General features: G+C 60.8%; 103 protein-coding genes and 1 riboswitch (2 of these 104 running past the window's edge). Of the genes, 53 read left to right on the top strand and 50 right to left on the bottom strand.

Translation table 11 applies throughout. The features are described from left to right. The 6 genes in view from J2X71_RS12150 to J2X71_RS12125 are tightly spaced (at most 40 nt apart) and all read right to left on the bottom strand, a layout consistent with a single transcriptional unit that may run on beyond the window. On the bottom strand, positions 1–923 hold the 5' portion of the coding sequence (locus J2X71_RS12150) for a sn-glycerol-3-phosphate ABC transporter ATP-binding protein UgpC (protein ID WP_310382348.1). The gene continues 130 nt to the left of window position 1, outside the view; 923 of the gene's 1053 nt are visible here — the first part of the coding sequence; the start codon lies at positions 921–923; the stop codon falls past the left edge of the window. Positions 924–940: 17 nt separating this feature from the next. Then, on the bottom strand, positions 941–1783 hold the full coding sequence (locus J2X71_RS12145) for a carbohydrate ABC transporter permease (protein WP_113324584.1): 843 nt from the start codon (positions 1781–1783) through the stop codon (positions 941–943). Beyond that, complete coding sequence (locus J2X71_RS12140) at positions 1773–2705, bottom strand: sugar ABC transporter permease (RefSeq protein ID WP_310382347.1); 933 nt, start codon at positions 2703–2705, stop codon at positions 1773–1775. Before J2X71_RS12140 ends, J2X71_RS12145 begins: the two co-directional genes overlap by 11 nt. An 11-nt stretch (positions 2706–2716) precedes the next feature. Next, a complete protein-coding gene (locus J2X71_RS12135) occupies positions 2717–3988 on the bottom strand; it encodes a sugar ABC transporter substrate-binding protein (protein WP_310382346.1) in 1272 nt (423 codons plus the stop codon). 40 nt (positions 3989–4028) lie between these two features. Then, positions 4029–5630: an FAD-dependent oxidoreductase gene (locus tag J2X71_RS12130; protein ID WP_310382719.1), complete on the bottom strand. Its 1602-nt coding sequence runs from the start codon at positions 5628–5630 to the stop codon at positions 4029–4031. A gap of 28 nt (positions 5631–5658) precedes the next feature. Then, the gene (locus J2X71_RS12125; RefSeq protein WP_310382345.1) at positions 5659–6690 is read right to left on the bottom strand and encodes a LacI family DNA-binding transcriptional regulator; all 1032 of its coding nucleotides are present in this window, start codon (positions 6688–6690) and stop codon (positions 5659–5661) included. 106 nt (positions 6691–6796) lie between these two features. Here J2X71_RS12125 and J2X71_RS12120 point away from each other — a divergent pair, with 106 nt between their 5' ends. Further along, entirely contained in the window at positions 6797–7471 is a 675-nt protein-coding gene (locus J2X71_RS12120) for an SGNH/GDSL hydrolase family protein (protein ID WP_310382344.1), read from the top strand. A gap of 217 nt (positions 7472–7688) precedes the next feature. Here the strand turns inward: J2X71_RS12120 and J2X71_RS12115 are convergent, their stop codons facing one another. The 7 genes from J2X71_RS12115 to J2X71_RS12085 form a co-directional block, all read right to left on the bottom strand. Beyond that, positions 7689–8144: an RpiB/LacA/LacB family sugar-phosphate isomerase gene (locus tag J2X71_RS12115; protein ID WP_310382343.1), complete on the bottom strand. Its 456-nt coding sequence runs from the start codon at positions 8142–8144 to the stop codon at positions 7689–7691. Beyond that, the gene (locus tag J2X71_RS12110; protein WP_310382342.1) at positions 8141–8926 is read right to left on the bottom strand and encodes a triose-phosphate isomerase; all 786 of its coding nucleotides are present in this window, start codon (positions 8924–8926) and stop codon (positions 8141–8143) included. The genes J2X71_RS12115 and J2X71_RS12110 overlap by 4 nt, the downstream gene beginning before the upstream one ends. Next, positions 8923–9699, bottom strand: a complete 777-nt coding sequence (locus J2X71_RS12105) for a DeoR/GlpR family DNA-binding transcription regulator (protein WP_310382341.1) — start codon at positions 9697–9699, stop codon at positions 8923–8925. Before J2X71_RS12105 ends, J2X71_RS12110 begins: the two co-directional genes overlap by 4 nt. A 96-nt stretch (positions 9700–9795) precedes the next feature. Beyond that, entirely contained in the window at positions 9796–10731 is a 936-nt protein-coding gene (locus J2X71_RS12100) for a sugar-binding transcriptional regulator (RefSeq protein WP_310382340.1), read from the bottom strand. A gap of 68 nt (positions 10732–10799) precedes the next feature. Further along, positions 10800–11732: a TIM barrel protein gene (locus tag J2X71_RS12095; protein WP_310382339.1), complete on the bottom strand. Its 933-nt coding sequence runs from the start codon at positions 11730–11732 to the stop codon at positions 10800–10802. Between the two features lie 10 nt (positions 11733–11742). After that, positions 11743–13254 carry a glycerol-3-phosphate dehydrogenase gene (locus tag J2X71_RS12090; RefSeq protein ID WP_310382338.1) on the bottom strand — a complete coding sequence of 504 codons (1512 nt, stop codon included), beginning with the start codon at positions 13252–13254 and terminating at the stop codon, positions 11743–11745. A gap of 35 nt (positions 13255–13289) precedes the next feature. Continuing rightward, a complete protein-coding gene (locus tag J2X71_RS12085) occupies positions 13290–14861 on the bottom strand; it encodes an FGGY-family carbohydrate kinase (RefSeq protein WP_310382337.1) in 1572 nt (523 codons plus the stop codon). An 807-nt stretch (positions 14862–15668) separates the two neighbouring features. On the opposite strand from J2X71_RS12085, the gene J2X71_RS12080 reads away from it, so the two are divergent. The 7 genes from J2X71_RS12080 (at position 15669) to J2X71_RS12050 (ending at position 24296) form a co-directional block, all read left to right on the top strand. Further along, positions 15669–16325 (top strand): DUF2291 domain-containing protein, encoded by a 657-nt coding sequence (locus J2X71_RS12080; protein ID WP_310382336.1) that lies wholly within the window; start codon positions 15669–15671, stop codon positions 16323–16325. Then, positions 16322–17866, top strand: coding sequence for a sugar ABC transporter ATP-binding protein (locus J2X71_RS12075; protein WP_310382335.1), 1545 nt, complete (start codon positions 16322–16324; stop codon positions 17864–17866). Before J2X71_RS12080 ends, J2X71_RS12075 begins: the two co-directional genes overlap by 4 nt. Positions 17867–17889: 23 nt before the next feature. Next, a complete protein-coding gene (locus J2X71_RS12070; RefSeq protein ID WP_113324599.1) occupies positions 17890–18942 on the top strand; it encodes an ABC transporter permease in 1053 nt (350 codons plus the stop codon). A gap of 100 nt (positions 18943–19042) precedes the next feature. Beyond that, positions 19043–19990: a D-ribose ABC transporter substrate-binding protein gene (locus J2X71_RS12065; protein ID WP_113324600.1), complete on the top strand. Its 948-nt coding sequence runs from the start codon at positions 19043–19045 to the stop codon at positions 19988–19990. 133 nt (positions 19991–20123) lie between these two features. After that, positions 20124–20966: a DeoR/GlpR family DNA-binding transcription regulator gene (locus J2X71_RS12060; RefSeq protein WP_310382334.1), complete on the top strand. Its 843-nt coding sequence runs from the start codon at positions 20124–20126 to the stop codon at positions 20964–20966. 36 nt (positions 20967–21002) lie between these two features. Further along, positions 21003–22538: an FGGY-family carbohydrate kinase gene (locus tag J2X71_RS12055; RefSeq protein ID WP_310382333.1), complete on the top strand. Its 1536-nt coding sequence runs from the start codon at positions 21003–21005 to the stop codon at positions 22536–22538. 12 nt (positions 22539–22550) lie between these two features. Then, complete coding sequence (locus J2X71_RS12050; RefSeq protein ID WP_310382332.1) at positions 22551–24296, top strand: glycerol-3-phosphate dehydrogenase/oxidase; 1746 nt, start codon at positions 22551–22553, stop codon at positions 24294–24296. A gap of 62 nt (positions 24297–24358) precedes the next feature. Here J2X71_RS12050 and fba read toward each other — a convergent pair whose 3' ends face one another. From fba to J2X71_RS12000, 10 genes are all read right to left on the bottom strand, one after another. Further along, complete coding sequence (gene fba, locus J2X71_RS12045) at positions 24359–25423, bottom strand: class II fructose-bisphosphate aldolase (protein ID WP_310382331.1); 1065 nt, start codon at positions 25421–25423, stop codon at positions 24359–24361. Positions 25424–25614: 191 nt separating this feature from the next. After that, positions 25615–26427: a PhnD/SsuA/transferrin family substrate-binding protein gene (locus J2X71_RS12040; protein WP_310382330.1), complete on the bottom strand. Its 813-nt coding sequence runs from the start codon at positions 26425–26427 to the stop codon at positions 25615–25617. A gap of 5 nt (positions 26428–26432) precedes the next feature. After that, positions 26433–27917, bottom strand: coding sequence for a histidine ammonia-lyase (hutH, locus tag J2X71_RS12035; protein WP_310382329.1), 1485 nt, complete (start codon positions 27915–27917; stop codon positions 26433–26435). After that, complete coding sequence (locus J2X71_RS12030; protein ID WP_310382328.1) at positions 27914–28915, bottom strand: ornithine cyclodeaminase family protein; 1002 nt, start codon at positions 28913–28915, stop codon at positions 27914–27916. The genes hutH and J2X71_RS12030 overlap by 4 nt, the downstream gene beginning before the upstream one ends. A gap of 12 nt (positions 28916–28927) precedes the next feature. Next, entirely contained in the window at positions 28928–30247 is a 1320-nt protein-coding gene (locus J2X71_RS12025; protein WP_310382327.1) for an LLM class flavin-dependent oxidoreductase, read from the bottom strand. Continuing rightward, complete coding sequence (locus J2X71_RS12020; RefSeq protein ID WP_310382326.1) at positions 30244–31323, bottom strand: LLM class flavin-dependent oxidoreductase; 1080 nt, start codon at positions 31321–31323, stop codon at positions 30244–30246. Before J2X71_RS12020 ends, J2X71_RS12025 begins: the two co-directional genes overlap by 4 nt. Before the next feature lie 15 nt (positions 31324–31338). Then, the gene (locus J2X71_RS12015; RefSeq protein WP_310382325.1) at positions 31339–32271 is read right to left on the bottom strand and encodes an ABC transporter ATP-binding protein; all 933 of its coding nucleotides are present in this window, start codon (positions 32269–32271) and stop codon (positions 31339–31341) included. Continuing rightward, entirely contained in the window at positions 32268–32909 is a 642-nt protein-coding gene (locus tag J2X71_RS12010; RefSeq protein WP_113183802.1) for an ABC transporter permease, read from the bottom strand. Before J2X71_RS12010 ends, J2X71_RS12015 begins: the two co-directional genes overlap by 4 nt. Positions 32910–32919: 10 nt before the next feature. Then, complete coding sequence (locus tag J2X71_RS12005; RefSeq protein WP_113183801.1) at positions 32920–33537, bottom strand: ABC transporter permease; 618 nt, start codon at positions 33535–33537, stop codon at positions 32920–32922. A 101-nt stretch (positions 33538–33638) separates the two neighbouring features. Then, positions 33639–34520: a glycine betaine ABC transporter substrate-binding protein gene (locus J2X71_RS12000; RefSeq protein WP_310382324.1), complete on the bottom strand. Its 882-nt coding sequence runs from the start codon at positions 34518–34520 to the stop codon at positions 33639–33641. A 317-nt stretch (positions 34521–34837) separates the two neighbouring features. On the opposite strand from J2X71_RS12000, the gene J2X71_RS11995 reads away from it, so the two are divergent. The 3 genes from J2X71_RS11995 to J2X71_RS11985 all read left to right on the top strand — a co-directional run bounded on the left by J2X71_RS11995 (position 34838) and on the right by J2X71_RS11985 (position 37628). After that, complete coding sequence (locus J2X71_RS11995; protein WP_310382323.1) at positions 34838–35296, top strand: helix-turn-helix domain-containing protein; 459 nt, start codon at positions 34838–34840, stop codon at positions 35294–35296. Positions 35297–35314: 18 nt separating this feature from the next. Further along, positions 35315–37252 carry an SARP family transcriptional regulator gene (locus tag J2X71_RS11990; RefSeq protein ID WP_310382322.1) on the top strand — a complete coding sequence of 646 codons (1938 nt, stop codon included), beginning with the start codon at positions 35315–35317 and terminating at the stop codon, positions 37250–37252. A 133-nt stretch (positions 37253–37385) separates the two neighbouring features. Then, positions 37386–37628 (top strand): hypothetical protein, encoded by a 243-nt coding sequence (locus J2X71_RS11985; RefSeq protein WP_310382321.1) that lies wholly within the window; start codon positions 37386–37388, stop codon positions 37626–37628. Between the two features lie 12 nt (positions 37629–37640). Here the strand turns inward: J2X71_RS11985 and J2X71_RS11980 are convergent, their stop codons facing one another. The 6 genes from J2X71_RS11980 to J2X71_RS11955 are packed head-to-tail and all read right to left on the bottom strand — an operon-like array spanning position 37641 to position 44263. After that, on the bottom strand, positions 37641–38654 hold the full coding sequence (locus J2X71_RS11980; protein ID WP_310382320.1) for a dipeptide ABC transporter ATP-binding protein: 1014 nt from the start codon (positions 38652–38654) through the stop codon (positions 37641–37643). Further along, the gene (locus J2X71_RS11975) at positions 38651–39643 is read right to left on the bottom strand and encodes an ABC transporter ATP-binding protein (protein ID WP_310382319.1); all 993 of its coding nucleotides are present in this window, start codon (positions 39641–39643) and stop codon (positions 38651–38653) included. Before J2X71_RS11975 ends, J2X71_RS11980 begins: the two co-directional genes overlap by 4 nt. Further along, entirely contained in the window at positions 39640–40548 is a 909-nt protein-coding gene (locus tag J2X71_RS11970; protein WP_310382318.1) for an ABC transporter permease, read from the bottom strand. The genes J2X71_RS11975 and J2X71_RS11970 overlap by 4 nt, the downstream gene beginning before the upstream one ends. Continuing rightward, complete coding sequence (locus tag J2X71_RS11965; RefSeq protein WP_310382317.1) at positions 40548–41489, bottom strand: ABC transporter permease; 942 nt, start codon at positions 41487–41489, stop codon at positions 40548–40550. Before J2X71_RS11965 ends, J2X71_RS11970 begins: the two co-directional genes overlap by 1 nt. A 41-nt stretch (positions 41490–41530) precedes the next feature. After that, positions 41531–43129 carry an ABC transporter substrate-binding protein gene (locus tag J2X71_RS11960; RefSeq protein ID WP_310382316.1) on the bottom strand — a complete coding sequence of 533 codons (1599 nt, stop codon included), beginning with the start codon at positions 43127–43129 and terminating at the stop codon, positions 41531–41533. 27 nt (positions 43130–43156) lie between these two features. Further along, positions 43157–44263: a mandelate racemase/muconate lactonizing enzyme family protein gene (locus J2X71_RS11955; RefSeq protein ID WP_310382315.1), complete on the bottom strand. Its 1107-nt coding sequence runs from the start codon at positions 44261–44263 to the stop codon at positions 43157–43159. A 345-nt stretch (positions 44264–44608) separates the two neighbouring features. On the opposite strand from J2X71_RS11955, the gene J2X71_RS11950 reads away from it, so the two are divergent. Then, positions 44609–45676: a LacI family DNA-binding transcriptional regulator gene (locus tag J2X71_RS11950; RefSeq protein WP_310382314.1), complete on the top strand. Its 1068-nt coding sequence runs from the start codon at positions 44609–44611 to the stop codon at positions 45674–45676. A gap of 28 nt (positions 45677–45704) precedes the next feature. Here J2X71_RS11950 and lpdA read toward each other — a convergent pair whose 3' ends face one another. The 7 genes from lpdA to J2X71_RS11915 are packed head-to-tail and all read right to left on the bottom strand — an operon-like array spanning position 45705 to position 53765. Continuing rightward, a complete protein-coding gene (gene lpdA, locus J2X71_RS11945) occupies positions 45705–47102 on the bottom strand; it encodes a dihydrolipoyl dehydrogenase (RefSeq protein WP_310382313.1) in 1398 nt (465 codons plus the stop codon). 3 nt (positions 47103–47105) lie between these two features. Further along, positions 47106–48335, bottom strand: a complete 1230-nt coding sequence (locus tag J2X71_RS11940; protein ID WP_310382312.1) for a dihydrolipoamide acetyltransferase family protein — start codon at positions 48333–48335, stop codon at positions 47106–47108. A gap of 3 nt (positions 48336–48338) precedes the next feature. Next, positions 48339–49352, bottom strand: a complete 1014-nt coding sequence (locus J2X71_RS11935) for an alpha-ketoacid dehydrogenase subunit beta (RefSeq protein WP_310382310.1) — start codon at positions 49350–49352, stop codon at positions 48339–48341. Between the two features lies 1 nt (position 49353). Beyond that, positions 49354–50586, bottom strand: coding sequence for a thiamine pyrophosphate-dependent enzyme (locus tag J2X71_RS11930; RefSeq protein WP_310382308.1), 1233 nt, complete (start codon positions 50584–50586; stop codon positions 49354–49356). Positions 50587–50646: 60 nt separating this feature from the next. Continuing rightward, complete coding sequence (locus J2X71_RS11925; RefSeq protein ID WP_310382307.1) at positions 50647–51774, bottom strand: acyl-CoA dehydrogenase family protein; 1128 nt, start codon at positions 51772–51774, stop codon at positions 50647–50649. Between the two features lie 12 nt (positions 51775–51786). Then, the gene (locus J2X71_RS11920) at positions 51787–52974 is read right to left on the bottom strand and encodes an acetyl-CoA C-acyltransferase (protein ID WP_310382306.1); all 1188 of its coding nucleotides are present in this window, start codon (positions 52972–52974) and stop codon (positions 51787–51789) included. Positions 52975–52997: 23 nt separating this feature from the next. Beyond that, a complete protein-coding gene (locus J2X71_RS11915; protein ID WP_310382305.1) occupies positions 52998–53765 on the bottom strand; it encodes a 3-hydroxyacyl-CoA dehydrogenase in 768 nt (255 codons plus the stop codon). A gap of 82 nt (positions 53766–53847) precedes the next feature. Between J2X71_RS11915 and J2X71_RS11910 the strand changes: the two genes are divergently transcribed. The 12 genes from J2X71_RS11910 to J2X71_RS11855 all read left to right on the top strand — a co-directional run bounded on the left by J2X71_RS11910 (position 53848) and on the right by J2X71_RS11855 (position 67926). Further along, positions 53848–54924: an AraC family transcriptional regulator gene (locus J2X71_RS11910; RefSeq protein WP_310382304.1), complete on the top strand. Its 1077-nt coding sequence runs from the start codon at positions 53848–53850 to the stop codon at positions 54922–54924. Positions 54925–54989: 65 nt separating this feature from the next. Continuing rightward, complete coding sequence (locus tag J2X71_RS11905) at positions 54990–56135, top strand: isovaleryl-CoA dehydrogenase (protein ID WP_310382303.1); 1146 nt, start codon at positions 54990–54992, stop codon at positions 56133–56135. Then, entirely contained in the window at positions 56132–57742 is a 1611-nt protein-coding gene (locus J2X71_RS11900; protein WP_310382302.1) for a carboxyl transferase domain-containing protein, read from the top strand. Before J2X71_RS11905 ends, J2X71_RS11900 begins: the two co-directional genes overlap by 4 nt. Positions 57743–57751: 9 nt before the next feature. Continuing rightward, positions 57752–59617 (top strand): acetyl/propionyl/methylcrotonyl-CoA carboxylase subunit alpha, encoded by a 1866-nt coding sequence (locus J2X71_RS11895; RefSeq protein ID WP_310382301.1) that lies wholly within the window; start codon positions 57752–57754, stop codon positions 59615–59617. Beyond that, on the top strand, positions 59617–60069 hold the full coding sequence (locus J2X71_RS11890) for a MaoC family dehydratase (RefSeq protein ID WP_113320683.1): 453 nt from the start codon (positions 59617–59619) through the stop codon (positions 60067–60069). The genes J2X71_RS11895 and J2X71_RS11890 overlap by 1 nt, the downstream gene beginning before the upstream one ends. Continuing rightward, positions 60066–60914, top strand: coding sequence for a CoA ester lyase (locus tag J2X71_RS11885; RefSeq protein WP_310382300.1), 849 nt, complete (start codon positions 60066–60068; stop codon positions 60912–60914). The genes J2X71_RS11890 and J2X71_RS11885 overlap by 4 nt, the downstream gene beginning before the upstream one ends. 523 nt (positions 60915–61437) lie before the next feature. Then, the gene (locus tag J2X71_RS11880) at positions 61438–62796 is read left to right on the top strand and encodes an extracellular solute-binding protein (protein ID WP_310382299.1); all 1359 of its coding nucleotides are present in this window, start codon (positions 61438–61440) and stop codon (positions 62794–62796) included. A 127-nt stretch (positions 62797–62923) separates the two neighbouring features. Beyond that, entirely contained in the window at positions 62924–63808 is an 885-nt protein-coding gene (locus J2X71_RS11875) for a sugar ABC transporter permease (RefSeq protein ID WP_310382298.1), read from the top strand. Between the two features lie 10 nt (positions 63809–63818). Beyond that, positions 63819–64733 (top strand): ABC transporter permease subunit, encoded by a 915-nt coding sequence (locus J2X71_RS11870; protein WP_310382297.1) that lies wholly within the window; start codon positions 63819–63821, stop codon positions 64731–64733. 13 nt (positions 64734–64746) lie between these two features. Further along, a complete protein-coding gene (ugpC, locus tag J2X71_RS11865) occupies positions 64747–65856 on the top strand; it encodes a sn-glycerol-3-phosphate ABC transporter ATP-binding protein UgpC (protein ID WP_310382296.1) in 1110 nt (369 codons plus the stop codon). Positions 65857–65867: 11 nt separating this feature from the next. Then, positions 65868–66905, top strand: a complete 1038-nt coding sequence (locus J2X71_RS11860; RefSeq protein WP_310382295.1) for an endonuclease/exonuclease/phosphatase family protein — start codon at positions 65868–65870, stop codon at positions 66903–66905. Between the two features lie 568 nt (positions 66906–67473). Next, the gene (locus tag J2X71_RS11855; protein WP_310382294.1) at positions 67474–67926 is read left to right on the top strand and encodes a hypothetical protein; all 453 of its coding nucleotides are present in this window, start codon (positions 67474–67476) and stop codon (positions 67924–67926) included. An 86-nt stretch (positions 67927–68012) separates the two neighbouring features. Here the strand turns inward: J2X71_RS11855 and J2X71_RS11850 are convergent, their stop codons facing one another. Beyond that, complete coding sequence (locus tag J2X71_RS11850; RefSeq protein WP_310382293.1) at positions 68013–69089, bottom strand: YihY/virulence factor BrkB family protein; 1077 nt, start codon at positions 69087–69089, stop codon at positions 68013–68015. 172 nt (positions 69090–69261) lie between these two features. Here J2X71_RS11850 and J2X71_RS11845 point away from each other — a divergent pair, with 172 nt between their 5' ends. Continuing rightward, positions 69262–69696 (top strand): pyridoxamine 5'-phosphate oxidase family protein, encoded by a 435-nt coding sequence (locus tag J2X71_RS11845; RefSeq protein WP_310382292.1) that lies wholly within the window; start codon positions 69262–69264, stop codon positions 69694–69696. Positions 69697–69864: 168 nt separating this feature from the next. Here J2X71_RS11845 and J2X71_RS11840 read toward each other — a convergent pair whose 3' ends face one another. After that, positions 69865–71742 (bottom strand): DUF4139 domain-containing protein, encoded by a 1878-nt coding sequence (locus J2X71_RS11840; protein ID WP_310382291.1) that lies wholly within the window; start codon positions 71740–71742, stop codon positions 69865–69867. 225 nt (positions 71743–71967) lie between these two features. Here J2X71_RS11840 and J2X71_RS11835 point away from each other — a divergent pair, with 225 nt between their 5' ends. From J2X71_RS11835 to J2X71_RS11765, 15 genes are all read left to right on the top strand, one after another. After that, a complete protein-coding gene (locus J2X71_RS11835) occupies positions 71968–73491 on the top strand; it encodes an aldehyde dehydrogenase (NADP(+)) (protein WP_310382290.1) in 1524 nt (507 codons plus the stop codon). Positions 73492–73701: 210 nt separating this feature from the next. Next, a riboswitch (TPP riboswitch) is annotated at positions 73702–73799 on the top strand. A 51-nt stretch (positions 73800–73850) separates the two neighbouring features. Next, positions 73851–74651 (top strand): hydroxyethylthiazole kinase, encoded by an 801-nt coding sequence (gene thiM, locus J2X71_RS11830; RefSeq protein WP_310382289.1) that lies wholly within the window; start codon positions 73851–73853, stop codon positions 74649–74651. Further along, a complete protein-coding gene (thiE, locus tag J2X71_RS11825) occupies positions 74648–75283 on the top strand; it encodes a thiamine phosphate synthase (protein ID WP_310382288.1) in 636 nt (211 codons plus the stop codon). Before thiM ends, thiE begins: the two co-directional genes overlap by 4 nt. Beyond that, on the top strand, positions 75280–76092 hold the full coding sequence (thiD, locus tag J2X71_RS11820; protein ID WP_310382287.1) for a bifunctional hydroxymethylpyrimidine kinase/phosphomethylpyrimidine kinase: 813 nt from the start codon (positions 75280–75282) through the stop codon (positions 76090–76092). Before thiE ends, thiD begins: the two co-directional genes overlap by 4 nt. Before the next feature lie 183 nt (positions 76093–76275). Continuing rightward, complete coding sequence (locus J2X71_RS11815; RefSeq protein WP_310382286.1) at positions 76276–76755, top strand: GNAT family N-acetyltransferase; 480 nt, start codon at positions 76276–76278, stop codon at positions 76753–76755. A 26-nt stretch (positions 76756–76781) separates the two neighbouring features. Beyond that, positions 76782–77804, top strand: coding sequence for a glycoside hydrolase family 3 N-terminal domain-containing protein (locus J2X71_RS11810; RefSeq protein WP_310382284.1), 1023 nt, complete (start codon positions 76782–76784; stop codon positions 77802–77804). A 44-nt stretch (positions 77805–77848) separates the two neighbouring features. Continuing rightward, positions 77849–79495, top strand: a complete 1647-nt coding sequence (locus J2X71_RS11805) for an ABC transporter substrate-binding protein (protein ID WP_310382282.1) — start codon at positions 77849–77851, stop codon at positions 79493–79495. Between the two features lie 59 nt (positions 79496–79554). Then, positions 79555–80532 (top strand): ABC transporter permease, encoded by a 978-nt coding sequence (locus J2X71_RS11800; protein ID WP_310382281.1) that lies wholly within the window; start codon positions 79555–79557, stop codon positions 80530–80532. A gap of 1 nt (position 80533) precedes the next feature. Further along, positions 80534–81412, top strand: coding sequence for an ABC transporter permease (locus J2X71_RS11795; RefSeq protein WP_310382280.1), 879 nt, complete (start codon positions 80534–80536; stop codon positions 81410–81412). Then, entirely contained in the window at positions 81409–82212 is an 804-nt protein-coding gene (locus J2X71_RS11790) for an ABC transporter ATP-binding protein (RefSeq protein WP_310382279.1), read from the top strand. Before J2X71_RS11795 ends, J2X71_RS11790 begins: the two co-directional genes overlap by 4 nt. Further along, positions 82209–83108 carry an ABC transporter ATP-binding protein gene (locus J2X71_RS11785; RefSeq protein ID WP_310382278.1) on the top strand — a complete coding sequence of 300 codons (900 nt, stop codon included), beginning with the start codon at positions 82209–82211 and terminating at the stop codon, positions 83106–83108. The genes J2X71_RS11790 and J2X71_RS11785 overlap by 4 nt, the downstream gene beginning before the upstream one ends. Before the next feature lie 69 nt (positions 83109–83177). Continuing rightward, the gene (locus J2X71_RS11780) at positions 83178–83858 is read left to right on the top strand and encodes a hypothetical protein (protein WP_310382277.1); all 681 of its coding nucleotides are present in this window, start codon (positions 83178–83180) and stop codon (positions 83856–83858) included. A gap of 261 nt (positions 83859–84119) precedes the next feature. Next, the gene (locus J2X71_RS11775; protein ID WP_310382276.1) at positions 84120–84401 is read left to right on the top strand and encodes a DUF1778 domain-containing protein; all 282 of its coding nucleotides are present in this window, start codon (positions 84120–84122) and stop codon (positions 84399–84401) included. A gap of 4 nt (positions 84402–84405) precedes the next feature. Beyond that, complete coding sequence (locus J2X71_RS11770) at positions 84406–84912, top strand: GNAT family N-acetyltransferase (protein WP_310382275.1); 507 nt, start codon at positions 84406–84408, stop codon at positions 84910–84912. A 261-nt stretch (positions 84913–85173) separates the two neighbouring features. Continuing rightward, positions 85174–86325, top strand: coding sequence for an alpha-hydroxy acid oxidase (locus tag J2X71_RS11765; RefSeq protein WP_310382274.1), 1152 nt, complete (start codon positions 85174–85176; stop codon positions 86323–86325). Between the two features lie 39 nt (positions 86326–86364). Here the strand turns inward: J2X71_RS11765 and J2X71_RS11760 are convergent, their stop codons facing one another. From J2X71_RS11760 to J2X71_RS11740, 5 genes are all read right to left on the bottom strand, one after another. Next, the gene (locus J2X71_RS11760) at positions 86365–87243 is read right to left on the bottom strand and encodes an ABC transporter ATP-binding protein (RefSeq protein WP_310382273.1); all 879 of its coding nucleotides are present in this window, start codon (positions 87241–87243) and stop codon (positions 86365–86367) included. Further along, positions 87240–88274, bottom strand: a complete 1035-nt coding sequence (locus J2X71_RS11755; RefSeq protein ID WP_310382272.1) for an ABC transporter ATP-binding protein — start codon at positions 88272–88274, stop codon at positions 87240–87242. The genes J2X71_RS11760 and J2X71_RS11755 overlap by 4 nt, the downstream gene beginning before the upstream one ends. 4 nt (positions 88275–88278) lie before the next feature. Further along, complete coding sequence (locus J2X71_RS11750) at positions 88279–89136, bottom strand: ABC transporter permease (protein WP_310382271.1); 858 nt, start codon at positions 89134–89136, stop codon at positions 88279–88281. Positions 89137–89141: 5 nt separating this feature from the next. Next, complete coding sequence (locus J2X71_RS11745; protein ID WP_310382270.1) at positions 89142–90146, bottom strand: ABC transporter permease; 1005 nt, start codon at positions 90144–90146, stop codon at positions 89142–89144. Positions 90147–90212: 66 nt separating this feature from the next. Further along, entirely contained in the window at positions 90213–92114 is a 1902-nt protein-coding gene (locus tag J2X71_RS11740; protein WP_310382268.1) for an ABC transporter substrate-binding protein, read from the bottom strand. A 354-nt stretch (positions 92115–92468) separates the two neighbouring features. On the opposite strand from J2X71_RS11740, the gene J2X71_RS11735 reads away from it, so the two are divergent. The 8 genes from J2X71_RS11735 to J2X71_RS11700 all read left to right on the top strand — a co-directional run bounded on the left by J2X71_RS11735 (position 92469) and on the right by J2X71_RS11700 (position 101150). Continuing rightward, entirely contained in the window at positions 92469–94097 is a 1629-nt protein-coding gene (locus J2X71_RS11735; RefSeq protein WP_310382267.1) for a GH39 family glycosyl hydrolase, read from the top strand. Between the two features lie 277 nt (positions 94098–94374). Beyond that, positions 94375–95259 carry a dihydrodipicolinate synthase family protein gene (locus J2X71_RS11730; RefSeq protein ID WP_310382265.1) on the top strand — a complete coding sequence of 295 codons (885 nt, stop codon included), beginning with the start codon at positions 94375–94377 and terminating at the stop codon, positions 95257–95259. 23 nt (positions 95260–95282) lie between these two features. Continuing rightward, positions 95283–95942 (top strand): GntR family transcriptional regulator, encoded by a 660-nt coding sequence (locus J2X71_RS11725; protein WP_310382264.1) that lies wholly within the window; start codon positions 95283–95285, stop codon positions 95940–95942. A gap of 52 nt (positions 95943–95994) precedes the next feature. Further along, positions 95995–97326: a sugar ABC transporter substrate-binding protein gene (locus J2X71_RS11720; protein ID WP_310382263.1), complete on the top strand. Its 1332-nt coding sequence runs from the start codon at positions 95995–95997 to the stop codon at positions 97324–97326. Next, entirely contained in the window at positions 97326–98264 is a 939-nt protein-coding gene (locus J2X71_RS11715; RefSeq protein WP_310382262.1) for a sugar ABC transporter permease, read from the top strand. Before J2X71_RS11720 ends, J2X71_RS11715 begins: the two co-directional genes overlap by 1 nt. Continuing rightward, a complete protein-coding gene (locus J2X71_RS11710) occupies positions 98264–99085 on the top strand; it encodes a carbohydrate ABC transporter permease (RefSeq protein WP_007816916.1) in 822 nt (273 codons plus the stop codon). Before J2X71_RS11715 ends, J2X71_RS11710 begins: the two co-directional genes overlap by 1 nt. Before the next feature lie 26 nt (positions 99086–99111). Beyond that, positions 99112–100167, top strand: a complete 1056-nt coding sequence (locus J2X71_RS11705; RefSeq protein ID WP_310382261.1) for a sn-glycerol-3-phosphate ABC transporter ATP-binding protein UgpC — start codon at positions 99112–99114, stop codon at positions 100165–100167. After that, entirely contained in the window at positions 100164–101150 is a 987-nt protein-coding gene (locus tag J2X71_RS11700; RefSeq protein ID WP_310382259.1) for a PfkB family carbohydrate kinase, read from the top strand. The genes J2X71_RS11705 and J2X71_RS11700 overlap by 4 nt, the downstream gene beginning before the upstream one ends. A 4-nt stretch (positions 101151–101154) precedes the next feature. On the opposite strand, the gene J2X71_RS11695 is transcribed toward J2X71_RS11700, so the two are convergent. Next, the gene (locus tag J2X71_RS11695) at positions 101155–101826 is read right to left on the bottom strand and encodes a GntR family transcriptional regulator (RefSeq protein ID WP_310382257.1); all 672 of its coding nucleotides are present in this window, start codon (positions 101824–101826) and stop codon (positions 101155–101157) included. Positions 101827–101853: 27 nt separating this feature from the next. Beyond that, a complete protein-coding gene (locus J2X71_RS11690; protein ID WP_310382256.1) occupies positions 101854–102879 on the bottom strand; it encodes a Gfo/Idh/MocA family oxidoreductase in 1026 nt (341 codons plus the stop codon). 220 nt (positions 102880–103099) lie between these two features. Here J2X71_RS11690 and J2X71_RS11685 point away from each other — a divergent pair, with 220 nt between their 5' ends. From J2X71_RS11685 to J2X71_RS11665, 5 genes are all read left to right on the top strand, one after another. Continuing rightward, a complete protein-coding gene (locus J2X71_RS11685) occupies positions 103100–104812 on the top strand; it encodes an IlvD/Edd family dehydratase (RefSeq protein WP_310382255.1) in 1713 nt (570 codons plus the stop codon). Then, positions 104809–105681 carry an amidohydrolase family protein gene (locus tag J2X71_RS11680; protein WP_310382254.1) on the top strand — a complete coding sequence of 291 codons (873 nt, stop codon included), beginning with the start codon at positions 104809–104811 and terminating at the stop codon, positions 105679–105681. The genes J2X71_RS11685 and J2X71_RS11680 overlap by 4 nt, the downstream gene beginning before the upstream one ends. A 107-nt stretch (positions 105682–105788) precedes the next feature. Continuing rightward, a complete protein-coding gene (locus J2X71_RS11675) occupies positions 105789–107402 on the top strand; it encodes a GMC family oxidoreductase N-terminal domain-containing protein (protein ID WP_310382253.1) in 1614 nt (537 codons plus the stop codon). Between the two features lie 76 nt (positions 107403–107478). After that, positions 107479–107829 (top strand): MbcA/ParS/Xre antitoxin family protein, encoded by a 351-nt coding sequence (locus J2X71_RS11670; RefSeq protein ID WP_310382252.1) that lies wholly within the window; start codon positions 107479–107481, stop codon positions 107827–107829. 9 nt (positions 107830–107838) lie between these two features. Further along, positions 107839–108333 (top strand): RES domain-containing protein, encoded by a 495-nt coding sequence (locus tag J2X71_RS11665; RefSeq protein WP_310382251.1) that lies wholly within the window; start codon positions 107839–107841, stop codon positions 108331–108333. Positions 108334–108386: 53 nt separating this feature from the next. Here J2X71_RS11665 and J2X71_RS11660 read toward each other — a convergent pair whose 3' ends face one another. From J2X71_RS11660 to J2X71_RS11640, 5 genes are all read right to left on the bottom strand, one after another. Continuing rightward, on the bottom strand, positions 108387–109751 hold the full coding sequence (locus tag J2X71_RS11660; RefSeq protein WP_310382250.1) for an alpha-glucosidase/alpha-galactosidase: 1365 nt from the start codon (positions 109749–109751) through the stop codon (positions 108387–108389). 22 nt (positions 109752–109773) lie between these two features. Next, a complete protein-coding gene (locus tag J2X71_RS11655) occupies positions 109774–111441 on the bottom strand; it encodes an ABC transporter ATP-binding protein (RefSeq protein ID WP_310382249.1) in 1668 nt (555 codons plus the stop codon). Between the two features lie 10 nt (positions 111442–111451). Further along, positions 111452–112582 (bottom strand): ABC transporter permease, encoded by a 1131-nt coding sequence (locus J2X71_RS11650; RefSeq protein WP_113323996.1) that lies wholly within the window; start codon positions 112580–112582, stop codon positions 111452–111454. 1 nt (position 112583) lies between these two features. Continuing rightward, positions 112584–113591, bottom strand: a complete 1008-nt coding sequence (locus J2X71_RS11645) for an ABC transporter permease (RefSeq protein WP_310382248.1) — start codon at positions 113589–113591, stop codon at positions 112584–112586. 222 nt (positions 113592–113813) lie between these two features. After that, positions 113814–115343: the 3' portion of an ABC transporter substrate-binding protein gene (locus J2X71_RS11640; RefSeq protein WP_310382247.1), read on the bottom strand. It continues 558 nt past the right edge of the window; 1530 of the gene's 2088 nt are visible here — the last part of the coding sequence; its start codon lies beyond the right edge, outside the window; the stop codon is at positions 113814–113816.

The raw sequence follows: 115343 nt of genomic DNA, 5'->3' as shown, positions 1-115343 counted from the left end.
AGCTGCATCGTCACCTGGGTTTCCGAACCCATCGGCTCGACCAGGACAATCTCGGCCGGCACGCCAGCGTCGTCGAGCGAGAAATGTTCGGGCCGGATGCCGTAAACAGCCTCGCGGTCACTCAATTCAGGTGCAGTCTGTGGCAGTGGTAAGACAATGCCGGGTGCTGCGAAGCCCTTGTCGGTGATTGTGCCGTTCAGGAAATTCATGGATGGCGATCCGATGAAACCGGCCACGAACTGGTTGGCCGGGCGGTCGTAGAGGTCAAGCGGCGCGCCAATCTGTTCCACTCTGCCAGCGTTCAGCACGACGATCTTGTCGGCCATGGTCATGGCTTCCACCTGGTCATGGGTGACATAGATGGTCGTGGTCTTGAGCCTCTGGTGCAGGCTCTTAATTTCGCCACGCATGACAACGCGCAGTTTGGCGTCGAGGTTCGATAAAGGTTCGTCGAACAGAAAAACTTGCGGATTGCGAACGATCGCTCGGCCCATGGCGACGCGTTGGCGCTGACCGCCGGAGAGCTGGCGCGGATACCGATCGAGAAGCTGAGACAGGCCGAGAATATCGGCCGCCCATTTCACCCGCTTCGCGATCTCCGACTTGCTGGTGCCGCGATGCTCCAGTGAGAAGCCCATATTGGTCGCGACCGTCATATGCGGATAGAGCGCGTAGTTCTGGAAGACCATGGCGATGTCGCGGTCCTTTGGGTCGAGATCGTTGACGACCCGTCCGCCGATCCTGATATCGCCGCCGGTAATCGTCTCGAGCCCGGCGATCATCCTGAGCAAAGTGGACTTGCCGCAGCCGGATGGCCCGACGAGCACGACGAATTCGCCGTCGCGGATGCCGAGATCGGCGCCATGAATGATGTCGAGCGCACCATAACTCTTGCGGACACGGGAAAGGGTAACGTCAGCCATGAGGAAAATCCGGTTCTTCAGCCCTTGAGGCCGGTATGCGCGAGCCCTTCGACGAATTGCTTCTGCGCGATGATGAAGACGACGAGAACGGGCAACGCTGTGAGTGTTGCCGCGGCAAGCTGGATATTCCACATCGGCCCGCCATAGGCGTCGGTATATTGGGTGAGAGCCTGGGGCAAAGTGAACTTCTCCGCGCTCGACAGGAACACGATCGGTTCGAGATAGAGATTCCAGGAATGCAGGAAGGTGAAGATCGCAACGGACGCCAGTGCCGGCCTGGCAAGTGGCAGCGCGATCTTGCGGAAGATCTTGAAACGTCCGAGGCCATCGACGCGCGCTGCCTCTTCCAACTCGACCGGCAACGTCACGAAAAACTGCCGCATGACGAAGGTGGCGAAAACACTCGGCGCACCGAAGATCGGCACGAGGATCAGCGGCCAATGGGTGTTGACCATGCCCGCCTTCAAAAACATCTGGAAGAGCGGCACGATCGTGACTTCCGACGGGATCAAAAGGCCGAGCAGCACGACCATGAAGATCGTGTTGGCGAAGGGAAACCTGATGCGTGCGAAAGCGTAGCCGGCCATCGACGAAACGATCATCGTGCCGATCGTCACCAGGGCGGCGATATAGGCCGAGTTCCAGTATTGCTTGACGAAAGGCTGCAGCTCGAAGACCTTGCCATAGGTCGTCCAGTCATAGCTCTGCGGGAAAAGTTGCGGTGGAAAGGCGAAGATATCGCTGATCGGCTTCACCGAAGACGTGACCATCCACCAGGTCGGGAAGACGAAGGGGATGAGCAGCACGCACATCAGCCCGTAGAGAATAACCCTCATCCGCGGTGAGATCTCAGCTTTCATAGAATACGATCCTCTTGCGCAATTGCCACTGGGCGAATGTCAGAATGGCCACGATCAGGAAGAGCAGGATCGAAAGCGTCGAACCGTAGCCGAAGAAATGGAACTGGAAGGCTTGCTGGTAGAGGTAATAGACGAGCACCGTCGTCGAGAGACCCGGACCACCCTGCGTCAGCACAGCGATCTGCGCGAAGACCTGCAGAGATCCGACGATGGTGATAATCGAAGTCAGAAGGATAGTCGGGCTGATCAGCGGCAGGGTAATGCGGCGAAACTGCTTGAAGCGCGGGGCGCCATCGATGCGGGCCGCCTCATAGAGCTCGTTCGGCACGCCCTGAAGGGCTGCAAGAAACAGGATCATATTGAGGCCGACATTCTTGAACACCTGCACGACGATGACCGAGATCATCGCGGTGGTTTCGCCCCGCAGCCAATTCGGACCCTCGATGCCAAACAGCAGCAGCATGCCGTTGATGCCGCCGTTCTTCTGCAACAGAAACCCCCAGACGATCGTCCAGGCCACCAGCGACACGACAACAGGCGAAAAGAACAACGTCCGGAAGATTGTGATGCCCGCGAGTTTCTGGTTCAACAGCACCGCCAGCAGCAAGGCCAGCGACAGGTTGAGAACCACAAGCCCGGCGGAGAAGATGGCGGTCGAACCGAGCACCTGCAGCAGGTTCGGATCCTCAATCAGCATCTGATAGTTCTGCGCACCCGTATAGGTGAAGGTATTGGCAAGCACGTTCCATTCGTGCAGCGAATACCAGAAGACCAGACCGAGCGGGATCAGCACGAAGACGATGATGCCGATCAATTGCGGGGCAATGAACAGAAAGCCGGCAAGGCTGTCGCGCCGCGCAACCGTCCAGAACGGCGACGAGGAGCGGCCTTCCGGTATTGCGTTATCCTGCGTGACAGCCATCTCTTATCTCCTCAGCGCTTGAGCAGCGGGCCGATCTGGCCGCAGATCGTCTGGAGCGTGCCGGCGATATCCGCATCCGGACGCCAGACGGCATCGAGGCCGGAGCGAACTGTCTGCTGGATCTGGGCAAAGCCGGTATGGCCGGGAATGACCTTGCCGGTCGCGATGCCCGCGATGACGACCTTGTCGATCTGTTCCTGGCTGAGCAGCGGATTGGTCTTCTTCAGCACCTCGGCGTTGAGTAGCGACTTGCGGGCCGAGGGGAAGAACTGGCTGAGCTTGGCCGAGTTTTCCGCGTTCGTCATATAGGCGATGAATTCAGCGGCTGTCTTGGCGTTCTTGCCCGACTGCATGACGCCGATGCCGGCCTGGCCGATCAGCGCGTAATCTCCGGCCGGTCCCTTCGGCAGCGGCACGAGATCCCAGGAGAAGGGCTTATCCTTCGGCAGCAGCGAGGCGCGGCTGATCTGAGTGATGGTCATCGCCGCATTGCCGGCGAAGAAATCGACATTTTCACCGGGACCGGGGATCGCCTTCTGCTTGAAGATCGCGTCATGGACGAAGGTGAGCGCATCGACCATCGGCTTCTCGGTCATTGTGCAGGTCTTGCCGTCGGCGCTCCAGGGGGCCGCACCAAAGCCGTTCCAGATCGAAGCAAGGTTCTGCCAGATCTGGTAGTTGAAATCGCGCACGATCAGGCCACCCTTGCCCTTCTCGCCAACGGCCGAAGCGGTAGCAATGGCATTGTCCCAGGTCCATTCGCCAGCCGCGATCAACTCGGCAGGTGTCTTTGCCCCTGCCGCCTTGATCAGGTCGTTGTTGACGAACACCGCAAAGGGTGAAGTGGAGAAAGGATAGGCATAGAGTGTGTCGTCCTTTTGCCAGCGCTCCGTGGCAGTCGCGCTCACCTCGTCGAGATTGTAGCCAGGCGTCGCCTTCAGCGTATCGGTGAGCGGATAGAGCGCGCCGGAATTGACGAAATCATAGGCAGCTGTCTCGAAGATCCAGGCCATATCAGGCGCATTGCCGCCGGCAATCTGGGTGGTCAGCGCCGTCGTATAGGTGTCGAACGGCAGCGACTCGAAGGTCACGGTGACGTTGGGGTGGTCCTTCTTGAAGCCGGCAGCGATCTCATTGAACAGCTTCAGATGCGCTTCTGCCGCACTCCAGATGGTCATGCGCAGCTTGATCGCGTCCTCAGCCTTGGTGATGCCGCTCCAAGCGAGCGGCACGGCAACGGCAAGCGCCGCAATTGCCGTTTTCAGTGTCCTGTTCTTGTTCATTCCCGTTCCTCCTCCAAAGATGGGTTGCTGAGATGGCTGCTTAGTAGGCCCCGATGACCGGCCAGCGGATTTCGATGCCCTCCCGGACGAGTTCCTGCTGGAAGTCGTGGAGATGCGCGTCGTTTTCCTGGACCTGGTGAGGCTTCAGCCCCTTGTCGAGGCAGTGGGCCGCAAGCATGCCGGCCGCTTCGCCGATATTCCATTCGACCGGGTGCAGGCGGTAGCAGCCATTGGTGATATGGGTGGTGCCGATATTCTTGCCGGCGGCAATGAGGTTCGTCATGCGCTGCGGCAGCAGCGCGCCGAGCGGAATCTCGAAGGGGCAGGACGGCACGTCGATATAGTTGTCGCCACCGGTCGAGGGATGAAGGTCGATGCGGTACATGCCGATGCCGATGCTGTCGCGATAGCTCATCGCGCCCTTGTCGCCGCGCACCGCATAGGAGAGATCCTGCTCGGTAATGCGGGTGACTGGCTTGATGCGGCGGCCTTCACGGATATAGGGCGCCATGGCGAGGCCGTGCTCGGTGCCGGTGATGTCGCCGCGAAGCCTCAAGCCCCGGTAACCCTGGCCGCCATCGATGCGTGGCGCCTCGGTCTGCAGCCAGTAAAAGACCGAATAGGAAAGATCGGCGGCCGCCTTCAGATGTCGGGCCTTGTCCTCCTCGGACACGTCGATAATCGTTCCGTCCATGTAGTCGATCATCGGCCAGTTTACGAAGCAAATGTCCGACTGGTAGAAGCCGGGCTCAAAATTGCGCCGTGCCGCAATGCGGCGGAAGAGCCAGAGATTCTCGTCACCGCCACCCTTGCGCTGATCGGCATCGACGAGCAGCGGGTTGTCGTCGACATTGGGCGTGAAGCTGCGCGTGGTGGATTCCAGCGTGCGCGGGTGGGGCGCGGTGAAGCCGAGCAGTGGGCCGCCCCAGAAATGCGGCTGGTATTTGCGCCAGTAGTCGTAATTGTCAGGCTTGTCGATCGTCTGGTCGCCATCGACGCAATCGACCGCAAAGCAGATCGAGACTGCCTGAACATTGTCGGGCTGCGCTTCGGACGGCGCGCTCGGTTCGCCGGTATCGGATTGCGCCTCGAAGCCTTTGACATACTCCGTGCCGGTCATCGGCAGCAGGTCGCCGAGCTCGGTAGCGTCAAGGATATAGTCGGCCGAGATGAAGACCTCACGGTTCGTGTCGCGATGGCGGACGGTGACGGAGCGTACGGTGTCGCCGTCGACATCAGCAGCGACGGGACGATAGGGCTGCAGCACCCTAAGGCGGCCGGCGCCCCGATAGGGCATCAGCATCGCTTCCATGACCGCCAGGCTGACGCGCGGCTCGGCGCAGATGCGGCTCACCCAGCCGCCGCCGGGATTGAGATCACCCCAGGCGCGGGCGCCCTCGGTCAGCGGATAGTTGTCGCGATAATATTGCCGCACGCCGTTGCGCAGCCTGCGATAGGAGCGTGTGATGCCGAACTGTTCGACCCAGCTATGTTCGTCGGATGGCACACCCTGGCTGGTCGACTGGCCGCCGATCCATTCGAATTCCTCGGTCATGATGACGCTCTTGCCTGCCCGGCAGGCACCGAGCGCCGCCGCCACGCCGCCGAGGCCACCGCCCACCACCAGAATATCCGCTCGCATCTCTTTTGCCGCCATGTCTGTCACGTTCTCAGGTCCGTTTCTTTGCTGGTCCAAGGGTTTGGCCCTCGACGGGTTCGCAGGTCAGAAGAATTTGTTCGACGGGCGCGGCATCCTCGATGCGGCGCACGAGCATTGCGGTCGCCTGCCGCCCCATCTCCTCGCGAGGAATGTTGAAGGAGGTGAACTGCACATGGCTGCGCTCGGCCCGTACGTGGCTTCCGAGCACCACGGCCGAAAAGTCGTTCGGAATGGACAGGCCGCGCTCGCGCGCCGCCGCTTCGACACGCACCGCGTCGGCCAGTTCGACGAAGAAGACCGCGGTCGCGCCGCTTCTGACAATCGCATCGAGCGTATCGGCAGCGCCTCGGCCGACCTCGTCCACATGCAAGACCAGTTCGGCGCCCCCCGTGATTGCGTCTGAAAATCCGCGCCAGCGATCAACGATGGATTCAGCCGATCCGCTTGGACCGATGAAGGCCAGCCGATCATGACCGAGTGCGCGCGCCTTTTCGACCAGCGCCCGCGTGCCATTCGCGTAATCACCGCCGACGTAAGGAACGGGTCCCCCAGCGTCCTCCCGTCGGCCGATCGCCACGAAGGGATAGTCGCCGGTAACCAGCCGCTTGAGCTCGGCCCGATCGAATTCGCGGCCAAGGACGAGGCAGCCATCGGCGATCCGCAGCCGGTTGCCGTCGGCAAAAATCTTCCGCTCCCGGCCGACGCCGGCGCCGGTCAGAAGCAAGAGGTCATAATTCTTCGCCTGCGCTTCTTCTTCGATGCCGAGCAGGAAGGGCGCAAAGAAGTCTGCCTGCTCGCTTGGAAAAGCCGGCTCGTAGGTGAAGACGCCGAGAATGCGGTTGAGGCCCTTGGCCATCCGCCGGGCGATCGGATCGGCCACATATCCCGTCGTGCGGATGACCTGCTGGACGCGCTCGCGGGTTTCCTGGGGAATACGCGCCAAAGCCGTCGGCGCACCGTTCAGCACGAGCGAGACGGTCGCCTGGCTGACGCCGGCCAGTTTGGCAATATCGTGCTGAGTCAAGCGCTTAGTGCCTGCCACGTCGCATCCTCCGGATCTCCTCTTGACTGCTAATGCGTATTAGCAGCTAATACGTATAAACGGGATTTTCCGAGTTGCTGTCAAGCGCGAAAATGTGTGACGATCGATGACATTTGCAGAGCATTTGAAATCGCTGGGGATTTCCGGAATCCGCGTCTTCGGCGACAGCATCACCGCCGGGTTCAACGCCAGCCAGCCGCATCTGGCCTGGCCGGCGCTCTTCGCAGCTGAGCTCGACGCCTTACCGCTTTACAATCACGCAATCCCGGGGACGGTGCTGCAGGCCTCACTGCTTGCCGATGGCAAAGCGCGAGCAGACAACGGCGTCAGCCGATTTGCCGGGGCGCTGCTCGATGCCCCGCATCGCGACGCGATCCTCATCCTCTACGGCTATAACGACGCCCGCTATACGGCCGCGCCGGACAGCATGAACGCGAAGAGCTTCCGTCGTGATTATGCGAATATGCTGGAGAAACTGATCGAGGCAGGCCATGCGGAAAGGCTTGCGATCGGCAGCCCGCCCCATATCCCTGATCGAGGTTTTTCGGTAGGAAGCACTGGCTTCACCGGACAGACACGCCAGGGCTTTGAAGTCTATGTCCAAACCGTGCGAGAACTGGCGCAAAATTTTCGCATCTTCTACGCGCCTGTCTATGAACGAATGAAAGCATATGGCGATGGCGCACTGGCCTCGCCTGATTTCACACACCCCAACGATGCCGGTCATGGTGTAATCTGCGAGGCATTTAGAGATGCCGTTGTTCCTGAGAAACCGGTCTAGGCCTCTCAACACATCGGGGCGACTTTGGGTCGGGCGCGACACCGCGGAGACCGGCGAGAAGATTTCGTCCGCAGGGGAGATTCTAACGGCGAAAAGGACTTGATAGACCCGGCCCTACCACGACCGCAGCCATCACCTGGAAGCTCAGGTTGATGGTGATGACGACGCTGGTGCGCTCGCAGCGGCCGGCGGATAGCCGGCCGCTTGCGCCCAGATCTCAACGTGCGCTGTATTTTGCGTCGAGCTCATCGATCGCGGAGACATTGCCGGCCGAACGACCGTTCTCGTCGAATGTCTGAGCGAGGAATGCGTCGGCGATCGACTTTGCGAGCTCAGGTCCAATGACGCGCGCGCCCATCGTGATGATCTGCGCGTTGTTGGAAAGAGCAGCACGCTCGGCCGAATAGGTGTCGTGCGTCAGGGCAGCACGGATGCCAGGCACTTTATTGGCCGAGATGCAGACGCCGATGCCGGTGCCGCAAACCAGGATTGCCTTGTCATAGGTGCCATCGATCACGCCCGAGGCAACGCGATCCGAAAGGTTGGCGTAGAACGGGTCGAGCCCGTCGTTGATGCGTGACACTTCATGAACGTCGAACCGATCCTTGAGGTGTTCGGCGAGCACCTTGGCGAGACCTTCGCCGGCGCTGTCTCCAGCAATTGCAAGCTTCATTGTCTTTCTCCTTGGAGTTTGGCGGCGCATTTCGAAAGGATGTCGAGATAGCCCTCAACGTTCCAGGCGGAACGGCCGATGAAGAGCCCGTCGATATGCGGGCTCGAAATTAGTTCTTCGCAGTTCTGCGGATTGACCGACCCGCCGTAGAGGCAGGGGATTTTCCGCCCGAGCGCTGCTTCGGCGACCGCGATGATCTCGGCCTGGCGCGCATCGGCATAATCGGCCGTTGCCGGAATGCCTTTTTCGCCGATCGCCCATACAGGCTCATAGGCAAGGAGGATTTCCGCCGATTTCTGCTCGTCGGAAAGCTTCGAAAGCGCCCCATGCACCTGGACTGCAAGAATTTCCGCGGCTTTTCCGCTCTCCCGGTCGGCAAGGGTTTCGCCGATGCAAATGAGCGGGATCAGGCCATGGCGAACAGCCGCCTCCGTCTTCAGCCCGACAGTCTCGTCCGTTTCGCCGAAAAACTCACGGCGCTCGGAATGCCCAAGCTCGACGATATCGAGATCGCAATCCTTCAGCATCAAGGGGGAGACCTCGCCCGTCCAGGCGCCCTGATCCGCCCAATGCATGTTCTGCGCACCGACCTTGACTGAGGTCTTTGCAAGCATGCACTTGACCTCCCGCACGGCTGTAAATGGCGGGATCACGAAGCGCTGGATGACAGGGTCGCGCGCAGCGTCAGCCGCCGCGAGGCCGCGGGCGAAATGCTCGGCCTCCGCGAGCGTCTTGTTCATCTTCCAGCTGGTGCCAATCCAGAAGCGCGGTTTCTCCGTCATGCCTGATCCTGTGCTGGAGCGATGGTGAGCTTGATGCCCGCCCGATCGAATTCGTTGAGAACAGCGCCCGTCGGCGCGCTGTCGGTGATAATAGTGTCGAAATCGGCCAGGTCCGCCATGACATGCAACGCCGTGTGGCCGATGCGCTGGTGGTTGACCAGGAGGCAGCTTCTGGCCGAAGACGAGATCATCGCTCGCTTGGCGCGAACGACATTATCGTCCATGTGATAGGCGAGCCTGCCGCTGACCGCCGGCGTCGAAATGAAAGCGATATCTGCCCTCAGGCGTGACAGCGCTTCTTCTGTGACGACGCCGAGATAGGCGTTGAATTTCGCGGAATAGATGCCTCCGAGCGCAATCAGGGTTATGCCGTTTTCACCCTTCAACCGCTCCATGATCGCTGCGTTGTTGGTAATCACCGTCAGCGGCCGCTTACGCAGCAGCATCTCGCCGAGTACCGCGGCCATCGAGCCGTCATTGACCATGACCGTCATGCCAGGTTCGACCAGGGCCAGCGCTTCCTGCGCCATCGCAACCTTGGCTTCGCCGCCCTGACGTTCACGAATGCGAAAATCGCTCTCGAATTGCGTTCCGGCATCGATCGTCGCGCCACCGCGCACCTTACGCAGCACACCTGCCTGTTCGAGGTCGTCGAGATCGCGGTGAATGGTCATCTTGGAGACGGAAAACCGTTCGGCAAGATCGTCCACTTCGACGGTCTTGCCCTCAACGAGCAGATTGACGATCAACTGCTGGCGCTCTTCCCGTTTCATACGTCTCAATCCCAGTTCAATAACAATATAACATCTAAAATGTTAATTTCAACACTATACAGTGTGATTATGCGCTGAGACATGTGGCAGAAATCATCAATCCAGGAGCGCACGCGCGGTCCGTTCATCAGTAATGAGCCCGTGAAGACGGCGGCTGCGCAGGATGGCCCGTATCGCGGCCACCTTGGCCTGTCCGCCCGCCAGGGCCACGAGGCGCTCCTTCGTCGTCGTCGGAAAGGACGCCGAAAGCGTGCGACCGGTCAGAGCCGTATCGAGGATCTGGCCATCCGCATTGAAAAAGTGGCCGAGGATTTCGCCGACGCCACCAGCGGCGGCGATGTCCTCGATCTCACCCGGCTCGACCAGGCCGGAGAGCACCAGCTGGGCCTCGGCGTCCACCGTCCCCAAGCCGACGAGCTTCAGGTCGGCGTCATTGGCGAGATCGAACACTTCCTTGACGCCGCGTTGCGCCCTGAGCACCTCCCGGTCCTCGGCAGTGTTGGCGAAGAACGGAACCGGCATGACATAGGCATGTGTGCCGGTCTTTTCCGCGATACGGTGCATGACGTCATAGGGATTGGCGCCGTAGTTTCGCGTGAGGCCGCCAAGCAGGGAAACGAAGCGCATGTGCTTGGCATTCGTCCGCGGCATATATTGAACGGCAGCCGAAAGCGTGCGGCCGTGGCCAAGACCAATGACTGCGTGCTCACCGTGTTCGATCTCGCGCTTCAGATAGCCAGCTCCTGCATGACCAAGCGCGCGCAGCGGCAGGCCCTCTTCGCCAAGATCGGGCGCGACCTCGCAATATTGCAATCCGAAGCGCTCGGCGAGCCGCGTCTCCAGTTCGACGCATTCGACGATATCGCCGTCGATCGTGACCTTGACGACGCCATCGGCGACGGCCCGCGCGATCAGTCGATGCGCCTTGACCGAGGGAATGCCGAGGCGCCGGGCAACGTCGGACTGCGTCAGTCCGCCGGCGTAATGAAGCCAGGCGGCCCGCACGGCAAGCGTATCATCGGCATCCGTCATCGCCGCACCTTCCCATTTCTTCGACGGCTATGCCGCCTGACAACAACCAGCCTTTGTAAATCGCCGGATCATATCTTCAAGTCTGCTGCACCCGTGTCGATATGCGGCGCCCAGAAGGCGACGCTTTCGGCAATCTGCGCGATAACCTCGCGATCGTTCGGCTCACGTTCCTTGAAGGAAAGTTCGAGGCAGATCTCATTGTCATCGGCGCCGCCCGCCGCGAAAGCTTCCAACAGCGGCGCGGGTTGAATCCGCCCCTTGGCATTGAATTCCGCCGTGAACGGCCGGTGGCCGCCCTTGTCCATCAGGCTCTGCTTGATATGGATGATCGGCGACAGCTTCGGCACGGCGCGCGCCCAGGCATAGGGATCGTAGTCGTCGGGATTGGCGGAGGTGACGTCGCCGTGGTCGATATCCGCCATCATCCACATCGGCACCGCCATATCGGCGGCAGCCAGTCGTGCCTGCAACGCAAGGCAGGACTCGATCGTGTCGCCGAATTCGCGGCCGATGCTCATTGGCTCCCAGAAGACATAGGAAAGACCGGCGGCCCTGGCATGCTCTGCGACTTCGCACCAGCAGTCGATAGCGATATTGATCAATTCCTCGCGCCGGCTTGCATCATCGAAGTCCTTGTAGGTGAAGATCGCAAATTGGGTGCCGACGGAATGCCCGCCGAGATCAGCGGTAATGTCGGCGAAGGTCTTGAACCAATCCACGTAATAGCGGCGGACTTCGGCATCCGGGTGCCCGAAATGGTTCAGCCGTCCATAAGGTCCAGTCATGCCCGAGGTAACGCGAACGCCGGTGCGCTCCAACGCTGCTTTCATCTGGCGGGTCAGACGGCGGATAACCGGGGCCTGCCAGCTCGGATTGATGAATTCATGTGTCAGCTGGAGGTCGCGGATCCGCAGATCCCGAGCGACCGTCTCGATCAGGTCGTCCGGATCGGCAAAACGGTTCACCAGCGGATTGGTATTCAGCGAAAGCGAAAGCGGCATCAAGACCTCCTCAGGCGGCGGCAAGATGGGATGAAGCAAACCAGTCGGCAAAAGCTGCCCGCTCTGCCTCGCTCAGATGCAGGTAGTGCTTGGTGCGGCGATAGAGGATGTCCTCGGCCGTCTCCGCCCATTCGGTGGCAGCGAGATAACGGGCTTCCGCTTCGTAGAGCTGCCCGCCGAAATGGCGGCCGAGACCTTGCAGGTCCGTTGCCCCGGCAACCAGGTTCTTCGTGCGCGTGCCATAAAGACGGCCATAGTGATGGACGAGTTTTCGCGGCATCCAGGGATAGGTGTCACGCAGGCTGTTGGCGAAGGTCTCGTAATCGGCATTGGGCATCTCTCCACCCGGCAGCGGTGCCTTTTCCGTCCAGTCGCTGCCCATGTTCGGGAAAACGTGTTTGAGGCGCTGCATGCCACGTTCGGCAAGCTCTCTGAATGTGGTGATCTTGCCACCGAAGACATTGAGAAGCGGCGCCCCCCCGGTCTCGTCAAGATCGAACACGTAGTCGCGGGTCACCGCCGATGGATTGCCCTTGCCGTCGTCAAACAGCGGGCGCACGCCGGAAAAGCTGTGCAGCACATCCTGACGGCGCAGCTTCTCCTTGAAATAGCGGTTCACCGCCTTCAGCAGATAGTCGATTTCCGCCTCGTCGGCCGCCACATCCTCAGCCCGGCCTTCATAGGCGATGTCCGTCGTGCCGATCAGCGCCTTGTCGCCCTCATAAGGGTTGATGAAGATGACGCGTTTGTCGTGGTTTTGAACCAGGTAAGCATTGGAGCCAGCCCAGAATTTCGGCACGATGATGTGGCTGCCCTTGACGAGACGCACATTGCGGCTGGAATTGGAACCGGCGACGCGGTTGATGATGTCGGTGACCCACGGGCCGGCGCAATTGACGAGACATTTGGCACGGAAGGTCCGCGTCTCGCCGCTCGTGCTGCTTTTTGTCGTGATCGTCCATTGGCCGTTTTCCCGGCGCGCCGACACCGCCGGCGAGCGGGTAAGCACCAGGGCACCCTTCTCAGCCGCGCTCACCGCATTCAAGGTGACGAGGCGGGCATCATCCACCCAGCAATCCGAATATTCGAAACCGCGGGTATATTGATCGAGTATGGGCGTACCTTCGGGATCACGCAGCAGATTGAGCGTGCGGGTGCCAGGCAACTTCTTGCGACCTCCGAGATGATCGTAAAGGAAGAGGCCGAGCCGGACGAGCCAGGCGGGGCGATCCTCGGGACTGTGCGGCAGCACGAAACGCATCGGCCAGATGATATGCGGGGCCGCGTTGAGCAGCACCTCGCGTTCGATCAGCGCCTCCCGCACTAGGCGGAATTCGTAATACTCCAGATAGCGAAGGCCGCCATGCACGAGCTTGCCCGAGCGGGAGGAGGTGCCCTGAGCCAGGTCGTCCTTTTCGCATAAGGCGACTTTCAAGCCGCGCCCGGCGGCGTCGCGCGCAATTCCCGCGCCGTTGATACCGCCGCCGATGACGAAAAGATCCAGGATTTGGGGTTCGGTCATGTCATGCTCCCTCGGATGCCTTTTGCATCAGCGATTCATTTTGCGGGCGACATCGCCGCGGTTCGGGCCAGTGTTTCCCAGGCGGCGGGCATGGCCCTTCGGATATCGGCATAAGCGGAATAAAGCAGATCGAAGCGGGCGGCTTCCTCGCCGATCGGCTCCTCGGCTTCGCCGAGCAGCGGCGTGACCCAGTCGGCGATGCAGTCGTCCATTGTCTTGTAGGCGCCGATCGCCACAGCAGCCATCATGGCGGCGCCAGCCGCTCCGGTCTCTTCACGGCGGGACAGGCGGATCGGCGCCTTGAGTGACGCGGTCAGGGAGCGTCGCAGCGCGCTAGAACGCACGGCGCCGCCGGTGACGCGCAACTCTTCCGGCATATCGCCCATGGCGGCGTAACAATCGCGCGTCGCCAGCGCCAGACCTTCGACAACCGCGCGAACGAGGTCTGGAAACCCGTGGCGAACCGAAAGGCCAGAAAAGCCTGCCCGGGCCCGCGCATTGACGAAGGGGCCACGTTCTCCGGCCTCGGAAATATAGGGATGATAGACGACCGATCCGGGCTGGCTTTCGAAAAACCAGCGGTCGATCCTGGCGACGAGCTCGGCGTGGGTGACAGGCTTTCCGGCCTCCGCCATCAGATAAGCGGCCATCTCCAGCAGCCAGTCGATATTGATCGTCGCACCCATATTGGTCTGCACCTGGGTAACGGTGCCCGGGATCGGCAGGGCGATGACGTATCCAGTGCCCTCGCGGTTGAGATGAACGTCACCCACCGGCTTTGCGCGCAGATGCACGCCAGTCGAACCGATCGTCGAACAGGCTGCGTTGCGCCCACCGCTGCGAACACCGGCGCCGAGCGCCGTCATCACCATGTCCACATAACCGAGGCTGACCGGCGTGCCGGCCAGCAAGCCGCAGGCCCGCGCCGCTTCCGCCGTCAGCGGATGGCTGATTTCTGTTCCATCGACAATATCGGGCAGAAGCGCGCGGCGATGCGTCAACCCGAGCGCGTCGATGGCAACAGGCGAATATCGCCGCGTCCTGAAATCACCGAAGGTGAAACTTGCCTCCGAAGGGTCGGTCGCCCGCACACCGGTAAAATTGAGGTAGAGCCAGTCCTTGCAGTGCAGCGCCGTTTCCGCCCGGTCCAGAAGCTCCGGCGCCACCCGATCCATATGAGCGAGCTGCGCGCCCTGCTGGCAGGTATTCAGTCCCGTGCCCGTCTGCTCGAAACGCGCCCTGTCTGTTTGCTGGCCGGCAAGTGACACCACGGTCGGCGCGGCACGCGCGTCGAGCCAGAGCCAGGCATCGGCGACAGGCAGATTGCCGGAACCCACCAACCATGTTCCGTCCCCCTGCCCCGTCACCGCGATCGCCGCGGTGCGCGATGCAAGATCCTCGACCTTCTCGCCAAGGCCGCGAAGCGCACCGACACAATCCTCCCAGGTCTGAGCGAGCGATTGCGTGGCCGAACCATCGCTGCCGCTTGAATATTTGTTGCGAACGGATGCGGCCGCGATCTGACGGCCGGAAAGGTCGAAGGCAACCGCCTTGATGACCGATGTTCCCGCATCGATACCGATGATGACCTGTTGGCTGACATCCATCGCGGATTATCCAGCAATCACGTCGAGCGTCACGAAGGGCAAAACGCGCATCGATTTCATGTCTCATATCCTCCCGGTCGGCACCGCCAGCAAAGGGCGCAAGCGACCACACTTCGAATTCACGGGCAAGTCAGCGGGCGCGCAGATCGCGCTCCGAGATCTTGAGACCCGATCCATTTCAAAACCTCCCATAAGCCTGATCAAAAGATAACACAAAGATATCATTCTTCCAGTAAGATTTTTCTCGCAATGAAATTTTTTTCAGATAAAATATAAACCAATCAACACGACCAGCGCTGGTGACAGCCTCAGCGATTTGCGGCGACGGCTGCGTGCAATGAGAACTCGCTCCACGTTATTTATCCTTTCAAATCAATTATATATCTCAATTTAGTTTGGCGAATGGTCACCTTTTTGGCCGGAGCGCACGCTTAAGTTCAGGTGCCTTCTCGTCGCGTCAAGCACACTTTCAATGTTATGTTGTCAGCGCCAATCCACAAAACGCCTGTTGACAGACGGACAATTTGATAACATGATTTTTGGCATAAACACCATTTACCTATCACGCAGGCATCGCTGCTGAGAGGAATTGCGGCCCAGGCGGTTGGAGGAGACAAGCGCCGGTCCGACATGGAGGAGGTTCGGATGCGCATTTTTCCCGCTCATCATCACGCCGCTTGGCTCGGCAGGTTTCCGCACCTCGATGCGGTTTTCGAAACGTCCCGTCTTCGATGAAGCAGCCGCAAGGCTTTCGCCAGTTTCATCCTCTTCCGACATAAATCCGACCAGCCGCAAAGGTCGTCAGCAATGAATACTCAGCCCGCTCATGCAGCATCCGCGCCAGGCAAAGGCAACCTGAAGATCATCGTCAGTGCCATTGCGGCAATCGTGGTCATCGGCGCAATCGCGCTCGACACCAAGGTCGTCAAGATTGGCTCGGAGAGCGATGTGCGGCAGCAGGCCTTTTCTCCGGAAACCTTCGGCGCCGAGCAGTTTCCGAAGATCCAGGCGGACGTCGAAAAGAGGGCCGTGGCTGCGTCTGAGCTGGCGACGGCGATCGTGGCGGACAAGAAGGCTGCCGGCGAGAAATACGGCGTTGCCACGAGCACCGGTCCGGTCATCCCAGTGACCTTGAACGGCACCTTCGGCGCGCGCAAATCCAATACCAACGAAATGAAGATCGACGGCTTACCTCCCGAGACGGTGGTCCGTGTCCAGACCGGTCCTGCGGTCAATGGCACGGACCTCCGCGATGCCACAGGCACGATCGAATTCGGTCAGTTCACCAATCAGATTCAGTATCAGGATGCCGGCTCGGCCATCAATAACGAGATGAAGAAAGCCGTATTCGACGGCCTTGATCCGGACCAACTCGATGGCAAAACGGCAACTGTCGTCGGCGTCTTCAAACTCATCAACCCGAAAAACTGGCTCGTAACTCCGGTCAAGGTCGACGTCAAATGAGCGAGCCGATCTCCGCATCCGAAGTCCTTGGCGAGGTCGTCCTGGCTGCCCGCAATATTGCCAAATCCTATGGCAGCGTGCATGCCCTCAAGGGCGTCAATTTCGATATCCATCGCGGTCAGATCACCACGTTGTTCGGTGAGAATGGGGCGGGCAAATCAACGCTGATGAAGATCCTTTCGGGCGTCGTCCAGCCGACGTCGGGCGAAATCATTCTCGACGGCGCACCGATCAGCTTCAGCTCATCGACCCATGCCCGCGAATGCGGCATCTCGATCATTCACCAGGAGCTCAGCCTCGCGCCCAATCTCAGCGTGCGCGACAACATCTTCATGGGCCGCGAGATCATCAAGGGCGGCGTGGTCGATTTCGCGGAAGAAGAGCGCCAGACGCGCATTTTGATGGAAGAACTGGAAGAGGAGATCGATCCGCTGACCAAGGTGGAGGATCTGCGTCTCGGCCAGCAACAGATTGTCGAAATTGCCCGAGCGCTATCCGTCAATTCGCGTATCCTGATCATGGATGAGCCGACTTCGGCGCTCAGCGCAGCTGAAGTCGAAGTGCTTTTCAAAGTCATCCACGATCTGACCAATCGCGGCGTCTCGATCGTCTACATCTCACATCACCTTGAGGAAGCGCTGCAGATCACCAATCACGCCGTCGTCTTGCGTGACGGCACCATGACGGCCTATGCGCAACGCAAGGACATCGATCTCGAATGGATCGTCCGCAACATGGTGGGCGACAATTTCGATCTCGGCAATCCGCCCGAAGGCTATGAATTCGGCAAGGCTGCACTGTCGATCGACAATCTGACGGTTCCAGGCCTCTCCGGATCGGCCTTCAATTCCGTCGACCGTCTCTCGCTAGACGTGCGCGCCGGGGAGGTCGTCTGCATCTACGGCCTGATGGGCGCCGGACGCACCGAGCTTCTGGAATGCGTGGCCGGACGGTTGCGTGCAAGCAGCGGCGCCATTCGGCTTGAGGGCCAGGATGTCGGGCATTTGAGCATCGCCGGACGCATCGCAAGCGGCCTCGTGCTGGTGCCCGAGGATCGCCAGCGCGACGGCCTCGTCCAGACGATGACGGTCGGTTCCAACCTGTCGCTTGCCAGCATCGGCGCCTTTACCAAGGGACTGTTCACATCCGGCCGTCGCGAGCGCGAGCTTGTCGATGCCTCCATTCGCAAAGTCCGCGTCAAGACCGATGGAGGAGAGGCCGCCATCGGCTCGCTGTCTGGCGGCAACCAGCAGAAGGTGGTTATCGGCAAGATGCTGGCGACAGACCCGAAGGTCATTCTTCTCGACGAGCCGAGCCGCGGCATCGACATCGGCGCTAAGGCGGAAGTCTTCAAGCTGCTGGCCGAACGTGCCCGGCAGGGTCTCGCTGTCGTCTACTCGACTTCCGAGGTCAACGAATGCCTGAGCATCGCGCACCGCATCATCGTCATGCATCGCGGCCGGATCTCGGCTGAATTCGGTGCTGACGTCACCAAGGAAAAGATCATGGCCGCCTCAGGCGAAGCTATGGTCGCGCACTAGCCCGGAATTATGGAGCACTGATTATGTCAGTCACGAACATCACCGAAAAGAAGTCAGTGTCGCATGGGCAAAAGCGCAACACCAACCTCGTGCGCCTTATCCTGGAAGGCCGCGCCTTCTTCGCGCTCATCGTCATCATCGCGGTCTTCTCGTTCCTGTCACCCTATTACTTCAGCCTCAGTAACTTCCTGACCATGGCCTCGCATGTTGCCATCTTCGGCATCCTGGCGATCGGCATGCTGCTGGTGATCCTGAATGGTGGCATCGATCTTTCGGTCGGCTCGACGCTCGGGCTTGCCGGCTGCATGGCAGGCTTCCTCATGCAGGGCGTAACGCTGACTTCGTTCGGCGTCATTCTTTATCCGCCGGTCTGGGCCGTGGTGGTCATTACCTGCGCGCTCGGCGCTGTCGTCGGCGCGGTCAACGGCGTGCTGGTCGCCTACTTGAAGGTTCCGGCCTTCGTCGCCTCGCTTGGCGTGCTCTACGTCGCCCGTGGTATCGCGCTGCTGATGACCAATGGTCTCACCTACAACAATCTCGGCGGCCGCCCGGAGCTTGGCAATACCGGCTTCGACTGGCTCGGCTTCAATCGCCTCGCAGGCATTCCGATCGGCGTCATCGTGCTCGCCGTCCTCGCGATCATCTGCGGCATCGTCCTCAGCCGCACGGCCTTTGGTCGCTGGCTTTATGCCTCCGGCGGCAATGAGCGTGCGGCCGATCTCTCGGGCGTGCCGGTCAAGCGCGTCAAGATCATCGTCTATGTGCTCTCGGGCGTCTGCGCGGCAATTGCCGGCCTGGTCCTGTCGTCGCAACTGACCTCAGCCGGTCCGACTGCCGGCACGACCTACGAATTGACGGCGATCGCGGCAGTCGTCATCGGCGGTGCGGCGCTGACGGGCGGGCGCGGCACGGTACGCGGCACGATGCTCGGCGCCTTTGTGATCGGCTTCCTGTCGGACGGCCTCGTCATCATCGGCGTCTCGGCCTACTGGCAGACAGTCTTCACCGGCGCGGTCATCGTCCTCGCTGTCCTCATGAACAGCATCCAATACGGGCGCCGGGCAAAATCGTCCTGACGTCCGCAACAGAACTTATCCGCGAAGGCAACTGAAGGCCGATCGCGGAAAGCACCGCCGGTTTCCGGCAGCACCTGAACTCACAAATGGGAGAGAGACTATGTTTAAGAAAGGCATGCGCATTCTTCTGGCAGCCGCGGCTGTCGCCCCGATCCTCGTCAGCTCCGCCTGGGCGGCAGGCCAGATGACGATCATCGTCAATGATCCGTCCAACCCCTACTGGCTGACGGAGGGCAACGTCGCCAAGGCGACAGCCGAAAAGCTCGGCTACACCGCCTCGGTCAGTGCGCACAAGGGCGACACCAACACCGAAAGCAACATGATCGATACCGCCATCACCAACAAGTCGGTCGCCATCATTCTTGACCCGGCAAATGCCGATGGTTCCATCGGCGCGGTCAAGAAGGCAGTTGCCGCAGGTATCCCGGTCATCCTCGTCAATGCCGAGATCAACCAGGAAGGCCTCGCCAAGGCGCAGCTCGTTTCGAACAACGCCCAGGGTGCCGCAATCGGTGCGCAGCAGTGGGTCGAAGCGGTCGGTGACAAGGGCAAGTATGCCGAGCTCCTCGGTGCCCCGTCGGACAACAATGCCGCCACGCGCTCGAACGGCTATGAGACCGTTCTGACCCAGTACCCCGATCTCCAGAAGGTCGCCAAGGAAGTTGCCAACTGGGACCGCACCCAGGGTCACAACAAGATGCAGTCCATGCTGCAGGCCAATCCCGACATTATCGGCGTAATCTCCGGCAATGACGAAATGGCGCTCGGCGCCATCGCGGCACTGAAGGAAGCCGGCAAGCTCGCCAACATCAAGGTCGGCGGCTTCGACGGTTCGCCGGATGCGGTCGCCGCGATCAAGGCGGGCGAACTGCAATATACCGTCCTGCAGCCCGTCGCCGTCTTCTCCGAGGAAGCCGTCAAGCAGGCTGATAACGTCATCAAGACGGGCAGCACCGGCGCCAAGAGCGAAAAGCAGCTGTTCGATTGCCTCCTGATCACCAAGGACAATATCGACAAGTACACCGGCCCGTTCGTTCTGTCACAGTAATGAGAAAGAGGGCGCTCGACCGGGCGCCCTCCTTGACCTTTTCGACCGTATCAAGCCGCTTTCGCCTTCTTTGCCTTGGCATGGCAATCACTATACGAAGCTGGGACATGGAATTCAGCGACAAGGGTGACCCGTGACACAGAAGACCAATCAGGGCGATGAGCTGTTGGATCAGCTGACCAGCGACAGCCGTCAGACACGCCAGGTCGCGCGCCGGCGTATGATCGCGGAGGCCGTCATGAGCGAAGGTTCGATGCGGATCGAGGATCTGACCGATCGTTTTGGCATCAGCCTGATGACGGCGCATCGCGATGTGGATGAGCTCGTGAGCCGCGGGATCTTCCGGAAGACACGCGGCATCGTCACTGCCGCTGCCACCAACCTTATCGAATCCAGCGATGTCTACCGCTCGAGCCGGCAGTCGGCGGAAAAGAAAGTGATCGCGGAGGCTGCCATGCAGTTCGTCGAACCGGGACAGGCCATCTTTTTTGACGATTCCACGACTGTCCTGCAGATGGCATCGCATCTCACCTCGAAGGTGCCGATCACCGCCATCACCAATTCGCTGACGCTGATGAATGCGTTGACCGGCATGCACGACGTCACCCTGCTCGCGCTCGGCGGCCAGTATTACAACTGGTGCAATGCCTTCATGGGACGAATGACGATCAACGAGATCAGGGGCTTGCGGGCGGATATCGCATTTATTTCCATGTCGGCCATTAACGACGGCATCGTGCTGCATCAATCGCCCGAGACCGTCGATACCAAGCGCGCCATGTTCGACTGTTCGGTCAAACGCATCCTGCTTGCCGACCACACCAAATTCGAACGGCGCGCGCTTCACAGCTTCGCGGCGCTCGATGAATTCGACGTCGTCATCGTCGACGACAAGACCCTCCCCGTTCACATCGACCGGATGCGCTCCAGGGATATCAATGTCGTCATTGCCAGGACCGGCAACGGGCGCATGTGACCGGACCGCCCGGCCGCGATAGAAAGGTGAATGTGCATGCCGAGTCTTCTCGGGATTGATAGCGGCCTGACCGTCACGAAGGCCGTCATTTTCGATATCGACGGCACGCCGATCGCCGTCGCCCGGCGGCGCGTTAGCCAGCTCATCCCGAGGCCGCGTTTCGTGGAACGGGACATGCGCGAATTGTGGACCGCGACGGCTGAGGCCATCCGCGAGGCGGTCATCCTCAGCGGCCGGCCGGCAAGCGATATCCAGGCCGTGGCGGCAACGGCGCATGGCGATGGCATTTATGTGCTGGATCAGGCGCAGGAGCCGCTTGGCAATGGCATCGTGTCACTGGACAGCCGGGCGGGTGATATTGTCGATCAATGGACTGATAACAAGGTCGCCGACGAGGCGATCGCGCTCACAGGTCAGGTGCCGCATGTCTCCGCCCCGTCGGCGCTGCTGGCCTGGATTCGGGATCATGAGCCGGAACGGTTTAAGCGTATCGGCCACATCATGAGCTGCAAGGACTGGCTGCGATTTTGCCTGACCGGCACCGTCGGCACCGATCGCACCGAAGCAAGCACCTCCTTCACCGATGTCAGGACACAAGACTATAGCGAGGACGCACTGCGCCTGTTCGGCTTGCAGGCGCTTGCCAGAGCACTGCCGCCGGCCTCGCGCTCGGACGAGATCGTTGGACGAATAACTGCCGATGCAGCGCGGTTGACCGGCCTCCTCGAGGGCACGCCCGTGGCTGCCGGATTGCATGACGTGACCGCTTCGGCGCTCGGCGCGGGTGGTTATGCCGACGGCATCGTCGCCGTCATTGCCGGAACCTATTCGATCAATGAGACGCTGTCTTTCGAACCGCGCGTCGATCGACGCTGGTTCTGCCGCAATGGAATTGCGCCAGGCGTCTGGAACAGCATGTCGATTTCGCCTGCATCGAGCGCGAACTACGAATGGTTCATCGAAAAACTATGTGGCCGAGAATGGACGGACTGCGAAACCAAGGGCATGTCCATTCACGCTTTGCTGGCATCGGAGATTGAGGCGGCTTTTGACCGGCCGTCATCGGTGCTTTTCCATCCCTATCTCTTCGGCTCTCCTTACGGTGCATCGGCAAGCGCAAGCTTCTTCGGGCTCGGCGGCTGGCATGACCGCGGCGACATGCTGAGGGCCGTCATGGAAGGCATCGCGTTCAACCATCGCATCCATGTCGATGCCCTGCGTGACGGCTTTGCCGTCAAGGAAGCGCGCCTTGCCGGCGGCGTGTCACGCAATCCCGCAGTCGCACAGCTGTTTGCCGATGTGCTTGCAATGCCGGTGACGGTAACCGGCACCGACGAGGCGGCGGCTTGGGGGGCTGCCATTTGCGCTGGCGCAGGCGCCGGTCTTTACCCGGACCCGCAAAGCGCTCCAACAAAGGACAAGCAGGGCAAGACCTGCAAGCCGGACGCTGCCCGCAGCGCCGATTACGAAAAGCGCTACCGCCTCTTCCTCGAAATTGCAGAAACAATGACGCCGCTTTGGCCGAAGATCGCCGGCCTTGCGCAGGACAGCGCGGCAGAGGCCGCAGTTTAGGACAACAGCACCATGACCCCCGACACGCTTGGGCGCAGCCCGGATATCCGCGAGCACGATGTCGACGTCGTGATCCTTGGAGCAGGCATCAATGGCGCCGGACTGTTTCGCGACCTCGCGGCTCAGGGCGTCAGCTGCATGATCGTCGACAAATCGGACTTTGGTTCCGGGACGAGTGCAGCGCCGTCCCGCCTCATTCACGGTGGATTGAAATATCTGGAAACCGGAGAATTCGGCCTGGTTGCCCAATCCACTCTGGAGCGTAATCTGCTCTTGAAAAACGCGCCGCATTGCGTCGAAGCGCTGCCGACATTCATTCCGATCTTTTCGTGGACACGCGGCATCTGGGCGGCACTGCAGACATTGTTCGGCTCAAAGACTGCGCCCCGCAGCCGCGGCGCCGTTCTCATCAAGATCGGTCTTTCCCTTTACGACTTCTTCGGTTCACGCGACCGCGTGATGCCGCGCCACCGGCTGATCCTGAAAAAGAGGGCCAGGCGGGAAATGCCGCATGTGACTCAGGCGATTGTCGCCGGGGGTATCTACTACGACGCAAAAATCAGCCGGCCGGAACGCCTCGTCTATGAACTCGTCAAGGATGGGCTGGAGGCGAACCCGCATTGTACCGCGGCAAATTTCGTCACACTGACCGCCTGCGCGGAAGGCCGTCTGAACTTCCAACGGGAGGATGGCGGCGAATTCTCGGTGCGTCCGAGGCTCGTCGTGAACGCGGCAGGCCCGTGGATCGATCATGTCAACGAAGCGCTCGGCGCGCCCTCGCACCTGATCGGCGGCACGAAGGGTTCGCATATCCTGATCGATCATCCCGAACTGGTGCGCAGCCTCAACGGCCACATGATCTATTTCGAAGCCGACGACGGCCGCATCTGCCTGGTGTACGGCTATCTCGGGCTTGCGCTCGTCGGCTCCACGGATATCCCGAGCCGGGATCCCGACACAGTGCGCTGCGAGGAACCCGAAATCGATTACTTCCTGCAGAGCCTCAGATCGCTGCTGCCGACATTGCGCTTCGATCGCGACCAGATCGTCTACACCTATAGCGGCATCCGGCCGCTTCCCGCCTCCGACGGAACAGCGCCCGGCCTGATCAGCCGCGACCATTCAGCGCCGGTCATCGAAGCGGATGGCAAGCGGCCTTTTGCCATCATGTCGCTGGTCGGCGGCAAGTGGACGACGTTTCGCGGTTTTGCCGAGGAGGTTGCCGACAGTGTTCTTTCCCGGCTGGAGCGTTCGCGCAAGCAATCAACCCGCTATCTTGCGATCGGTGGCGGAAAGGCTTTTCCGGCCGACGCGCAGGCAAGACGGGTCTTCGTTGACAGGATCGCGAAGGCTGCAGGCATGACGGCCGCGCGCGCAGAACAGCTTCTGAACCGCTACGGAACGACGGTCGAGGCGGTGGCAACATTCTCCTCCGAACATTCCGACGAGCGGCGCCTGTCGGGAGCCGCACATTACAGCTTTCGGGAAATAGACTGGATCGCGCGCAATGAGCTTGTGGTCCATCTCGCCGATATCGTTTTGCGGCGCACGACGATCGCGATCGAGGGCCAGCTGACCTACGAAGGTTTGGTCGATATTGCAGGCATCGCCGCGAAAGCGCTCGGCTGGGACGCTCCGCGTGTCGAACATGAGATCAACGATGTCGTCTCCCTGCTCAAGGCGTTTCACGGCCAGACGCTGGCAGCCGGCACACCAGACATCGAACCGGAAAAAAGCGCCCGCCCCGTCAGCCGATGAGATCTAAAGCATGTCGCGCAAAACTGTGCAGCGGTTTGCGATAGCGACATGCGCGGCACGCTTTAGGAAAAGACCGGATCGAGCGCACCGGACGCATAGCGCTTTGCCATCGCCGAAACAGGAAGGGGCGTAATCCGCTCCGCCATGCCGGCGGTGCCGAACTGCTCGAAGCGCTCCTTGCAAAGCTTGGTGAGCGCGGCCATTGCTGGCTTCAGATATTTGCGGGGATCGAATTCGCTCGGATCTTCCTGCAATATCCGGCGGATCTGCCCGGTCATGGCCATCCGGCCGTCGGTGTCGATATTGACCTTGCGAACGCCATTCTTGATGCCGCGCTGAATTTTCTCGATGGGCACGCCCCATGTGGGTTCCATCCGGCCGCCATATTTGTTGATGATCTCCTGCAGCTCGATTGGAACTGACGACGAGCCGTGCATGACGAGATGCGTGTTTGGCAGCTTACGGTGGATCTCTTCGATGACATTCATCGCCAGCACCGAACCATCTGGCTTGCGCGTGAATTTGTATGCGCCGTGCGAGGTGCCCATGGCGATCGCCAGTGCATCGACCCGTGTTTCGCGCACGAATTTCGCCGCCTCATCCGGGTTCGTCAGCAGCTGATCGTGAGACAGTTTGCCTTCGGCGCCGTGCCCGTCTTCGGCCTCTCCCATGCCCGTCTCCAGAGAGCCAAGCACACCGAGCTCGCCTTCAACGGAAATGCCGCCGAGATGCGCCATCTCGGTCACCCTTTTGGTCACGCCGACATTGTAGTCCCAGTCGGCGGGCGTCTTCGCATCCGCTTTCAGCGAGCCATCCATCATCACGGAGGTAAAGCCCGCCTGGATGGCCGTCATGCAGCTCGCCGGATCGTTGCCATGGTCGAGATGCACGCAAACCGGGATATGCGGGTAGATTTCGACGACCGCGTCCATCATGTGCTTGAGCATGATGTCATGGGCATAGGCGCGCGCGCCACGCGATGCCTGCATGATGACGGGCGCGCGGGCCGCATCCGCGGCTTCCATGATGGCGAGCGCCTGTTCCATGTTATTGATATTGAAGGCAGGAACGCCGTACCCCTCCTCCGCCGCGTGATCCAGCAACTGCCTGAGCGTGATGCGCGCCATTGAACACTTTCCCCTCACACGTGAGACACGTCGAAATCGTTGGCTTCGGTGCCAGAAAGGATCGCATAATCACAAACTTGGAACAAGTATAAATCACAATATCACAAATTTGGTGATGCTTTTCTTGTCACTTGAACGTTCAGCCGTGATGGGCGGAAAATCGGTCTTACGAGTTGGCGTCCTTGGAGGCGTCAATCCATCCAGTCGCTGTAACCTGTATCAAGCGCGCCTCGGGCAAGCGACAGAACCGGTTCGTAGTCGGCATCCGTAAGCATCGCGATATCGACGAGACCGAGAATATCGCGCGCACCGGAAAGCGATGGTGCGGTGATCGCTGCGAGAAGTGCCTCGCGCATCAATGCCACATCCGCATCCGAAACCTTTCCTCCGGTAATGAAGGGCAGACCCGGCGTTGCAGGTGTCTCTGCAAGGATGCGGATGCCTTCCGCACGATCTGGCGCAAAGCGCAGGAGGTTGGCAAAGGTGATGCAGTCGATTGCTGCGCAATCCGCCTGCCTGCTCGACACCGCATCGATGCTGCCGCCATGGCTGCCCGTCTCGATTGTGCTACCGAAGAAGCGGCCATTGCGGGCAAGCGGGGCGACCGCCGCCCGAAGCAGATTTGCCCCGGAATTGCTGTCAGGACTATTGATGGCGGCTGTCGCGCCGCGCAAGTCTGGCAGCGAAGCGAAGGTGGAAGCGCGGCGCACGACAATGAAGCTGCGCATCACGGGACCGTTGCAGCCAGGATGGGCGTAGACAGGCGTGGCAACGACGCGCACCTTGCCACGCAATCGCTTTACATAGGGATAGCCGCAGGTCTGAGAAAAGAGCAGGTCCTCACGTAGCCAGGCCTCGTCATAAGGGATCGTGGTGTCGAGGCTCTCTGGCAGATCCGAAAGCCCGGCCTGCGCAAGATAGTGCCGAAGGAACGACCAGAGTTCGACGGTGGCCTCCGCAAGCGGTTGCGGCGTGACATACATTGCAAGACTGGCAAGATGCATGCTCTTCACTCGCCGTACTGTTCGTCGAACAGGCGCGAGGCAAGGACAGCCACGTCTTCGCCGAGCGAACGATCCTCCGTCATGACCGGCGCGAGGCCTCGAACAAAGGCATGAGTCCTTTTCGTCTCCGCGCCGCAGCGGTGTCCGGGACGCTGGTCGACAGCCTGGGCAGCCGCCAGCATTTCGCAGGCGGTGATTAGGCGCCACAACTCCAGCATCTCGCCGAGCTTGCGCACGGCAAGGGACGATTGCGTTGCATGATCCTCGACACCTTCCGACACGGCAAGGAAGTCGAGCATGACAGGATTGGCCTTGTGCCTGATATCGGCCATCAGCGCCGCTACTGTCTTCTGCATCGGCACGAAACCCGCCGATGGACCGCCGAGGGGGGAGAGATAGCGCGGCAGGCCGTTGCGACCCGAGCCCGTCAGCTGGATGAAACGTGCGGCGGATGCCGCAGCTGTCTGAGCGACCGCAAGCCCCAATGTCTCGAAGGCAAGCGAAAGCGCTGGCGTCTGGAAGTTACCTGATGACAGCACCTGTTGCTCTTCCAGGAGAACAACGGGATTGTCGGCCGCGGCATTCAGCTCGATCTCGACGGCCTCGATCGCCTTCGACAGCGCATCGGCAAGCGCCCCATGGATCGGCGCAAGACAGCGCAGGCTGAGCGGATCCTGGATGGCGGCGCTTGCGTCGAAAAGTGTCGAGCCCTCAAGCATCTGCAGCAGCCGGCTGGCTTCCTCTGCCTGCCCCACTGCTGGCCGGGCGCGTTGGATGGCCGGCGACAGGATGAGTGGATTGCCGGCAAGGCCCTCGAAGCTCAAAGCAGCCGCCTGGCGCTGGGCATCGAGCAGTCGTTTGGCGTCGTGCAATACGAGGGCGCCACGACCGGCAGAGACGGCTGATGCATTGAGAAGCGAAATCCCGTCCTTTGGCTGCAGGCTCGCCGGTGCAATGCCCGCAAGCTCAAGGGCTTCATTCGCCGGATAGACGATGCCGCGATATTCGGCTTTTCCTTCGCCGACCAGGGCGCGGGCCATGGCAGACAGCAGCACGAGGTCACCCGCACCGATCGAGCCGATTGACGGCATCACCGGATGAACGCCGGCATTCAGCATGGCAAGCAGCGCCTCGAAGACGGGCAGCGAAATGCCGGATCCGCCAAGGGCCAGCATCGAGAGCCTGGCGGCGATCACCGCACGGGTCGCGTCGCGCGGCAGTGCTTCACCGACCGCCATGCCGCGGCCGCGGATCAATTGAAGCTGGAAGGCCTCGAAATCTCCAGTCACCGCCGTCTTCAGATTGGCGCCGAGCCCGGTGTTCATACCGTAGATCTGCTGGCCGGTCGCTGCGGCACCTTCCAGGATGCGCCGCGCGGCAATCATCCGCTCACGGACCGCATCGGAAGCCTCGACGGTGGCATCGCCACGGGCGATCGCCACGATGTCGGCAATGGTGATGCCGGAGCCGGTCAGCAGGATTTCCCTCATGCGAAGCGCAGCCTCTGGCCGATACCAGCCGAGCGCGCCTTGGAAAGCAGCGCGTGGCCAAGCGCGATGTCGCTGAGTGACAGGCCGCGGTGCCAGAGCAGGATGGTCTCGTCCTCGCTCTCGCGGCCGGGCTTCAGGCCGGCGACGACCTGTCCGAGTTCGGCATGCAGCGTCTCCTCGGAAAGCCTGCCGGTCTCGACATGGGCGCGCAGCGAGCCGAATTTGCCGGTCTTGCACTGACCCCAATCGTCGACGACGAGTTTGGCCATGATGTCGGTCAACGAGAGTTCGACGGCACTCATCGTGCCGTAGGGCACGACGAAGGCGCCCTTCTTGATCCACTCCGTCTTCAGAAGCGGTTCGGGTTGCGATAGGCGTGATGCCTCGACGACGATATCGGCCCCCTCCACGCAATCGCGCCAGTTGTCGACCACGATGATCTTCTTGCCGAGGTCGGTCTCCAGCTTGGCGCCAAAGGCATCACGGCTTTCCGGCCGGCGCGAATGCACGCGGATCTCGTCGAAATCGAAGAGATGATCGAGCAGGCGCACGTTCCAATACGCGGTGCCACGCGCACCGATATGGCCGAGCACCTTCGAACCCTTGCGGGCGAGATGCCGGGCACCAAGCGCGGTGACGGCGCCCGTGCGCATGTCGGTGATGACGGTTGCATCAAGGATCGCCTTCGGCACGCCGGTGCGCGGATCGAAGAGGTTGAGCACGCCGAATTCGGAGGGATAGCCGAGCTTGTAATTGTCGACATAGTCGCCGACGACCTTCACACCGGCAAGGCCGAGCGGCGCTACATAGCCGCGCAGGACATTGAAATGGCCGTGAAAGCTCGCATCCGGCTCAAGATGAACACGCGGTTCGATGACCGTTTGGCCCCTGCCCTGGGCGGCTAGCGAGGTTTCGATCGCCGCCAGGATTTCATCGTTGGTCAGGTCGAGCGCCTCGATGTCGAAGGCGTTCAGATAGTCGATATAGATCGGGTCCATTGTCATCTCGTTTTATCGTTTGGCGGGTGTGCCGAGACCGAGGTTCTGGCGAAGCGTGCGGCCCTCATAGTCATGCCGGAAGAGGCCGCGGCGACGCAGTTCCGGCACGACATGGGTGACGAAATCCTCGAGCCCCGAGGGAAAGAGCGGCGCCATGACATTGAAGCCGTCTGCAGCACCTTCGCTGAAGCGTTCTTCCATCGCATCGGCGATCTGCGCCGGCGTGCCGGCAACCTGCCAGTGGCCGCGTGCGCCGGCGAAATGCCGGGCAAGTTCGCGGATCGACAGGTTCTCGCGCCTGCCGAGATCGATGATCAGCTGCTGACGGCTCTGGATGAGGTTGGTCTGCGGCATGTCCGGCAGCGGCCCGTCGAGCGGATAGGCCGAGAGGTCCTGGATGCTGAGGTAGCTTGCAAGCAGGGCGACGCCGACGGCGTCCGGGATGAGTTCCTGCAGCGCGCGGTATTTTGCCTTCGCCTCGGCTTCGGTGGCGCCGACGATCGGCGATATGCCGGGCATGATCTTGATGTCGTCGGGCTTGCGCCCGTATTTGGCAAGACGCGACTTCACATCGGCATAGTAGGCCTGGGCTTCGGCAAGCGTCTGGGAGGCAGCAAAGACGACGTCTGCCGTGCGGGCGGCGAGCTCCTTGCCGACGTCGGAGGCACCAGCCTGCACCATGATTGGCCGGCCCTGGGCTGAGCGTGGGCTTTCGAGCAGACCCTCGACTGTAAAATGCTTGCCGCGATGATGCACCGGATGGAGCCTGGTGCGATCGGCAAATTGAGCCCCGCCTTCAGGCAGATGGGCCCCCTCCTCCACGCCGTCCCAGAGGGCGAGTGCTGCATCGGCAAATTCCTCGGCCCGTTCGTAGCGCTCGGAATGCGGGCGAAGGCCGCTGCTTGCGAAATTCTCGGCCTCAAGCTCGCTTGCCGACGTGACGAGGTTCCATCCTGCCCTGCCGGCACTCAACTGATCGAGCGAGGCGAAGGTGCGGGCAAGGCCGTAGGGTTCGTTATAGGTTGTCGAGGCGGTTGCCACGAGGCCGATATGCGTGGTGCTCACGGCAAGGGCAGCAAGCAGGCTCAGCGGCTCGAAAGCCGTCGAACGCGCCGCCTGGCTCGCCATCTCAGGATTGCGCTCGCGGATGGCGGCGGCATCCTCGACGAAGAGCATGTCAAATTTGCCGCGCTCGGCGATACGGGCAAGCTCGATGAAATGGTCGATATCGACGCCGGCCGGGGCATGGGCGTCAGGATGACGCCAGGCCGCAATGTGATGGCCGCCCGCCATCAGGAAGGCGCCAAGTCTCATCTTGCAATCGCCGCTCATGATGCACGCTCCAATGGTGCCGCCGGATGGACCGGACGGACGAGACCAAGACGATCGCGCAACGTCACGCCGGCCGTCGCCTTTGTCAGCCCGAGGCGGCGCAATTCCGGAACCACTTGCGTGAAGAACAGATGTCCGATCGCGACCGTCGGCGGCAGGATCGTAAAACCGTCGATCTGACCAAGCCCGAGCCATTGCTGTAGAGAGCGGGCGATTTCGGCCGGCGTGCCGACCAGACGTGCGGCAGACAGCGGCTGGCTTGCCCGGTCCGCCTCGCCAAATCGGAGCGCATTGCTTGCCGCCTGCGCCGCATCGGGAGCTTCCGCGACGATCGGCACGACATTAGCCAGTATCCGAACATCCTGTCGTCGACGGCCGACCGCTTCGAGCCTGCGGACGAAGTCGGCGGCGGTTTCGTTGGCACTTTCCGGCGTCGGGTCCTGAAGAAGAACGATTTCAGCGTGGCGCGCAGCCAATGCTTTGCTTTCTCCGCTCAGAAGCTGGGCGATAACCGGCTTGCCCTGCGGCGAGCGATTGACGTTGAGCGGCCCACGCACCGTGAAATGTTCGCCCCTGTGGTTGAGCACGTGCATTTTGTCCTGTTCAAAGAAACGTCCCTCAGCCTTGTCGTAGATGAAAGCGTCGTCTCCCCAACTGTCCCAGAGCCCGCTAACGAGACCGAGATATTCCTGGTCGCGTTCGAATTCGCCGGATACGGGAAGAGCGACCCAACCCGTTCGGCCGCCGCTGATCTGATCCAGCGACGCAAAGCGCCGGGCGAGATTATAAGGCTCGTGCTGACTGGTTGCAGCAGCCGCCAGGAAGCCGATCCGGCGCGCCTTTGTCGCAAGAGCTGCGACCAGTGTCGTCGGCTCGAAGGGCGTAGCAATGGGCGAGAGATCATCGATCGGCCGCCCGCCGAGCCGGTCGGAAAGCACGACGAAATCGAAACCGGCTTCCTCCGCCTTAGCAACTTGAGACAGCAGCGCATCGAAACCGAGATGTTCAGGTGCTGTGGCCTCACGCCAGGCGGAGGGGTGATGGCCGAAAGGTGTGAGGGAAAAGCCGAGATGCATCAGAAACTCCTGCACTCAGATCGAGAAAATCGCGTCGCGTGTCAGCTGCCCGGTAACAATGCCACCGCCATCGACCACCGAAAGCACATCGCTGTTGGCGGCGACCATCAGCGACAGCGCATCGCGCAGATTGGCGCTTGCAGTAACACTGGCAGAAGGTGAGGAGGGAGCACCGGGCCGCATCGCATCGGCAACCGAAAACAGGCTGAGCCGCTTGATCGCACGATCGATGCCTACGAAATTCGCGACGAACTCGTCAGCCGGATGGGAGAGGATCGCATCCGGCGCATCATATTGCACGATCCTGCCGGCACGCATGATGGCGATCCGATCGCCAAGGCGGATCGCCTCGTCGAGATCGTGAGTCACTAGCACCACCGTCTTGCGCACGCGCTTGAGGATCTGTCTGAACTCGTCCTGGAGACGCGTTCTGGCGATCGGGTCGATCGCGCCGAAGGGCTCGTCCATCAGCAGCACCGAGGGATCGGCGGCAAGGGCGCGCGCCACGCCGATGCGCTGGCGCTGACCGCCGGAAAGCTGGCGCGGATAACGCTTCAACATTTCCTTCGGATCGAGACCGACGAGATCAAGCAATTCCTCGGTGCGCTTTGCGATCCGCGGCTGGTCCCAGCCGAGCAGGTTCGGGACGGCAGCGATGTTCTCGGCGATCGTCATGTGCGGAAAGAGGCCGACATTCTGGATGACGTAACCGATATGGCGGCGAAGCTTGACCGGATCGGCTTTTGTCACGTCCTCGCCATTGACGAAGATGCGCCCCTCAGTCGGCTCTATCAGCCGGTTGATCATGCGCATCGTCGTCGTCTTGCCGCAGCCCGACGGACCGATCAGCGCGACCGTCGAGCCCTCAGGCACATCAAGCGTCAGATTATCCACCGAAGGCGCGGCACTTTCGCCATAGCGCTTAGTGACGTTCTCCATGCGGATCATGCGGCGGTTCTTTCTGCAAACAGATGCTTCTCGGCGCGGCCGAGGATGAATTCGGTGGCAAGCGCCAGGATCGCGATTGGCACGGCGCCGACGATGAGCCGCGACATATCCATCATGCCGATGCCCGTGGCGATGAAATCGCCGAGCCCGCCGCCGCCGATGAAGGGCGCAAGCGTCGCTCCCGCCAGTACCTGGACGGCCGCCGTGCGGGCGCCGGCAAACATGGCGGGGGCTGCCAGCGGAATGCGGATCTTGCGTAGAACCTGGCTTCTGCTCATGCCCATGCCGATCGCCGCCTCCACCGCATCGGCATCGACATCGCGCAACCCGACATAGGCATTGAGCAAGATCGGCGGCAGGGCAAGCACCGTCAGTGCCACGATCGACGGCAGGATGCCGATGCCGAGAAGCGGCAGCATGATTGCCAGGATCGCAAGGCTCGGAATGGTCCTGAGGCCATTGACGATGTTGATGACACCGAAGGCGAAGCGGCCGTGATTGACGATCAGGATCGCCAATGGCAGCGCAATGACGAGTGCGATCGCCAGTGACACGCCGGACATCAGGAGATGGCGGCCGAGGGCGCGGAAGAATTCGTCCTGGTGATCGACGATCCAAAAGAAGGCAGTGCTCAGCATCGCCGCGCCCTCACTGCCAGCGCACCAGGGCCTGCTCGGCCCGGGTGAGAATGAAATCGAAGATGATGGCCAGCAGTGCCGTCAGAATGCCGCCGACCAGGATCTTCTCGGCATATTCCTGATCGATGCCGATCAGGATGATCGTGCCGAGCCCTCCGCCATCGATAAAGGCAGCGACCGTCGCAATACCGATGACGGTGACGAGCGCGATGCGGGCGCCGGAGACGATCAGCGGCAGAGCGAGCGGCAGTTCGATGCGGAAGAGCCGCTGCCACGGGCCGTAGCCCATGCCGTCGGCAGCGTCGAGCACATCGGCCGGAACGCCGCGGATACCGGTAACGACGTTGCGCAGCAGGATCAGCAAGCAATAGGAGGAAAGCCCGATCAACGCCGGCTTCATACCGAGGCCGACGAAGGGGATCAGCAGCGCAAAGAGCGCCAGACTCGGAATGACGAAGATGATGTTCGTCACCGTCAGCGCGAAGGCATAGAGCCTCGGCCGGCGGGCGCAGACGATGCCGAGCACGAGCGCGATCGCAAGGCCGATGAGCACGGACGAAATCGACAGCACCAGATGCTGCCAGACGGCAAGCGCGATTTCCGGAATATGCTTGGGTGCCCAGTTCAAACGCGAGAAATCCTGTCTGCACGATCACGACAAAGCGGCGAAGCTGCAAGCTTCGCCGCATTTTTTCTTCAGGGAAAGCGAAACTTGCGCGTCGCTCTCGATCAGATGCCCTTGGCCTTCAGGAATTCCGCGGCGACGTCTGCCGGCTCTTCCTTATCGCGATCGACCTTGGCGTTCAGCTCGCGCATGGTCTCGTTGTTGAGGAGCGGGCTGATCTTGTTCAGAACCTCGGTGATTTTCGGGTTCTTGGCGAGTGCATCCTGGCGCACGACCGGCACGAGGTAATAGGGCGGGAAGAGATGCTTGTCGTCGTCAAGCACGACCAGCTTGTTGTCAGATATCTGCCAGTCGGTCGCAAAGCCGTAGGAAACGTCGAGATCCTTGCTCGTCAGCGCACTATAGCGGATGCCGAGCTTGGCGAAGATCTTGAATTCCTTGAACTCGATGCCGTAGGTCTGCTTCAGCCCCGGCAAGCCATCCTTGCGCTCGCCAAAGCCGCCCTCAGCGCCAAAGGTCAGGTTCTTGGAGACCGGGCCGAGGTCGCTCAGCGTCTTCAGCTTGTACTTCTCGGCGGTTTCCGGAAGCGTGATGATTGCATAGCCGTTATTGATCTGCGTCGGCTGCAGAAGCGTCAGCTTCAGGTTCTTCTCGTAATAATCCTTGACGTCGGAATAGATCTTGTCGGCAGAGCCCGACAGGTCACCCTTGACGACGGCGGCAAGCGCCGTGCCGGTATATTCCGGGTAGAGATCGATATCGCCGTTCGTCAGCGCCGTATGGGCAACAAGCGTGGCACCGAGGTTGAGGTGGCGCTCGACTTCGACACCGGCCTTTTCAAGCGCCTGCGCGTAGATCTCGGCGACGACAAACTGTTCGGTGAAATTCTTGCTGCCGATCTTTACGGCATCGGCCTGTGCCGGTGCGCCCACGAAGGCGGCGAGGATCGCGCCGGCAAAGAGGCCGGCGAAGGATTTCGAAAGCATTGCGTTCCCTCATTTGACATTCGAGTTATTCAGGAGAGGTGATAGCGGTTTCCCGTGATCCGAGCGCGGAATGGAATACCAATTTTCTACCAATTTAGATGAAAATTAATCTCCAAAAGAACGCCCGACCATCGCATTCGAGGATGCGCGTGGCAAAACCGGAATAGACAACAAGACAGCCCGATCACCGAAGGTCGGAGAAAGCAGAGCCGGTCAAGATCGGCCTTCATATGATCTCAAAAACAAATCGTAGAAAAGCGGCGCGATGCCGTCTACAAGTCAATGGACTGAAATGCGAAAGAGACAGAAGGTAGGCCATGAACGTCAAGACACCGAACGCGATTGATGCCTATGTCGGCATGCGTATGCGCAGGCGCAGACAGCTTCTCGGCATGAGCCAGGAGCGGCTTGCCGAACAGATCGGCGTTACCTTCCAGCAAGTGCAGAAATATGAAAAGGGCATCAACCGCATCGGCGCAAGCCGCCTGCAGAAGATCGCCGAAGTGCTACGCACCTCGCCAGCCTTCTTTTTCGAGCAGGACGATTCGGAAGCGCCGAGCCTTGCCGGTCTCAATTTGTCTGCCCCTGCCGATCCGGTCACAGAATTTCTGCGGTCGAAGGAAGGTCTCGTCCTTAACAGGGCCTTCGTGAAGATCGAGGACCGGCGCATTCGCGAGACGATCATCTCGCTCGTCAAGGCGATGGCACAGGCCGAAAGCAGCGACATTCCGCTGAACGCGCTGAGAATGGACGAGCCGGAATCCCGCACAGAGTAAACGCGGACGATACCGTCCATGTCCTTCAGGCTCGAGTCATTCGGTACATTGCGGCTGCTGAACGCGGCGGGAGAGCCTGTATCCTTCCCTGAAAAGGGCTTGTTGACGCTTTGCTATCTGCTCGACAGACCTGAAAGCGAATGTTCTCGCGGCACACTCGCCCGCTTCCTGTGGGACAGCGCTGGCAATCCCGATATCATGGCGAATCTGCGCAAGATGATCTCGCGTGTCCAGGCGCGGCAGGCAGAACTCGGCGTGGAGCTGCTCGTCTTTACTGCGACGGGTGTACGGATCAGACGGGGGGCCTTCGTCGCTGACCGCTCTGAACTTGATACCCTGTCCTCGGCCGATCCGCTCGATGTGCTGCGAAGGCTCGTATCCCTGTTGCAACCGGATTTCCTCGCCGAACTCGCAGATCAAAGCGTCAGCATACGAGAATGGGTATCCAGCGAGCGCAACCGGCATATGGCAATCCTCGTCGACGCGCTGAAGCGAGCGCTGCCGGAAGCGCACTCGCGGGCCGATATCGGCCTCATCAAGGAGGCCGCGCTCAGGATCTTCCGCGATGCCCCCGATGACGAAAACATCCGCCATATTCTGCTGCAAGCCTATGAGGCCGAAGGACATCTGGAAAACGCCAGGCAGCTTTTCGAGAGCCGCAGCCGCGATCTCCAGCACTCGTTGGATATCGGCCTCGATCTGCAGGCCCTGAAGGAAGTGCGCAAGATTTTCGATGCCAGCAGGGTGCCAGCCTTGGCCGCCGCGCCGGCGATGGAAAGCGGTATCATTCTGAAAGCTGCGCCTTTGCCCCGCCTCGCCCTGTTGCCGCCGGTCGAACCCGGTGAGATCAGTCTTGCGCCGATACTTTCAGAGGCGCTGATCGAGGACGTGACCATCGGCCTTTGCGCCCTGAATAGCGTCTCGGTCGTCGCACCCCATACCGCCGCACAGATCGCACGCCATGCCGACCGGTCGGGCACGATCCTGCGCCATTCGATCTCCTACGTGCTCGACACGCGGTTGACAGCGGGTGGCGCATCGCCGTCGCTGTTCGTCCAGCTCGTCTATACCACCAATGACGAGGTCATTTGGGCCGAGCGCTTCAGCCTCGAAAGATATGACCTGATCACCGATCGGCGGGAAATCGCGCGGCGCATCGCCAAGGAGCTTTCGGGCCGGATCCGCCAGAACGAGACCGTGCGCGGAGCTTTCGAAAACAATCCGGCCGCCTATCACAGCTATCTCCGAGGCTTCCGGGACATGAAGCGGCTTTCCCTGCCGGACATCCGGCGCGCCCGGAAGGCGTTCCGCGACGCCGTCCAACACAGCGCGCATTTCTCACCGGCGCTCGCCGGCCTTGCGCACACCTTCCTGATGGAATGGCTGCTGACGGCTCGCGGCGATGGAGAGCTGATCCGCCTTTCGGAAGACTATGCAAACCGGGCGATCGTCGCCGATCCGTCGCTGGCCTCCGGCTTCCGCCAGCTCGGCGTCGCCAAACTCTATCTGAACGAACTCGATGAAAGCGTGGTGGCGCTGAAGATTGCGGAAGAACTGAGCCCGCATTACGCCGACAGCATCGCAAGCTTTGCCGATACACTGGTGCATGCCTCGCGCCCGGCCGATGGGCTCGCCAAGATCGAGCGGGCGATCGCGCTCAATCCGCTGAGCCCCGCCGATTATCTCTGGACCGAGGCCGGCGCGAACTTTGCCCTCTTCCGCTATAGGGAAGCGCTGGATGCGATCAGCAGAATGGATAATCGCACGCCGGCCGACCGGCTTGCAGCCGCCTGCTGGGCGATGCTCGGCGACGTGAAAAAGGCCCGCCTCTACATGCGCAGGGCACGCGAAACCAATCCCGATTTCGACCTCGATAGATGGCTGACGCTCGTGCCCTTCAAAGAGGCGTGGCAGAAGGAACAGTATCGCGAGGCTCTGCGAAAGGCAGGCTTCTAGCTCTGTCGGCCTGGCGCAACTGAGTTGCCGCCTCCCGATACGCCATCCAAACTGGTGTCACGCCCGTGTCACGCGCTTTCCTCGACCGCATCCGCTAGAACTCCTTCCAACACGTCTGGGGAGCTCAGTGAGAATGGCAACGGAAGACATCATCGAACTCGGCACCGTCGAGAAGGATCAGCGACTGCGCGACATCGCCTCGCTCGCGCGGCTCGTTTCCTACGCCCGTCAGAACGCCCGGGAACTCAATGCCGAGTTCTCCGTCTATTGCCTAGATCTCGCGCTTGGCGCGCTGTTGCAGGATCTCACCGAGAGCGGCATAAACCTACCCGTCGAGGGAACGATCGATGATGCACCGGCAGGCCTGGTGCACTGAAGATCGATAGCTTCAGCCTGCCTGCGATAGCGGATTGGGCGCGGCAAAATGGCAGGCTGAGAACTGGTTCGGCGAGACTTCGCGCAGCGCCGGCCGATCGATCTTGCAGATGTCTTTTGCGATCGGACAGCGCGTATGGAAGCTGCAGCCCGGCGGGACGCGGGAGGGGCTTGGAACGTCGCCCTGCAGCACGATGCGGTTTGCCTTGCGATCGGGATCGGGCTCGGGTGCTGCCGATAGCAGCGCCTGCGTATAGGGGTGCTGCGGCATGGAATAGACGGACTTTTTCGGCCCGATCTCGACGATCCTGCCGAGATACATCACCGCCACACGGTCTGCGATATGCCGGACGACAGCAAGATCGTGGGCGATGAAGAGATAGGAAAACTTCCGCTCCGCTTGCAAATCCTGCAGCAGATTGACGATCTGTGCCTGCACGGACACATCGAGTGCGGAAACCGGCTCGTCAGCGACGATGAATTGCGGATTGACCGATATAGCTCGGGCAATGCCGATGCGCTGGCGCTGGCCGCCGGAGAACTGGCGCGGATAGCGGTCCATGAAGCTCGGCGACAGACCCACCTGCGTCAGCAGTTCCGCCACGCGGTCGCGCCGCTCCCGTGACGATTTCACCAGTCCGAAGACTTCGAGAGGCTCGGAAATGATCTGGGCGATCGAACGGCGCGGGCTGAGCGAGCCGTAGGGGTCCTGAAAGACCATCTGCATCTTGGCGCGCATCATGCGCATTTCGGCCGCGCTGAGAGCGGTGATATCGCGTCCTCCGAAGAGCACTTCACCATCGGTCGGCTGGATCAACCGCAGCAGCAGGCGCCCGAGCGTGGACTTGCCACATCCGGATTCACCGACCAGCGCCAATGTCTCGCCCGGCTTGACGGAAAAGGATGCGCCGTCCACGGCGCGAACGCCCCCCGAGGAACTTGTGAAGGACAGGCCGCCTGCATCGGAAAAGGTCTTGCCGAGGTTGCGGACGGTCAACAGGTCGTCGACGCTGCTCATCTCTGTCATGCTGTTGCTCCCGCGGTGACCCAGCAGGCCGCCTTATGGCGTTCTGAAACGGTGAACATGGGCGGCATTTCGCGGCGGCACTTGTCGATATGCAAAGGACAGCGGGCGTAGAAGGGACAGCCCTCCTTCACCGAGCCCGCGGTCGGGACGGAACCGGGGATCTGGTAGAGCCGCTTCTGATCGTCATCGAGCCGCGGAATCGATTTGAGCAGACCCTGCGTATAGGGATGGCTTGGATCGCTGAAGATCGGGCGGACATCCGCATCCTCGACCACGTGGCCCGCGTACATGACGATGACACGATCGCAAACCTCGGCGATGACGCCGAGATCGTGCGAGATCAGCAGCACGGCCGTGTTCAGCGTCTTGCGCACCTTCGCCATCAGGTCGAGCACCTGGGCCTGGATGGTCACATCAAGTGCAGTCGTCGGCTCATCCGCGATCAAAAGTTTCGGATTGCAGGCAACTGCCATCGCGATCATCACGCGCTGACGCATGCCTCCAGAAAACTGGTGCGGATAGGCATCGAGCCGCCCCTCCGGATTGGGGATGCCGACAAGCTTCAGGAGTTCGATGATGCGGGCGCGGCGCTCTCCGCGGTTCATCTTCTCATGCAGCTTGATCGCCTCGCCGATCTGGTCGCCGATCGTCATGACCGGGTTCAGCGAACTCATCGGCTCCTGAAAGATCATCGCGATGTCCCGGCCGCGGATCTCGGGCAGCTTCGTCTTCGGCAGATCAAGAAGGTTGACGCCCTCGAGTTCGATGCGCCCTTGCGCGATGCGGCCAGGCGGATTGGGGATAAGCCCCATGATCGCCAGCGACGTGATCGACTTGCCCGAACCGGATTCACCGACGATGCCGACCGAACCACCGGCCTCGATCTCAAAGGAGACGCCGTTCACAACGCGGATCGGAGAATCCTTCGGGCCGAATTCGACGGCGAGGCCTTCAACCTTGAGCAATGGTGTCTGTGGTTTGGACGTCATTGGCTCGTCTCCGGGTCCAGCATGTCGCGCACGGCATCGCCGATCAGGTTGAAGGAGAGCACGACGCAAGTGATGGCAAAGCCGGCGGCAATGATCGGCCAGGGCGAGCCGAAGAGATTGTTGAGACCATCTCGGATGATATTGCCCCAGCTCGGATTGGGTGCGCGGGTGCCGATGCCGAGGAAGCTCAACGAAGCTTCCAGACGGATGGCGGAGGCCACCCAGAGCGTCATCAGCACGACGATCGGAGCTGCGATATTCGGAATGATATGGCGGAAGATGATGACGGGCGTACGCACGCCGACGGCGATCGCCGCCTCGACATAAGGCTCCTGCTTGACCGATAGCGTCGAGGCGCGGGCCACACGGGCAAAACCCGGAATGAAGGCAACGGTGATAACGGCAATGATATTCCAGAAGGCGCCGCCGAGCACGGCTGCGATGATGATTGCAAGCAGCAGTTCCGGGAAGGCGAGCAGCAGATCGATGAAGCGGCTGATGATGCGATCGATCAGCCCGCCGAAATAGCCGGCCGTCACGCCGAGCGCGGTGCCGAGCAAAGCTGCCAGCGCCGGTGAAATCATGCCGAACAGCAGCGAATTGCGCGAACCGTGGATCATGCGCGAGAGGACGTCGCGCCCGAACTGGTCTGTGCCGAGCCAATGCGCGGCCGATGGCGCCTTGTTGATCGAGAGGATGCTTTGGGCCAGTGGATCATAGGGCGCAAGTATCGGTGCGAAGACCGCAATCACGAAGAAGACCAGCGCGATCGCCAGCGCAAAGAGGGTCGAGGGTCGGTGCAGAAGGGTTCTGGACAGGAGCGACAACAGGCTGGGCGCAGGTGCCAGCAAGGGCTGCTCGGAGGCCGGCAGATGAGATCCCGGCGTTTGAGTGATAGTGCTCATTATTTCACCCGGATGCGAGGATCGATGACGATGTAGAGAAGATCCATCACCAGATTGATGAGAAGGACGAGGAGCGCGAAGACAACGACGCCGCCCTGGATGATGCCATAGTCACGTTCGTTGATTGCCTGTATGAGCAGGCGTCCGAGGCCCGGCCGGTTGAAGACCAGCTCGACGGCGACCGAGCCCGACAGCGTGGCAAGCAGGCTAAGCCCCATGCCGGTCGAGAGCGGCAGCAGCGCATTGCGCAGACCGTGGCGATAGATGACGCGCGGTTCGCGGGCACCCTTGGCGCGGGCGGTGCGGACGTAATCCTTGCCAAGCGTTTCCAGAAGTGCCGTCCGCGTCAACCGGCCGATGAAAGCGGCCTTGACGAGTGCGAGCGTCAGCGCCGGAAGGGCGATATGATACATGCGGTCCACGAAACCATCGCCACCGCCATTGATCGGAAACCAGCCGAGGTTCAGCGCAAAGCCGATCAGCAGCAGCGCGCCGAGATAGAAGTCAGGAATAGCGTAGCCGAGCAGCGAAAAGAGACGCATGCCGGAATCCGGCAGCCGGTCGCGATGGGTCGCAGCAAGCACGCCGAAAGGAACACCGGCACCGACGCCGATGATCATCGCCGCAACGGTGAGTTCGATCGTATAGGGCAGATTGGCAGCGATCAGGTTCAGCACCGGCTCGCCATTCATGTAGGACTGGCCGAAATCGAGGCTGAGCACGCCGATCAGGAAGTTGATGTACTGCCGCCACAGCGGCACATCGAGCCCCATCTTGTGGCGGAAGGCGGTGAGCTGCTCCGGGAGAGCCATGTCTCCCAGAGCAGCAATCGCCGGATCACCCGGCAGGATCCGCATCGCGATGAACACGAGCGTGAGCACCAGCCAGATTGTCGGAATTGCATCCGCCAGCCGGAGGAGAAAATATCTAGCCATGTTCATTCACTCGCATTCATCGCGGGCATTCATCACGACCCGGAAAATCAGGCCTTCTTGCTTGCGTGGTGGAAACGCCACCGCGCATAGCCGCTCTGCACCTTATAGCCGAGGTCGAGGCGGGCATTGCGGGCAACCGTGAAGGAGAGCGTCGACATGCCGATCAGCGGCAGGTCGCGCAGAACCTGAAGCTCGATCTGCTGGCAGTAGTCAACATAGGCCTTGTAATTGGTCGCCTGCAGCGCCTTGGCGAGCAGGTCGTCGATGCCGGGAATGACCACACCGTAATGGCTGTAGTTGATGCCGCCGGATCCATCCGGCTTGACTTCCGCCTTGGTCGAAAGCTGCTGCGTGTAGAGCTGCGTCGGGATCGGCGGATAGCTCGAGGAATGAAGGGCCAGCGTGTTTTTGTCGTGCTGATTGTCAGCATGATAGGCGGTGTGATCGCCGATATGCAGGTTCATGCGCATGCCGACCGCACGCAGCTGCTCCTGCACGATCAGCATGATCGAGGCATAGTCTTCGCGCTGGCTGACATTGCTATTGAAGTCGAAACCATCGGGGAAGCCGGCTTCAGCGAGCAGGGCTTTCGCCTTTTCCGGGTCGTAATTGTACTGAAGTTCCGGCGGCAGATCTTCGGTCTTGAAGCCGCCCGGGAAGAATTCAGGCTGCAAGTCAGCGGTGAAACCACCCATCGGCTTCATGGCTTCAGCGACCGCATGGCGATCGACGGCATACATGATGGCCTGGCGCACCTTGATATTGTCGAAGGGCTTGCGCTTCAGGTTGATATGCAGCGTGTTGAACGAGCCCGGCGACGTCATGTCGAACTGCAGGGTAGAGTCGCGCTGCAGCATGGAATCGACCCAGCCCGGCGCGCGTACGGCTTCGATCATATCGACATCGCCGGAGAGCAGCGCCAGCGTGCGGGCTGTGGTATCGGCGATGTAGACGCACTCCACCTTGCCGACCTTGGCCTTTTCGCCCCAATAGCCATCATGGCGCTTGAGGGCGGCACCCCACTTGGTGTCGAAGCGGGTCAGCTCGTAAGGACCGGTGCCGACGGCATCGCTCTTGAACTTGTCCGCGCCCATCTGGTCGACGGCCTTCTTGGAGACGATCGAGGTGTTGTTGAGGAATATCGATGTACCCAGCAGGTTCACGTCGGAATTCTTCAACGTGATGACGACCTCGTAGGGGCCGTTTGCAACGACATCGGCAATATTCGCCAGGATCGGCTTGTTCGTACCGTCGGCCATGGCGCGCTTGAAGGAGAAAACGACGTCTTCGGACGTCATTTCGCCGAAGCCCTTGTGGAACTGCACGCCCTGGCGGAGCTTAAAGGTCCAGGTCTTAGCATCCGACGATGCCGACCATTCGGTCGCGAGCGTCGGGCGGTACTGGTCCGGCGTCGTGGCGAAGGTGCCATCGTCGGGGCGCACGAGCTGTTCGTACATTTGCTCGGTCGCCCAGTTATCACCGCCCTGCGACGTGTAGTTCGGATCGCTGGTGCGCGGGCCGTTGGCAGCAATGCCGATGCGGATCGTATCGGGGTCGCTGGCAGCGCGGGCAAACGTGGTGCCAAGCATGCTCACCGCGGCCGTGGCCGCGCTTAATTCCAGAAACTGGCGTCTTCTCAGGTTCATGTCATTTCCTCCCATGTGTCGGAATATTCAGCTTCGCCGCTTGTCGAGTTCGGCGTCGTTGACGATCAGGCCGAGACCCGGACCTGACGGAACCTTGAACTTGCCGTCTTCCGGGATCGGCGGATTGGCGAAGCCGACATGCATGCGTGTCGATGGATCGGAGAATTCGGCGGGCTTGGTATTGTGCATCAGCGTTGCCAGCATATGCAGGTTCGCCACATGGGCGATCGTCGGCTGGGTCTGATGCGGAACAAGCTCGACGCCGTGCGCAAAGCAGATCGCCGCGCACTGCATGAGGCCGGTGATGCCGCCCATCTTGACGATATCAGGCTGCACCATACGCACGCCCGCATTAATCATGTCGACGACGGCCTGGGTCGTGTACGACTGTTCGGCGGCCGATACGGTAATGTCGAGGCGCTGGGCGACCTCGCCCATGGCGCGCACGTTATAGTGCTGGACCGGCTCTTCGAACCAGACATAGCCGAGCTCTTCGAGCGCGCGGCCGACGCGGATGGCGCCGCCGACGGAATATTGGTTGTTGGCATCGAAGGCGAGCGGGAAATCGTCGCCCACCAGCTTGCGCACGGCCTTTGCCTTGGCGATGTCACCGGGAATATCATAGTCTTGACGCGTGCGGTCGCCATCCCAGCGGATCTTTATGGCGGCCGGCTTTTCGGCCTTCCAGCGCTGCTCGACCACGCGAACGGTTTCATCGACAGTGCGGCCGGCATTGTTGCCAACCGAGGAATAAAAGGGCAGTTCCGTACGCCAGGCGCCGCCGAGCAGCTTGTAGACCGGCTGGTTGAAGTGCTTGCCCTTGATGTCCCAGAGGGCAATGTCGAGGGCGGCAAGCGCGCCGGTGACGGCGCCTTCCGGGCCAAGCTTCACATATTTATGCAGCAGCCGGTCGTAGAGGACCGCCTGGTCAAGCGCATCCGCGCCGACGAGCGAGGCTGCAAAATCTCTGACGACGCCGAGCGAGTGTTCCCCGCCCATCATCGGCGAGGCTTCGCCGTAGCCGACGATACCGTCTTCGGTCGTCACCCGCACAAGAGCCGTGCGGCGACCCGGCGGCTCATTGGGCTCCCACTTCACCTGAAAAGCTTCGACGGACTTGATGATCGCACCCACTGGCATTCCCTCGGAGAACGGACGTTTTCAGCGCCGGTGTTGTTGTTGAGGGAAGCATCTTCCAATTTGCATCCGTATGCAACATGGCGATTGAATTGAAATTGGAACAGGTTTTATGCCGGAATCTGCAAAAATGCTCACCGCTGGATATCGAGCATACAAAAATCGGATATTCCCTTATTTCGTCGGCTCTTGGATGCTGCAGCGCACTCGGGCACCTTTGGATTCAAGAGTTGGAAGAACTATCAATGGACGACTTAGCGACTGCGTATAAGCAGCAGTTGAAATTGTTGCATCCGAATGCAAAAAGTGTAGGAAAGGTAGTGGCAACCGGGGAAATGGATCATGCGCAAACAGGGATCGGCGTCCTTGCAGGGAGAACCGTCCGGCGAAGCGTTCAGCCGAAAGCCGATTACGGCCCGCGAACTTGCGCGCATGCTTGGCGTCAGTCAGTCGGCTGTATCGCGTGCCTTCACACCAGGCGCAAGCATCGCAGCCGATCTGCGCGAACGCATCCTGAAATATGCGGCAGAAGTCGACTATCAGCCGAATGCGATCGCCAGCATGCTCTCGAAGAGCCGCACGAACATTATCGGCATCGTCGTCTCCGACATGCAGAACCCCTTCTATCCGGGCCTGATCGAAAAACTCTCGCGCTCGCTGCAACGCATCGGCCTGCAGAGCCTTCTCTTCAACATCACCAAGGGATCGAACCTCGAAGAGCAGCTTTCGGCACTGCGGCGATACAACGTGGACGCTGTCATCGTCATTTCTGCGACGATCTTGTCAGGCTCGACGCTGAGCTGGGCAACGGAAGGCAGGCCGGCCATCCTGATCAACCGCGTCATCGAAGACACGAACCTCAGCTGTGTCGCCTGCAACAATGTCGAGGGTGCCCGCGCCATCGCCGATCATTTCCATCGGCAGGGCGCCCGAAGGGTCGCTTATGTCGCCGGTCTCAGCCACACGACCACTAACCGCGAACGCCAGAGCGGCTTCGTCACGCGGATTGCGGAACTTGGTATGACGCTGAGCGTCCAGATCGAGGGCCAGGAATACAGCTACCATGCCGGCCGCAAGGCCGCGCTTGAAATTGCCGTCGGGAAAAGCACCGATGCTATCTTCTTTGCCAACGACATTCTTGCAATCGGCGGCATCGATGCCCTCAAGGAGGAGGCAGGCTGCCGCGTGCCCGACGATATCCTCGTTGCAGGCTTCGACGACATCCCGATGGCAGGCTGGCCACACTACAACCTCACCACTTTCCGCCAGCCGGTCGATGAAATCGTGCGCGTCGTCGTCGAAATGATCGAGGGAGATACATCGGCGCTGCTGCGGGCAGCCACGACCATCCGCCTTTCGGGAGAACTCATCGAACGGCGCTCGACCGGCGCGGAACCTGACGCAGAGTAGCCTCCACTATCAGCAGGCGGCGAGCGGCTCAAATGTGAAGAGCGTTCCCCAGGGCTTTCAGTGCCGCTTCCATGACCGCTTCGCTGCGCGTCGGATGAGCATGGATCGTGCCGGCGATATCTTCCAGCCGCGCGCCCATTTCGATGGCAAGCGCGAAGGCGCCCGAGAGCTCGGAAACCCCAGCGCCCACCGCCTGCAGGCCGAGGACCAGATTGGTGTCGGCCCGCGCCACCACCCGCACAAATCCCTCCTCCGAGAGCATGGTCATCGCCCGCCCATTGGCGCTGAAGGGAAACTGGCCGGTCCTGATATCATAACCCTGGGCGCGTGCTTCTGACGGGGACAGACCGGCGCTGACGATTTCCGGATCGGTAAAACAGATCGCCGGAATGCAGCGCTTGTCCCAGGCGCGTTTCTTTCCGGCAACGATCTCCGCCACCATTTCCCCCTGCGCCATGGCCCGATGCGCCAGCATAGGCTCGCCGGTAACATCACCGATGGCATAGATGCCGCGCATGGACGTGCGGCAGCGATCGTCGATCCTGAGGAACGGACCGGCGCGGTCGAGATCAAGCTCTTCGAGGCCTGAGCCCGCCGTTCTCGGACGGCGGCCGACAGTCACCAGAATACGGTCTGCGGCAAGCGCCTGTTGCCGGCCGTCAGGCGTTTCGACGACAAGTCCATCACCAGCATCGGAAAGGCCGATCGCCTTCGCGCCGGTCAAGACGCGGATGCCGCGCTCGGTCATCTTGCGCATGACAGGCCGAACGAGATCGGCATCATATTGCGGCAGCACCTGCTGCGTTGCCTCGACCACCGTCACCTGCGATCCCATCTTCGCGAAGGCTATCCCGAGTTCTAGCCCGATATAGCCGCCGCCGACCACGACGAGATTTTTCGGCAACTCACCCAACGACAACGCCTCGGTCGAAGAAATAACGCGGCCGCCAAAAGGCAGGTTCGGGAGCTCCACCGGATCGGAACCCGTGGCAATGACGACGGTCTCGGCACGAATGATCTGCTGGCCGGTCTCCGTCTCTACCTCGACCGTCTTGCCATCGCGGAAATGAGCGCGGCCGTGGACGATCTTCACGCGCGCCTTCTGCAACAGGCCGGAGACGCCGCTCGTCAGCCGGCCGACGATACCGTCCTTCCAGGTGATTGTTTTTGCCAGATCGATCGAGGCGCCCTCGACGCGGATGCCCATCGGATTCTTGCCCGTCAGCATTTTCTGCGTGGCGTCGAATTCCTCTGCGGCATGAATCAGCGCCTTGGAGGGAATGCAGCCGACCGTCAGGCAGGTACCGCCCGGCTTACCGGCCTCGACGATGACAGTGTCGATGCCGAGCTGGCCGGCACGGATGGCGCAAACATAACCGCCGGGACCTGCACCGATGACGAGGAGCTTGCAGACAATCTCTTTCATGGCTCAGCCTTCGATGAAAATGAGCGCCGGGGTTTCGAGCAGCGTGCGGATGCGCTGCACGAAGGTCGCCGCGTCCCAGCCGTCGATGATGCGGTGATCGAAGCTGGAGGAGAGGTTCATCATCTTGCGCGGCACAAATTGCGCACCGTCCCAGACCGGCCGTATCGCGATCTTGTTGACGCCGATGATCGCCACTTCCGGGTGATTGATGACGGGCGTGGAAACGATGCCGCCGAGCGCGCCGAGCGAACTGATGGTGATGGTCGAGCCTGACAGTTCGTCACGCGTTGCGGTACCAGAACGCGCCGCTTCCGCCAGCCGGCTCATTTCGACTGCGCAATCGAAGATGCCGCGCGCTTCGGCATGCCGCACGACGGGCACGGTGAGCCCCGCCGGCGTCTGCGTGGCGATGCCGATATGCACGGCGCTATGGCGCGTGATGATGCCGGCATCATCATCGAAGGTGGCGTTGACATCGGGCTGATCGGAAATCGCCTTGACGAGCGCCCGCATCAGGAAGGGCAGCACCGTCAGCTTGGGATGCTCGGCCTTGCGGTCGGCATTCATGGTGGCGCGCAGTTCCTCGAGCGCCGTCATATCCACTTCCTCCACATAGGTGATGTGGGGAATGCGTGAGGTCGAAAGCACCATCTTTTCGGCAATGCGGCGCCGAAGACCGGTCAGCTTGATCTCCTCGGTCGTCGTCTTCTTTGCCAGGCCGGTACGCGCCGGAGCGGGTGCTAAACCCTGGTTCAGGAACTGTTCGATATCTTCGCGCAGGATGCGGCCGGCCGGACCTGTGCCCTGCACCTGCCTTAGATCTACACCGCTCTCGCGGGCAAACAGCCGTACCGATGGCGCAGCGAGTGGCTTTTCGGTCGACAGAGCTGCCGGCGCCGGTGCCTTTGGAACGGGTTTCGGAGCTTGTGCTTTCACCGGCTCAGCGGGCTGCGGCTGAGGAACCGTTTCGGGTTCCTCCTCTCCGGCGCCGCTTGCCGTCTCGATGCGTACCAGCGGCGCCTTGACGGCAATCCGATCGCCGATCTCACCGGCCAGCCAGGTCACCGTGCCGCTGACGGGCGAGGGAATTTCGACGGTGGCCTTGTCGGTCATGACGGCGGCGATCACCATGTCCTCGCGCACTGGATCGCCGGTCTTCACATGCCATTCGACAAGCTCTGCCTCGGCGACACCTTCGCCGACATCCGGCATCTTGATGATGAATTCGCCCATGATTCAGGCCTCCATCACTTCGGCAAGCGCGCGCCCGACGCGGCCGGGTCCGGGAAAATAATCCCATTCCTGTGCATGCGGATAGGGCGTATCCCAGCCGGCGACACGCACGACCGGGGCTTCCAGATTATAGAAGCAATGTTCCTGAACCAGCGACACGACCTCCGCACCGAAGCCCGAGGTTAGTGTGGCTTCATGCACGACGACGCAGCGCCCGGTCTTGGTGACGGATTTGACGATCGTATCGAGGTCGAGTGGCAAAAGGCTCCGGAGATCGATCACTTCCGCATCGATGCCGGCATCTTCGGCGGCGGCGAGCGCCACATGCACCATCGTGCCGTAGGCAATGACCGTCACAGCCGAGCCCGTGCGCCGTACCTCAGCCTTGCCGATCGGGATCGTAAAATGTCCCTCCGGTACCTCGCCAAGATCATGCTTCGACCATGGCGTCACCGGCCGCTCGTGATGGCCATCGAAAGGTCCGTTATAGAGCCGCTTCGGCTCCAGGAACATGACAGGATCGGGATCCTCGATCGCGGCAATCAGCAGGCCCTTGGCGTCATAGGGATTGGACGGCACCACCACTTTCAGGCCGCAGACATGGGTGAAGAGCGCTTCCGGGCTCTGACTGTGGGTCTGGCCACCAAAAATGCCGCCGCCGGTCGGCATGCGCACGACAATCGGGCAGGTGAAATCGCCGTTTGAGCGGTAGCGGATACGCGCCGCCTCCTGCGTCAGCTGGTCGTAAGCCGGATACATATAATCGGCGAACTGGATTTCGACGCAGGGCTTCAGCCCATAGGCCGCCATGCCGATCGCCGTGCCGACGATGCCGGATTCGCTGATCGGCGTGTCGAAGCAGCGCGTCTTGCCGTATTTCGCCTGCAGGCCCTGCGTGCAGCGGAAGACGCCGCCGAAGTAACCGACATCCTCGCCGAAGACCACGACATTGTCATCGCGCGCCATCGAGACATCCATGGCGCTGCGTACGGCCTCGATCATCGTCATCCGGGCCATGTCAGTACCCCGCCTTCTGCCGCTGGCGGCGGATATGCGGCGGCATCTCGGCATAGACGCCTTCGAAGATATCGCGCACCGAGGGCTTGCCGCCGTCATGCAGCGTGCCGTGCCCCTCGGCCTGACGTTGAGCCTCAATCACCTCATCCAGGATCTCCGCTTCGGCCTGAGTATGGCGCTCCTCTGACCAGACGCCCCTGACGATCAGGTGTTTCTTCAGCCGCAGGACGGGATCGCCGAGCGGCCAGGCTTCCGATTCCGTCTTCGGGCGATAGGCGCTCGGATCGTCGGAGGTCGAATGGGCGCCGACGCGATAGGTGACATATTCGATCAGCGTCGGGCCAAGATTGCGCCGGGCGCGCTCAGCCGCCCAGCGGGCGACGGCATGGACAGCGAGATAATCGTTGCCATCGACCCGTAACGCCGGAATACCGAAGCCGAGGCCACGGGCCGCAAAGGTGCCGGAGCCACCGCGGGCAATACCCTGGAAGGTGGAGATCGCCCACTGATTGTTGACGATGTTGAGGATAACAGGCGCCTTATAGGTGGAGGCAAAGACCAGCGCCGAGTGGAAATCCGATTCCGCTGTCGAGCCATCTCCGATCCAGGCGGCTGCGATGCGGCTGTCATTCTTGATCGCCGAGGCCATGGCCCAGCCCACCGCCTGCACATATTGCGTGGCGAGATTGCCCGAGATCGTGAAGAAGCCGTGCTCCTTGGAGGAATACATGATGGGGAGCTGGCGCCCGCGCAGCGGATCACTCTCGTTCGAGTAGATCTGGTTCATCATCTCGACCATCGGGTAGTCGTCGGCGATCAAGAGGCCAGCCTGGCGATAGGTCGGGAAATTCATGTCTCCCTTCTGCAGCGCCTTGCGGAAGGCGCAGCTGACCGCCTCTTCACCGAGATGCTGCATGTAGAAGGAGGTCTTGCCCTGCCGCTGCGCCATCAGCATGCGGGCATCGAAAGCGCGCAGCTTCATCATGTTTCGAAGCCCGGTCAGCAATTTCTCGTCCGTCAAAGACCCTGCCCAAGGACCGACCGCCTCGCCGTCGCGGTTCAGCACGCGAATGATCGAATAGGCAAGCTCGCGGATGTCTTCAGACGCGACATCGACTTCCGGCCGTGGCACCGACCCAGCCTTGGCGATCTTGACATTGGAAAAATCGGGATGGCCGCCCGGGCGGACGGCGGGTTCGGGGACATGCAGGCTCAAACGAGCAGATTCCACCATGTGGTCTTTTTCCTCCCTCTATCGGCCCCGCTCCTCTCCTCCAGAAGCCGGACCTTATCGTTATAGGTTGCGGGCAATCACCATGCGCTGCACGTCGCTTGTTCCCTCATAGATCTGGCAGATGCGCACATCGCGATAGATCCGCTCCACCGGATAGTCGGCTATGTAACCATAGCCACCATGGATCTGGATCGCATCTGAGCAGACACGCTCGGCCATCTCAGAGGCAAAGAGCTTGGCCATCGAAGCCTCCGACAGGCATGGCTGTCCCGCCTCCCTTAGCGAGGCCGCATGGAAGACGAGCTGGCGCGCCGCCTCGATCCGCGTCGCCATGTCGGCGAGCCGGAAGGCAACGGCTTGGTGTTCGACGATCGGCTTGCCGAAGGCAGTCCGCTCACGTGCATAGTCGCGCGCCGCCTCGAAGGACGCCTGCGCCATGCCGACGGCCTGCGCTGCAATTCCGATCCGCCCGCCCTCGAGATTGGCAAGCGCGATACGATAGCCCTCGCCCTCCTCACCGAGCCTGAGCTCGGCCGGAATGCGCATGCCGGTGAAGGCGATCTGGCAGGTGTCGGAGGAATGAAGGCCAAGCTTTTCCTCGACCCGGATCACCTCATAACCCGGCGTATCGGTCGGCACGATGAAGGCGGTGATACCCTTCTTGCCGGCCTCGGGATCGGTGACCGCAAAGACGATGATGACCTGGCCGTTCTTGCCCGAGGTGATGAATTGCTTTGAACCATCGAGCACATAATGGTCGCCGTCGCGCCGCGCCCGCGTCTTCAGGTTCGAGGCATCCGAACCCGCCTGAGTCTCCGTCAGCGCAAAGCCGCCGATCCATTCACCGCTCGCAAGTTTCGGCAGGAAGCGCTGGCGCTGCTCCTCATTGCCGAATTTCAGGATCGGCACGCAGCCGACCGAACTGTGCACGCTCATGATGGTCGAGCATGGCCCGTCACCGGCCGCGATCTCCTCAATGGCTGCGGCATAGGCGATGACACCGGTATCCGATCCGCCGTAGGTCTCAGGCACGAGCATGCCAAGCAGACCGAGTTCGCCCATCTCCTTCAACTCTTCGCGCGGGAAAAGAGATTCCCGGTCGCGTTTGGCCGCGCCCGGCGCCAGCCGCTCGCGGGCGAAGTCACGCGCGAGATCGCGGATCTGCTGCTGAAGTTCAGAAAGGATCATCGGCCCCCTCCCCTAGTGCCGCTCGATGGCGACGGCGGTTGCCTCGCCACCGCCGATGCAAAGTGCGGCCATGCCGCGCTTCAGGTCGTAACGCTCCAGCGCCGACAGAAGCGTCACCAGAATACGGGCTCCGGACGCACCGATCGGATGGCCAAGCGCGCAAGCGCCGCCATGTACATTGACCTTGTCATGCGGCAGGTCGAGGTCGCGCATCGCCGCCATGGCAACGACGGCAAAGGCCTCGTTGATTTCGAAGAGATCGACATCGGAAAGCGGCAGACCGGTGCGATCGGAAAGCTTCTGCAAAGCGCCGATCGGCGCGGTGGCGAAGAGATTGGGGGCCTGCGAATGCGTGGCATGGCCGAGGATGGTGGCAAGCGGCCTCAGATGGCGGCGATCCGCCTCCGAGCGCCGCATCAGAACGAGCGCCGCCGCACCATCGGAAATCGAACTGGAATTGGCGGCAGTCACCGTGCCGCCGTCACGAAAGGCCGGCTTCAGGGTCGGGATCTTGTCAGGCCTCGCCTTACCCGGCTGTTCGTCACGGCTTGCCACCTGCTCGGCCTTGCCGGATTTCACCGTCACGGGCACGATTTCGCTGTCAAAATAGCCTCCGGAAATCGCCTTCTGCGCCCGGGTCAGCGAGGCGACCGCATAGGCATCCTGCGCCTCACGTGTGAACTGATAGGCTTCGGCGCAATCCTCCGCGAAGCTGCCCATCAAGCGCCCCTTGTCATATGCATCCTCCAGCCCGTCGAGGAACATATGATCCACGACCCGCCCATGGCCGAGCCTGTAACCGGCACGGGCACGATCAAGGAGATAGGGCGCATTGGTCATGCTTTCCATGCCACCCGCGACCGCCACGGAAGCGCTTCCCACCGCAATCAGGTCATGAGCGATCATGACCGCCTTCATGCCGGAGCCGCACATCTTGTTGACGGTGCTTGCCCCTGTCGCGAAGGGCAGGCCGGCATGGATCGCCGCCTGGCGAGCTGGCGCCTGCCCCTGTCCGGCAGGCAGTACACAACCGAAAACGACCTCCTCGATTGCATCCGCCTCGACGCCACTGCGCTGCAGGGCCGCGCGGATTGCGGCTGCACCGAGCTCAGGGGCCGCAGCATCCTTGAGTTCACCCTGAAAACTGCCGATCGGCGTGCGGGCTGCACCGACGATGACGATAGGATCCTGCAGGATCATGTTTCCTCCTTCGGGCCAGGCGCTTAGCGCGCGCCCATACGCAATGCGCCGTCGAGGCGGATGACCTCGCCGTTCAGCATGCTGTTTTCCAGGATATGACGCACCAGCGCGGCAAATTCCGCCGGATGCCCGAGACGCGGTGGGAAAGGCACGCTCTTGCCAAGTGCTTCCCGCACCTCCGCCGGCATGCCGGCCATCATCGGCGTTTCGAAAATGCCGGGCGCGATCGACACGGTGCGGATGCCGTGACGCGCAAGCTCGCGGGCGATCGGCAGCGTCATCGCTGCGACACCGCCCTTGGAGGCGGCGTAGGCTGCCTGACCTATCTGTCCGTCGAAGGCGGCGGCCGAGGCCGTATTGACGATCACGCCCCGTTCGCCCTCCGCATCCGGTTGCGCAGCCTGGATAGCAGCGGCGGCAAGCCGGATCATGTTGAAAGTGCCAATGAGATTGATGCCGATCGTGCGGGCAAAGCTCTCCAGCCGGTGCGGTCCCTCGCGGCCGACGACCTTTTCGGCCGGCGCTACGCCGGCGCAGTTGATAAGCCCGCGAAGCGGACCGAAAGCATCCACGGCCGCGGCAATCACCGCCGCACCGTCCTCTTCATCGGTCACGTCGGCCTTGATGAAGCGCGTATCCTGTCCCAGCTCACGGGCGATCGCCTCGCCTGCATCGAGACTGAGATCGGCGATCGTCACGCGCCCGCCGGCTTCGACGAGCATGCGTGCAGTCGCCGCCCCGAGCCCTGAGCCGCCACCAGTAACGATGAAACCTGCGCCGCGGATTTGCACGGATCGCTCCTCCCTGCCCGACAGACATCGCCTCCAGAGTCCGCCTTAACAAGAATTCTATTCCCTCGCCCTATTGCAAGCGATGACAGAATTGCCCCAATATTTCGGCCAGTTTTGCCATATTGTTTGTCGGAGTGAAGCAGCGATGGCCGAAATCGAGCGACGCATGATCGCACCGGGCTTCGTCGAGGAAGCGCTCGACAGCCTGCGCCGCCTTGGGAAGCCGACCGCGTCTCTTCTGACCAAGCTCGGCCTGCCGCAACGGATCGATCAACCGGTTTCAGCTGAGGCCTATGGCGCATTGTGGCTCGCGATCGCCGCCGAACTAGACGACGAATTCTTCGGCATGGGCGCCCGACCGATGCGTAGCGGCAGCTTCACCCTGCTCTGCCATTGCGTGCTGCATGCACCGACCCTCGGCCACGCCCTGCGGCGGGCCTTGCGTTTCCTCGACGTGATGCTGGACGATCCGCGTGGTACGCTCGTTATCCGCGACGGACTGGCTCAGATTGAGCTTCGCGACGCAGGCGAGCCGCGCTCGGCCTTCGCCTATCGCACCTACTGGATCATCCTGCATGGCATCATCTGCTGGCTTGTCGGCCGGCGTATCCCGATCCGCCTTGTCGATTTCCGATGCGAAGAGCCAAACCAAGGCGCCGACTACCGGCTCTTTTTCGGTGCGCCGGTGCGTTTCTCGCAACCGATCAGCCGGCTCGGTTTCGACAGCGCTCTGCTCGATCTGCCTATTTCGCGCAGCGAACAGGCATTGAAGCAATTTCTGCAGGGCGCGCCCGCCAATATCCTCGTGCGCTATCGCTATGATGCCGGCATTGCTGCTGGCGTGCGCCGTCGTCTCTCGCAAACCTCTCCCGCCACCTGGTCGAGCTTCCAGACGCTCGCTGCCGAGATGCGCCTGCCATCCTCGACGCTCCGCCATCGCCTGCATGACGAGGGCCAGAGCTATGCCGGCATCAAGGACGATATCCGCCGGGACCTTGCCATCGACATGCTACTGAACACGTCGAAGACGATCGGCGAAATCGCGGTGCAGCTCGGCTATTCCGAACCCAGCGCCTTCTTTCGCGCCTTCAGGAAATGGATGGGCAAGAGCCCCGATGCCTTCCGCCGCGAGGAAGCGAAATCGGCGCAGTGGGAATAGGCTTCGTTCGAGAGAGCTTTGAAGCGGCAGCAACCCGCGCTACATATTGTAGCGGGAGGAATGCCATGTTTGATTTTTCGCTGGGCGAAACCGCGGACGCGATCCGCGACGCGACGGCGCGATTTGCCGCCGATACGATTGCTCCGCTCGCTACGGAGATCGACGAAAGCAATACGTTTCCACGTCAGCTCTGGCCGCAGATGGGCGCGCTTGGTCTGCACGGCATCACCGTGGAAGAAGAATTCGGCGGTGCCGGTCTCGGCTATCTCGAACATGTCGTTGCCATGGAGGAAGTCTCACGTGCCTCGGCTTCCGTGGGCTTGAGCTACGGCGCCCATTCCAATCTCTGTGTCAACCAGATCAGCCGCTGGGCCACACCGGAGCAGAAGCAACGCTATTTGCCAAAGCTGATTTCCGGTGAACATGTCGGCTCGCTTGCCATGTCCGAAGCCGGCTCCGGCTCGGATGTCGTTTCCATGCGGCTCAAGGCGGAACGCAGGGGTGATCGCTACCTCCTTAACGGGACGAAGTTCTGGATCACCAATGCGCCGCATGCCGATGTGCTCGTCGTCTACGCAAAGACCGATCCGGCCGCGGGACCGAAAGGTATTTCGGCTTTCATCATCGAAAAAGGGATGTCCGGTTTCAGCGTTTCAAAAAAGCTCTCCAAGCTCGGCATGCGCGGCAGCGATACGGCGGAATTGGTCTTTCAGGATTGCGAGGTGCCGGCAGAAGCACTGATGGGCCGGGAAGGCGACGGCGTGAAGATCCTGATGTCCGGCCTCGATTATGAGCGTGCAGTGCTCGCGGCCGGTCCGCTTGGCATCATGCAGGCCTGCCTCGATGTGGTGCTGCCCTATGTGCGGGAGCGCAAGCAGTTCGGCAAGGCGATCGGCGACTTCCAGCTGATGCAAGGTAAGATTGCCGATATGTATGTCGCGCTGAATTCATCGCGCGCCTACGTCTATTCTGTCGCCCGCGCCTGCGATGGTGGCCGGACGACCCGCACGGATGCGGCGGCCGCGATCCTCTTTGCCAGCGAGAATGCCGTGAAAGTGTCGCTGGAGGCGATCCAGGCGCTCGGCGGCGCCGGATATACCAAGGAGTGGCCGGTCGAACGTTTCCTGCGCGATGCCAAGCTTTACGATATCGGCGCCGGAACCAACGAGATTCGCCGCTATCTGATCGGCCGGGAGCTCATCGCATCATGACGGTGATTTCCTCTGACATTGATCGCGGCAGCGAAACCTTCAAGACCAACACAATCAATAATAAAGGACTGATCGACGCGCTCTACGACCGCTCAGCGAAGACCCGTGGAGGCGGCTCACAGGCAGCGCGCGAGCGCCACACCGGCAAGGGCAAGCTCCTGCCGCGCGATCGCATCCAGTTGCTGCTCGATGCCGGCAGCCCCTTCCTGGAGATCGGCACGCTGGCGGCGAACGGCATGTATAATGACGAGGCGCCGGGTGCCGGCATCATTACCGGCATAGGCCGCGTTTCCGGCCGCGAGGTGATGATCGTCGCCAATGATGCGACAGTGAAGGGTGGTGCTTATTTCCCTGTCACGGTGAAGAAACATCTGCGGGCGCAGGAGATCGCCATGCAGAACCGGCTGCCGTGCCTCTACCTTGTCGACAGCGGCGGCGCCAATCTCCCGCATCAGGCCGAGGTCTTTCCCGACCGCGATCATTTCGGGGCGATCTTCTACAATCAGGCACAGATGTCGGCCGAAGGCATTCCGCAGATTGCCTGCGTCATGGGAAGCTGCACGGCGGGCGGCGCCTATGTGCCTGCCATGTCCGACGAGACAGTCATCGTTCGCAATCAGGGTACGATCTTCCTTGCCGGCCCGCCGCTAGTGAAGGCCGCGACGGGCGAGATCATCTCGGCCGAAGAGCTCGGCGGCGCCGAAACCCATGGCCGCCGCTCCGGTGTCGTCGATCACGTCGCCGAAAATGACGAGCATGCGCTGCTTCTCGTGCGCGATATCGTCGCCAGCCTCAACAGCGTGAAATCAGTCGACATCGACATTCAGGCACCACGTCCGCCAAAACTCGATCCGGAAGATCTGGGCGGTATCATCCCGGAGGATGTGCGCTCGCCTTATGACGTTCGGGAGGTCATCGGCCGCATCGTCGATGGTTCCGAACTGCATGAATTCAAGCCGCTCTATGGCGCGACACTGGTCTGCGGTTTTGCCCGTATCTGGGGCATGCCGGTCGCCATCATCGCCAATAACGGCGTGCTGTTTTCCGAAAGCGCGCTGAAGGGCGCGCATTTCATCGAGCTTGCCTGCCAGCGCCGCGTGCCACTGCTGTTTCTGCAGAACATACCGGGCTTCATGGTCGGCGGCCGTTATGAGGCAGGCGGCATCGCCAAGGACGGGGCAAAACTCGTCACCGCAGTTGCGACTGCCACCGTACCCAAGGTCACCGTCATCATCGGCGGCAGTTTCGGCGCCGGCAATTACGGCATGTGCGGCCGTGCCTATCGCCCACGTTTTCTCTTCACGTGGCCGAATAGCCGTATCAGCGTGATGGGCGGCGAGCAGGCGGCCTCCGTGCTTGCCACCATCCGCCGTGATGCGATGGAGGCGCGCGGCGAAAGCTGGCCGGTGGAAGATGAAGAAGCTTTCAAGGCGCCGATCCGCGCCGGTTACGAGGCCGAGGGCAATCCCTACTACGCCACCGCACGCCTCTGGGACGACGGCATCATCGATCCGCGCCAGACGCGCGATGTGCTGGGCCTTGCCTTTTCCGCCTGCCTGAACGGGCCGATCCCCAAAGGGCCGCGCTTCGGCGTCTTCCGGATGTGAGGTGGCGCGATGATGGAAAGCTTGCTCATAGCCAACAGGGGTGAAATCGCTCGTCGGATTATCCGCACGGCGAAAGCCCTCGGCATCCGCACCATTGCTGTTTATTCAGAGGCCGATGCCGGCCTGCCCTTCGTGGCAGAGGCAGACGAGGCTCTTGCCATCGGCCCAGCGCCTGCTCGCGAGAGCTATCTTTCACAGAAGTGTATTCTGGAGGTCGCCCACAGGACGAGTGCGGCCGCAATCCATCCCGGTTACGGCTTCCTGTCGGAAAATGCCGAGTTTGCCGAAGCCGTCGAGAATGCCGGCATTATCTGGGTTGGTGCGCCACCTACCGCGATCCGTGCCATGGGGCTGAAGGATGCTGCCAAGCAACTGATGCAGGCCGCCGGCGTGCCGGTCACACCTGGCTATATGGGAGCGGATCAGAGCGGAGAAAGGCTTGCTGCGGAGGCGGATGCGACGGGCTATCCCGTGCTCATCAAAGCTGTCGCCGGCGGCGGTGGCAAGGGTATGCGCCGTGTCGATCAGAGGCAAGACTTTGCCGAACTGCTCGCCTCCTGCCGCCGCGAGGCGGCCTCGTCCTTCGGCGACGACCGCGTGCTGATTGAGCGCTATATCGCCAATCCACGCCATATCGAGGTGCAGGTCTTCGCCGACCGTTTCGGCAATTGCGTCCACCTCTTCGAACGCGACTGCTCGCTGCAGCGCCGGCACCAGAAGGTGATCGAGGAGGCCCCCGCTCCCGGCCTCGACGCCGCCACCCGCGCCTCAATCTGTGAGGCGGCGGTCAGGGCTGCGAAGGCGGTGGACTATATCGGGGCAGGCACCATCGAATTCATTGCCGATGCCTCGGAGGGCCTGCGCCCGGACCGTATCTGGTTCATGGAGATGAACACGAGGCTGCAGGTGGAACACCCTGTCACCGAAGCCATCACCGGTGAGGATCTGATACTCTGGCAATTGAAGGTCGCCGCCGGCGAGCCGCTGCCGAAGGAGCAAGACGATATCCTCATGAACGGCTGGGCTTTCGAGGCTCGCCTTTACGCCGAAAACCCTGCTGCCGGCTACCTGCCCTCGATCGGCCGCCTGGATCATCTGCGCTTGCCCCAAAATGTCCGGGTCGACAGCGGCGTCGAGGAAGGCAACGAGATCACCGCCTTCTACGATCCGATGATCGCCAAGATCATCGCTCACGGCCCAAATCGTGACGCAGCCCTCGCCAGGCTCACCAGGGCCTGCGAAAGCATCGAAGTCTGGCCGGTGAAATCCAATGCCGGCCTGCTCGCCCGCATTGCCGCCGACGCGGATTTCCGCGTGGCAAAGATCGATACGGGCTTTCTCGACCGTCACGCAGAGACCTTGCTGCCGAAGGAGCCCGACGAGACGACTATCGACAGGGCGGCGACGGCCTTGGCAGCAAAAGAAGGGACCGATCCCTGGTCGGCCCTCGCCGGCCTGCGCATATCGGGAGCAAGCGATAGCCGCGCGCGTGTTCGCATCGGCGACCATCTCTATTGGGGGCATGTCCGCTCCGGTCTCGACACCAATGCCATCAAGTCCGGCGATATGACGGTTCTCTTCGATGGCGGCAATGCCTGGCCGATCGGCCTTCCTGTCGCCAGTGAAGTCGAAGCGCATCAGGGCGCCGGCGATGGCGCAATCCTTTCGCCAATGCCGGGCCTCGTCATTTCCGTCGATGTCGCGGAGGGCGATCACGTTGTCAAAGGCGACAGGCTGCTGACGGTTGAGGCGATGAAGATGGAACATACGCTGCGCGCACCCTTTGACGGCCTGGTCGGCAAGCTGCCAGTCTCCGTGGGCGCCCGGGTCTCGGAAAACCAGCTCGTCGTCAACGTCATGAAGGAAGAGCACTGATGGCCGGCCGCTACTTCGACGAATGGACGGTCGGCGACCGGGTTGCCCACGAGATCCGCCGCACGGTCACGGAAACCGACAACCTGCTCTTCACGACGCTCTCCCATAATCCGCAACCACTGCATCTCGACGCCGATTATGCGGCGGGTACGGAATTCGGCCGCATCGTGGTCAACGGCACCTTCACCTTCGCGCTCACCGTAGGCCTCTCGGTCGGTGACACGACACTCGGCACGCTGGTCGCCAATCTCGGCTACGACAAGGTGACGATGCCGAAGCCGGTTTTCATTGGTGATACGCTTCGTGTGGAAACCGAAGTGACGGAGCTCAGGCGCTCCAACTCGCGACCCGATGCCGGGATCGTCACGTTCAAGCATATCACGCTAAACCAGCGAAACGAGATCGTCTGCCAGTGCCTGCGCACGGCCATGCTGCAGGTGAAGCCGTCATGAGGCTGCGCTCGCTGCTGTTCGTGCCCGGCGACAGGCCGGAGCGTTTTGACAAGGCCCTCGCCTGCGGCGTCGATGCCGTCATCCTCGATCTGGAAGATTCGGTTTCCGCGCGGAACAAGCCGTTGGCGCGAGACGCCGTACACGACTTCGTCGCACGCCGCGCAACTGATGCGACGCTTATTATTCGCATCAATCCCCTCACTACGTCAGCCTGTGAAAACGATCTCGTTGCGCTCGGCGATATCAATCCCTTCGCGATCATGTTGCCGAAGTCCGAAGGCGCAGCTTCGGTACGCCAGCTCGCAGGCCGCCTGTCATCCGCTGTCCCTATCCTGCCGATCGCGACGGAGACACCGGCCGCCATCTTTGAGATCGGCAGCTACAGAGATGTCGCCTCTCATCTCTTCGGGCTGACCTGGGGCGCGGAAGATCTTCCTGCCACGATCGGCGCTGCGACCGCCCGTGAGGCAGACGGACGTTATACCGCCCCCTATGAGCTGGCCCGATCCCTGGTGCTGTTTGGCGCGCACGCCGCCGCGGTTCCTGCCATCGAGACCGTCTATCCCGACTTCCGCGATCTCGACGGTCTCGCAGCCTATGCTGCTCGCGCCCGACGCGATGGTTTCTCGGGGATGATGGCGATCCATCCGGGCCAGGTCGAACCGATCAACCGCGCCTTTACACCGGACGCGGCGGAGATCGCCTGGGCAGAAAAGGTCGTGACCGCCTTCGCCGCTTCACCGGACACCGGCGTCATCCAGATCGACGGGCACATGCTCGATCTGCCGCATCTGAAACTCGCAAAACGCATTCTGGAGGCCGGAAAACTGGCGCATGAAGGATGACTGGCCTCTGGCCCAGTCGGGCGACAGCGAGAAACCGGCAGGCGCAGGAACTTGGATACGCGGTTCACCGACACCGGAAGCGCCCAAGAAATAGGCAAAATGATCAAAATGTCGCAAAATGAACATCATATGTCGTATTTTTTCAGCTCAACGCACAGCTGTGCAAAGCTATTTCCGAGGTCGAATTCTCCTGACAGTAGGTTGTTTCTGGTCGAGCATTCGAGAGATTTTTGAAATCGGCCTAATAATAATGGCTATTAATAGAATTGAATAGGCACGGTAGCTTTCATCGTTCGAGCTATATTTCATACATAAATGGAATATAGTCGATTACATCAGTGGACAGCGGGAACGTAAGGCATCAATGTCAGATGAAAAGTTCACAAAATTTGCACATGAATATTTTGTGACAGAAACTTTCTACTCTATTCATGTCATATAAACTTCATTGGTTACCGCAAATTGAACCAGTTAATAGGGCGTGCGCTCAAGAGGGGGCGCGTCCTATTTTTCGAGGGTTCTCATGCAAGCCAAGCTTCTCGGCGCCGTAGGCGCCCTTCTCGCTACAGCCTTCCTCGCTGCTGGTCCTGCCGCCGCCGCCGAAAAGACCAAGATTGATTTCTGGTTCGGTAACTCGGGCGACATCGCAAAGCGCGTTCAGGAACAGTGCGACCGTTTCAACCAGTCCCAGGGCGACTACGAAGTCGTCTGCACCAGCCAGGGCTCCTACGACGCCTCGCTGCAGAATACGATCGCCGCTTTCCGCGCCGGTAAGCAGCCGACGATCGCTCAGGTTTCGGATGCCGGCACGCTCGACATCATGCTTTCGGGCGCCTACTACCCGGCCAACAAGCTCATGAGCGACATGGGCTACAATGTTGACTGGAAGGACTATTTCTCCGGTATCGCCGGCTACTACGCAACGTCGAAGGGCGAGATGTACTCCTTCCCCTTCAACTCCTCGACGGCTCTGCTCTATTGGAACAAGGACGCCTTTGCCAAGATCGGCAAGGACCATGCTCCGGCAACCTGGAAGGAAGCAGGCGAAGACTTCAAGGCTCTCAAGGACGCAGGCTATGCTTGCCCGCTCGGCTTCGACATTTCCAACAACGAAGTCTGGCAGTACATTGAGCAGTTCGAAGCCGTCAACGGCGAAGCGATCGCTACGAAGAAGAACGGCTTTGAAGGCCTCGACGCCGAGCTGGTGTTCAACAAGAACCCGATGCTCGTCAGCTACGTCAAGGACCTGAAGTCCTGGTACGACAATAAGCTCGCCGTCATCAAGAACAAGGCTGTCGGCCAGACCTTCGTTGAAGCCTTCGCTGCTGGCGATTGCCAGGTCATCTTGACCTCGGTTGGCGACCACGGCAACGTCGGCCGTACCGCCAAGCAGGGCATGAACTGGGGCGTTTCGATGCTCCCGACCTATGGCGATGCGACCCGTCACAGCTCCTACGTCGGCGGCGCTTCGCTCTGGGTTCTGAAGGGTCATTCGGACGCCGAATACAAGGCTGCTGCTGCCTTCTTCAACTTCATCGCAAAGCCGGAAGAAGCTCTCACCTGGTCAACCGTTACCGGCTACATCCCGGTTCGTAATTCCGGCTTCGAATACCTGAAGAAGCAGGGCTTCTACGACAAGGCTCCCTATGCCGGTCGCGAACTCGCCATTCAGAGCCTGACCGCTTCCCCGGCTGGCGACACCTCTGCAAAGGGCATCCGTCTCGGTGGCCTGCTCCAGGTCCGCACCGAAATCGCTAACGGCCTGCAGGCAATCTTCGTCAACAATGCCGATGTCCAGGCTTCGCTCGACACTGCTGCCGATCGCGGCAACCAGCTCCTGCGTCGCTTCCAGCAGACCTACAAGGGCGTTCAGCTTCCCTAATCGACTAATGTGAGCCGCACCCGGACCGCTTTGGCGTGCCGGGTGCGTCTTTGCACATTCCCCTACCGGCTGCGGGAGCGACATCGCCGCCCGCGCCAGAACCAAACCAGGACGAAAACGACCACTCATGGAAAAGCGCGTCACTTTCTCCTCGACGACGATCGGCCTTCTCTTCGCATTTCCGATGCTGCTGCTGATCTTCGTCTTCTTCTACTGGCCGAGCGCGCAGGCGCTGTATTGGGCGTTCACGCTCGAGCAGCCATGGGGCGGCGGTAACGCCTGGGTCGGTTTCGACAATTTCAAACTGCTGCTGAGCGACCCGATCTATTGGGACTCCGTCACCCGCAGCATGATCTTCGGCTTCAGTTCGACTGTTATCGCCATGGGGCTGGCGCTCATCCTGGCGCTTCTGACGGATCGTGAACTGCGTGGCCATAAAATCTACCGGTCGGTCTTCATCTGGCCCTATGCGATTGCTGCTCCCGCTCTCGGTCTTGCCTTCCGCTTCATCCTGGCACCGGAGGCTGGTCTTCTGTCGGTCATCAACCACGTCTGGCCCGGCCTCTGGAACCCGGCGCTCGACGGCAAGGATGCCATGATCGCCGTGATCATCGCCTTTTCCTGGAAATATATCGGCTACAACTTTATCTTCTTCCTCTCGGCGTTGCAGGGCATTCCACGCTCGCTGATCGAGGCGGCCGCCATGGACGGCTCGGGGCCGCTGCGCCGCATGCTGGACATCCAGTTGCCGCTGCTTACGCCGACGCTGTTCTTCCTGCTCGTCATCAACATCACCGAAAGCTTCCAGGATTCCTTCGGTATCGTCGACGTCATGACCCAGGGCGGTCCGGCGCGCGCCACGGATCTCATGGTCTACAAGATCTATTTCGACGGCTTCAGGGGCCTCGATTATTCCGGCGCTGCAGCACAATCCATGATCCTGATGGGGCTCGTCATCCTGCTCACCATTTTCCAGTTCCGCTTCATCGAGCGGCGCGTGCACTACAAGTGAGGTCGCAAACATGATCGAACGCACGCCAATATTCAATTTCGTCTGCTACACCCTGCTCGCACTCGGCCTGGTGATCGCACTTCTGCCTTTCCTGATCGTCATCGTCGCATCGACGCTTGATCTCGAGACCGTCAACCGCGTGCCGCTGCCGCTGGTCCCGAGCAGCCATTTCTGGGAGAACGTGCAGACTGCCTGGGTTCGCGCCGATCTCGGCAACAAGCTGTTTCACAGCGTCATCTTCGCTGCCACGGTCGGCGCCGGCAAGGTCATCCTCTCGGCCATGGCCGCCTTCTCGATCGTCTATTTCCGCTTCCGCGGCCGCTATCTGATCTTCTGGATCATCTTCATCACGCTGATGCTGCCGCTGGAAGTGCGCATCGTGCCGACCTATTCGATCGCCGCCAATGCGCTTCAGCCCTTCCAGGCGATCCTTGATGTCACCGGCATCAGCTGGCTTGTCGCCCAGGTCACCGGCATCCAGATCAAGCTTGAATGGGGTCTTCTGAACTCCTATCCGGGTCTCGTGCTGCCGATGGTCGCCACCGCGACCGGTACCTTCCTCTACCGCCAATTCTACCTGACGGTTCCCGATGAGCTTGCCGAAGCATCGAAGATGGATGGCTCAGGTGCGGTTCGATTCTTCTGGGACGTGCTGTTGCCTCTGTCGCGCCCGAACATGATTGCACTTTTCACTATCATGTTCGTCTGGGCCTGGAACCAGTATCTCTGGCCGCTGCTGATCACGACCGATCCGAAGTTCGGCATCGCCGTCACTCAGCTCAAGACACTCATCCCCTCCGAATTCGGCCTGCCTGACTGGAACGTCGCAATGGCCGGAACATTGATCATCATGTCGCCACCACTGATCCTCGTCATCCTGATGCAGCGTTGGTTCGTGCGCGGCCTTATCTCCACCGAGAAGTGAAAGGAACAGACCCTTGGCACCGATCTCCATCCGTGGCGTGAAAAAGAGCTATGGCAAGAACGCCGTCGTTCATGGCGTCGATCTCGAAATCCAGTCGGGCGAATTCATCGTCATCCTCGGCCCGTCCGGCTGCGGCAAGTCCACGCTGTTGCGCATGGTCGCCGGCCTGGAAGAAATCACCGGGGGCGAAATTGCGATCGACGGCCGCGTGGTCAACCAGCTCGAGCCGCGTGAACGCGGCTGCGCCATGGTCTTCCAGAACTACGCACTCTATCCGCATATGAGCGTTGCCGAGAATATCGGCTATGCGCTGAAGGTCGCTGGCGTGCCGAAAGCCGAGCGGGACCGCCGCATCGCCGATGTCGCCAAGGCGCTCAGCCTCGAGCCCTTCCTGGAACGCCGCCCAGCCGCTCTCTCGGGCGGTCAGCGCCAGCGCGTCGCCATGGGCCGCGCCATGATCCGCGAACCGAAGGTCTTCCTTTTCGACGAGCCGCTGTCTAACCTCGACGCCAAGCTGCGTATCGCCATGCGTGCGGAAATCCGCCGCCTGCATCGCCGCCTCGGCGCCACGTCGATCTTCGTCACGCACGACCAGAACGAGGCCATGACGCTTGCCGACCGCATCATCGTCATGAACTCCGGATATGTCGAACAGGTCGGCACGCCGGAAGAGGTCTATCACTTTCCCGCAAGCCGTTTCGTAGCCGGTTTCGTCGGTACACCGGCGATGAACCTGCTGGAAGGCCGCGTCAACGAAAACGGCACCTTCATCTATGATGAAGGCCGTACCGTCGCCCTTCCGGCCGAGCGTGGCAAGCAGCTCGCCGGCCAGCGTGTCGTTCTCGGCGTACGCGCCGAAGCTGCCCGCCTCGTCTCTCCGGATGCGCCGGGTGCGCTTGTTGCGACCGCCGACTTCATCGAAGAACTGGGCGCAAGCCGCGTCGTGCATGCCGATTTCGATGGCCTGCCCTTCGCCGTCGCCATGACCGGTTCGGTCTCGCTGAAGACCGGCGACCGGATCGGCATCGCGATCGATCAGGATTCGATCCATCTCTATTCGGCCGACACCGGCGCAGGTCTCGTCGCCCCGGCTCGCACCGGCGCAAAGACCGTCGACGCCTGAGCCTGGCAGCGATGAACAGCTTTTCCGATCTCGCCGCCGGCGACCGCAACCTCGTTGCGGTCGCTGTGGAGACGCTTGTCGCACCGTCAACCGCCTTCTTCGCCGAGGCACGGGCTGCACAGCTGACGCAGGCCGAACATAACCGGCTGGCGGCAACGCAGCCGGCCCTCTCGACGATCGAAGTGGTCCATATCGAGAGCGGCACTCATGCAGGCAACGACCTCGTCGTCGCCGCATGGAATGCCGAACGGCTAAAGTATCCTGCGCCCTCCATCGAACTCGTTCGCCAGAGCGGCGCCGATATCCTGCTGCTGACCGAGGCAGATCTCGGCACAGCACGCGCCGGCAACCGCCATACCGTTGCCGATCTCGCCCGCGATCTCGGCATGTCTTATGTCTTCGGCGTGGAATTCATCGAGCTCGGCCTCGGGGATTCCCGCGAGCGCGAATGGCACAAGGGCGAAACGAATTCGGTTGGTTTCCACGGCAATGCGCTGCTCTCCCGCCTGCCACTCCAGGACGCCGCACTCATCCGCCTCGATGATGGCGGCACATGGTGGACGGATGCGAAGGATGGTCAAGGCCGCATCGGCGGACGCATGGCAATTGCAGCAAGGGTCGAAACCGCCGTCGGTCCAATCCTCGCCGTCAGCGTGCATCTGGAAAGTAAGACCGATGCAGAGGATCGCGCCAGGCAGACAAGCCGGCTGATCGCGGTGGTAGAAAAGCTCGCCGGCGATCTGCCTGTCGTGATAGGCGGCGACTTCAATACCAATCTCCTTCCCGCCGGAACGCACCAACCGGAAGCGCACGAGCCGCTGTTCGGCCTGCTTGCCGAGGCAGGCTATCACTGGGAAACGGCCAATGACTTCGCTCTCTCGCAGCGCACGCGCCCGGACGGAACGCCTCAGCCACCCTTTGCACGCCTCGACTGGCTATTTGCCCGCGGCCTTGCGGTAAGCGACGCCGCGACCGTTCCGGCTGTCGATGGCGACAGCGTAGCAATCTCCGATCACGAACTGGTCAAGGCGCGTTTTTTCGCGTCCTGACCGGCAACCCTTCGTCATGGCATGTCGTCACGCAAGCGCGCGCGGGGTCGGGTCGCATTCATGCTCGCTCATTGCTCCCGGACGATAAGCAGCGTCCGCGAGCGGTCATTCATCAGAAACCTTTCATGATGTGTTGCATTCGCGCACTAGCGGGGCTGCTTTAGATATTGCTAACATTCTGCGATTGGCGGGGGCCGGTTGCAAGCGTCAACGAGGGGGCGCTTGCTCAAATGGGATGGCTGCGCGTTGCGTATCTGCGGCCATCCCATACTCGCTTGAATCGAACGCCTCATCGGCAAGCCAAACAGCAACAAATACGTCTCGTAACAGGCCGTTCCGGCTTCGGCGCCGACAGAGCCCCCATGTCTTCCGCCGGCGAGATGAGAATCTCCTGGAACAATCCACACGACCGGAGTATCCCGTGACGGGCTGTTGACCTTTCGGATTGGCTCGCCCGCGCTCAAGCATGATCCGACATAAGAAAGTCGCGTCAGTACAATTTCCTTTTTACAAACAACGGAACAGTCGGATCTCGCCATCGTTATGTTCGCAGCAAATGGAGGACGACATGTCTAACGTGTCACGAACAGGAACGGACGAGATCAACAACGCGACAAATCCGAACACGTTCGGGCGATCGGTCGAGAGCTGGGCGCAAATGGAAGACGCTGCGGCGGAAAGTTCAACGCACCCTACCGGAGAGCCTCTCGGCATCTATCGGCTTGAACCGATCGCAACAGCAGATGATCCGAGATGGGTGAATTCGCCGGGCCATGGCGTGGTGGTAGTCGCAGCGAGAACGGCAGGTGACGCACGGATCGTTGCGGCCGGGCGCGAACTTGACTTCATGGAGGTTGATGCGGCACCTGCCGACGATGTCACCACGACAAATGCCAGTTCATTTCGTGACGACAAGCTTTACACGGTTGTCGAGATTGATCGGAATCGAACCGATGTTATGCGAGGTGTGCTTGAGGGTGAGATTGCGGTGGATACGATCCGGCCCGTGCAGCCCGATTGAACGAAGCGATCCAAGGATTTAGCGATTCTGGTTTTCTGCCGGAGCCGGCTTCCGTCGGGACGGTCACCGCTCAATAAAGCCCTGGATCAATCCGCTATTTCACCCAGCGTGTCGGCAACATAGGCGCCGCGCATACCCATCACCCTCGGTTTTCCCGTCGTCGTATCTTTTGCGGTCTGGTGTTCAAGTTCGGCATTCAGTTCTGCCCCGACGATCAAGATCGCGACCGAAAGCCAAATCCAGACAAGGAAGCCGATCAACGCGCCGAGCGTTCCGTAAGTCGCGTTGTAGTTCGCGAACCGGTCGAGGTAGACAGACAAGCCGAGCGACATGAGAAACCAGACAAATGTCGTCACCAGAGCACCCCATGTCATCCACCTCAGACGAGCCGGCTCACGGCTGGGACCGAACCGATAGATGGCCATGACGGCGGCAACGACCACGGCCAGGAATAGCGGCCATCTGAGAACGAGCGCCATCTGCTCCTGGAAGCGATCAAGCCAGAGGAAAGACAGCACCACGGGCATCACGGCAACGAGTCCGATGAGAATGATCGCGGTGATGATGGCGCAGACCGTGAAACAGAGCGCGATCAGGTTCAGGCGGACCAGGCTGCGTTTCTCCCCCTCTCCATAGGCTACGTTCATGGCATCGAAGAGCGCAAGCGTGCCGCTATGCGTGCTCCACAAAGCGATAGCCAGTCCGATGAAAAAAGCCATGCCGAGCGCATTGTCGCGTCGCTCCACGAGAGAACGGATCTGTTCCGAAACGAGCTCGAAGGCGCCTGGCGGCAGCACCGCTGCCAGTTCGTCCAGATGTTCCGACATGGTGAGAGGATTTGCGAAAATACCGTAAAGGGAAACCAATGCCGCAAGTGCCGGGAACATCGCAAGCAGAAGGTAGAAAGTCACCCCGGCGGCGATCAGCATCACCCTGTCCTCTAACACCTCATGCACGACACGCCAAAATACGTCTTTTAACCCTTTCCTTGGAATGGATTCCGGGACCGAGGCCTGCCGCCCATGACTGTCGCCGCCTGTTGACACATCAGCCCGCATGGCCGCCTCCGGACTAATGTCGAAACGGCGCATCGCAAGCAGGATGCCGGCAAATGTAGCGAGCGACAGGATCGCTGTTGATCTCAGGCTGACTTGAAAATTCATGCGCATCGCCCCTCTGCCTCCGTTCGGCATAACGATGAACGCGCGATCACGCCTAAAGGTGCAACTCCGCAATTGATATTGTGGACAGATAGGCAACTGATCGTCATGCAGGTCGCGCGTCTATGGAACTTCGGTCATCGCCCGTTGTTTCCATCTGATTGGAGGACGCCAGATGACATCAATGTCAAAAGAAGAGCTATCCAGGCACTTGAAGAAGCTGGATTTCTGCATGTTTTCGACACGCGGAGCCTCGAAACGGATGAACACTCGCCCGATGAGCAACAATGGCGACGTCGAATATGACGGTGATTCCTGGTTTTTCTCCTATGCGGACACCCGCAAAATATTGGAGATTAGGAAAGACAGCGCAGTGCTGCTGACCTTTACGGCGCCCCCGCACCTGCTCCGCAAGCCGGGGATCTTCATCGCAATCGATGGTGATGCCTCTCTCATCGAGGACATTTCACAATTCGAGAACCATTGGGCCAAGGGGCTGGAACGATGGTTTCCCGAGGGCGTACACACGCCTGGGCTTATCCTGATCAAGGTTGCAGCGCTTTCGGCTCAATACTGGGACGGCGAAGAGAACGGAAAAGTCGACCTCTAATATCTTCAAGCTATGATCTGCTCTGATGCGCGCATAAAAGCCAACGCTGCGTAAGCATGCCCAAGAGGTGATCGACACAAGAAATCACCCTTGCGCGGCCAGGTGGAAAAGCTGGCCGCGAAAATATTTCAGCTATCTTCGAGCAACGCCAATTCATGGCAAGACCGCCTACAGACGCGCGATTGCTTCTCCAAGTTCCTTTCGAAGCTTTTCAAGCCGAGTGCGCACCTCGTCGCGTTGCGCCCGTAGCTCTTTGATGGACCGCTCTTGTTCCGTCAGGTCGTGAAGGAACTGCTGCTTGAGCGGCGTATCACCGACAGAGGCGAGCATTGCGGATATACGCGAAGACTCCGATGTTGCGTCCTCGATCGCCTGCATAACCGTCGACAGGTCCCTTTCCGCTTCCTTCAGAGCCGTCCTCGCCGTCACAAGGCGCCGAAGCTTCTCCGCAATTTCCGGGGACGGCCCTTCGTCGAGCCATTGCAGGATCACCGTGTCATCGATATCGGCAATCGCCTGCGTCTCGCTCTCGGTCATGCGCCAGTCGATGGTCGTCGAAACCTTCTTGCCGGCGGGCACGATGACAGTCGCCCGTGCACCTTGCGGCGTTTCTTCCACATTCTCTGATGGAACGAGCTCCCACTCTGCCATGCCTAGGTCTTCCGCGATGAACGTCCTGTCGGCATCCCCGCCCCAGGCGGTGAAGGTCTTTCTCAAGCGGCGCTCCAGAGTCGCGTCGAGATAACCGTCCTTGACCACAACCGTTCGGAAGGAGCTAGACGTGGTGGTTGCCATTTCCTGCTCGATCTTCTGATCAGCTGCAAATGTCGCCGTTTCCACTCCGCCGGGCTTCATGTTACCTATGCGTGCATCGCCGACATAGCGCCCTTTTTCGTCATAGACCGCCGCGATCGCCGGCGGCAACGAGCTACCCGTGTCGTTCGTCAGCACCAGCGCGGCATCCGGATGTTGGGCTCCTTCACGATAGAGAGCAACGAACTTCGCCTCGATCTCGCGATCGAGGATCGGCACGGAAATCGTCTCGCCGTTCTTCAGGTCGTATGCGCCAGGAAGATCGAAGTTTGCGACCACGTCACCTTCGTTGGCAGTGGCCGTGACAGTGGCGGCCGGAGCGGCCATAACGGGTGCAGGAGCCTCGGCGGCCGGCCTATTCAGCAACGCACCCTCAACCATACTCCGTTTGGCGCCTGCTCCGTCCAGAAATGCGGTCGAAACCTCCGGACGTGATGGCCATGTCCTTGCGTACAGTCTCTGGCGAAGCGTCACTGGCTTGCCTGATGTCAGGGATATCGAAACCCCGTGCCAGTCTTCGCCGGACGCGTTCTCCAGCACGGCCCATGCCTGCAATCGCGCTTTGCCCTTGGCGTCGACAATGATCCTGTAGGAGGGCTTCCAGAGCGGGGCTGCGACGACATAGGAGATGTCTACTGCCGCGGACGCCTTGCCATCGAGCGCAATGGTGACCGTTCGCGTCCCCTGCACTCTGTCGCTCGACAGCAGTTCCGCTGCCCGGGCAATCATCTCGGCATCTTTGGCGTCGTCGAGTTTGTAAGCCATGGCGCCACCGATCTCGGCAACGTCAAACGCGCCGCTGTCAAGCATCACGATCAGCCGAGCGCGCTGCTTCTCCGTCGGAGGTTCTACCCCGACGATGCGTCCCTTCACCCCGTTCGCAGAGACAGGCGCGCCTCTCAGAGCCCTCAGCACACCGGCGGCCGAATCCAGATCTTGCGGCTTGATCGGCAGCACCTTGAATGTTTCGTCGACCATGCTCGGGCCGGTGGTCGAAAGCCCCTTCACGGGCGCCGGTCCCGATACGACGAGAGTCTTCAGGAAGTCATCCATCTGGTCTGTCGGCACCTCGACGACGGCATTGCCGTCGTCCCCGACATTAAGACTGCGCACATATTCGGCCACACCACCGGAGGACAGCCGGATCGACTTGATCGTTCCGCTTTGCGCCGATGCGGTTGTGGACAGCAATACTGCGGCAAACGCCGCACAGACAGCGGATGCGTATTTCATATGGCCCCCTCGATATTTAATCCCGCCGCAGAATGAGCGTAAAAAAGGGGCGGCATTTCGACAGGAAATTGCTTTTGCGTGCGCCGTCGTCTACCCGTTCGGCGAGGCGACCAAATCTCTGCAGGAGATGTCCATCTTCGATGCGATATCGGGCAAAGATGTCGTGAAAATGAGAAGGCGAACGCCTATATACGTGGCTCGAGTCTGTTTGAAAGGAAATCCGTCATGACTATCAATGGAAGCCTGCTCGTCGCGGGATCGGAAAAGCGCGGCACGCGTGGCGAGCTCTACGGCGTCGAGGCAGCCACAGGGACGGCACTGCCCGTCTCTTTCGGTGGCGCCTCCGCCGAAGACGTCGAAGAGGTAACCAGGCTTGCATGGGAAGCGTTCGCCTCTTACCGGGAAACCGATCTGGAAACGCGCGCTGCCTTTCTTGAAACGATTGCCAGTGAGATCGAGGCTATCGGCGACGAGCTGATCGTGCGGGCGATGGCGGAAACCGGACTTCCGCGCGGACGTCTCGAGGGCGAGCGCGCTCGCACGATGGGACAGCTTCGGCTGTTTGCGAAGGAGGTTCGCGAAGGCCGGTTCCAGGAGCTTCGTTTCGACGGCGCGGATCCCTCCCGCAAGCCGGTTCCGAAGCCTGATCTGCGTCTTCGCAATGTTCCGCTCGGCCCCGTCGCCGTTTTCGGCGCATCGAACTTTCCGCTCGCCTTCTCGGTCGCCGGCGGAGACACGGCGTCTGCGCTCGCGGCAGGATGCCCTGTTGTCGTCAAGGCCCATTCCGCCCATCCGGGCACGTCCGAGCTTGTTGGCCGCGCCGTACAGCGCGCCGTCGCCAAGGCGGGCCTGCATGCCGGCACATTCGCGCTTCTCTTCGACACCGGCTTCGAAGTCGGACAGAAGCTGGTGGCCGATGCCAGAATTCGGGCCGTCGGCTTCACCGGTTCGCGCCGCGGCGGTACTGCGCTGATGAAGATCTCGTCCGAGCGCAAGCAGCCGATCCCGGTCTATGCCGAAATGAGCAGCATCAACCCGGTCATCTTCTTCCCGAATGCCCTGAAGAGCCGCGCGGCAGAAATCGCAACGGCTTTCGTGAGCTCGCTGGTCCTGGGTGCCGGACAATTCTGCACCAATCCCGGCCTCATTCTCGCCGTCGACAGCGAAGGTCTGGACACTTTCATTGCCAAGAGCCGGGAGCTTCTGCCCGATGTCGGCGCCCAGACGATGCTCACGGGCTCCATCGCCAAGGCATTCTGCGATGGCGTCGCCCGGCTGGAAAAGCATCCCGAAGTCCGTCTCGTTGCCAATGGCAAGCCGGGCAGTCAATTCGAAGGCACGGCCGCTCTCTTCGAGACGACAGCTTCGGCATTTCTCGCGCATCACGAGCTTCAGGACGAGGTCTTCGGTGCAGCCGGCCTCATCGTTCGCTGCCGCGATCTTGCAGAACTCGAGCGCGTCCTCGATGGCCTCGAAGGCCAGCTGACCGTTGCCCTGCACATTGCGAGCGAAGACGAGCCGGACGCAAAGCGCCTTGTTCCCAAGCTGGAAATGCTGGCCGGAAGACTGCTCGTGAACGGCTTCGGAACCGGCGTCGAAGTATCGCCTGCCATGGTGCATGGCGGCCCCTATCCGGCAACTGCCGACGGCAGATCGACCTCCGTCGGGACGCTCGCTATCTACAGGTTCCTGCGGCCCGTTTCGTACCAGGATTTCACCAGTAACCTGCTTCCGGCTCCGCTGCGTTGATGTACCGGAGCTTGCCAGACTTCAGACGGCGGTGTCTCTAAGGGGACCGCCGGAGAGATTGGCAAGCTCCCGCACCGGCTGCAAGCAGACACCAGCTCGACTGACGACAGCTGTCTCCAGTCGGCGCGTCGGCGCCAGGTACGGATTCTTGTTCGTAAGACCGTCATTTTGCCAGTGACACCGGCATCATTCTCTGCAAGAAAGAGTGCCGTTGAGAGACAGGGGCGCCCGTTCACAAGACTGGCTGAGAAGCACCCTTCGAACCTGAACCGGATAATGCCGGCGGAGGGAGTCGCTCGGGTCGAAGACTGCTTCATCGCACAATCGTTCCCGCGCCTGCCCCGCCTGAAAGGGGTACTATGGAGAACAAGACACCCGGAGCACTGTTGACGGCGATGCGCGCGAAACCGCCGCTCGTACAATGCATCACCAACTACGTGGCCATGAACATCGCCGCCAATGTGGTGCTTGCGGCCGGGGCATCGCCCGCCATGGTTCATGCCGCCGAGGAAGCGGGAGAATTCGCCGCGATCGCTGGCGCATTGACCGTCAATATCGGCACGCTCTCCACCCAATGGATCGACGGCATGCATGCCGCGGCAACGGCGGCCAATGCGGGTGTCAAGCCCTGGGTCCTCGATCCGGTCGCTCATTACGCAACATCCTTCCGGCGCAAGGCTGCTGCCGATCTCCTGGCGCTTCGCCCGACGATCATTCGCGGCAATGCTTCCGAAATCATCGCACTTGCCGGCGGCGAGAGCCGTGGCCAGGGCGTCGACAGCCGTGACCCGGTTGAGCGGGCCGAGGCGTCCGCGCGGCTGCTTGCCGAACGGCATGGCGCGGTCGTCGCCGTCACCGGAGTCGTGGATTTCGTGACTGACGGCGCGCAGGCCTTGCGCGTCGAAGGCGGCTCGCCGCTGATGCCGCAGGTGACCGCGCTCGGCTGCTCGCTGACCTGCCTGACAGGCGCCTTCGCCGCCACCATTGCCGCAGACCCTTTCGCAGCCGCTGTTGCTGCACTTGCTACTTTCGCTGTTGCCGGCGAGGAGGCCGCGAAGAATGCGGATGGTCCCGGCTCCTTCTCCTGGCGCTTCCTCGATCAGCTTGCCGCGCTCGATGGCGCGACACTCGATGCAAAGGTCAGGATCAGCGCCGCATGAAACGCTTCGATCTTTCTCTCTACCTGGTTCTCGACCCCGATCTCTGCGCCGGAATCGGCATGGTCGAGACGGCGCGGCTTGCCGTCGCCGGTGGCGCAACAATGGTGCAGCTGCGCGACAAGCATGGCGGAACGGCAAGGATGATTGAGACCGGTCTGGCGCTCAAGGATATCCTGAAGGGTACCAGCGCTTTGCTTGTTATCAACGATGACGTCGAGGCAGCCGTTGCGATCGGTGCCGACGGGCTGCATATCGGCCAGGACGATGCGGGACCCGCCGCCGCCCGTGCGATGATCGGCCCGGACATGATCCTCGGCCTGTCGGTCGAGACCGAAGCGCTGGCAGCAGCCATCGACCCAGCTATTGTCGACTATGCCGGCATCGGACCGGTCTTTGCGACATCCACAAAGACCGACCACAAGCAACCGATCGGTTTCGATGGGCTGGCGAAGCTGGTGAAAGCCGCACCCGTTCCGACGGTTGCGATCGGCGGACTGAAGAGCGAGCATGTCGCTTCCGTCTTCGCGGCAGGTGCCGATGGGCTCGCCGTCGTCTCAGCAATCTGCGGTACGCCGGATCCGCGAGCAGCGACGATCCGCATCGCCGAGGAAATCCAAAAGGTTCGCCGATGATCCGCAACGTCTTGTCCATCGCCGGCTCCGATCCCTCTGGCGGTGCCGGCATTCAGGCCGATCTCAAAGCTTTCTCGGCGCGCGGCGTCTATGGCATGGCGGCGCTGACAGCATTGACGGCGCAGAATACCCAAGGAGTAACCGGCGTGCATCTCGTGCCGCCGCACTTCGTCGCCCAGCAGATCAAGGCGGTCTTTGCCGATGTGCGCGTCGACGCAGTCAAGATCGGCATGATCGCCAATGCCGGCATTGCCGAAGCCGTTGCCGAGGCGCTGGCACCTCATCGCGACATCCCTATCGTCGTCGATCCGGTCATGATCGCCAAGGGTGGAGCAGCGCTCCTCGACCCGCAGGCCGTCGATGCGCTGACGCGGCACCTGCTGCCGCTCGCCACGCTGCTGACGCCCAATCTGCCGGAGGCGGCCGCGCTGCTGCACGAAGAGGTTGCTGAAAGCCGCGAGCAGATGGCGTCACAGGCTAAGCGCCTACGTGTGTTCGGCCCCACCGCGGTGCTGGTCAAGGGCGGCCATCTCGACAGCGAACAAAGCCCCGACGTGCTGTCGACCGCCTCTGGCCTACACTGGTTCGAGGCGAAACGCGTACCGACCAAAAACACACATGGCACAGGCTGCACTCTTTCCAGCGCGCTTGCCGCCGAGCTCGCAAAGGGCGCGTTGCCGCAAGTGGCCGTCGCGACCGCGAAAACCTATCTTGCGCAAGCGGTCGCTTTCGCAGGCGAACTGGCGGTCGGTTCCGGCCATGGACCCGTCCATCATTTCCACGCCCTGTGGAAAGACGCCGGGATCTGAGCCGGATCACAATTTAAAGATTGCCCAACGGCCCGGTCAAACCGGGCCGTTTTGTTTCACCTACCCTCAGTTGAACCGAGCCTGTCTCGTAAAAAGCCTGTTGACATGGCCGCCCATATATCCAAAGCTATGTCATTAAAAGGGGATACATTCCGTAATAACGGAATAAGTGGAGGAATTCAGGTGTCGGACCTGCTTGTGAGCTTATATTCCACGAAGCTCGCGGAACTGAAAGAAAAAGCCGGCTCCGTCGGCATCACAATCCGTCCGGCTCTGCCGCCGGAACTTCACGCCGTGGCCGGCTGGGTGCGCGAGCACTTCAGCGAAAACTGGGCAAGTGAAGTCACCGTCGCCTTCTCCCGCCAGCCGGTTGCCTGTCTGATCGCCGTCGAAAACGGCAAGCTCGCTGGCTTTGCCTGCTATGACACGACGGCCCGCGGCTTCTTCGGCCCGACCGGCGTCGATCCCACGGCGCGTGGCAAGGGCATCGGCCTCGCCCTCTTTTCCGCCTGCCTGCAAAACCTGAAGACGCTCGGCCACGCCTATGCCTTCATCGGCGATGCCGGCCCCGTCGATTTCTACGTCAAGACCGCCGGCGCGGTCGAAATTCCCGCCCCCGACAAGGGCATTTACGAAGGCATGCTGCGAAGCCAGCCGAAATGACCATCTGATACCGGAGTTTTGAAATAGTGTCCTCGACCCCGCTCGCTCTCTTCGTCGGCCTTCCCAATCCCACACTTTCGGACGACGAATTCGCCCTCTTCCGCGAGACCAATCCGCTCGGCCTCTTCGTCGGTCGCCGCAACCTGCGCAATCCGGAACAGGCAAAAATCCTGATCGATCGTTTCCGCGAGGCCGTCGGCCGCGAGGATGCTCCCGTCTTCACCGACCAGGAAGGCGGTCGTGTGCAGCATATGGATGCCGGCCCCTGGCCGCTCTTCCGCAGCTTCGGCCAGTTCGCCGAGCTTGCTCGCCACGATCTCGACCTCGGCAAGAAGGCGCTGCGCCTTTCCACCCAGGCCATGGGCGCAATGATGAGCGAACTTGGTCTTTCGAGCGGCTGCTCGCCTGTTCTCGATCTCGTTTTCGAGACGACGAGCGCTGTGATCGGCGCCCGCTCCTTTGGCCCGGATCCGGATTTCATCGCCGCACTGGGCCGCGAAGTGGTCGATGGGCTTCTCGAAACCGGCAACATGCCGGTCATGAAGCATATTCCGGGCCACGGTCGCGCCACGCTCGATTCCCACAAGGAACGCCCGGTCGTCGACGCCTCGCGCGAGACGCTCACCGCCACCGACTTCAAGCCCTTCGTGGCGCTGAAGGACACACCCTGGGCGATGGTCGCCCATGTCGTCTACTCCGCCTATGATGCAGAGCTTCCGGCCTCCATCTCGCCGATCATGCGTGACGTGATCCGCAACGACATGGGCTATGACGGCGTGCTGATCTCCGATTGCATCTTCATGGAGTCGCTGCAGGGCACCCTGCCGGAACGCGTCGCCCAAGTGCTCGATGCCGGCTTCGACGTCGCACTCCACAGCCACGGCGATGTCAAGGAAAGCGAAGCCGCAGCCAAGGCCGCGCGCCCGCTGACCGACGCAGCGCAGAAGCGTATTGCCGCCGGCAAGGCCCGCCTCGGCACTCTCAAGATCGACTATCGCGCGGCCCAGGCGGAAGTCGAAGCCATGTTTGCAAGCGCGCTGATCTCCTGACCGGCGCCGCCATTTTTCACCGCATAAGAAAAGGGGAATTTGACATGAAGAAATATATCCTAGCGGCCGCGGCCCTGACCATGCTGTCAGGCTCGGCCATGGCGCAGACCATCCTGACGGCCAATATCGAGCCGGCCACGACCTGGGTGCGCAACTTCAACCCGTTCAACCAGACCTCGTCGCGCCAGTCGACTCTCGACTTCATCTATGAGCCGCTGGTCATCTTCAACCGCTTCGACAGCAACAAGCCGGTCTATCGCCTGGCCGAAAGCTTCAAGCTCTCCGACGACCTGAAGAGCATCGACTTCAAGCTGCGCCCGAACCTGAAGTGGTCGGATGGCAAGTCGCTGACCTCTGCCGACGTCAAGTTCACCTATGACTATCTGAAGAAATTCCCGGCGCTCGACTTCGTCAGCATCTGGAGCTTCATCACCGATGTGCAGGCCGTCGATGCCCAGACGGTACGCTTCACGCTCGCCAATCCGAGCTCGCTCGCAGCCGAACAGCTGTCGCAGCTGCCGATCGTGCCGGAACATGTCTGGAAGGACGTTGCCGATCCGGTCACCTATGCCAACGAAACCCCTGTCGGCAGTGGCCCGCTGACGGAAGTGCCGCGCTTCACCGGCCAGACCTATGACCAGTGCCGCAACCCGAATTACTGGGATGCAGAGCACCTGAAGATCGACTGCATGCGCTTCCCGCAGCTTGCCGACAACAACCAGATCCTGAGGGCGACTGCCGACGGCACGCTCGACTGGGGCGTTTCCTTCATTCCCGATATCGACAATGTCTATGTCTCGAAGGATCCGGCTCATTATCACTACTGGTATTCTCCGAGCAGCATGGTTGCCTTCCTGTTCAATCTCGAGACTTCGAACGAGGCCAACAAGAAGGCCTTCAACGACGTGAAGTTCCGCCAGGCGGTCTCCATGGCGCTTGACCGCAAGACGATGATCGATGTGGCCGGCTACGGCTATCCGACGCTGAACGAAGACCCGGGCCTGATGGGCGAGCTCTACAAGAGCTGGGCGGACCCGTCCGTCAAGGCCGACTTCGGCAAGTTCGGCGCCTATGACGCCGATGCCGCCAAGGCGCTGCTCGATGCGGCCGGCTATGTCGACAAGGACGGCGATGGCCTGCGCGACAATCCGGACGGCTCGAAGATCTCCTTCTCGATCATCGTTCCGAACGCCTGGACGGACTGGATCGATACGGTCAACATCGCCATCGAAGGCATGCAGGCCGTCGGCATCGACGCCAAGATCGAGACGCCGGAAGAAGCCGTCTGGACCTCCGACCTCATCGACGGCAAGTTCGATGCGGCAATCAACAGCCTGCCGGCATCGGCATCGCCCTACTACCCCTACAAGCGCGCCTTCAGCGCATCGGATAAGGGCAAGACCCGCTTCACCGCGCAGCGTTGGTTCAGCCCTGAAGTGGAAGATCTGGTGACCCAGTTCACCCACACGGCCGACCTCGACAAGCAGAAGGAAGCGATGAACAAGGCTCAGCGCATCGTTGCCGAAAACATGCCTGTCATCCCGGTCTTCAACAATCCGAACTGGTATCAGTACAACACCAAGCGCTTCACCGGCTGGTCGACCAAGGAAAATCCCTTCGTCAATCCGTCCATCTCGCGTACCAACCCGGCACGTCTTCTGAACCTGCTGGCGCTTGAGCCGGTCAAGTAAGCCACTAGAAACGGCGGGAGCGGCGCGGCAAGCGCCGCTCCCGTTTTGACGGAGTCCCCATGGCCTTTCTGCTTCGCCGCCTCGCCTTTTACCTGGCGGCCTTCATCGCGGCAGCGACGATCAATTTCTTCCTGCCCAGGTTGATGCCGGGCGATCCCGTGCGCATCATGTTTTCGAGTGCGGGCGCCGAACTGCCGCCGGAAAGCCTGCAGGCGCTGAAGCTCACCTTCGGCTTCGTCGACGGGCCGCTCTGGCAGCAATATCTGACCTATCTCGGCAGCATCTTCACCGGCGATCTCGGCCGCTCGATCAAATATTTCCCGCTGCCGGTCACGTCCGTGCTCGGCCACGCCCTGGTGTGGACCGTCGGCCTGATGGGCACGGCGACGATCATCAGCTTCGCGCTCGGCACCTTCCTCGGCATCGTCGCAGCCTGGCGTCGCGGCAGCAAATTCGACGTCATCGTCTCGATCGGCGCGATCTTCGCGACGTCGGTACCGGCCGTCGTCACCTCGCTGATCGTGCTCTTCTTCTTCGGCTTCACCCTCGGCTGGTTTCCGAACGGCTATGCCGCCGATCCGTCGCTCGATCCGGCCTTCAGCTTTCAATATATCGCCAGTGTCGCCTATCACGGCATCCTGCCGATGATTACACTCTGCACCGTGCTGGTCGGCGGCTTCACCGTCACCATGCGCAACAACATGATCAACCTGCTCGGCGAGGACTATATCGTCATGGCCCGCGCCAAGGGCCTGTCCGACCGGCATGTGATGCTCTGGTATGCGGCGCGCAACGCGCTGCTGCCGACCGTTTCCAGCCTTGCCATCGCCATCGGCACCATTCTCGGCGGCTCATTGGTGACGGAGGTCGTCTATAATTATCCCGGCCTCGGCAACATCCTCTACCAGGCGATCCTTGCCCGCGATTATCCCGTCATCCAGGGACAGCTTCTCATCATGACCGCGACCATGCTGATTGCCAATTTCGTCGTCGATGTCAGCTACGTGCTGCTCGATCCGCGACTGAAGGGAGCGTGAGATGAAGAGCCTGCTCCGCAATCGCAAGGCGCTGATCGGCCTCGCCATCATCGCCTTCATCATCATCGTCGCGATCGCAGCCCCGCTGCTGACGCATTACGATCCCGCGGCCCGTACCGGCCGTCCGCACCAGCCGCCGTCCGTCGATCATATTCTCGGCACGACGCGTATCGGTCAGGACGTCTTTGCCCGACTGATTTATGGCGCGCGAACCTCGCTTGCCGTCGGTTTCGGCGCAGGCCTGCTGATCACCGCAGTCGGCACCGCACTCGGCATTATCTCCGGCTATCGCGGCGGCAAGACGGATGAGGTCATCAGCTTCTTCACCAATATGGTGCTGGTCGTGCCGAACCTGCCGCTGCTGCTCGTTCTTGCAGCCTTCATCGGCCAGGCGAGCCCACTCGTCATCGCCCTCATCCTCGGCGGCACATCCTGGGCCTGGGGAGCGCGCGTGACCCGCGCCGAAACGCTCTCAGTCAAGCAGAAGGACTATGTCAAATCGGCTGAGATGATGGGCGAGCCGCAATGGCGCATCATGACATTCGAGATCTTCCCCAACGTGATTTCCATCGTCGGCATCAATTTCATCGGCAGCGTCATCTTCGCCATCATCACCGAGGCGACGCTGGAATTCCTCGGCCTCGGCGATCCGCGCGTCGTTTCCTGGGGCACCATGCTTTATAATGCGCAGAAGGCTTCCGCACTTTCGGTCGGGGCCTGGTGGGATATCCTCACGCCGTGCTTTGCGCTCGCCTTCCTCGGCATCGGCATGTCGCTGCTGAATTTCGCCGTCGACGAAATCGCCAATCCGCGCCTGCGCACCGGCAATCATCTGAAGCGCTGGTCCCTGCTCATCCGCTCCGGGGAGGGTCGCCTGTGACGCAACCCTTGCTTTCCGTGAAGAACCTGACCATCGACTATATCGGCGAGGAGAAGGACTTTCGCGCCGTCGACAATGTCAGCTTCGACGTGGCACCGGGCGAGGTCTTCGGCCTGGCCGGCGAATCCGGCTGCGGCAAGAGCACGATCGCCTTTGCCATCAGCCGCCTGCACAAGCCGCCGGCGCTGATCCGCAAGGAGAGCCAGATCCTGCTTGCCGGCCGCGATGTGCTGGAACTCGACGCGAAGGCGCTTGCCGCCTTCCGCTGGCGCGAGGTCGCCATGGTCTTCCAGAGCGCCATGAACTCGCTGAACCCGGTGCTGCGCATCGAAGACCAGTTCTACGATGTGCTTCGCACTCACAAGGGCATGACGAGGGCCGAGGCGCGTGAGCGCACGGCCGAGATGCTGCGGCTCGTCGATATCGCGCCGGATCGCATGCGCAACTATCCGCACCAGTTTTCCGGCGGCATGCGTCAGCGCATCGTTATCGCCATCTGCATGGCGCTCGATCCTAAACTTGTCGTCATGGACGAGCCGACGACGGCGCTTGACGTGGTGGTGCAGCGGGAAATCCTGCAGCGCATCAACGAACTCAGGAAGCAGTTCGGCTTCTCGGTGCTCTTCATCACCCACGATCTCGGGCTGATGGTGCAGTTCTGCGACCGCATCGGCATCATGCTTCAGGGCAAGCTCGTCGAGCAGAACGGTGCCGAGGCGATCTACAAGGTGCCGCAGCACGAATACACCCGCAAACTCTGGGCCTCCTTCCCTTCGCTTCACGGAGGCGTGCTGCTATGAGCGATGCCATCCTCGCCCTCGACAAGGTCACCAAGACCTTCGGTCTCGGCGCTTCCACGGTTCATGCCGCCCGCGCCATCTCCTTTTCGCTGCATGCCGGCCGTGCGCTGGCGCTTGTCGGTGAATCCGGCAGCGGCAAGACGACCTGCGCCCGCATGGCGATGCGTGAATATTCGCCGACCACAGGCCAGATTCTCTACAAGGGCCGCCCCGTCGAAGGCGCCAAGGCGGACGAGATCGCCCGCTACCGCCGTTCGGTACAGATGATCTTCCAGGATCCCTTTGCCTCGCTCAACCCGGCCCACACGATCGCCCATCATCTGCAGCGGCCGCTGAAGCTGCACCGGCCCGATATCCGTGGCAATCAGATCAACGCGACGGTGCGTGAACTGCTTGAGCGCGTGAAGCTCGATCCCGATATTGTCGCGCCGAAATATCCGCATGAGCTTTCGGGCGGCCAGCGCCAGCGCGTCAATATCGCCCGCGCCCTTGCGGCCCAGCCGGAAGTGATCGTTGCCGACGAACCGACTTCGATGCTCGATGTCTCCGTGCGCCTCGGCGTTCTCAATCTCCTGAACGAGATGAAGAAGGAGATGAATCTCGGCCTGCTCTACATCACCCATGATATCGCCACCGCCCGCTATGTGGCGGACGATATTGCGGTCATGTATTCTGGCCAGATCGTCGAATGGGGCAACACCGCCAAGGTGATCGACAATCCACTGCATCCCTACACCCGCCTGCTGCTCTCTGCCGTGCCGGATCCGGATGTGCGCTTCGACGATCCGCGCATGCGCCTGCAGCCGCAGGAGGTTGAGGATATCCGCCGCCGTTCCGCCGCGCCGCGGGACCAGGTGGTGGAACATGAGCCGGACCATTTCGTACGCGTGGTCTGAGCAAGGCTTGCTGGCTTCGACCGTCACCCTATGCTAGGGGACGGTCCCTTTCAGCGAGACGAAACTGCCATGCTTCCCTGGATCCAGCTCGATTCCGCGACCATTCCTGGCGACGGCGGTGAACTACGGCTGAAGCAGCGCGGATCCGAATTTTCCATCATGCTCGGCACCAACGAGCTGATGAACAGCCGCCTCAGCGGCTCGGAAGAAGCGCTCGCCACGCTATCATACGAGCGGATCAAATCGCATCCGAAGCCGAAAATCTTGATCGGTGGCCTCGGTATGGGCTTTACGCTGCGGGCAGCACTGGCTGTAGTGCCCGAGGATGCCGGTGTCGTCGTCGCCGAACTGGTGCCGGCGGTCGTCGCCTGGGCGCGGGGTCCAATGGCGGAGGTCTTCAAGGGCTGCCTCGACGATCCGCGTGTCTCGATCCATCAGGGCGATGTCGGCAAGGCAATCAGTGCCGGAAAGGCCGGCTATGACGCTATCCTGCTCGACGTCGACAACGGCCCCGACGGGCTGACCCGCAAATCCAACGACCGGCTTTATGATTTTGCCGGGCTGAAATCCGCTCGCGAGGCGCTCCGCCCCGGCGGCGTGCTCGCCGTCTGGTCCTCAGGGCCTGATCCATCCTTCACCCGCCGGCTAAAGGATAGCGGCTTTGCGGTCGACGCGATCAATACGCGCGCCAACGGCAAGCGCGGCGGTGCACGGCATGTCATCTGGCTGGCGGTGAAGCCCGGCCACTGATCTCGCAGTCTCCGGGGCGAGGGCTATTTCGGATCGCGGTCCGATAATAAAATGAATCCTCATCGACAAAGATGCCCCCTAAAGAGCTTGGGATTGATATTCTCGAGGGAGTAAGAGTGTTATCCCACCTGCAAGGCTTTCCTCTCGTTCGCGCATATGTGGCATCACGCGCTCTCGAATTGGTCATCAACCGCAGGGCCGATAATTATTGCAATGTAACGCATTCTGCATTACATTTCCTCTTGAGAAAGAGGAAGAGATATGCCCATCAATGCCCGCAAGGAAACACCGGTTTCGATGCGCTTCCGTGATGACGATCTCGCGATTATCGATCGCGGAGCTGCACTGACCGGTCTTTCCCGGACCGAGTTCATGCGTCGAGCCGCCTTGCAGGAAGCACAGATTACAATGCTCAACGAGAGCGTCGTCCGCATTTCGGCTGATGCCTTTGAGGCCTTTGTCGCAGCCATCGAAGCGCCCCCCGCTGCCGTACCCACCAAGGTCGCCGAACGTCTGCTCCGCCAATTGCCCAGGGAACATTAAACCAGTGGGTTTGTCGAGGATCGAGCCGCTTTCTGAGCGTCATCGCCTGGACGCATTCAGTTGCGGTAAACCGGCCCTCGACAATTGGCTTGCCACCTTTGCAAGGTCCAACCAGCAACATGGCTTCACACGGGTCTTCATCATGCACGATGATGATGTGATCGTCGGCTATTATGGCCTGGCCCCGACTGTGATCGCTCCAAATGTTGTTAGCCGCAAAATCCGCACCGGTCAGCCACCCGACCCGATCCCATGTCTGCTCATCGGTCAGCTTGCGGTCGATCGCCGCTATTTTGGCCGCGGTATCGGGACAGCGCTGGTCCGGGATGCTTTTTATCGCTGTATAGCTGGCGCAGATCTCGTCGGCGGCCGAGCGATCGTCGTTCGCGCCATTGATGAGGAAGCCGAAGGTTTCTGGCAGAGCTGGGGCTTTATCCCTTCACTAGACAATCCAACGATTCTCGTTCGCTCGATGAGCGACATCAGAGTGTGGATGGAAACAATCCGCTAGTTGTTATTCAGGAAGGCGTCCATTGGAACTGGCGCTTTTCACAACGAGCGCCGGCTCGGACGACAGTCCTACAATAAAAACAGCCTTCACCGACAAAGATGCTCCTGAGAGAGCTTGAGATTGGTGCCATAAAGATCGTATCCCATACGCGCTGGGTCAGGAGGAGGCCGATAAACGGATCTCACATGGCCTATTTATTGGCCGCCACGGCACCGTGTGAAAGCATGACGCGGCGGCGGCCTGAAAACCTTGGACTCGATCATGCGCCTTTCCGATTGCCACAACTTCCATGACTTCCGTCGCCTAGCCAAAAAGCGCCTCCCCGGCCCGATCTTCAACTATATCGACGGCGCGGCGGACGATGAGGTTACCTACAGGCGCAATACATCTGCTTTCGAGAGCTGCGATCTTCTGCCGAGCGTGCTGCGCGGCGTCAGCGAGGTCGACATGTCGGTTACCGTCATGGGCCAGAAACTTGCCATGCCGGTCTATTGCTCGCCGACGGCCCTGCAGCGGCTCTTTCATCACGAGGGGGAACGGGCGGTCGCCCATGCCGCCGGCAAATTCGGCACGATGTTCGGCGTGTCGTCGCTCGGCACGATCAGCCTGGAAGAGGCGCGTAAGATCAGTAGCGGACCGCAGGTCTATCAGTTCTATTTCCACAGGGATCGCGGCCTCAACAGAGAAATGATGGCGAGAGCCAAGCAGGCCGGCGTGCAGGTGATGATGCTGACCGTCGACAGCATCACCGGTGGCAACCGCGAGCGCGACAAGCGCACCGGCTTTGCCATCCCTTTCAAGCTCAATCTGTCAGGCATGGCCCAGTTTGCCGTAAAACCGGCATGGGCCATCAATTATTTCACGCATGAGAAATTCCGCCTGCCGCAGCTCGACAGCCATGTCGACATGGGCAGCGGCACCATGTCGATCAGCCGCTATTTCACCGAAATGCTCGATCCCGCCATGAACTGGGACGACGTCGCCGACATGGTGAAAATCTGGGACGGACATTTCTGCCTGAAGGGCATCATGACGGTCGAGGATGCCAAGCGTGCGATCGATATCGGCTGCACTGGCATCGTGCTTTCCAATCACGGTGGGCGTCAGCTCGACGGTTCGCGCAGCGGCTTCGACCAGCTCGCGGAAATCGTCGAGGCCGTCGGAGACCGGATCGATGTGATGGTTGATGGCGGCATCCAGCGCGGCACCCATGTGCTGAAGGCACTGTCGCTTGGCGCCAAGGCCGTCGGCGTCGGGCGCTACTATCTGTTCCCGCTTGCAGCGGCTGGCCAGGCAGGCGTCGAACGGGCGCTCCTGCAGATGCGAACCGAAATCGAGCGCGGCATGAAGCTGATGGGTTGCGCCTCGGTCAGCGAACTTTCGGCCGGAAATCTGCGTTTCCGCGCCTCCTGAGACCGAGAACATGGCCGCGCCCCAGGTGGCGTGACCTTATCAGGCGTTGACGATCTCCCGATGCGCAAGTGCGCCGGCATCCTGCTGGCGCTGGCGAATGATCGTCGACGCCTCACGAGGATCAGGCGGCAGCACGGCATTCTTCAAAGCGATCGAATATTCGTGCTGCGGATTGTCTAGCACGGTGCGTGCATCGCCGCTTTCGACCACCACGCCCTTGCGCATGATAATGACCCGGTCGGCGATGTAGTAGGCGGTCGCCAGATCATGCGTGATATAGATGATCGACACCTTCAGCGTATCACGCAAGTCGCGGAAAAGATTGACGATCGACATGCGCAGCGATGCATCCACCATCGAGACCGGCTCGTCGGCGACGATCAGCTTGGGTTCGGGAATGAGCGCACGTGCCACCGCAATGCGCTGGAGCTGGCCGCCCGACAATTCGTGCGAATACCGTCCGCGAACCTCCGCAATGGAGAGGCCGACCCGCTGCAGCGCCGTATCGGCCAGCGCCTCCCTGTCGGCGCGGCTCTTCGCATCCTTGAAGCGATGGGCGGTGGCATACAGATATTCGTCAATGCGCGTCAGCGGATTGAACGCTTCGAAGGGATTCTGGAAAACCGGCTGAACCCTGGTCATGAAGGCTTCGCGGGCGTTGCGGCTGCGAATATCACCGATATCCGCACCGTCGAAGCGGATGGTGCCGCGATCAGCCTTCTCATTGCCAAGGATCATCTTGGCAAGCGTCGATTTGCCGGAGCCGGATTCGCCGACAATCGTGAAGATCTCGGGTCTGTCAGCCTCGAGCGCGAAGCTGACCTCGTTAACCGCCGTCATCTTGGCACGCGAGAAGAAGCCGCCGATCGGAAAGAGCTTGGTGACGTTTTCAAGTTGGAGAAGGTGTTCGCCGCTCATTGGATTTTGTACTCCCCCGCCCTGAAACATGCGACACGCCCGCCGGTCGCGCTTGGCTGCATGACGGGCACCTCCTTCGAGCATCTGTCGATCGCAATCGGACAGCGCGGGTGGAAGCGGCATCCCGAAGGCGGGTTCGAGAGCGCCGGCGGTTTGCCCGGTAGGCTTTTTCTGGTTTTCGTATCACCGATCCGCGGCAGACTGCCGATCAGGTGGACCGTATAGGGATGTTGCGGATTGTCGAAAATCGCCTGCGTCGGCCCCTCTTCGGCCAGCCGCCCGGCATACATGATCGCGAGGCGATCGGTGATTGCGGCATGGACGGACATATCGTGGGTTACGAAGATGACCGAGGCTTGCATGCGCGTCTGCACCTCCTTGATCAATGCCAGAACATCCTGCTGCACCAGAACGTCGAGCGCTGTCGTCGGCTCATCGGCGATGATGAATTCCGGTTCGCAGACGGTCGCGAGCGCAATGGTCAGTCGCTGGCGCATGCCGCCTGAGAGTTGATGCGGAAAGGCTTCGAGCACATGCGGATCGAGATGCAGGCGGGCGAGATGCGCCTCGATCCGCTCACGAAAGGTAGCCGGATCAAGGTTCATGTGCCGGAAGGCGAAATCGTTGAAAGCGTGCTTCACGCGCCGGACCGGGTTCAGCACGTTCATCGAGCCTTGCATGATATAGGACAGGTGGCGCCAGCGCGCAGACCGCATTTTCTGCGGTTCGCCGTAGACGTCGATCAGCTTTCCATCGAAGTTGAAATTGACGGTGCCGCCGACGACCCGCATCGGCGGCCGGATGGCCCCGGCAAGCGTCTTGATCAACGAGGTCTTGCCGCTCGAGGATTCTCCGGCGATGCCGTAGATCTCGTTCTTGCGTACCGTCAGGCTGATGTCATCGACGGCGCGAATCTCGCGCCGGACGCCGAAATAGTCGTTGACGTAATAGCATTTCAGCCCGTCGATCGTCAGCGCGTCTCGGGAGTTTTCGACGAGGGTCAAAGGCGCTTTCCTCAAAAGATTCTGCATCGTCTCAGGCTCCCATCCGAGCCAGCCGCGAGCGGGGATCGATATATTCGTTGACCGACATGGCGAGCATGAAGAGGCCGAGGAAGAGGATCACCACGAAGAGCATCGGGAAGGCCACCCACCACCAGATGCCGGCGACCATGGCGGAATGGGCATTGGCCCAATAGATCATGCCGCCGATCGTCGGCCGGTTGATGTCGGAGAAGCCAAGCACGGAGAGCGTCACTTCCAGGCCGATCGCCCAGATGAGATTGTTCATCGTCGTGAAGAAGACGATCGGCATCACATAAGGAAGATGCTCGCGGATGAGGATCTGCGACGTGCGCATGCCGGCGAAGACCGCATGCCGGGTGAACTCGCGGTGGCGGAGCGAGAGCGCCACTGAGCGGATCAGCCGGCTGTCATGTGTCCAGCCGAGCAGGGCCGCGACGATCGCCAGCATCGACCATGTCATCTGGTCGCGCAGCACGAAGACCAGGAGAAGCAGGATCGGAATGTTGGGCAATGCGCCGAGCGTATCGTTGATGCCCATGATGATCTGGTCGGTGCGTCCGCCGATATAGCCGGAGACCAGGCCGACGACCAGCGCAATGAGGCGGCTGATGACGGCAACGATGATGCCGAAGAGGAGCGTGTTGCGAAGCGATGCGGCGATCTGCCAGAACACCTCCTGGCCGCGCGATGTCGTGCCGAGCCAGAATTCGGCAGACGGCGGCATGTCGGGGGCGACGACATAGATGGCATTCTCGTCATAGGGAGAGAAGAAGGAGGCCACGATCAGGCCGAGGATGATCAGGATCAGGATCGTCCCGAACAGGAATTCCTTGTTGTAGCGGAGCAGGTCTCTGAGGATCTTGAACATCGCAATTATCCCAGTTTCACGCGCGGATCGATCAACGGATAGATGATATCGATCACGAAGACGGCGGAGGCGACGGCGATGATGGCAATCGTCGTCACGCCGAGCACCAGGCTGTAATCACCGGAATAGATGCCTGAAATCAACAACTTGCCGATTCCGGGGTAGTTGAAGACGAATTCGACGATGACGGCGCCGCCGAAGACATTGCCGAGGCTTAGCGCGAGCCCTGTGACCTGCGGCAGCATGGCATTGCGGGCCACATAATGCGAAAAGATGCTGCGTGAACGTACGCCCCCGAGCTCGGCATAGACCACATGGTCGTCGGTGACGATGTTGGAGACGAGCGAGCGCATGGAGATGAACCAGCCGCCGATGCCGACGAGCACCAGCGTCAGCGCCGGCAGGATGCCGTGTTCGATGACCGAGCTGATGAAGACCCAGTTGAAGGCAGGCGCGAGGTTGACCTGCGCGCCGTCACTGATCGGCAGGATCGGCCAGATGAAACCGAAGAGAATGACGAGGCTGAGGCCGATAATGTAGGTCGGGATCGGCTGTAGTGCCATGATGACGATGCCAGCGAGCTTGAGAAGCCGGCTGTTGCGGAAATAGCCGGCAAGCGCGCCGAGCAGATTGCCGATGATCCAGGCGATGATGGTTGCAAGCGTCAGCAGGCCGACGGTCCAGGGCAAGGCGCGGCCGATGACCGTCATGACAGGCGTCGGGAAGGACGACAGCGAGGGACCGAAATCGCCGGTCAGCACCCGCTCCCAGAAGGTGAAATACTGATCGAGAAGCGGGCCGCCGGTTCCATAGAGCTCCCGCAGCGACTGTCGCAGAATTTCGACTGCCTGCGGGTCGGTCGAGCCGAAGCTCGTCAGCAGCGACACCGTTTGCTCCACCGGATCGACCGGCGAGAAATGCGCGATCAGGAACGCAAGCGTGATGCCGATGACGACGACGAAAAGGAACTGCAGGAAACGCTTGCCCGCATAGATCAGAAAGCCATTCATGGCATCCACCCTCCAATAGCAGAAGGGGAACGGCCGACTGCCCGGCCACCCCCCATATCGACACGGTCAGTTCTTGGGAGCGGCCGGATTGGCCTTCAGGCCGACCACCATGTAACGGATGTTCGACCAGTTCGGACCCGAGGCGGAATAGGGGTTTTCAGCACTCGGATAGTTGGTCCAGTAGGTCGTGTCGAACGGTGCAAACTTGTTGTAAGCCATCAGCGGGATCATCGGCATCTCTTCGACGGCGAGCTTCAGAAAGTCCTGGCCGACTTTGGTGACATCGGGTGAATTGAAAGCGATGGACCGGTTTTTCGCGATCAGCTGATCGAGGCGCGGATCCTGCCAGCGCTGCAGGTTGCGCGGCGGCTGGATCTGGCCGAGCGGCTTGATGAACTCAGAATGGTAGCTGTCCAGGAAGAAGGACAGGTCCGGATGACCGCCCCAGGTCTCGATGCTCCAGTAGATCGCCGCTTCGAAATCGCCGGTGCTGAGGCGCTGGCCGTTGGTCGGGCCGGCAACGTCGACCTTGGTTGCAATGCCGTTCTGGCTCCATTGCTGGGCGATGACAGTGCCGGCACGCGCAAGCGTCGGAATGGCATCGCCTTCCACCTGCAGGCGGATCACGAACGGCGTGCCGTCAGGTTTCAGCCATTGATTGCCGCTCTTCTTGAAACCAGCTTTCTGCAGCAGCTCGGTCGCAGCCTGGATGTCCTGCTTCCACCAGCCGAAACCGAAGGTGCGCTGCAGCTGTTTCGGATCGGTCGGGATCTGATCGCCCCACTGTCCGCGGACCATGGTGGCGATCTGGGCCGAGATATTGGGGTCGTAGGGCTTGATCTTTCGGCTACCGGTATCAAGCTCGAAATTGGTCAGCCAGTCCTGCATCGGCGCATAATAATCGTCCGGTGCTGAGCCGGTCGGCGGCGTGGCAAGGGCTGCAAGATTGGCAGCGCCGCGGTAGGAACCGAGTGCCACGGCGCGGATATCGATCATCAATGCCAGCGCCCAGCGGACATCCTTGTTATCGAAAGGCGGCTTCTTGGTGTTGAGCAGTACCGACGGCAGGGTCGGATCGGGATGGGCGAAGGGGAAGCCCTTCAGCCAGGAGGCGACGCTCTTGCTGTCGCGCATCATCGCAAACATGCCCTCGGGTGCCATGTCGTTGATGACATCGAGATTGTGATTGCGCTGTTCGATGACACGGGCCTCCGGGTTACCTGCAGCACGGTAGACGACATATTTGACCTGCGGCGGCTCCTTGGCGGCCATGCCGATCGAAGTGCGCTGCCAGTCGTCACGCAGTTTCCAGATGGTCCAGTTGCCGCCCTTGTCGTAGCTCTGCAATACATAGGCACCGAGCGATACCGGCGGATTGTTTTTGAATGCCAGGGGATCGCCGGCCTTTTCGAAGACATGCTTCGGCATGATCCAGGCAGCGTTCCAGCGCACGGTAAACAGCGTGTGGAAACGCGAATTGGGTTTCTTCAGATGGAAGACGACCGTCTGCGGATCGGGGTTCTCCACGCTGGCGACATTGACAGTGAAGGGCGCGCTCCAGGACATGCCGGGATGGTCGATCTGCGTCTGGACCGTATAGGCCACGTCATCACTGGTGAATTCGACGCCGTCGCTCCAGTAGATGCCCTTGCGAAGCTTCACCGTCATTTGGGTGAAATCGGCATTGTAGGCAGGCGGCTCGGTTGCGAGCGCGTTCTGCCAGGCATCCGGACCACCCTCCGGATTGATGAACCAGAGCGTGTCGGTCGTCAGCTGCTGCAGGCCGTTGACATTGGCCGCGCCGCCACCGCCGGGCGCCCAGACGTTGAACCAATCCGCATTCTGCTGCGGCGTGCCCTGGATGATCAACGTTTCATTGCGCGGGATGCCGGCAATGAAATCCTGCGCGTAAGCAGGAAGGGCAGCGAGAGATAATAAGGCAATGACTGCAAATCTAGGGAACTTCATCGGACGCTCCTCCTCCTTGGCCCGCATGGGCGGGCGCTTCCCGTAATCCGTTATCGATCGCGTTCCGGCAAAAGCGCCTGCATAGGGGCCTTGAGACCCTTATGTCTCCTCCAGACACTCGGCTTTCCCTCAGCATTTATCGACAATTTTTCAGCAAACGGCAACAGGTAATTTTTAAAATGTTAAAAACTCGCAGATTTTCAGGCGTTTTTTAACGTCGCCTAAGTGTGACTTTTTTGTATTATTGACAAAATGGTCATTTCGCTTAGCTTTTGCGACGAGCGCGGCGCCCTCCCAAGACGGCCGCTCTTCATCAAAAAATTGGTCGGTTGGCCTTCGGGAGGAGGCTGAGGCATGACCGTTCAAGAGGAAAAGACGATGACGAGTTCCTATGACGTGACCATCAACGTTCACGCCGGCAGGCCGACAGGCCCATATAAACCGCTGTGGAACTGGTTCGGTTATGACGAGCCGAACTATACCTATTCCCCGCACGGCAAGAAGCTCCTGAAAGAGCTAACCGAACTCAGCCCCGTCGCCCCGCGCATCCGCGCCCATAATCTCTTGACGAGTGGAGACGGCAAGCCGGCCCTGAAATGGGGCTCGACCAATGCCTATACCGAGGATGCAAACGGCAATCCCGTCTACGACTGGACGATCATCGACCAGATCTTCGACGCCTATGTCGAGGCTGGCAACATTCCGCTGATCCAGATCGGCTTCACACCGGAAGCGCTTTCCGATTTCGATGGCCCCTACAAGCATCATTGGGAGCCGGCAGACCGGTATGCGACTATCACCACCGGCTGGACAGCGCCGCCGAAGGATCTGAAGAAATGGGGTGACCTGATCGAAGCTTGGGCGCGGCACCTCGCCGATCGCTACGGCGAAGACGTGGTCTCGTCCTGGCCCTGGGAAGTGTGGAATGAGCCCGACGGCCACTACTGGACCGGCACGATCCCGGAATTCTGCGCCATGTATGATGCGAGCGCCCGCGCAGTGAAACGGGCCTTGCCGAAGGCGCGTGTCGGAGGCCCGCACACCTGCGGCGCATTCGCCAATGAAAAAGCGCAGACCTTTCTGCGCGCCTTCCTGCGCCACGTCGTCGAGAACAAACCACCGCTCGACTTCATCGCCTTCCATGCAAAGGGAAATCCGGTCATCTTCGACGGGCATGTACGCATGGGCCTGCACAAGCAGCTACGCGACATCGAGACCAATCTTGCCATCATCAACGAATTTCCCGAGCTTCGGCACCTGCCCGTCGTCATCGGCGAATCCGACCCGGAAGGCTGCGCTGCCTGCTCGGCGCGCGTCCATCCGCAGAACGGCTATCGCAACGGCCCGCTCTACGGCGTCTATGTCGTCGAAAGCATGATCCGCACCTATGAATTGTCGCGCCGCGCCAATATCGAGATCGAAGGGGCCGTCACCTGGGCCTTCCTCTTCGACGACCAGCCCTATTTCGACGGCTTCCGGGATCTCGCCACCAACGGTGTCGACAAGGCGGTGCTGAACGGCTTCCGCATGCTCGGCAAGCTCGGCGGCCTGTGGCTCGAATCGGAGAGCGACTATCGCCGCGATATCGAAGACATCATGAGCCACGGCGTTCGCGACAAGCCCGACGTCAATGTCGTGGCGACCCGCGACGACAAGGGCGTCTCCGTTCTCGTCTGGCACTATCATGACGATGACGAAGCAGGCCCCTCCGCCGAAGTCAGTCTCTCGATCGACGGTTGGGGCAACCGTCCGGCCGCGCTCAAGCACTTCCGGATGGACGAGCAGCACTCCAACTCCTTCCGCATCTGGAAGGAAATGGGCAAGCCGGAGCATATCGAGGGCGCCGATTACACCACGCTCGAAGCCTCCGGCAAGCTGGCTAAGATCGACGACAAGGCATCAGTTTCCGTCACGGACGGCAAGATCGATCTCCGCTTCTCCCTGCCGCGTCAGGGCGTTTCTCTCCTTCGCCTGGACTGGTGAGACGGCAGGAAAAGAGGGAGCGCAACCCTCCAAGTTGCGCTCCCTGACTGCCCTCAAGCAATTCGGCGCGCGGCCGTCACCTTATCGGCCGCGCGCCATAACCGGCATCTCCGGAAACATTCCCCCCTGCAGCATTGCCAGCATGAGCCATCTGGGCCGAGGCGCGGTGCTCTAACAATCCACAGTCCCAGAACATCGAATGCAATATTCATCACAAACAGGTTTACAGCCAACAGCTGACATGTTAGTCATTTTTCACTGACATTGAGGAGGTATATTGGTGACGGGGTTTGGTTTGTCGGTCGCATTGGCGACGCCTTTTGAAAGCAGCGGCGCCATTGCCGCCGAGGTCATGATCGCCCAGGCGAAGCGGAGCCTCGATTCGGGCTGCGCCAGTGTCACGCTGTTCGGGACGACGGGCGAAGGAGCATCCATCGGCAGCCAGGAGCGCGAGCGAATCCTCGAAACGTTCACTGCCTCCGGCATCCAGCCTCGACAGATCGTTGTCAGCGTGCTCGTCGATGCCGCCGAGGATGCCGCCCAGCAGATGTCGCAGGCCTTGTCCAAGGGCGTGCGCAATATTCTTCTCGCCCCACCCTCCTATTTCAAGAATGTGAGCGATGACGGCCTCTTTGCCTGGTTCGCCGACGTCTTTGCGCGGCTGGGCAGCGCAGCACGCGACGTTCTGGTCTACAATATTCCCTCGGTGACGATGGTCACGTTGAGCGTCGACCTGATCACCCGGTTGCGAATAGCGTTCCCCTCGATCGTCACCGGCGTCAAGGACTCCTCCGGCGACTGGCCCTACACCGAAGCGCTGCTGCGCCAGCATGGCGACCTGATCATCCTGATCGGCGACGAACGGCATCTCGCCAAGGGTGTGCGCATGGGCGGCCAGGGCGCAATTTCCGGCATGGCCAATTTTGCGCCGCATGAAGTGCGGGCCATGGCCGTCGACGGCAATGACGATCCCCGCGTCGAACACTTCGTCGCCGAGCTTCTCAAGCATCCCGTGACACCGGCTGTGAAAGTCATGGTGGCAAAGATGACAGGCGATGATACGTGGCTTGCGGTTCGCCCGCCTTTGACGTCAATCTCCGCCGACGGCAGGCGCGAGCTTGCTCTTGCCTTTGACGGACTTTTTCGCGCAAAGGCAGCATAGCGGTCATGTACGAGGAGAACCCGATGGATGGAGCCGACGAGCCGCCGACGCTGAGAGAGAAAGCTTATGAGAGCTTTACCCGGCATCTGCTTGCGCGTGACGTCCGTCCCGGGCAATTCGTCTCGCAGCGCAGGCTTGTCGAACTGACCGGCCTGACGCTTGGCGCCATCCGCGAGCTCATTCCGCGGCTTGAAGCCGAGGGCCTCATCAAGACCGTGCCGCAGCGCGGTCTGCAGATTGCCCATATCGATCTCAACCTCATCCGCGAAGCTTTTCAGCTCCGGCTTTTTCTCGAAAAGGAAGCCGTTGGCATCTTCACGGAGACGGCAAGCGACGAGACGATTGCAGCACTCCTGAAGCAGCATCGCGAGATCGTCGCGGCAATCGAAGGCGGCAATCATTCACATGAACTGGAAGTCCACGCCCAGGCCGTCGACTGGGGCATGCATGATGCCTTCATCGATGCGCTGGGAAACACCATCATTTCGAACGCCTATCGCGTCAACTCCATCAAGATGCGCCTGATCAGCCAGGAGCGCTTCCGCATCGAAGGGCGCGTCGGCCCCGTCATGGGCGAACATCTTCGCGTGCTGGAAGCAATTGAGCAAAGGAACGCGCAAGGGGCCGTCGATGCGCTTGCCGCGCATATCAATCACGCGCGAAGTCGCGCGCTGAGAATTTAGACTGGCGCCTGCGGTGAGGAGATCGCAGGCCACACAAGAGGAGGAGAGCAGCATGTCATCATCATTCATTCGTCCCACACGCCGAAATTTCCTGGCGGGTACAGCAGCGATCGGTGCCGCCGGCCTGCTCGGCATCAAGCCTGCTTCGGCAGCGGTCGACTGGAAGCGCTTTGCCGGGACGACGCTCGAGGTGAATCTCGTCAAAAGCCCGCGCAGCGAAACGATCCTCAAATATCTGAGCGAATTTGAAGCGCTGACCGGCATCAAGGTCAATGCCGAAGCCACGCCCGAGCAGCAGCAGCGTCAGAAGACGACAATCGAACTCAGCTCCGGCAAGCCGAGCTTCGACGTCGTGCACCTCAGCTATCACGTCCAGAAGCGCCAGTTTGAAAAGGGCGGCTGGCTTGCCGACATCAGCGGCTTCGTCAAGGATCCGACGCTGACCGACCCGTCTCTGGTCGAAAGCGACTTTGCGGAAGCCGGCCTGCAATTCGCCAAGGATTCGCAGGGCGTGCTGCGCTCGCTTCCGTTCTCGGTGGACTATTGGATCGTCTACTGGAACAAGGAACTGTTCGAGAAGAAGGGCCTCTCCTACCCCTCGACCTTCGACGAGATGGCCAGCGCCGCTGAAGCCCTCACCGACACATCCACCAATACCTACGGCTTCGTCGCCCGCGGCCTGAAGAATGCAAACGTTCCCGTCTGGACGACCTTGCTGCTCGGCTATGGCTCGACGCCGCTCGGTCCTGATGGAAAGCTGCGCACGACTTCGGATGAAGCCGTGGAAGCAGCTAAGCTCTATCAGCGCCTGATGACGAAGGCCGCGCCCGTCGGCGTTTCCGGCTTCAACTGGGCGGAAGCACAGTCTGCCTTCCTGCAGGGCAAGGTCGGTATGTGGCTCGATGGCGTCGGCTTTGCTCCGCCGATCGAGAACCCGGAAAAGTCCCGCGTCGTCGGCAAAGTTGGTTACGGCATCATGCCGAAGGGACCGAAGGCCCAGGCCGCCGCAACGACCGGCGACGGCATCGCCGTTACCTCCGCCAGCAAGAACAAGGAAGCAGCCTATCTCTTCTGCCAGTGGGTCGTTTCCCATGATATGGGCGCGCGCCTGCTGCAGGCAGGCGCCGGCGTTCCCTTCCGCAATTCGATCCTGGAAGATGCGAAGGTTCGAGAAGGCGTCAAGATGCCGAGCAGCTGGGTCGATGCCGTTGCGGGCTCGGCAAAGGTTTCGCAGCTCGCGCTGCCGGTCATCATTCCGGTTACCGAGTTCCGCGACATCTATGGCGTCGGCCTGACCAACATGATCGGCGGCGCCGATCCGGCAGCGGAACTGAAGAGCGCCACCGCGCAGTTCGAACCGGTACTGGCCCGAAGCGAGGGATAATGACATCCGTGAGCATGGACACCACGCGATCGAAAAGCATCGCAAATGGGAGGAGCAAGCCTGGCAGGCTTGCTCCGAACTACTGGCCCTTCGTTGTCCCGGCGCTGGTCGTCATCGCCGCGGTTATCGTGTTTCCCTGGGTATTTACGCTGTGGATGAGCGTCAACAGCTGGACCTTGGGTCAGCCGGTGGTTTTTGCCGGCCTGGACAATTACACCCGGCTGCTGGTGGACATGCGCTTTTGGGAGTCCTTGTGGCACACGGCGCTCTATACGCTGCTTGCGGTCGTTGCCCCGCTATTCCTGGGCACGCTCGCGGCCCTGATTTTCGACGCGCAGTTTCCGTTCCGCGGATTGCTGCGCGGCGTTTTCGTCATGCCGATGATGGCGACACCCGTCGCCATCGCGCTCGTCTGGACGATGATGTTCCATCCGCAGCTCGGCGTTCTCAACTACCTTCTGTCGCTCGTGGGCATCGGGCCGCAGGAGTGGATCTACAACCAGAACAGCGTCATTCCCTCGCTCGTGCTGGTCGAGACATGGCAGTGGACGCCGCTGATCATGCTGATCGTTCTCGGAGGCTTGGCAGCCGTTCCGCGCGAACCCTATGAAAGCGCCGAGATCGACGGCGCAAACGCCTGGCAGAAATTTCGATATCTGACCCTGCCGATGATCGCGCCCTTTCTGATGATCGGCGTCATGATCAGGAGCATCGATGCGGTCAAGAGCTTCGATATCATCTATGCGATGACACAGGGCGGCCCAGGCACCGCATCCGAGACGATCAACATCTACCTCTATAATACCGCCTTTTCCTATTACGACATCGGCTACGGATCGGCGATGGCAGTCGTCTTCTTCATCATCATCGTCGCGCTTTCCTTCGTGCTGATGATGATCCGGCAGCGCGCCAACTGGTCCGACACGGAGACACGCTGATGAAACGCAAGACGATCGACCGTATCGGGCTGCTGTTTGTCGCCCTCGTCATGGTCTCCCCGGTCATCCTGTTTTTCCTCTGGATGATCTCCCTGTCGTTGAAGTACGAAATCGACAACGGCGCCTATCCGCCGATCTTCATCCCCGAGCGCTTCGCCTGGTCGAACTACATGAAGGTCTTCGAGGAAAATAACTTCTTCCTCTACTTCTGGAATTCGATCCTCGTGACGGGCGGGGCGACCCTGCTCGCGCTGCTGATCGGCGTGCCTGCCGGCTACGGCATTGCGCGGCTGAAGGCGGAGCGTTCCGCCATGGTCATCATGATCGCGCGCATGACGCCCGGTCTGTCCTTTCTCATCCCGCTGTTTCTGCTGTTCCAATGGCTGAACCTTCTCGGCACGCTCTGGCCGCAGATCATCATCCATCTGGTGGTGACCGTACCGATCGTCGTCTGGATCATGATCGGCTATTTCGAAACGACGCCAATGGAGCTTGAAGAGGCCGCCAGCATCGACGGCGCAACATCCTGGCAGGTCTTCCGCCTGGTGGCACTGCCGATCGCCAAGCCCGGCATCGTCGTTGCATTCATTCTGTCTGTCATCTTCTCCTGGAACAACTTCGTATTCGGCATCGTGCTTGCGAGCCGCGAGACCAGAACCCTGCCCGTCGCCGTCTACAACATGCTGTCCTTCGAGCAGGTCAGCTGGGGACCACTGGCCGCAGCCGCGCTCATCGTCACGCTGCCCGTGCTGGTGCTGACGATGTTTGCACAAAAGCAGATCGTTGCAGGCCTGACGGCTGGCGCCGTCAAGGGCGGCTGACCCAAGGCATTCAAAGGACCATCAACATGGCAAATGTGAATATTCGAAACGTCCAGAAGCGCTTTGGTGCCGTCAATGTCATCAGAGACATCAGCGTCGATATCGCCGACGGAGAATTCGTGGTCCTCGTCGGCCCGTCCGGCTGCGGCAAATCCACCCTGTTGCGCATGATCGCCGGCCTGGAAGAAATGAGCGATGGCGAAATCCGGATTGGCGCGCGCGATGTCAGCGACCTGCGGGCGCGCGACCGCGATATCGCGATGGTCTTCCAGAACTACGCGCTCTATCCGCATATGAGCGTCGCCGACAATATGGGCTTTGCCCTGAAGCTGAAGAAGGCCGATACGTCGGAGATTTCCGAACGGGTCACCAAGGCTGCCAACGTCCTTGGCCTTGAAAAGCTGCTCGACCGATACCCTAAGCAGCTCTCAGGCGGCCAGCGTCAGCGTGTCGCCATGGGCCGCGCATTGGTGCGCGATCCGCAAGTCTTCCTGTTCGACGAGCCGCTTTCCAATCTCGATGCCAAACTGCGTGTGCAGATGCGCGCCGAAATCAAATCGCTGCATCAGCGCATCAAGACGACGACGATCTATGTCACGCATGACCAGATCGAGGCGATGACGATGGCTGACAAGATCGTCGTTCTGCATGACGGCGTCATCGAACAGGTCGGCGCTCCGCTGGAACTCTACGATCGTCCCGCCAATCTGTTCGTCGCCGGCTTTATCGGCTCGCCGTCGATGAATTTCATTGACGGCAGGATCGAAGAGGGTGTTTTCCGCACGGAGAAGGGCCTCATCCTGCCACTGCCGGAAAACATCAAGAGCGCACCGCCCGCCGGTGAGCTCGTCTACGGCATCCGTCCCGAACATATCCGCGCCAGCCAAGGCGGAATTGGTGGCCGTGCCGAGATCGTCGAGGGAACCGGATCTGAAATCTTCGCCAAGCTGGATTGCAATGGCGAACAGATTTCCTGCCTCTTCCGCGAACGGCTGGCAATCGCTTACGGCGATATGGTGTCGATCGTGATCGATCCGGCAAGTGTCCATCTCTTCGACAAGTTAACCGGCCGACGCATTTGAGCCCGACCTTCTCCAATGCCGGCGGCAAGCCGCGCCACGTGCTCTGCGTCGGTGCCGCCGTGCTCGATACGCTGTTTCGTGTTCGTACGATCCCGCAGACGCCGGGCAAGGTCCTGCCCTATGAAATGCTGCAAGTGGCCGAGGGCATGGCTTCCAGCGCTGCCTACGCGATCGTGCGTCTCGGTGGTCTGGCAAGCCTGTGGGGCGCGGTCGGAGACGATACGGCTAGCCAGCAGATTCTGTCGGAGCTCGAACAAGCCGGGATTGATGTCGGCGGCAGCGCCCAGGTTGCCGGCGCCCGCTCGGCCGTTTCGACAATCCTCATCGACGACGATGGCGAAAGGCTGATCGTTCCCTTCTACGATCCGCGACTGCACGAAGACGTCAGGGAGGTCACGACCGACGATCTCGCGGCGTTTGATGCCGTCATGGTGGATGTGCGCTGGCCCGCTCTCGCCCTGAAGGTCCTAAAAGCAGCAAGGGCGGCGGGAAAGCCCGCAATTCTCGATGGTGATGTCGCGCCGCCTCACGTTATCGACATGCTCGCGAAACATGCCAACCACATCATCTTTTCAGAGCCGGCAGCCAACAGCCTTTCGCAGATAGACGATCCCGCTGGCATGGTGCCGCTTCTCAAGAAGCAATATCCGCAGGCTTTGATCGTGGTCACGTCCGGAGAGCGCGGCAGCTATTGGTGGAACGAAGAAACTGCTGACGTCGCGCATGTGCCTGCATTTCGGGTCAAGACGGTCGACACGCTGGCAGCGGGGGATATTTTCCACGGCGCCTATGCGCTGGCGGTCACGGAGGGATTGACGACAGATGCCGCCATCCGGATGGCCTCTGCCGCCGCGGCACTGAAATGCAGCATCTTTGGCGGACGGCTCGGCGCACCGGAGCGTGCGGAGGTTTTGGCCTTGCTGGGGGATGCCGAGCGCAGGTCGATGGCGGCGGCCGACATGATCGCCAGTCAATCCGTCTAGGACCTCAATTCTCGCTCACATAGGCGAGGTAGCGCTTCTTGCTCGGCTGCAGGTGGTCGACGCAGAGCTGCGCCAGAACCCAATTGTCCCTGCCCTTCAGCATCTCGATCATCAGCCGGTGATGCTCGTGCGAGATCCGCAGCGATTCCTTGCTCGACATGGAATTGGCGCGCACCGGCAGGCTGAGACGCATGTAGAGCTCGATCGACTGGACGAGATGGGAATTGCCGCAGGCGCTGAAAAGCGTCAGATGGAACTTGTCGTTTGTCTCGTGCACGCCGCGAAGGTAGCCGGATTCGACGTGCCGGCCATGCTCTTCGTGCAGGGCCGTCAGTTCGGCGATCAGCTCGTCGGGCGCCGGCAACGGAATCCAGAGTGCCGCCTGCCTCTGCAGCAGCTCGCGCACGTCATAGATCTCCTGCACCTGTCTTGATGTCAGCGAGCGGACAGTTGCGCCCTTATTGCGTTCGCGCACGACGATACCCATCGTCTCCAGCTGGACGATCGCCTGGCGCGCGAAGTGTCGCGTCACATGGAAGCGCGCAAGAAGCGTATCCTCGGTCAGACGAGTACCAGGCGCCAGCCGTCCGAAGATGATGTCTTCTTCGAGCGCGCGCGCAATGCTCAGATCGTCGTGTTCGATCTCGTCTTCACTGATATCGTCGAGCGTCTGCATCAATACGTCCTCCGGGGGCCGGCCATCTTATCGCGGTTTGTCTTCAGCGTCGAACCGGCTCAGCCGATAGATGTCTTCGACCAGCGCCAGCGTCTTCAGATTATCGTCAGGCACAGTCTCCATCACTGCTCGGCCCTCCAGCCCGTCAAGGAAATGCGCGATCGTCGCATCATAGGCGCCTTGGTAGACGGCATCCGCATCGAATTCCTCCTTGCGCTCGGCATGGCCCGTTGCCGAAAGACGGCTTCCATACAATTCCAGCGTCGCCTGCGTGCCAAAAATCCGTAGATGATCGCGCGGCGCCGGCGGTGCGCCATGCACCGCCAGATTGGCGTTTACAGTGACGATCACCCCGTCGTCCAGGCGGCGTAAGACGACAGAGGCAACATCCTCGGCGATAATGTCGTCATTGCTGCGCTCAAGCCGCGCGGCAACCACCTCCATTTCGCCGAACAGGTAGCGCAGCGTATCCAGATGATGGATCATCACCTCCATGACCAGCAGACGCTGCTGCCTGCGGAAAAACGGCTGGCGGATGAGCGCTGGCCTGTTCCCGTCAGTATCGGCAATCATGCCGCTTGAGAAGAATTCGAACTGGACCTGCCTGATATTGCCGGCAATCCCCTCCTCCAGCCAGGCCTTCAGCCGGCGGTAATAGGCGCGAAACCGCCAGTTCTCGTGCACCATCAAGCGGATGGACGGCGGCAGACCGGCAACGAGAGCAACTGCCTGTTCGTAGTCGGGCGCCAGCGGCTTCTGGCAGAGAATATCGAGATCGTTTTGCGCCGCCAACCGCACAAGCTCCACATGTGCCTCGCGCGGCGCACAGATATCGACGGCATCGAGCGCTTCCTCCGCCAGCATCGCTTCCGCGCTCGCATAGTTTCTCGTAATGCCGAAAACCCCACTTCTGGCCGCCCGCGCCTCCACCGAAGGGTCGGCGATCGCCACGACCTCGGCGCGCGCCGACTGCTTCATCCATGCCGGCAGGTGATATTCGCTGACCCAGCCGGCACCAATGATCCCCACCCGCCTTCGCTTGATCTCTGCCATGAACCACTCCACCTCATTTTATCGATAATTTAGACATCATCACTGGAAATGCCAATGCGCATTCGGGATGGGAAAGTGGAAAAATCCCGATTTATCTTGGATTTTGTCTATTCAATTTTCCGAACATCGCGGTGAGCGGCATCGACTGCGCATCTTCTTTATTGACAATCCTACATATCCCACTAGGCTTGAACTCAATTTAAGAGACGAGGGAGGAACAATGTCGAGCGGTCTTCGTCGCAAGCTGACGAGTTACGGCGATCAGGGTTTCTCCCTTTTCCTGCGAAAGGCCTTCATCAAGGCCATGGGCTATTCGGACGATGCTCTCGATCGCCCGATCGTGGGGATTGCCAATACCTACAGCGATTTCAACCCCTGCCATGGAAACGTGCCGCAACTCATCGAAGCTGCCAAGCGTGGTGTCATGCTGGCCGGCGCAATGCCGATGGTCTTTCCGACCATTTCCATCCACGAGAGCTTCGCCTCGCCGACCTCGATGTATCTTCGTAACCTGATGGCGATGGAAACCGAGGAGATGATCCGCGCCCAGCCGATGGATGCCGTGATCCTCATTGGCGGCTGCGACAAGACCCTGCCGGCGCAGATCATGGCCGCTGCCAGCAGCGATATCCCGGCAATCTTCCTGCCGACCGGGCCGATGGCCGTTGGTCACCATAAGGGTGAGAGGCTCGGCGCATGTACGGATTGCCGGCGCTTCTGGGGGCGCTTTCGGGCCGGCGAGATCGATGAGGCCGAGATCACCGACGTCAACAACAAGCTCGCCAGCTCGATCGGCACCTGCACGGTGATGGGAACGGCAAGCACCATGGCCAACCTGACCGAAGTGATGGGCCTCTGCCTGCCGCGGGCAGGATCGGCGCCCGCCGCCGAATCCGAGCGCGTGCGGCTTGCCGAAGAGACCGGCCGCGTTGCCGCCGGACTGGCAGCCAACCCGGATGCGCCGACGGTGCGCGATATTCTGACGCCTTCGGCCATCCGCAACGGCCTTGTCGCCTTGCAAGCTATGGGTGGCTCGACCAATGCCGTCGTTCACCTTGCCGCCATCACGGGGCGCCTTGGCATTCGCCTCGACATGGCCGAACTCGACAGGCTCGGCAAGATCATCCCACTTCTCGTCGACCTACAGCCGTCCGGCCAGCATTATATGGAGCAGTTCCACGAGGCCGGCGGTGTGCAGACGCTCTTGAAGGCGGTGCGCCACGAGATCGACGCCAGCCAGCAGACGATCTATGGCAAGACGATCGGCGAGGTAATCGATGCGGCTCCCGACGAGCCCGGCCAGACGATCATCCGCACGGTCGATAAACCGTTGAAGCCCATCGGCACGATTGCCGTGCTCCACGGCAATCTGGCGCCTCGCGGCGCGGTCATCAAGCAATCGGCGGCATCGAAGGATCTACTGCAGCATGAGGGCCGAGCAGTGGTCTTCGATTCCGTCGAGGACATGACCCTGCGGATCGATAGCGACGACCTCGATGTCAGCGCCGACGATATTCTCGTGCTGCGCAATGCCGGCCCGAAAGGCGCGCCTGGCATGCCGGAAGCCGGCTATCTGCCGATCCCGCGCAAGCTCGCTCGCCAAGGCGTCAAGGACATGGTGCGCATCTCCGATGCCCGCATGAGCGGCACCGCCTTCGGCACGGTCGTGCTGCATATTGCCCCGGAGGCCGCTGCCGGCGGGCCGCTAGCGATCGTGAGAACCGGCGACCGCATCCGCCTCGACGTCAAGGAGAGACGCATAGACCTCGCCATTGACCAAGCGGAATTCGACCGACGCATGGCAGAGCTTGGGGAAATATCGGCTGCCGAGCCGGCGCGCGGCTATGCCAGGCTTTATCACACGCGCGTGCTGCAGGCCGATGAAGGCGCCGATTTCGATTTCCTCCAGCATGAGGATCTGGAACAGAAATGAGCCTGGTGGACAGTCAAGCGCCACTCTGCCTACCGCGCCTGCCGCTGACCCGTGCTCCGGCAACGCCGCTGCCGCAGGGCACGATCGATACGCATTTCCACGTCTTCCGGTCGGACGCGCCGCTGAATACGCCACGTAGCTACACGCCGGATATCGCAACAACTGCAGACTGGATCGCCTTTGCCAACCGGCTAGGCATCAGCCGGGGTATCGTCGTGCAGCCGAGCGTCTATGGCCTCGACAACCAGGTTCTGGTCGAGGCACTGGCCGCCTTTCCGGACCGGCTGCGGGGCATCGTTGTCATCGATCCCGAGACAGACCCTACGGAGATTGCCCGTCTCGACCGGCTTGGGGTACGCGGCGTTCGTATCAACACGCGCAACAAGGGCGGCCTACCGCTTATTGCGGCCGAAACGCTTGCGGCAGACATCCGCGATTTCGGCTGGTCGCTACAACTTCAGATCAGCCCGGACCAGATCGACGACCTTGCCGGACGGCTGCCACATCTGGGCGTCCGCTTCGTCATTGATCATCTGGGCTTCATACCACTCGCCGACGGCGCATGGCGCCAACATCTTCCTGCGCTCCAGAGGCTCGCCGATAATCCCGGCGGCTACATCAAGCTCACCGCTCCCTACAGGCTGACGCGCGAGCGCGGTTATGCAGGTTTTGCCGAAGTGGTGCGGGCGCTTGCGGCCAGCCATCCGGACAAGCTGCTCTGGGGGAGCGACTGGCCCCATACCGAGCTCTGGAGCGATATGCCCGATGACGCCGAGCTGATCGACGGGATGCAGGATGCAATCGGCAACCCCGAACTTGCCCGCAAAATCTTCATCGAGAATGCCGAAACGCTGTTCTTTGGGCGTTGAGCGCAACGCGCCTTGACGATCGCCAGTGGCATCTATGTCATTGTTGTCGCTCGCTTTGCCAGTCGATTGCGAGTCGGCGGATACCATCATCCCGGTTCGGAGGAAATGTGAACAAGACCTACGACTTCATCATCGCCGGCGGCGGATCCGCGGCCTCGGTCGCCGCCATGCGGCTGGTGCGGGACTTTGGATTTTCGGTCCTCATCATCGAGCGCGGACCGCGCGAGACCGCAAGGCTGATGTCCTTTCCAGCCGGCTACATGAAATATCTCGCCCGCGACGATTTCCTCGAAATGCATCATACCGTGCCGCAAGCGCAGCTCGGCGGCCGTGGGCCGATCGTACCGGTTGCACGAGCGCTCGGCGGTGGCAGTGCGGTCAATGCCATGGTCTATATGCGCGGCCAAAAGGAAGATTACGACAGCTGGGCCGCCTATCTCGGCAACGGAACCGAATGGTCCTACGCGGACATGCTGCCGCATTTCAAAGGCATTGAAGCCAATAGCCGCTTCAACAATGAATTCCACGGCATTTCCGGCAATCTGCGTGTTTCCGAACCGCGCCATATCTCCGATACGACCGAGGATTTCATCCTCGCCGCACAGGGGCTCGGCCACCCCTATAATCCTGATTTCAACGGTGCCAGACAGAACGGCGTCGGCATCATGCAGCACACCTTTGCCAAATGGGGTCGCCGCACGGAACGGTCGGATGCCAAGAAGGCTTTCCTCGACCCGCTCTTGGGAGACAGCCGTCTCGACATCATCACCGAAGCGCGCGTCGACCGCCTCATCGTCAGGAATGGCCGCGCGGTCGGCATCGCCTATACGCGGGGTGGCGAGACGCGCGAAGCCATGGCTGAACGCGAGGTGCTGGTTGCCACGGGAACTTATAATAGTGCCAAGCTGCTAATGCTGTCAGGCATCGGCCCTGCCGATCATCTGCGCGAACACGGCATCGCTGTCATCGCCGATCTGCCCGGCGTCGGCGCCAATCTGCAGGATCATCACGAAGTTCCCGTCATCGCCACCACGAAGGGCAAGTCCGGCTACTTCGGCGAAGACAAAGGCTGGCCGATGATCCGCAACGGGCTGCAATATCTGCTCTTCGATTCCGGGCCGGTGACGACCACAGGTATCGAGTCCTGCCTCTTCTACGATCCGGACGGCGGTGATCGACCGACGATCCAGCTCTATTGCGCGCCGATCGTCTATCTCGATCGTGACGTCTCCTCGGCTAAACCGACCTGGGGCGTGACCTTTACCTCCTGCCTGCTGCGGCCGAAGGCGCGCGGCAGCGTGAAGCTACGCTCGGCCGACCCTGCCGACCAGCCGCTCGTCGACTGCAATTTCTTCGGCGATCCCGATGATCTGCGCCTGACGCTCGCATCCCTGAAGACGGCGCGGCGGCTTCTGGAAACGGAACCCTTCCGTTCGAAGATTGCGATGGAAATCCTGCCGGGGAAAACGCTGCAAGACGAGGAAGCGCTGACGAAATTCGCTGGCCAGACGGTGAAGACGAACTACCATCCTTCCGGCAGCCTGCGCATGGGGCCGGATAACGATCCGATGGCAGTCGTCGATGGCTCGCTGAAGGTTCGTGGGCTCGACGGGTTGCGGGTGATCGATTGCTCGATCATTCCCTTCATTCCATCGGGCAACACCAACGCGCCAGCCATGGCAATCGGCTCCAAGGCGGCTGAGATGATCGGTAACGATTAACGGCAGAACTTCAGCCATTGAACGCCGCTTATTTTGACGCTATATAACGTCAGTATAAACGGCATAGAGATGGATCATGGGCCTCGCACAATATGCAGATGACGGGCTGTTTGCACCGCGCAAGATCGCTGATGCCTTCCGCACGACGAGCGAGGAGATTGCCCGCACCGCCGGTCTCGGCAAGGATGCGATCCAGCGCAAGGACCGCCTCCGCTCCGACAAGACGCAGAAGCGCCTGCGCGAAATGATTGAAGTCGTCAACAAGGTCGAATCCCGCTTCGGTTCGGCGCTGATGGCCTATGCCTGGTATCGTTCCGAGCCCTTATCGGGCTTTTCAGGCCAGACTGCCATGCAGCTGGTTCGCGACGGACGGGCGGAGGACGTTCTCGATTATATCGATGCGATCGATGCCGGCGTCCACGCCTGATCCCCGATAATGCGCTACGAAGGGAAGCTCTATCGGGCGCTGAACCCGATCTATGCACGCCAGCCACTTTCCGGCCGGGGCGCCGAACTCTATGGCGGACGATTTAATCCAAAGGGAATGCCGGCACTTTATACGTCGCTATCCGTGCTGACGGCGCTCAGGGAAGCCAATCAGGTCGGCAGCCTGCAGCCAACCACCCTTGTCTCCTACGAGGCCGATATCGAGCGCGTCTTTGACACAAGGGACGAGGTCGCTCTTCAGGCGCTCGGCATGGATGCCGAAACGATTACCGCAGCAAGCTGGCGCGACGAGATGAAGGAAAAAGGGGAAGCAAGGACCCAGAACTTCGCACGTCGGCTCGTGTCCGATGGCTATCATGGCCTCTTGGTCAGAAGTTTTGCTCCCGCGGCCAGACGCGACGATCTCAATCTCGTGCTTTGGCGATGGAGCGACACGCTCCCCTTCCGTCTAGCCCTAATCGACGACGAAGGCAGGTTATCCTGAACCATCAGGATCAGCGCCGGCGTATCGGGCAGCGCTGATCCTATTCGTGTGCCTCAGGCCGCGCGCACCTTGCTCGGCCGTGCCCATTCCGGCAGCCAGTCGCCATGGGTGGCGAGCAACTCATCCACCAGCGACCAGATCTGATCGAGGTCGAGCTCGGCAGCCGTATGCGGATCCATCATCGCAGCATGATAGATATGTTCCGGATTTTCCGTCATCAGTGCCTGAACCGTCAGTTCCTGGACATTGATATTGGTGCGGATCAGCGCGGTCAGCTGCGGCGGCAGGTCGCCGATATAGGTTGGCTGGATGCCGGAGGCATCGACCAGGCAGGGCACTTCGGCAGCGCAATTGGCCGGCAGCGAGGTGATGCAGCCATTATTGCGGACGTTGCCGTAGATAACCGAGGGTTCGCCGGTCCAGACCGAATTGATGATCGAGGAGGCATATTCCTTCGATTCATTGACCTCGATCTTGTCGGCCGAGCGATAAGTTTCAGCCTGGCCCTTCCAGCGAGCGATCTGCTCGATGCAGCGTTTCGGATATTCATCGAGCGGAATGCCGAATTTCTCGATGAGGTCCTCGCGACCTTCCTTGATGAAGTAAGGTGTGTATTCGGCGAAATGCTCCGAGCTTTCGGTGACGAAATAGCCGAGACGCGTCAGCATCTCGTAACGCACCTTGTTGGGGCAGCGCGGGTTCCAGCCGGGCTTCGGCGCACGTCCCTCGCGATAGGCGCGTACGAGATCCGGATAGAGGTTCTTGTAGGAGCCATCCGGCTGACGATGCTCGAACTTCAGGTAGAAGGCCATGTGGTTGATGCCGGCCGAGCGGTAGCGGATTTCGTCATAGGGGATGTCGAGATCATGGGCGAGCTCCATTGCCGTGCCCTGCACGGAATGGCAAAGGCCAACCTGCTTGATGTCAGGATATTTCTCGGCGATCGCCCAGGTGTTGATCGCCATCGGGTTTACATATTGCAGCATGATGGCGTTGGGGCAGACGGCGCGAATATCTTCGCAGATCTTCCAGAGATGCGGCACGGTCCGCAGGCCACGCATGATGCCGCCGACGCCGAGCGTGTCGGCAATCGTCTGGCGCAAGCCGTATTTCTTCGGCACCTCGAAATCGGTCACCGTGCAGGGCTCGTAACCGCCAATCTGGAAGGCGACGACCACGAAATCGGCGCCCGACAGAGCCTTGCGCTGATCGCCGTAGGTCTCGGCCTTCGCCTTCACACCAAGTGTCGAAATCAGCTTGTTGACGACGATGGCGCTTTCTTCCAACCGCTGCGGGTTGATGTCCATGAGCGCGATCGTAGCCCCCGACAGCGCCGGACGCTGCAGGATGTCGCCGACGATGTTCTTCATGAAAACGGTGGAGCCAGCTCCGATGAACGCTATTCTGGGATTTGCCATATGAACCTCCGGCATTCTGAAATCAGGCTACCTCGAAAGCGGCTTTGACGAGCCGTTCGGTGTAGGGTGTCTTGGGATTGGAAAGGACTTCGTTGACGGGTCCCTCTTCCATGATCTTGCCGTGCTGCATGACGATGACACGGTGGCAGAGGGCACGCACGACCTTCAGGTCATGCGAAATGAAAAGGTAGCTCAGACCCCGCTCGTCCTGCAGCTTGCGCAGGAGTTCTATGATCTGCGCCTGGACGGAGAGATCGAGCGCCGAGGTCGGCTCGTCGAGCAGGATGAATTCCGGCTCCAGTGCGATCGCCCGCGCAATAGCGATGCGCTGGCGCTGCCCACCGGAAAATTCATGCGGGAAACGAGAGAGGATGTTGCCCGGCATGCCAGCGGAGACCAGAGCTTCGCGAACCCTGTCCAGACGTTCGCCCTTGTTGGCGCCGAGCTTATTGACGACCAGCCCTTCCTCGATGATCTGGCCGATGGTCATGCGCGGATTGAGCGACGAGAACGGGTCCTGGAAGACGACCTGCATGCGCGAGCGCAAGGGACGCATTTCCGCCCGTGACTTGCCGTGGATTGGCTGGCGGTCGAAATAGATCTCGCCATTGTCCGTGTCATTGAGCCTGAGAATAGCCTGACCGAAGGTCGTCTTGCCCGAACCGGATTCACCGACGAGGCCCAGCGTCTCGTGCCGCCGCAGCGTGAGATTGAGACTGTCGACGGCGACCAGTTCGCGCAGCTCCGGTCTGAAAAAGCCGCCATGGCGCAGCATGAAGGAGACGCGCACGCCGCGGGCGTCGAGAATGATATCCGATCCCTCCGGCAGCGGGTTGGCCTGGCCACGCGGCTCTGATCCCAGAAGATGCTTGGTATAGGGATGTTGCGGATTGGCGAAGAGCTGCTCGGTTATATTGTGCTCGCGCATCTCGCCATGCTGCATCACATAGACATAGTCGGAGAACTTGCGCACGACCGTCAGGTCGTGGGTAATCAGGATCACAGCCATCCGCAATTCCGTCTGCAGATTGCGGATGAGATTGAGGATCTGCGCCTGGACGGTCACGTCGAGCGCCGTCGTCGGTTCGTCGGCGATCAGGACGTCGGGGTCGTTGGCAAGCGCCATGGCGATCATCACCCGCTGGCGCTGACCGCCCGAGAGCTGATGCGGATATTGCCGCAGGCGCGCTTCGGGATCGGGGATCTGCACCTGCTTCAAAAGCTCCAGCGCCTTAGCGTCGGCCTGCCTGCGGCTCATCTTGCGGTGGACGCGGATCGCTTCGACGATTTGGCTGCCGATCGTATAGATCGGGTTCAGCGAGCTCATTGGCTCCTGGAAGATCATCGAAATCCGGTCGCCGCGCAGCCTGCGGCGGGCCTTCTCCGAAAATTTCAGGATATTGGCGCCATCATACTCGACGCTCGAGCGCGGCGAGATGACCGCACGCTTGGACAGCAGCCCCATGACGGTACGTGCCGTCACCGACTTGCCAGAGCCAGACTCGCCGACGATGGCAATCGTTTCGCCGCGGTATAGCTGAAAGGAAATGTCCTTCACGGCTTCGACGGTGCCATGCTCGACCTTGAAATTCACGCCGATATTGCGCGCGTCGATGATCGGGCTCTCCTTGCGGCCATCATGATCGTGACGGACGGGCGGGGCGAAGGAACTAACGAGAGCAAGGGCCATCTTCATCACCTCAATAGGGATCGACCGCATCACGCAGACCGTCGCCCAGCGCATTGAACGCAAAGACGGTGATCAGCACGAAAGCGACAGGAGCGAGAATCCAGGGATAGGTTCCGATGACCGAATAATTGGCCGTATCCTGCAGCATCAAACCCCAGGAAATCAGCGGCGGCTTTACGGCGAAGCCGAGGAAGCCGAGGAAGGATTCGAGCAGCACGACGCTTGGAATATGGATGGTGACGGCGACGATCACGTGGCTCATCACATTCGGGAAAATATGCTGGAAGATGATGCGCCGGTCGGTCGCGCCGACCGCCATTGCCGCCCGCACATATTCGATACGCGCCAGCGCCAGCGTCTTGCCGCGCACCTCGCGCGACATCTGCGCCCAGCCGAGCGCCGACATGACGAAGATCACGAAGGCGAGGAAGACGTTGGTCGGCGCGGTGATCGGGATCAGCGATGTCAGCGCCAGATAAAGCGGCAGCTGCGGGAAAGCGAGTACCAGCTCGACGAAACGCTGCACCCAGACATCGAAGGCGCCGCCGTAATAGCCCGAGACCATGCCGACCGTCGTGCCGACGACAGTGACGATGAAGACTACCGTCAGTGCGATCATCAGCGAGATGCGCGAGCCGATGATGGCGCGCGACAGCACGTCACGACCGAACTTGTCGGTGCCGAGGAAATGCACCGGCTGGCCATCCACCGTGCCGAAGAAATGGCGATTGGCCGGGATGAGACCGAGCAGATTGTAGTCCGAACCCTTGACGAAGAAGCCGAGCAGACGCGGATTGTCGTAATCCACTCCGACGACCGGCTGGAAGGTAACCGGATCGAGCTCTTCGGAATCCGCCAGCGCATAGACGCGCGGCCAGACGAGACTGCCTTCCTTGTCATGGATGCTGATGAGCTGCGGCGGCGCAAAGCCGACATCGGTCGCCTTCGGGTCCATCGGCGCAAAGAAATCAGCAAAGACAGCCATGATGATTAAGAGGCCAACGAGGATCAGGCCGATCATGCCGGTCCAGGAGCGCCGCAGCCGGCGCCAGACCAGCGCCATATAGCTCTCATTGCCATGGTGGGTATTCTTGACCGCTTCTTCATGCGGTGGCGGCGGGGAAGAGTCGAAGGCAAACATATCAGGCTCCTCCATATTGACGGACCCGCGGATCGAGCATGGCAAGCAGCACGTCGGCGATGATGTTGCCGACGATCAGCGTGGCCGACAGCACCAGCATGAAAGTCGCTGTGACATAGACGTCGCCGATCGCCATCGAGCCGACGATTGCCGGCCCGACAGTCGGCAAGGCGAAGATGATCGCGGTTTCGATCTCGCCGGTCAGCATGTAGGGAAGCACGACGCCCTGATACATGACGAGCGGATGCAACGCGTTTGGAACGGCGTGACGCATGACGACGGCGCCGCCCGAAAGCCCCTTGGCGCGCGCTGTCTCAACATATTGAGCATTGAGCGTGTCGAGCAGATTGCCGCGCATGACGCGCATGTTGTAGGCGAGCCCGCCGAAAGTGGCGATCGCGACGACCGGCCAGACATGGCTGACGAGATCCATAAATTTGCCCCAGGACCACGGCGCCCCGCCATACTGCGGCGAGAAGAAGCTGCCGATTTCCGTGACGTTGAACTGGAAGACCAGCAGATAGACGATGATCAGCGCCATCAGGAAGCGCGGCACCGTCATGCCGAGGAAAGAGATGCCGGAGAGCAGGCTGTCGATCCAGCTATATTGGCGGGTCGCCGCCCAGATGCCGAAGGTGATGCCGAGGATGGACGCAAAAATGTGGCAGACCAGCGCTAAGGCCAGCGTGCGGGGCAGGCGCTCGCCGACCACGTCAGCAACCGGCTTGTTGTAGAACATGCTGTAGCCGAAATCGCCTTTGGTCACGATTCCCGTGATCCAGTTGACGTACTGGACGACCATCGGCTTATCGAGGCCATGTTCGATGCGGTAGGCCTGAGCCTGGGCATCCGCCTGGGCGAAGGAAGCTCCGCCCTGATTGATCAACTGCGAACGGATATAGTCGGCATAGTCTCCGGGCGGCGCCTGGATAATGGCAAAGGTCACCACACTCAGGATGAAGAGGACGGGGATCGCCGAGGCGATGCGCATGAGCAGGAATCGTAGCATCAGACGGTTCGCTTCTCCTTGCCGCCAGTCGCTCGTCTCAGCGCGGCCGGCTTGTTGATTCTGACCGGCCGCGCGCAGCACGCGCGACCGGAAGCTCTTGTCGTTCGGGAGGGAGCTCCTCGAACATCTCCATTTTTCTTCGAGCCATGGAGATGCTCGATCTCTTTGTTTTTATGCAATCCCAGACGCAAAACCGCTGCGCACTTTTGCTGGGAATTGCTCTTAGTTTATTGGACCCTTGTCTCCAGGCTTGCCGGGAAGCTGTTGAGGGAAGAGTTCGTACTTGCCCTGCTTGTCGGCAGCCACCCACAGACGCTCGCGGATGACGGAATCCTCGGCCCAGTTGAACATCATGATCGGCGTACCCGCGGGAATGTTCGAGAAGCGCTTGTTGATGATCAGCGCGCCCGGATATTCCGTCAGTCCGACGGTATCCACATGTTCGGTGGCCGTCTTCTGATACTGCTTCATGAGTGCCACGCGTTCGTCATTGTCCTGGCTCGTGCGGAACTTGTTGACGATGTCGGCGAGCTCCTTTTCATAAGGCAGGAGGTCGAGCTGATTATCCTTGCCGGCACGGTGGTGCCAGCTGGTGCGTGGGCCGACAGCGGCAAGCTGTTCGGTGTTCTGCACGACGGAGGCGAGCTCGGTCGTGTTGCGCTGGATCAGCCAGTCGAACTGGCCGGCATAATGCGCGCTATCGCGCTTGGGACCAGCAAGAGCATTGATGATGATCTTGATCCCGAGCTTCTCCATCTGACCGACGACGCCTTCGGCAAGGCTCTTGTCGGTGGTATAGTCGTTGTTGACGAGGAGCACGATCTCGACGTTCTTGCCATCAGCTGTTCCGGCCGGGAAGTTCACGAAGCCATCGCCATCCGTATCCTTCAGACCGACCTTGGCGAGCAGCGACTTGGCGCCCTTTAGATCGAAGGGATAGTAGACGGTCGAGTTGCGATCATAGAAGCTTGTGCCGGAGGAAAGCCCGCCTGCATAGATCGCCGTAAACGGTCCCTTGACGAGGGAGTCGCCGATCGCCTTGCGGTCAACCGCCATGGTCACGGCCTTGCGGAAGTCCTCGTTGCGGTCGAGTTCGCGGATCGCCTGACTGCGGGCATCAGGATCACCCCAGCCGTTGGCCGAAAGGTTCATGCGAAGATTATAGCCGATGAGGCGCGGGCCGAAGGCGAGACGCGCCGGAGCGGTCTTTTCGGCGGCACGCTTCAACGAGGCCACGAAGTTTTCCGGCTGCTCGAGGTTCGAGAAGTCGGCAGAACCGGCAACGGCCTGCACGTCACGGTCGGCCCAGGTCGAGAGCTTGTAGTGCAGCTCGTTGAGATAAGGGAGCTGATTGCCCTTCTCGTCGACCTTCCAGTAGTAGGGGTTGCGGCGCATGACGATGATATCGTCAGGCCGGTATTCGACCGGCACCCAGGCGCCCATGACCGGCATGTTCATGTATTCCGGCGGGAAAGCGTTCTTGAACTGATCGTAGGTGTTCTTCGAATATTTCGGGTGCTGGGGCTTCAGAATATGCGACGGACCCGGGCAGAAGTTCGGATAGGCCATCGTATAGAGGTACTGCTTCGGGAAGGCTTCCTTGAAGGTCCATTCGACTGTGTAGTCGTCGATCTTCGTGAGCGTCGTTCCCTCGCCGAAGGCTTCCGGCGATGCGCCGCCGCCGAGTGGCGAAACGTTCGGATCGATGACTTCGTCTTCCCAATAGAACATGAGGTCATCGGCATTGAAGGG

Source organism: Rhizobium sp. 1399 (assembly GCF_031455475.1).
In the GTDB taxonomy this organism is placed as follows: Bacteria; Pseudomonadota; Alphaproteobacteria; order Rhizobiales; family Rhizobiaceae; genus Rhizobium.
This window is presented reverse-complemented; position numbering and strand designations above follow the sequence as displayed.

What these genes read in the sequence shown, in the direction of transcription:
- J2X71_RS12055 (WP_310382333.1), top strand. Translation starts at nt 21,003, where the DNA reads ATGCCGAGTCTTCTCGGGATTGATAGCGGCCTGACCGTCACGAAGGCC.
- J2X71_RS12010 (WP_113183802.1), bottom strand. Translation starts at nt 32,909, where the DNA reads ATGCTGAGCACTGCCTTCTTTTGGATCGTCGATCACCAGGACGAATTC.
- J2X71_RS11840 (WP_310382291.1), bottom strand. Translation starts at nt 71,742, where the DNA reads ATGAAATACGCATCCGCTGTCTGTGCGGCGTTTGCCGCAGTATTGCTG.
- J2X71_RS11980 (WP_310382320.1), bottom strand. Translation starts at nt 38,654, where the DNA reads ATGACAGAGATGAGCAGCGTCGACGACCTGTTGACCGTCCGCAACCTC.
- J2X71_RS11690 (WP_310382256.1), bottom strand. Translation starts at nt 102,879, where the DNA reads ATGGCAGAGATCAAGCGAAGGCGGGTGGGGATCATTGGTGCCGGCTGG.
- J2X71_RS12025 (WP_310382327.1), bottom strand. Translation starts at nt 30,247, where the DNA reads ATGAGCGGCGATTGCAAGATGAGACTTGGCGCCTTCCTGATGGCGGGC.
- J2X71_RS11750 (WP_310382271.1), bottom strand. Translation starts at nt 89,136, where the DNA reads ATGTTCAAGATCCTCAGAGACCTGCTCCGCTACAACAAGGAATTCCTG.
- J2X71_RS11850 (WP_310382293.1), bottom strand. Translation starts at nt 69,089, where the DNA reads ATGAATTTTCAAGTCAGCCTGAGATCAACAGCGATCCTGTCGCTCGCT.
- J2X71_RS11935 (WP_310382310.1), bottom strand. Translation starts at nt 49,352, where the DNA reads ATGGCCCGGATGACGATGATCGAGGCCGTACGCAGCGCCATGGATGTC.
- J2X71_RS11880 (WP_310382299.1), top strand. Translation starts at nt 61,438, where the DNA reads ATGCAAGCCAAGCTTCTCGGCGCCGTAGGCGCCCTTCTCGCTACAGCC.
- J2X71_RS11930 (WP_310382308.1), bottom strand. Translation starts at nt 50,586, where the DNA reads ATGGTGGAATCTGCTCGTTTGAGCCTGCATGTCCCCGAACCCGCCGTC.
- thiD (WP_310382287.1), top strand. Translation starts at nt 75,280, where the DNA reads ATGATCCGCAACGTCTTGTCCATCGCCGGCTCCGATCCCTCTGGCGGT.
- thiM (WP_310382289.1), top strand. Translation starts at nt 73,851, where the DNA reads ATGGAGAACAAGACACCCGGAGCACTGTTGACGGCGATGCGCGCGAAA.
- J2X71_RS11795 (WP_310382280.1), top strand. Translation starts at nt 80,534, where the DNA reads ATGAAGAGCCTGCTCCGCAATCGCAAGGCGCTGATCGGCCTCGCCATC.
- J2X71_RS11885 (WP_310382300.1), top strand. Translation starts at nt 60,066, where the DNA reads ATGAGGCTGCGCTCGCTGCTGTTCGTGCCCGGCGACAGGCCGGAGCGT.
- J2X71_RS11650 (WP_113323996.1), bottom strand. Translation starts at nt 112,582, where the DNA reads ATGTTTGCCTTCGACTCTTCCCCGCCGCCACCGCATGAAGAAGCGGTC.
- J2X71_RS11765 (WP_310382274.1), top strand. Translation starts at nt 85,174, where the DNA reads ATGCGCCTTTCCGATTGCCACAACTTCCATGACTTCCGTCGCCTAGCC.
- J2X71_RS11785 (WP_310382278.1), top strand. Translation starts at nt 82,209, where the DNA reads ATGAGCGATGCCATCCTCGCCCTCGACAAGGTCACCAAGACCTTCGGT.
- J2X71_RS11845 (WP_310382292.1), top strand. Translation starts at nt 69,262, where the DNA reads ATGACATCAATGTCAAAAGAAGAGCTATCCAGGCACTTGAAGAAGCTG.
- J2X71_RS11890 (WP_113320683.1), top strand. Translation starts at nt 59,617, where the DNA reads ATGGCCGGCCGCTACTTCGACGAATGGACGGTCGGCGACCGGGTTGCC.
- J2X71_RS11710 (WP_007816916.1), top strand. Translation starts at nt 98,264, where the DNA reads ATGAAACGCAAGACGATCGACCGTATCGGGCTGCTGTTTGTCGCCCTC.
- J2X71_RS11925 (WP_310382307.1), bottom strand. Translation starts at nt 51,774, where the DNA reads ATGATCCTTTCTGAACTTCAGCAGCAGATCCGCGATCTCGCGCGTGAC.
- fba (WP_310382331.1), bottom strand. Translation starts at nt 25,423, where the DNA reads ATGGCGCGCATCACGCTCAGGCAGTTGCTGGATCACGCGGCGGAGGAG.
- J2X71_RS12015 (WP_310382325.1), bottom strand. Translation starts at nt 32,271, where the DNA reads ATGATCCGCATGGAGAACGTCACTAAGCGCTATGGCGAAAGTGCCGCG.
- J2X71_RS11780 (WP_310382277.1), top strand. Translation starts at nt 83,178, where the DNA reads ATGCTTCCCTGGATCCAGCTCGATTCCGCGACCATTCCTGGCGACGGC.
- J2X71_RS11905 (WP_310382303.1), top strand. Translation starts at nt 54,990, where the DNA reads ATGTTTGATTTTTCGCTGGGCGAAACCGCGGACGCGATCCGCGACGCG.
- J2X71_RS11670 (WP_310382252.1), top strand. Translation starts at nt 107,479, where the DNA reads ATGGGCCTCGCACAATATGCAGATGACGGGCTGTTTGCACCGCGCAAG.
- J2X71_RS11940 (WP_310382312.1), bottom strand. Translation starts at nt 48,335, where the DNA reads ATGGGCGAATTCATCATCAAGATGCCGGATGTCGGCGAAGGTGTCGCC.
- J2X71_RS12115 (WP_310382343.1), bottom strand. Translation starts at nt 8,144, where the DNA reads ATGAAGCTTGCAATTGCTGGAGACAGCGCCGGCGAAGGTCTCGCCAAG.
- J2X71_RS11695 (WP_310382257.1), bottom strand. Translation starts at nt 101,826, where the DNA reads ATGCAGACGCTCGACGATATCAGTGAAGACGAGATCGAACACGACGAT.
- J2X71_RS11875 (WP_310382298.1), top strand. Translation starts at nt 62,924, where the DNA reads ATGGAAAAGCGCGTCACTTTCTCCTCGACGACGATCGGCCTTCTCTTC.
- J2X71_RS12030 (WP_310382328.1), bottom strand. Translation starts at nt 28,915, where the DNA reads ATGGACCCGATCTATATCGACTATCTGAACGCCTTCGACATCGAGGCG.
- J2X71_RS11720 (WP_310382263.1), top strand. Translation starts at nt 95,995, where the DNA reads ATGTCATCATCATTCATTCGTCCCACACGCCGAAATTTCCTGGCGGGT.
- J2X71_RS11680 (WP_310382254.1), top strand. Translation starts at nt 104,809, where the DNA reads ATGAGCCTGGTGGACAGTCAAGCGCCACTCTGCCTACCGCGCCTGCCG.
- J2X71_RS11665 (WP_310382251.1), top strand. Translation starts at nt 107,839, where the DNA reads ATGCGCTACGAAGGGAAGCTCTATCGGGCGCTGAACCCGATCTATGCA.
- J2X71_RS11685 (WP_310382255.1), top strand. Translation starts at nt 103,100, where the DNA reads ATGTCGAGCGGTCTTCGTCGCAAGCTGACGAGTTACGGCGATCAGGGT.
- J2X71_RS11910 (WP_310382304.1), top strand. Translation starts at nt 53,848, where the DNA reads ATGACAGAATTGCCCCAATATTTCGGCCAGTTTTGCCATATTGTTTGT.
- J2X71_RS12135 (WP_310382346.1), bottom strand. Translation starts at nt 3,988, where the DNA reads ATGAACAAGAACAGGACACTGAAAACGGCAATTGCGGCGCTTGCCGTT.
- J2X71_RS11645 (WP_310382248.1), bottom strand. Translation starts at nt 113,591, where the DNA reads ATGCTACGATTCCTGCTCATGCGCATCGCCTCGGCGATCCCCGTCCTC.
- J2X71_RS11960 (WP_310382316.1), bottom strand. Translation starts at nt 43,129, where the DNA reads ATGAACCTGAGAAGACGCCAGTTTCTGGAATTAAGCGCGGCCACGGCC.
- J2X71_RS12145 (WP_113324584.1), bottom strand. Translation starts at nt 1,783, where the DNA reads ATGAAAGCTGAGATCTCACCGCGGATGAGGGTTATTCTCTACGGGCTG.
- J2X71_RS11900 (WP_310382302.1), top strand. Translation starts at nt 56,132, where the DNA reads ATGACGGTGATTTCCTCTGACATTGATCGCGGCAGCGAAACCTTCAAG.
- J2X71_RS11860 (WP_310382295.1), top strand. Translation starts at nt 65,868, where the DNA reads ATGAACAGCTTTTCCGATCTCGCCGCCGGCGACCGCAACCTCGTTGCG.
- J2X71_RS12040 (WP_310382330.1), bottom strand. Translation starts at nt 26,427, where the DNA reads ATGCATCTTGCCAGTCTTGCAATGTATGTCACGCCGCAACCGCTTGCG.
- thiE (WP_310382288.1), top strand. Translation starts at nt 74,648, where the DNA reads ATGAAACGCTTCGATCTTTCTCTCTACCTGGTTCTCGACCCCGATCTC.
- J2X71_RS11775 (WP_310382276.1), top strand. Translation starts at nt 84,120, where the DNA reads ATGCCCATCAATGCCCGCAAGGAAACACCGGTTTCGATGCGCTTCCGT.
- J2X71_RS11805 (WP_310382282.1), top strand. Translation starts at nt 77,849, where the DNA reads ATGAAGAAATATATCCTAGCGGCCGCGGCCCTGACCATGCTGTCAGGC.
- J2X71_RS11655 (WP_310382249.1), bottom strand. Translation starts at nt 111,441, where the DNA reads ATGGCCCTTGCTCTCGTTAGTTCCTTCGCCCCGCCCGTCCGTCACGAT.
- J2X71_RS12120 (WP_310382344.1), top strand. Translation starts at nt 6,797, where the DNA reads ATGACATTTGCAGAGCATTTGAAATCGCTGGGGATTTCCGGAATCCGC.
- J2X71_RS12050 (WP_310382332.1), top strand. Translation starts at nt 22,551, where the DNA reads ATGACCCCCGACACGCTTGGGCGCAGCCCGGATATCCGCGAGCACGAT.
- J2X71_RS11950 (WP_310382314.1), top strand. Translation starts at nt 44,609, where the DNA reads ATGCGCAAACAGGGATCGGCGTCCTTGCAGGGAGAACCGTCCGGCGAA.
- J2X71_RS11985 (WP_310382321.1), top strand. Translation starts at nt 37,386, where the DNA reads ATGGCAACGGAAGACATCATCGAACTCGGCACCGTCGAGAAGGATCAG.
- lpdA (WP_310382313.1), bottom strand. Translation starts at nt 47,102, where the DNA reads ATGAAAGAGATTGTCTGCAAGCTCCTCGTCATCGGTGCAGGTCCCGGC.
- J2X71_RS11965 (WP_310382317.1), bottom strand. Translation starts at nt 41,489, where the DNA reads ATGAACATGGCTAGATATTTTCTCCTCCGGCTGGCGGATGCAATTCCG.
- J2X71_RS11920 (WP_310382306.1), bottom strand. Translation starts at nt 52,974, where the DNA reads ATGATCCTGCAGGATCCTATCGTCATCGTCGGTGCAGCCCGCACGCCG.
- J2X71_RS12065 (WP_113324600.1), top strand. Translation starts at nt 19,043, where the DNA reads ATGTTTAAGAAAGGCATGCGCATTCTTCTGGCAGCCGCGGCTGTCGCC.
- J2X71_RS12090 (WP_310382338.1), bottom strand. Translation starts at nt 13,254, where the DNA reads ATGACCGAACCCCAAATCCTGGATCTTTTCGTCATCGGCGGCGGTATC.
- J2X71_RS11715 (WP_310382262.1), top strand. Translation starts at nt 97,326, where the DNA reads ATGACATCCGTGAGCATGGACACCACGCGATCGAAAAGCATCGCAAAT.
- J2X71_RS11660 (WP_310382250.1), bottom strand. Translation starts at nt 109,751, where the DNA reads ATGGCAAATCCCAGAATAGCGTTCATCGGAGCTGGCTCCACCGTTTTC.
- J2X71_RS11835 (WP_310382290.1), top strand. Translation starts at nt 71,968, where the DNA reads ATGACTATCAATGGAAGCCTGCTCGTCGCGGGATCGGAAAAGCGCGGC.
- J2X71_RS12110 (WP_310382342.1), bottom strand. Translation starts at nt 8,926, where the DNA reads ATGACGGAGAAACCGCGCTTCTGGATTGGCACCAGCTGGAAGATGAAC.
- J2X71_RS11975 (WP_310382319.1), bottom strand. Translation starts at nt 39,643, where the DNA reads ATGACGTCCAAACCACAGACACCATTGCTCAAGGTTGAAGGCCTCGCC.
- J2X71_RS11855 (WP_310382294.1), top strand. Translation starts at nt 67,474, where the DNA reads ATGTCTAACGTGTCACGAACAGGAACGGACGAGATCAACAACGCGACA.
- J2X71_RS11705 (WP_310382261.1), top strand. Translation starts at nt 99,112, where the DNA reads ATGGCAAATGTGAATATTCGAAACGTCCAGAAGCGCTTTGGTGCCGTC.
- J2X71_RS12100 (WP_310382340.1), bottom strand. Translation starts at nt 10,731, where the DNA reads ATGACGGATGCCGATGATACGCTTGCCGTGCGGGCCGCCTGGCTTCAT.
- J2X71_RS12130 (WP_310382719.1), bottom strand. Translation starts at nt 5,630, where the DNA reads ATGCGAGCGGATATTCTGGTGGTGGGCGGTGGCCTCGGCGGCGTGGCG.
- J2X71_RS12070 (WP_113324599.1), top strand. Translation starts at nt 17,890, where the DNA reads ATGTCAGTCACGAACATCACCGAAAAGAAGTCAGTGTCGCATGGGCAA.
- J2X71_RS11995 (WP_310382323.1), top strand. Translation starts at nt 34,838, where the DNA reads ATGAACGTCAAGACACCGAACGCGATTGATGCCTATGTCGGCATGCGT.
- J2X71_RS11735 (WP_310382267.1), top strand. Translation starts at nt 92,469, where the DNA reads ATGACCGTTCAAGAGGAAAAGACGATGACGAGTTCCTATGACGTGACC.
- J2X71_RS11725 (WP_310382264.1), top strand. Translation starts at nt 95,283, where the DNA reads ATGGATGGAGCCGACGAGCCGCCGACGCTGAGAGAGAAAGCTTATGAG.
- J2X71_RS12095 (WP_310382339.1), bottom strand. Translation starts at nt 11,732, where the DNA reads ATGCCGCTTTCGCTTTCGCTGAATACCAATCCGCTGGTGAACCGTTTT.
- J2X71_RS11760 (WP_310382273.1), bottom strand. Translation starts at nt 87,243, where the DNA reads ATGAGCGGCGAACACCTTCTCCAACTTGAAAACGTCACCAAGCTCTTT.
- J2X71_RS12085 (WP_310382337.1), bottom strand. Translation starts at nt 14,861, where the DNA reads ATGGATGTCAGCCAACAGGTCATCATCGGTATCGATGCGGGAACATCG.
- J2X71_RS11970 (WP_310382318.1), bottom strand. Translation starts at nt 40,548, where the DNA reads ATGAGCACTATCACTCAAACGCCGGGATCTCATCTGCCGGCCTCCGAG.
- hutH (WP_310382329.1), bottom strand. Translation starts at nt 27,917, where the DNA reads ATGAGGGAAATCCTGCTGACCGGCTCCGGCATCACCATTGCCGACATC.
- J2X71_RS11745 (WP_310382270.1), bottom strand. Translation starts at nt 90,146, where the DNA reads ATGAATGGCTTTCTGATCTATGCGGGCAAGCGTTTCCTGCAGTTCCTT.
- J2X71_RS12105 (WP_310382341.1), bottom strand. Translation starts at nt 9,699, where the DNA reads ATGAAACGGGAAGAGCGCCAGCAGTTGATCGTCAATCTGCTCGTTGAG.
- J2X71_RS11740 (WP_310382268.1), bottom strand. Translation starts at nt 92,114, where the DNA reads ATGAAGTTCCCTAGATTTGCAGTCATTGCCTTATTATCTCTCGCTGCC.
- J2X71_RS11800 (WP_310382281.1), top strand. Translation starts at nt 79,555, where the DNA reads ATGGCCTTTCTGCTTCGCCGCCTCGCCTTTTACCTGGCGGCCTTCATC.
- J2X71_RS12000 (WP_310382324.1), bottom strand. Translation starts at nt 34,520, where the DNA reads ATGCTTTCGAAATCCTTCGCCGGCCTCTTTGCCGGCGCGATCCTCGCC.
- J2X71_RS12080 (WP_310382336.1), top strand. Translation starts at nt 15,669, where the DNA reads ATGAATACTCAGCCCGCTCATGCAGCATCCGCGCCAGGCAAAGGCAAC.
- J2X71_RS11870 (WP_310382297.1), top strand. Translation starts at nt 63,819, where the DNA reads ATGATCGAACGCACGCCAATATTCAATTTCGTCTGCTACACCCTGCTC.
- J2X71_RS12140 (WP_310382347.1), bottom strand. Translation starts at nt 2,705, where the DNA reads ATGGCTGTCACGCAGGATAACGCAATACCGGAAGGCCGCTCCTCGTCG.
- J2X71_RS12075 (WP_310382335.1), top strand. Translation starts at nt 16,322, where the DNA reads ATGAGCGAGCCGATCTCCGCATCCGAAGTCCTTGGCGAGGTCGTCCTG.
- J2X71_RS11990 (WP_310382322.1), top strand. Translation starts at nt 35,315, where the DNA reads ATGTCCTTCAGGCTCGAGTCATTCGGTACATTGCGGCTGCTGAACGCG.
- J2X71_RS12020 (WP_310382326.1), bottom strand. Translation starts at nt 31,323, where the DNA reads ATGCATCTCGGCTTTTCCCTCACACCTTTCGGCCATCACCCCTCCGCC.
- J2X71_RS11895 (WP_310382301.1), top strand. Translation starts at nt 57,752, where the DNA reads ATGATGGAAAGCTTGCTCATAGCCAACAGGGGTGAAATCGCTCGTCGG.
- J2X71_RS11755 (WP_310382272.1), bottom strand. Translation starts at nt 88,274, where the DNA reads ATGCAGAATCTTTTGAGGAAAGCGCCTTTGACCCTCGTCGAAAACTCC.